The organism is Vibrio sp. 661, assembly GCF_033339315.1.
GTDB classification, from domain to species: Bacteria; Pseudomonadota; Gammaproteobacteria; order Enterobacterales; family Vibrionaceae; genus Vibrio; species Vibrio alginolyticus.
The window spans coordinates 720880-836222 of the sequence record NZ_JAWOUJ010000002.1 but is presented as its reverse complement, the minus strand read 5'-3'; the positions used below and the strand labels follow the sequence as shown (position 1 = coordinate 836222).

Genomic DNA, 115343 nt, shown 5'->3' with positions numbered 1-115343 from the left:
GGTATGGCTGAACCGGCAAAAGTGATTGGCTTTCTCGATATTACTGGAGCATGGGATCCAAGCTTAGCCTTTGTAATGGGCGGAGCACTTGCGGTGTTCGTTCCAGCTTATCTTTTATTAATAAAGCCAAGAAGCGAATCTGTGTTTGGTGATGAGATTGTATGCCCAACTTCTAAAGCGATAGACAAAAAGTTAGTCGGTGGTGCTGTACTGTTTGGTATTGGTTGGGGGTTACTGGGTGTGTGTCCTGGTCCTGCGGTTGCCAGCCTTTTCACTGGCAACACACAAGTTCTGCTCTTTATAGTGGCAATGTTGGCTGGGTCATTCACCGCTAAAAGAGTGGTTCGTCAATAAAGAAAGTACTTCAACGTTAAAAATAGTACTTAAACGCTAAAAAGTGAGTGTCGTAGAAACCGGGCAATGGTCACTCAGTTTATAGTCGAGTACATCTTGTGTTTTGAAAACGGTTTGAACACCAGACGACGCCTTTAAATCACCACTCACAATAATGTGGTCTATCACCGAGCGGAATTGGTGGGTTTTATTCGGATTACGATTAGAACGCACTTTACATTCCGCTTTAGTGTCTTTAGTCACTAGCTTTGCACTAGTATTGTCCGATATCACGTCCCACAACCAATCTCCTTGATAACCCAAGTTGTGGTTAAAGTCGCCAAGCACGACATAATGTTGTTTGTTGTCCTCGCGCGCCTTTATCCACTTAGCTAGTGCCTGTCCTTGTTGTTTCACTATCTTACAATCGCGGTTATTACGATACGCGCCACTGCAACCCGCTTTCAGATGTACAGAGAGTAGGTGAGTCTCGTTTTCTTGGTTTGGATTTAAAACAAGGTAGCTCGCGAAGCGCAGCTTGCTGTTGCCTCGTGTGATAGAGAAGTCTGGCGTGTCTAATACGCTTACGCCATTGCGCACGGCAAAGCCTGTGTATTGGTTGGTGTCGTTAAACTGAAGGTGTCGGTTGGAGGCGTTTGAACGATCGGAAAGATAGATAGTGAAGTCATTGCCAACAGCTTTTTGCATTGCAGCGACGCTTTCGACTTCTTGAAAAGCAAGAATGTCGGCTTGTGTTTTATCCACATAGTGGGTCAGTTTTTCAAAATCTTGTGGTGTTCTCGACACTTTTCCACCATCTATAGATAACCATTCTATGTTCCAACTGGTTAGATTGATGGAGTTTTGAGCAAATGAAAGAGAACTAAAAAGTAATATTAACGTAACAAAAAGTGATCGCATTTTGGCCTGTTGCACTCCTATCTTTTAGCGTATTCCTTTCCATCCTTTATCCTACAAGACCTCCAAAAATAGCAAGTAGATTTAGTACCAATTTTGCAATTTTCATGGTTTTCTTCGCAACTGAGATCAACGCCAATAAGATCGATTTCTTCTTGCTCGCTAGCCAATCTTTATTGATCAAAATCAATGTTTTCGAGTGGTGCTTCTCGTTAAATACGCCACAATATATTGTGTTGCTAGAATAAAAAATAACCCCATATAGTGTGTTTGTGGATAACTCTGTGAGTATGCTCGGGTAAGGAGAACAAGGTGAAACCAATCGTAATCAAACGCGACGGATCAAGAGCTCCGTTCAACAGGGATCGTATCCAAGCAGCAGTTGAAGCAGCAGCGGAAAACAAAGATAAAGATGTCGCTATTTATGCTCTTAATGTGGCTCTTGCTGTCGAGTTACAGTTAAGAGAACACGATGAAGTTCACATCCATGAGATTCAAGACTTAGTCGAAAATGAACTCATGCAAGGTCCTTACAAAGCCCTAGCGCGTTCTTACATTGAATATCGCCACGATCGCGACATCGCTCGTGAGAAGCAAAGTGCACTAACTCGCGAAATCGAAGGTTTGATTGAAGAAAGTAATCTGGATCTAATCAACGAGAACGCGAACAAAGACGGCAAAGTAATTCCGACTCAACGTGACTTGTTGGCTGGTATCGTAGCGAAACACTACGCGAAGACGCACATTCTTCCTCGCGATGTGGTTCAAGCGCACGAAGTGGGTGACATTCACTACCACGATTTAGACTACGCACCGTTCTTCCCAATGTTTAACTGTATGCTTATCGATCTTAAAGGCATGCTGACGCATGGTTTTAAAATGGGTAACGCTGAGATTGATACGCCAAAATCAATTTCGACTGCAACAGCGGTAACAGCGCAAATCATTGCTCAAGTCGCGAGCCACATTTACGGCGGTACAACCATCAACCGTATTGATGAGGTTCTAGAACCGTACGTAATCACAAGCTACGAGAAACACCTAGAGATTGCAAAAGAGTGGAACATTGCTGAGCCAGAAGAGTTCGCAAAAGCGCGCACTGAGAAAGAGTGTTACGACGCATTCCAATCTCTAGAGTACGAAGTAAACACGCTGCACACAGCGAACGGTCAAACCCCATTCGTTACGTTCGGTTTTGGTCTTGGTACAAGCTGGGCATCACGCCTTATCCAGAAATCGATTCTGAAGAATCGTATTGCAGGTCTAGGCAAGAACCGTAAAACAGCGGTATTCCCTAAACTTGTATTCGGCATCAAAGATGGTTTGAACCACAAATCAGAAGATCCAAACTACGACATCAAGCAACTTGCGCTTGAGTGTGCGTCTAAGCGTATGTACCCAGACATTCTTAACTACGACAAAGTAGTAGAAGTAACGGGTTCATTCAAAACACCTATGGGCTGTCGTAGTTTCCTTGGTACTTACGAAGAAAACGGCGAGTTGATTCACGAAGGTCGTAACAACCTAGGCGTAGTGAGCTTGAACCTTCCTCGCATCGCAATCCGTGCAAACGGCAGCGAAGAGAAGTTCTACGAGCTTCTAAACGATCGCCTACGTCTTGCTCGTAAAGCGCTAGAAACACGTATCACGCGTCTAGAAAACGTGAAAGCACGCGTTGCACCAATCCTTTACATGGAAGGTGCGTGTGGTGTTCGCCTGAAAGCTGACGACTCAATCGCAGATATCTTCAAGAACGGTCGTGCGTCTATTTCTCTTGGTTACATCGGTGTACACGAGACAATTAACGCGCTATTCGGTACAGAAGCGCACGTTTATGATGACGCTGTTTTGCGTGAAAAAGCGGTCGCGATCATCAAGCATCTAAAAGATGCTGTGAATCAATGGGCTGACGAAACAGGTTATGGCTTCAGCTTATATGCAACGCCAAGTGAAAACCTATGTAGCCGTTTCTGCCGAATCGATGCGAAAGAGTTCGGTGTAATTGAAGGCGTAACAGACAAAGGTTACTACACCAACAGCTTCCACCTAGATGTTGAGAAGAAGGTGAACCCGTACGACAAGATCGACTTTGAGATGCCTTACCCAGAAATCTCAAGTGGCGGCTTTATCTGTTACGGCGAGTTCCCGAACATGCAACGCAACGTTGAAGCACTAGAAAACGTATGGGACTACAGTTACACCCGAGTGCCTTACTACGGTACAAACACGCCAATTGATGAGTGCTACGAGTGTGGCTACAACGGCGAGTTTGACTGTACAAGTAAAGGCTTCACTTGCCCAAGCTGTGGTAACCATGACTCAACTAAAGTATCAGTAACACGTCGAGTTTGTGGCTATCTAGGCAGCCCAGATGCACGCCCGTTTAACTTCGGTAAGCAAGAAGAAGTGAAGCGCCGAGTTAAACACCTGTAAGGTTTACTACCACTCGTTTTAACACTTTGAAAATCAACTTTAAACAGGTTGATTTTCTCTTTCGCGATAACACAGAGACGCATTATGAATTACCACCAATACTATCCAATTGACGTTGTTAACGGACCGGGTACGCGCTGCACGCTGTTTGTGTCGGGTTGTGTGCATCAGTGCCGTGGCTGTTATAACCAGTCGACGCAACGTTTGGATTCTGGTGTACTTTTCACGCAAGAAGCGGAAGACAAAATCATCGCTGACTTAAACGACACGCGTATCAAACGCCGTGGCTTGTCGTTGTCGGGTGGAGATCCGCTTCACCCTGCTAATGTGCCTCATATTTTGAAGATAGTGAAAAGGGTGAGAGAGGAGTGCCCAGGTAAAGACATTTGGGTTTGGACAGGCTACACGCTGACGGAACTGAATGACGCGCAAAGGGAAGTGGTGCAATACATTGATGTTTTGATTGATGGTAAGTTTGAACAAGATAAGAAAGACCTCAATCTCGAATGGCGTGGCAGTTCAAACCAAATCATTCATCGCTTTACGGACATCTAATCAAGCATTCTCCGCACATAAAAAGGGCTCACGCGTACATAACGGGTGAGCCCTTTTGGTGTGAGTTCGTTAATGTCTTTTTGGTTACACTGTCACCGATTGGTCATCTTCAACCATATTATTTATCCAACGTTTAGATTGAATACGGTAAGTCGTCAGCACGCCTTTCACTAACTCTTCCGCGAGCAGAGACATCAAGACAAAATGCAAAGGCAGCCCTAACACCATGCCTGTGTAATAAGTAAGGGGGATGCCAATAGCCCACTGACCGAACGTGTCGATGAAAATGCTATAGCGAATATCAGCGCCACTCTTTAGTACGCCGCCAATCCCAACCATGTTAAACACCCTCAAAATCATACCTAACGCCATGACTAAACATACGTTAAGTGCCATATCTGCATCGGTTAACGGGCTCAGTACCAATAGGTGATGAATCATGGGCGAGCTCAACCACACTAGGAAAAACAGCAAGGTGGCTAAGATTGCGCTGGTTAACACATACCACCACGCCGTTTTCTCGACTCGGTCATAATGTGTTGCACCAATATCATTCCCAAGAAGAACGGATGCAGCGACCGCAAATCCCATAAAGGTTGAAATCAGTACCCCTTCAATCGGTGATAAGAATGAGATGATCGCCAGTTCTGAAACGCCCAATTGACCATAGATGATGCTGTAAACGATCAATCCACCAGTCCAAAGCGCATCGTGGACCAACATGGGTAAAGAAACCTTAAAGTACTTTTTTCGATACTGTTTTAAGCGGCCTTGTACCCAATCGAACTTAGTCGGAATTAGGTAAGCATATCGTTTGTAGAAAAAATAAATCAAGACGGCGGTTTGGAAAAATCGAGAAACAAAACTACCTACGGCTGCACCAAACACGCCCCATTGAGGGAAACCAAATAAACCAAAAATCAAAACATAATTAAGCGCGACGTTAACGACAATGGCGGAGATACTAACGTTGGTTGCCAGTTTGGTTTGGCCCACGGAGCGCAATACCGCTTCAATCGGTACTACTATCGCCGTAGCAATGAGGCTAAAGCCCGTAACCACAAGATAATCACGTGCATAAGTGACGTATTCAGGATCGTCTGACATAAAAGAGACGATCTCTTCATCAAAAATCGCATAAAGAACGATAAACGGCAGCGTCACCAAAATGGAAATAAACCAAGATTGCGCCAACGTTCTGCGAATTCCGGCTAGGTTTCCTGAGCCGTAGTATTGAGAAGCAAGTACGGTAACTGCACCGCACAGGCCAAAGACAACCGCTAGGTTGAAGAAAAAGATACGATTTCCAACTCCAACTGCTGCCGTTGCAGATTCTCCGAGTAGGCTTACCATGAAAATATCCACGACGCCGAGCAAAGCAAAAAGCATGGACTGAAGTGAAACAGGTAGGCCAATCGTAATCAGCTTTTGCCAAAATGCTTTATCGATGTATTCGCGTGTTAAGAGCATCGCATTTCTCCTTAAAGATTAATGCGAGTAGTTTATCCTCATGATTTGGCAGTGTATTTTTCAAAGGAATCCAAAACCTTTGTAAAACTCTCTACTAACGCACATGTGAGCCAATAAATCATGGAAGATAAACAAGAACGCTACGCGATTTCAGAAAAAACTTATCAAGAGTTTATTGATCACAGTCGAGTATTAGCACTTGAGGAGAGAGGCATTGTGCAGTGCGGCATTGCCACTTGTCGTGACTTCTTCTCTGTTTATCGTAAAAACCAAAAGAAACACATGCTGCTCTATACGGTGCGTGGTAAAGGGTGGCTAGAGAGTGGGACTTATCGATACGATTTGGAACCGGGCTCGTTGATTACAGTACCCGCAGGTGTTGAAAACGGTTTTGGTATAGAAGAAGAACCTTGGCAGATCGCGTGGCTTTTTCTTGCTCCTGATAGAGAGTGGCCGATATTAGAATGTGATGTTCGCTATCAGCTTTCATCTACACCTGAAGTGATGTATGCATGTATCCAAACACTACTACGCAGCATTCACCTTCCAATCGATTATGGTGGTGCGGTAGGTGAGCATAGTGTGGCTCAGTTAGAGCTGATGTTAAACATGCCGCCCTCAGAGTCGATATCACGCAGCCAATTGAGGCTTCGGCGTGTATTTGACCTTGTCCAACGTCAGCTCCATAAGGATTGGAGCGTTGAGCAGGTGGCGGCTCTATATCCATGTTCGGAGCCTCATTTGCATCGACTGACTCAAAAGCAGTTTGGTCGAAGCCCAATGGCACATTTAACGCGTATGCGCATGGAATATGCTGCTAGGTTACTTCGTTCAACAGAATGGCCAATTCAGCATATTGGAGAAATAGTCGGATATCCGACCAGCGCTAACTTTAGTACACGTTTTAAAGCGTGGTCGACCATGACACCAAGAGAGTTTAGAAAAAACGGTAGAGTGGATTGGTACGACGAGGAGTGAATCGTTCTTTTTCTGAACGATAGAGCGCACAAAACTCACCGCAATCCAGAATTTTGTTCTCTAATTGATGAAATAAGTGAAAAATCATTTCGTCATTTTTTGCGATGGTGTTAACGTGAGGTTCGGTACTTGAATTTCAAAGGGTTATGACTTTCATGTTTTCTAATCTCCCAACTCCCGTATTAGATCCTATTTTATCTCTATCCGTTGCATACCGTAACGATGAACGTCCAAACAAGGTTGACCTTGGCATTGGCGTATACAAAAACAGCGCAGGCGAAACGCCGATTATGAAAGCCATTCAAATGGCGCAGGATGTCGTTGTTGAAACTCAAAAAACCAAGTCTTATGTTGGTCTTGCGGGTTGCGAAGAATTTAATAAAAGCATGATCGATTTGCTGCTGACGGGAACGTCTGCAATGGATCGTGTTGCAGCTATTCAAACGCCAGGTGCAAGTGGTGCGCTGCGTATGCTCGGTGATCTAATGAAGATCGCACAGCCAGATACGACGGTTTGGATTTCCAACCCAAGCTACGTAAACCACAAGCCAGTGATGGAAGCAGCAGGCCTTAAAGTTAAGTTCTACCACTATTTCTCTTCTGAAACGAAACAAGTAGACACCGCAAAAATGATGGATGATCTTGCGAAAGCTGGGCCTTCAGATGTGGTACTTCTTCATGGTTGTTGCCACAATCCAACTGGTGCGGATATTGACTTCTCTGCTTGGCAAGCCATTACAGAATTGTCGCAGAAGAACGGTTTCATCCCATTTGTGGACATTGCTTACCAAGGCTTCGGTGATGGCCTAGAAGAAGACGCAAAAGGTCTTCGTTTTATGGCAGATAACGTTGAAGAGATGTTGATTACTACTTCATGTTCGAAGAACTTTGGTCTGTACCGTGAACGAACTGGTGCAGCGATTGTGGTTGGTAAGAACATGCATGATGTAACCAATGCAAAAGGTAAACTCCTCACTCTAGCTCGCTCTACTTACACGATGCCACCCGACCATGGTGCAGCTTTAGTTAAGACCATTCTGCAAGATGACAATCTCACTTCCGTTTGGAAGCAAGAATTGAGTGAAATGCAACATCGTTTGGTTAGCCTTCGTCAAAGTTTGTGTAACGAGTTGAGAAACAACCATAATACAGATCAATTTGATTTCATTGAGGGTCACAAAGGCATGTTTACTGTGCTAGGCTTTAGTGGAAACCAAATGGCGCAACTGCGTGAAGATTATGGCATTTATGGTGTTGGCGATGGTCGAATTAACATTGCCGGACTTACCGAAACTCATATTCCATACGTAGCGGACGCAATTAAGAAAGTATCTCAAGCTTAATTGGAGTGTGGATGAAAAACTGGAAACTGATTCTGCCGCTTATGATGAGCGGCAGTTTAATTGCTTGTACGTCAACTCAAACGACGCAGGAACCTGTTGAGCCAGAGTCGCCAAAGGTCGAAGAGCCCGTTAAAGTCGAGCCAGAAGTGAAACCTGATGTAGATCCAAAGCCAGAGGTGGAGCCCAAACCAGAAGCGAAACCTGAGAAAAAGCCGGAACCAAAGCCTAAGAAGCCAGTCAAGGTCACAAAAACACCCGATGGCATGTTAATTCTTGGTTCTGAAGAATGGGTTTATGTTCCTGAAATTGACCAGACTTTCAAGGCTAGAGTCGATACAGGTGCGACAACATCATCAATTAGTGCGACTGACATTGTTCCGTTTGAGCGTGATGGTAAAGACTGGGTTAAATTTAAGATAGATTTAGGTGACAAAGACACCAAAGAATTTAAAGTACCCGTTGAGCGCTGGGCTAAAGTTAAGCAGTCTTCGTCAGAAGAGGTGGATAAACGAGCGGTGGTAAAAGCCTACATTACCGTTGGGGATCACAAAGAAAAGACAGAGTTTACGTTAGCGGATCGCGGACATATGACGTTTCCAATTTTGCTTGGTCGAAGCTTTTTTAGAGATATTGCCGTTGTGGATGTATCGAAAAAATATGTGCAAGATAAACCTAAAAAAACCGCTAAAAACTGATGTATTAAAGCTAGTTTCTGCTACAAGCTAATAATTCTTGATTAGCAAAAAATGGCCTCCAAAATCGGAGGCTATTTTTATTGAATCATATGCTTGCTTGTGATGCCTGGTAGTCATATCCACTAAAATGCAAAACGAGCAGACATTACAATTTGCTGGCCATAGACACCATTATTTTTGAAATCTGCACCAAGCGATAGTTGTTGAGTTGAGTGGAATCGTGCGCCCAGATTGTAAATGGTGTTCGAATCGTCATTATCTATGATTTGGCCGATACGGCCATGTAGCTCAACATTTTGCATAAACCAAATACGAGTGCCAATATTCACTTCCGTGCGCCACTCGTCACCCACTTTATCACTGCCGTTCTCTTTAATGTTGTGTACCAACATTTGGCCATAAATATCTGCAAATTGGCCTGCTGGCCCATTAAAGCCTATACCACCAGCAATGTCCCAGTCTCCGCTAAACTCACTGTCTGCGCGAGCAATGAAATGGGTATTCTCTGTAAAGTAGGTATTGAACTCGCCACCAAATGTACCAGGGCTAGTGCCCATGCGAAATTCCATCGTGTTGTAGTTGAAATTATTTGCATGTGCGGAAAGTGGCAAAATAGCACACAAACCAAAGGCTGCAACCTTTAGAGCTTTACCTAGCATGGTGTCTCCGGGCAAGATGATTAAAATGAACAAAAAAATGGTCTGCAAAAAGCAGACCAAGATTGATAAAGCTATCATTTTAAGTGCTTGCCGTCACTATTTAGCTGTAATCGTCACTACATCATGTTGATATGCACAGCAATCGGGGTTTGTTTTACATGACTACGAGTTGTTCGACTTCAATCTCTGGTTTGTTCCCGCCTTCAAATTCGCCAAACAGACGGACTTTAGTCGTGTGATCAATCGGAGTATTTAGCTGAATATCGTCATCGAGTTCGACCATCACTTCACCGGAACCATCGCTAAAGACAAACTTATCCGCGCGAACTTGACGCAATAAGTTACCTTCAACGACCACATCTTTTTCAGTAAACATATTGGAGTCGTTTAGCAAGGCATCCAATTTTTCCACAGTGACAGGACCGTTAAACTGCAAGTTTGATTGGTTTTGAGCGTTATCTTTCGCGAACGCGATAGAAGGAGCAATAGCTAAGGCGGCGATTGTTGCGATAATTGTATTCTTTTTCATGTTACATCCTCATCGGTTTGTTTTGATGGGGTCATTAAAACAGGGCTTGTTTGAACCAATGATGATTTCAACATTCATATTCTATTCATTTGCTTGAGTAAGTGGGGACGATGACGTTATGATTGTTCATCTTCCTCTATTCCTTACGAATGTTCATGAAATCAGCGATCCCATCTTTAATGGTTCAAGGCACCACTTCGGATGCCGGAAAAAGTGTCCTTGTGGCAGGTTTATGCCGTGTATTAGCAAGAAAAGGGATAAATGTTGCCCCATTTAAGCCACAAAACATGGCACTAAATAGTGCGGTAACCAAAGATGGCGGTGAAATAGGTCGAGCACAGGCCGTTCAGGCACAGGCGTGTAATATTGAGCCAACCGTACATATGAATCCGGTTTTAATTAAACCTAACAGTGATACAGGTGCTCAGATCATTTTGCAGGGTAAGGCGATTTCCAATATGGATGCGGCTGGCTTTCATGATTACAAGAAAGTGGCGATGGACACGGTGTTAGATTCCTTCTCTCGTCTGACTCAAGAATTTGATTCGATTATTATCGAGGGCGCGGGGAGTCCTGCTGAAATCAATTTACGAGAAGGCGATATTGCAAACATGGGTTTTGCTGAGGCCGCTGATGTACCAGTGATCATTGTTGCTGATATTGATCGTGGTGGAGTGTTTGCACATTTGTACGGAACACTTGCGTTACTTTCTGAATCTGAACAAGCGCGAGTAAAAGGATTTGTTATCAACCGTTTTCGAGGTGATATTCGTTTATTGCAATCGGGCCTCGATTGGCTAGAAGAAAAAACAGGTAAACCTGTACTTGGTGTACTTCCTTTTCTTCATGGTTTGAATTTAGAAGCAGAAGACGCGATCACTGCGCAGCAAGAGTTGCACTCTGAGGTAAAACTGAATGTTGTTGTGCCTGTTTTAACCCGGATTAGTAATCATACTGATTTTGATGTGCTGCGATTGAATCCAGACATCAATCTACGTTATGTAGGTAAAGGCGAAAAAATAGATAAAGCCGACCTGGTTATTTTGCCTGGGACCAAATCAGTGAGAGACGATCTGGATTATCTAAGAAGCCAGGGGTGGGATAAAGATATCTTGCGTCATATTCGTCTTGGTGGAAAAGTGATTGGTATCTGTGGTGGCTACCAGATGCTTGGAAACTTGATTGATGATCCAAACGGCGTCGAAGGCCAACCAGGTCAAAGCGAAGGACTTGGCTTGCTTGATATCACTACGACGCTAACTAACAGCAAACAGCTTACAAACACACAAGCACAGCTTTCTCTTAACGGCAAAACAGCCAATGTAAAGGGTTATGAAATCCACGTAGGGCGAAGTGAAGTACGGGGCCTGCAACCTTTTACATTCAGTTCCGGTGAAGCGGAGGGGGCGATCAGCGAGTGTGGCCAAATCATGGGAACCTACCTTCACGGGTTCTTTGACGAGGCAGATGTCTTGAGCCTGGTATCAGAATGGGTAAACGGCACCCAAATCAAACAACAAGACTTTGAAGAGTTAAAGGAGCAAGGCATTAATCGCATCGCAGATGCGATAGAACAACATATACGCCTTGATTTTTTGTTTAAATAGCCCATTAACTGATTGAACTTTATATTTAAATAACCTGTTCTTTCGCTTGCCTTGTATTGGAGTATCTCTATGAAAGCATGGAAACAGTATGCTTGCCTTGCGGCAGTATTAAGCATTTCATTTTCAGCAAACGCAGCAACGAACCTAAAAGTGTATGCAGCCTCTTCTATGACGAATGCGATTAACGAAATCGCGCAAAACTTTGAAGAAAAGTATGACGTTTCTATCACTCCCGTTTATGGTGGTTCTTCTTCTATCGCTCGACAAATTATCAATGGCGCACCAGCGGATGTATTCATTTCTGCGAACACGAAATGGATGGATTATTTGGTCGATAAAGACGTCATTTATCGTGACAATGTCACAAATCTAGTGCGCAATAGCTTAGTGTTGATTGCTCCTCAGTCTTCAGAATTAACCTCATTTAACTTTTCTGATGCAAAGGCATGGGAGAAGGCATTGCATGGAAATCGTCTTGCTTTAGGCAATCCGACGTCAGTACCTGCTGGTATGTACGCGAAAGAGTCATTGACTACACTGGGTGTATGGAAAGCGGTTCAAACTCACGTCGCACCAGCAAAGAATGTGCGCTTAGCTTTGGCGTTGGTTGAACGTGGAGAAGCGCCTTTAGGTGTGGTCTACAAAACCGATGCTCAGTTAACTGATAAAGTCAAAATTCTCGGCGAATTTGCGAGTGATACGCATGCGGCTATTGTTTACCCGGCTGCAATTGTGAATGATTCTACTGAGTCGGAGCAGTTCTTCCAGTACCTAAAATCGGACGAAGCCGCACGCGTTTTTGCTCAATATGGCTTTCAGCAATAAACCGGCCTTCAATTATAGGAACGAAGCGTGACAGAACTGGAATACCAAGCCTTAATGTTAAGCCTCAAAGTAGGCGCGTACGCAGTACTTTGGCTGATTCCTCTCGGCGTTTTTCTTGCTTGGCTACTTTCTCGAAAAACGTTCTTTGGTAAATCGATTCTCGATAGCTTAATTCATTTACCACTGGTATTGCCGCCAGTGGTAATCGGCTATTTGTTGTTGATTTCTTTAGGACGACAAGGGTTCCTTGGAAAGTGGCTCTATGAAAACTTAGGGGTAGTCTTTAGCTTTAATTGGAAAGGGGCAGTAGTCGCTTGTCTTGTCGTGGCTTTGCCTTTGATGGTTCGTTCAGTACGCCTAAGCTTAGATAGCGTCGACCCTAAATTGGAGCACGCAGCCTCTACGTTAGGCGCTTCTCCTTTAAAAGTGTTTCTCACCGTCACGTTACCACTGACCATTCCCGGAATTATTACGGGCACGATGCTGTCATTTGCTCGTAGTCTTGGCGAATTCGGGGCGACGATCAGTTTCGTCTCTAACATTCCGGGTGAGACCCAAACGATTCCGCTGGCAATGTACAACTTTATTGAAACGCCAGGTGCAGAAATGCAGGCGGCTCGTCTGTGTATCATTTCTATCGCGTTAGCCTTGTCTACATTAATGATCTCTGAATGGCTAAATCGTAAAGCGGCAAGCAGATTGGGTGCGAAGCAATGACGATTAAAGTCCAATTTAAACAAATGCTTGGTGAGACTGACTTCGACATCAAACTTAAGTTACCTTGTAACGGAATTAGTGCCTTGTTTGGACGATCTGGTGCAGGTAAAACGACGTTGATTAACATCATCAGCGGATTGGTCACTCCAAGGCAAGGGTATGTTGCGGTTGGTGAGCATGTTTTGTTTGACAGTGAACAGGGAATCAACCTACCAACGCACAAGCGTGGTATTGGTTATGTGTTTCAGGATTCACGTTTGTTTCCTCACTATTCGGTTCAAGGCAATTTGTTATATGGCGTTAAAGAAAAAGATGACGAGTATTTTGATGCAGTCACCGAACTCTTGTCTATCAAACCGTTACTAAAGCGCTTTCCGGTATCACTTTCTGGTGGTGAAAAGCAACGTGTTGCGATTGCGCGCGCATTGCTATCTAAACCCAATTTGCTTTTGATGGATGAGCCACTTGCCTCACTCGATATGCCAAGAAAGCGTGAGGTAATGCCTTTTCTTGAGGAGTTGTCGGAGAAGGTAAATATTCCTATTATCTATGTCACACACAGTCTCCAGGAAATTTTAAGGCTTGCTCAGCACCTTGCAATTATTGACCAAGGTAAAATTTCGAGTTCAGGTAAGCTTGAGGAAGTGTGGGCTTCTCATGCTATGCGCCCATGGCAATCTTTCTCAGAGCAAAGCAGCTTATTTGAAGGCCGGATTGCTGAACATCATGAACGTTATGCACTGACTTGTATCAGCCTTGCACCTAATGTATTCCTGTGGGTGCAAAAGATTGACGGAACACCAGACACGCCAATACGCTTGCAAGTGCGTGCCAACGACGTTTCTATCACGCTCGAGCAACCCAAGGCGACGTCGATTCGAAATATTTTGCCTGCTATTGTCGATTCCATTGAGGCGTTTAACGCAGCCGATGACAAGCAGAGTATTAATGTATCACTCAAGCTAGACGAGAAATGTTATTTGTGGGCAACGATCACACCGTGGGCCCTTGATGATCTCAACCTAAAAGTTGGTAGCCGTGTTTTTGCACAAATTAAAGGTGTCAGTGTGACACAAAAAGATATGGCACTAGCGCCTCATTAACCGTTTAGACTGATTTACGCTTCATGATCAAAAAAGGCCGCAAAGTGCGGCCTTTGTTACTAGAAGAATGTCGGAATTACTTCGCGAATACTTCTTTGAATTCACGCTTAAGAAGTGGGTCACGACGTGCTTTCTTAAGTTGCTTAACCATGTCTTTCACACAGTTGTGAAGCACATTATCAAGTAGTTGAGCACGGTATTCTTCTTTATCTTCATCTGTCATGTTTTCTGGCAGATTAAGAGTCGGAAACTCTTCCATCACATTAATACCAGCGAATGCTTGGCCTACAGAAACTAGAGCATGAAACTGTTCAAAGTTGTCTAGAATGTTCTGTGCACTTGCTGGCATTTCGTCCCATGATTCACGTACCGCTTCTTCAGACACTTCATGGATAGAGGTAACCATTTCGAACATTTGCTCTGGAACTTCGTCAAATTCGATAACTTTACGTAGCTCTGGAGAAATGCTGGCTAGATCGATTTTTTTGCTTTCGCTGTTAGTTGCTTCTGACATGGTGTGTCTCTCATTACAAAAAGGCGGGAATATTAATACCAAATGCATCAAATAGCTATACCCATTAATCCACAAGATGACCAAAGTGAATGAGTTTGTTGAACTTCTGCTCACAGGCCATGATTAGATAGGGTAACGTCCAGTCTAACTGCTTTATGCAATGGATTCCGTGATATTCAAACAAAAATATAGCACTTAATTATGAGTCGAATGCAACAACTCTATGAGTATGGTATATGTTTAATAAAGACATAATTAAAAATGGAACGCGTTATGCAACCGACAGGGACATCGATGCGAATCCTTCTGGTTGACGATGTTCAGCTAGACAGGATGCAGTTGGCTATTCGTCTAAAGCAACTTGGACATATTGTAAAAGCCGTAGGTAGTGGACTAGAGGCGTTAAATACCTACGAGAGTTTTGATCCGGAACTGGTGTTACTCGATATATCAATGCCAGATATGAACGGTTTTGAAGTCTCTCTTCATATAAGAGAAACGTTTCCGGATTGGATCCCTATTATTTTCTTGAGTAGTCACGAAGAGCCAGAAATGATTGCTAAAGCCATAGACGCGGGCGGTGATGACTATTTAATTAAGCCGGTAGATAAACTGGTACTGAACTCTAAACTTATCGCAATGCAGCGTATTGCTCATATGAGACGAGAGCTTAAGCAAGCGACAGCTCAATTGGAGCAAGTTAATCAACTTTTGACTCAGCAAGCGAATGAAGATGGCCTAACCAAACTCTATAACCGCCGTTATATCGACCATAAGTTGGAATCGATGGTTGCATGGCATGGCCGTCACAATATGCCAATGGCTTTGATTCTATTGGACGTCGATTTTTTTAAACCGTTTAATGATAATTACGGTCATATTGAAGGCGACCGTTGCTTGCAAGCGATTGCGAATCAACTAAAGGCGACGTTTTGTCGCTCTGGGGAATATGTAGGTCGATATGGTGGAGAAGAGTTTGTTGTGTTGCTAGGGTGTACCGACACTCAAACAGCAGAAAGAGAAGCCGAGCGTATACAAGAGGCTATGTATTTTCTCGATTACCCACATGAGTATTCTAGTGTGTCAAATAGAGTGACAGTGTCACAGGGTGTTTTTGTTTTTCAACCAACAGGGAAAGAAGTGCAATCAGACTTGTATGCAACCGTTGATAAAGCACTATATACATCAAAATCTTTGGGAAGAAACACACATACTGTAGTTAATTCTTTTTAAAACAAAGTCTTATGAATGCCACTTTTTTGTTGCGTTGTCACGTTTTGGTAATTCTTTTAAAGTTAACTCAAAGTAAGATAGGCAAACAGTGCGAACGGAATGTCGCAATCGGGCGTATACCTTATACCTTTGATTAGATAGATAACATCGGGATAGTGGCAACGATGAGTGCAGTTATTATGCTGATGGGGAAGTTCGGTTTTGTTTTAAACCCAGACAAGCTTGTTAACTTTCACGATTGGTGAGGGTCTAACGAAGCTTTATGCAGTTACGTCCGGCCTTTTTCGCTTTGTAAAGTGCTTCGTCCGCTGATTTAATAACGTCCAGAGGAGCTTGCCCATTCCGGCTATCAGCAACTCCGAAACTTGCGGTAACAAAAACCGACTTTCTTTTCGAACTGTTGCTACCACGACGTTTTTGTCCTTGTTTATGGTTCTCAGGGCGAGATTCTTCATCGCGTAATATCATCTCGTATTCTGCAATCGATTTGCGAGCTTCTTCCAAAAAGTTCTTACATTCGTCAGCGTATTTGCCTTTAAAAACGATGGTAAATTCTTCTCCGCCAAATCGATAAACTTTTGCGCCGCCTGGGGTTTTAGTGAGGCGCGAAGCGACCATTTTTAGAACGTCATCACCAGTATCGTGACCGTAGGTGTCGTTAAACTTTTTAAAATGGTCAACATCAAGCATTGCGATCGTGAACTTCTTACCCATGTGTTTTAGATCGAGATCAAGTGCACGTCTGCTTGGAATCAGCGTTAGGCTATCGGTGAAAGCCAGTTGATGGCTAGCGGAAGCGGCATAAATAATGATAAGCAGCCCTGTTAGCGTAAACATGGTGCTTGATATGTACTGCACATCAAAGAAAATGAACGTCGCAGACGCCAATACCATGGCAGAGTAGGTCATCGCATGAATAATTTCATTCTTCTTTAAAACAAGGATTCCAAGAAAACAGACAATACCCACGCAATATAAAACAAGAATTAAAGGCAGTTTAGAGACCGTAGGTACAATAAATAAAATACCGCTTGTCCATTGTTCAAACCCTCCTTCAACGTAATATGCTAGCGTTAGATAAGACCAAAGAACGAACATTGCTAACATCAAGATGTAAGTCAACATGGCTCTAGAGTCAAAACCTTCTTTACTAAACAAAAATACCGTAAGAAACGAGACAGGAAGTAACGTGGTTAAAATGGTTAGCTCAAGTAAAGCGGTACCACTTTGAAGCGGGACTTGTAGGCGGTGCTGTATCACAAAATAGGCTAGCAACATTGCCAAGCACACCATGAACTCTCTGCCTTGCTTAAATGAATAACAAAGGAGTAGCGCACAACCTAATAGTATGTACGGCAAGTTTGCGGCAATGCCCCAGTTTGCCTGAGTCATCTGAATAATGCTGTCCATGCCCGAACTCACTATGCCCAGTAGCAAAAAAGGGAATAAGAATCTGAAGCCTGATGAAGTCATTGACGATGAGGACATCTATTACAAACTGCCTGAAAATAGTTGACTATATAATTGGTTAGGTAAATCGTTTTATCAATATGGATATTTATCCGTTATTGAATTTCGAACTTTGAGAACTAGCAAGAATACGTCTATTTGTTCCTTTTCCCAAGTATTTTGGAAGACATTACGGCAAAAAGAGAGAGATTGATTAAATTAAGAGCAATCAATAAGTTGTTATAAACAAGTCGTTGCTATACTCATTTCATAGGAAAAAGGAGATTTACAGATGCAGATAAGCTCAGATGTGCACAATTACATGGAAACATTAGTAGGCCAGGTTCTCAGTTTGCCCGAATTTTTAGAACAGTATGACAACGAACAGTTAGCCGATATTGCTTGCCTTGCGCTTATCCAGCTCAAGCCTGTCTATATCCGTCATGATATTGATTTTTTGTCTTCACTTCCTGAACAAAAATTAAGCCAGTTTAAGCAAAGCGCGGATATAGCGGTGAAAAACGCCGCAGAAATGGTGAAAGAAGACAGGCGTAAGAACCGAGAGTATGATGTGCCTGTAATTTTTTCCCATACTAGTTATGATGATGACAAAGAGTTGGATTGGTATGAAAAACCGATCCTTAACGTTAATATCAAGTAAGAGTCGCTCAGTTGACTAGTGAGTTGACCCAAGGAGGAATCGTGGGATTTTTTTCGCGTTTGTTTGGTGGTAGTGAGAAAACCGCTGAAGCTAAAACTATCGAGCCAGTTGAGTATAAAGGTTTCTTTATTTACCCAGAGAGCCTTTCAGAGGGCGGACAATATCGCATCGCTGGTCGAATAGAAAAGCATGACAATGATGAAGTGAAAACACATCGGTTTATTCGCTCCGATTTACTTGGCTCAGAGCAAGATGCCAATGACCTTATGTTGAAGAAATCTCAAATGTTTATTGATCAAATGGGCGATAAAATCTTCGACTAGCAATTTACTGCAATTTGATTCCAGTCATCTTAAAAAGAGCCATTAGTGTATATGCTAGTGGTTCTTTCTTTTTAACGCTTAAATCTCTATTAAGTCAGTATTTAATCGTTACCTGGTTAGACCTCAGTCTAGTACGGTGTTGCGTTGTTATTTTTCGAGCACAGAGCGACAATCATTCATTACTTAGCGTTATATGTAATGAAATTTAGTATTTAAATTACAAAACACTTGAAGTAATGAGACGCGTTCGATACAAACAGAATAATAACAGGGCTGTTAGTCAAGGTGTTATTGTGCAAATGGGTGTCCCCAAACATCATCTTTCGTTTGCAATTGTCTTGCGTGGTAAACAGATAGAAATAAAAAAGAATTAGAGTAGAGCGACGCTCTGTTTTGGGACTAATTTATTGATATGTATACAAGGAGTATGCGTTTTGCAAATCGGTGTACCTAAAGAGATACTCGCGGGTGAATCGCGAGTGGCTGCATCGCCGAAGTCGGTTGAGCAGTTAATAAAATTGGGATTCGATGTCGCGATTGAATCCCAAGCGGGGGTGCTAGCGAGTTTCGATGATGCCGCTTATGAAGCAGCTGGTGCGAAAATCGTTTCTAGTGAAGAAGTTTGGGCATCTGGCCTTATTTTAAAAGTTAATGCGCCAATTGTGGATGATGAGCAAGGCATTGACGAAATTGCGTTACTGCAAGATGGATCAACACTGGTTAGCTTTATTTGGCCGGCTCAAAATGCTGAGTTGATGGAACAACTTTCAAGTAAGAACATTAACGTTCTTGCCATGGATTCCGTTCCTCGTATCTCACGTGCACAAGCCTTAGACGCGCTATCTTCGATGGCTAATATCGCTGGTTATCGTGCAGTGGTTGAGGCAGCTCATGAGTTTGGTCGTTTCTTTACAGGTCAAATTACGGCTGCCGGTAAAGTACCTCCAGCGAAAGTATTGGTTGCGGGTGCTGGCGTCGCTGGCTTGGCGGCTATCGGTGCTGCAGGTAGCTTAGGTGCCATTGTCCGTGCGTTTGACGTCCGCCCAGAAGTAAAAGAGCAAGTTGAATCGATGGGCGCTGAGTTCCTGACCGTTGACTTTCAAGAAGAGTCAGGCTCTGGGGATGGCTACGCAAAAGAAATGTCTGATGACTTCAACAAAAAAGCGGCAGAATTATACGCAGAGCAAGCTAAAGATGTTGATATCATTATTACGACCGCGCTCATCCCTGGTAAACCTGCGCCGAAGTTGATCACCAAAGAAATGGTCGACAGCATGAAAGCGGGCAGTGTAATTGTTGACTTGGCAGCCGCTAATGGCGGTAACTGTGAATATACAGTGAAAGACCAAGTTATCATGACGGATAACGGGGTAAAAATTGTTGGTTACACTGACATGGTTGGTCGTTTGCCTACACAATCTTCTCAGCTTTACGCGACAAACCTTGTTAACCTTCTAAAACTGCTGTGTAAAGAGAAAGATGGCAACATCAATATTGATTTTGAAGATGTTGTTATCCGTGGCGTTACCGTGGTGAAAGAAGGTGAAGTTACTTGGCCAGCGCCACCAATTCAGGTTTCAGCTCAGCTGCAAGTGAAACAAGAACAGCCTGCGAAGCCAGAGCCTAAAGTAGAAGAACCTACGTCTCCAACGAAGAAAATTATTGGTGTGGCAGCGGCTGTTGGAGCCTTTGCATGGGTTGCATCGGTTGCTCCGGCAGCGTTTCTTTCTCACTTTACTGTATTTGTTCTAGCGTGTGTTGTCGGATACTACGTAGTATGGAATGTTACCCATGCACTTCATACTCCACTAATGTCAGTAACGAATGCTATCTCTGGCATTATTGTCGTTGGTGCATTACTGCAAATTGGACAAGGTAATGGCGTCGTTTCATTCCTATCTTTTATTGCCGTATTGATCGCGAGTATCAATATCTTCGGTGGTTTCACCGTCACCAAGCGTATGCTTGAAATGTTCCGCAAAGATAAATAGGAGTCACAATGTCTGCAGGATTAGTACAAGCAGCTTACATTGTTGCTGCATTATTTTTCATCATGAGTTTGGCGGGACTTTCAAAGCAAGAGTCTGCTCGTAATGGTAACTACTACGGTATCGCTGGTATGACGATCGCGCTGATAGCGACGATCTTTAGCCCAGATGCGCAAGGTTTTGGTTGGATCATTATCGCGATGGCGATAGGTGGTGCGATCGGTATTTTCTATGCGAAGAAAGTAGAAATGACCGAGATGCCAGAACTGGTTGCGATTCTACACAGCTTTGTAGGTTTAGCTGCGGTTTTAGTTGGCTACAACAGTTACCTAGATGCGCCAGAAGCAGCAACACATGCTGAGCATGTTATCCACCTTGTAGAAGTATTCTTGGGTGTGTTCATCGGTGCCGTAACTTTCACCGGTTCAATTGTCGCATTTGGTAAGCTGCGTGGTGTGATTTCTTCGTCGCCACTTAACCTGCCTCATAAGCACAAAATGAACCTCGCAGCGGTTGTTATTTCTACGCTTCTTATGATCTACTTCGTAAAAGCAGATGGCAGCATGTTCGCTCTTATTGTGATGACTTTGATCGCGTTCGCATTCGGCTACCATTTAGTCGCTTCAATCGGTGGTGCTGATATGCCAGTTGTTGTCTCTATGTTGAACTCATACTCAGGTTGGGCAGCAGCGGCAGCAGGTTTCATGCTCGCAAATGATCTATTGATTGTAACAGGTGCTTTGGTAGGTTCATCAGGTGCGATTCTTTCTTACATCATGTGTAAAGCAATGAACCGTTCGTTTATCAGTGTTATTGCCGGTGGTTTTGGTCAAGAGATAGTGATTTCAGGTGACGAAGAGCAGGGCGAATATCGTGAAACAACGGCTGAAGAAGTTGCAGAGATGTTGAAGAACTCAAAATCAGTAATCATCACTCCAGGATATGGCATGGCAGTAGCTCAGGCACAATACCCTGTTCATGAAATTACTGATGTACTTCGTTCACAAGGTATTGAAGTTCGCTTTGGGATTCACCCAGTAGCGGGTCGTCTACCGGGGCATATGAATGTGTTACTCGCTGAAGCAAAAGTACCGTATGATATCGTTCTTGAAATGGATGAAATCAATGATGACTTTGCAGAAACCGATACCGTATTGGTTATCGGTGCTAACGATACGGTCAACCCAGCCGCACTGGAAGATCCGAACAGCCCAATCGCTGGTATGCCCGTATTGGAGGTATGGAACGCGAAAAACGTAGTGGTATTCAAGCGCTCAATGAACACTGGTTACGCAGGAGTACAGAACCCACTGTTCTTCAAAGAAAATACATCAATGCTATTTGGTGATGCGAAAGAAAGTGTTGAGTCTATTTTTAAAGCACTTTAACCATTCTTGATTTAAAACTATACAGGGTCAGCAATCGCTGGCCCTTTTTTGTTCCGTTTCAATGTTATAGTAATGCAAATCCTTCTGTTAGCAGATGTCAATTGCTTGTAGATTGATGTATAGTTTTGGCTAATGTAACAAGTGACGGTAACAGTTTGATTAAAAAGTTTTTGCTCGGTTTTGCAACTGTATTGCCGCTTTTTTCGGCACCTGCATTTTCCGATTCACTACCAGAAAGAATAGATACGTTTACAGAGCTATTTAACTATGAAGTAGCTCTTAAGTCGTACGATATTCGTATTCTGCAATCAAATTATCCTACCAAGTTACTTGCGCCAGATTCGCTTCTGCCGCAAACGTCTGACTATCCGTTAAAAGATATCCAACAGCTTTACAGCTTGGCGAATACTTGTCGTGGCAAATTACCATTAAGTCCTTTAATTACTGAGCCTTTAGTATTTACAAGAGCGATTTGTAAAGGGACGCAGCTGACACCTCGTTGGTTCTCGCGTAGTGGTCTCATTCACCCTGGTGGTGGGACGTACGCGGCACGTTATGTGGATAAGTATCCAGAACTCAAACCCAAACTATCTCAGTACATGCATATAAAAGAGCGTGATAACGAGGAAGGGGATGAGTTGCTAGAAAGCTTGAAAAACATGGATGACGACGCCATTAATGCTTTGATTGCAGGCGCGAGCATGTTTATTGAAGGTAACGAACTTTGGCTAAGACGTGGTGACCGTTACTTTGTTTTCGAGAAAGATATCTGGCAAGAGAACGTAGCGAATGCGGGTCTGTCATACGCTCTAGCCTCTCAAAGCAAAAGTTGCTTTGTTAAACGAGGCAATATTTGTTGGGATGTAGAAGATCACTCGCAAGTTTTGCGGATCAGTATGATCATACTGGTAATCGCCAATATTCTTTTGGTGATTGGTTGGGCGGTGTACCGTTGGAATAGCAAGCGAGAAGAACTACGTAGTAGAATGCTCGTGTTGCAAATTTTAACGCATGAGCTCAGAACACCGATTGCATCTCTGTCACTAACGGTTGAAGGCTTTCGTCGAGAGTTCGAGCATTTGCCTGAAAGTGTGTATGACGAATTCCGCAGATTGTGTGAAGATACGCGCCGCCTGCGTCAATTGGCAGAAGCAAGTAAAGATTATTTGCAATCTGATAACCAAATGCTTGCAACAGACTGGGTACCATCCGTTGCAGATTGGTTAGAATTTAAGATCGAAGAAGAATTTGATAGTGCCGTGCTTTTTAACATCAATGAAGATGTGGCTGCTAAAGTTAATGTGTACTGGTTAGGAACTTGTATCGATAACTTGCTTCGTAATGCGCTTAAGTACGGTGTCGCACCGGTTGAATTGGATGTCTCAACTAGTGAAGAAAAAATAGTATTCCAAGTCCGAGATGCAGGAGGCCTAACGGCTAAAGATTGGGCAAATTTGAAGAAACCGTTCGTAAGTAAGAGCGGGTTAGGACTTGGATTAACAATCGTTGAATCTATGGTAGGCCGCATGGGCGGAAAAATGTCCTTAATGGGACCACCTACAACTTTTATATTGGAGATACCTTGTGAAACAGACACTGCTTCTCGTTGAGGACGATAAAAACTTGGCTGACGGCCTGTTAGTAAGCCTGGAACAAGCAGGATATGAGTGTTTACATGTGGAGCGTATTGCAGACGTAGAGCCACAATGGAAAAAAGCTGACTTGGTAATTCTCGATCGCCAACTCCCAGATGGTGACTCTGTACAATGTCTCCCAGAATGGAAACAGATTAAAGACGTACCAGTTATCTTGTTAACGGCACTTGTTACCGTAAAAGATAAAGTTGCAGGCCTTGATTCCGGCGCGAACGACTACTTAACAAAGCCTTTTGCTGAGGCGGAGCTTTTTGCGAGAATCCGTGCACAGCTACGAGCACCGGATTCAGCAGAACAAAGCAACGCTGATAAAGTGATTACAAAAGACTTAGAGATTGACCGCTCGACTCGTGAAGTGACTTATAAAGACGAGCTAATTACGCTTACTCGAACAGAGTTTGATTTGCTGCTATTTTTGGCGTCAAACTTAGGTCGCGTGTTTACTCGTGATGAGCTACTTGACCACGTTTGGGGTTACAATCACTTCCCGACAACACGTACGGTTGATACACATGTACTACAGCTTCGTCAAAAACTGCCAGGACTGGAAATTGAAACACTTCGTGGTGTTGGCTACAAGATGAAAGCATAAGTCGTAATGAAAATACTACTCCCTGTAGTTCTCTCATTAGCGTTAGTGAAACCAGTCCATGCAATGGACTGGTTTCAAACTAACACGCCTTTAACACAGGCACATCAACACTTACTTGAAGATGATCTTGCGGGTATGTTCAACTCTCTTGTTGAACTCTGGCAAACGGAACCAAGTAAAGATTTGACTCCTCACCTTAATGATCTTCTTGGTCAGTCACTATCTAAAAACTGTGGCAAGGCTCTCACTGGTGTAACGCTGCCTGATTGGATAAGTGGTGTGAACGTTATTCGTCAGACTATTCAAAGCCCTGGGCGAGATACATTTAGATTGGTGATCAAGCTAAGAGCTACAACTGACATCGAAAATATTTCATTTAATCGATGGGTGGATGATTCTATATCCGCGGACAGTTCATTCAGCTATGAACAACAGCCGAGCGGGACAGAACTTGCCAACGAGCGTAGCTACTCGAAACGCTATAACTTAACAGGTAAACTTGAAGCTGGTTTATATCACTTAACCGTTGTTTCTACTGATAAACAAGAGTATCGAACTTGGGTAATACTTGGAGATTCAAACTCTTCTCAATATGTTCGTTGGACATCTAAAGAGAATTGGAAAGTAGAAAAGAGCGCACTTCGTAATCCCCATTGTCCATTACCGCAACTTGAAGTCGGTTTGTATGACTACATTGATGGCCAGTACGAGCAAATGTGGAAAAAGACTTACGAGTCTAACTATCCAAATTCATTGGAGCTAGCGGGTGTCCCAAACGATAGATACGTATTGGCGGTAAGTATCAATAGTCGCCGTTGGCAGGGCGATATAATTGTTGAGCAGGCTCAAACTATTAGCCGAACCTATGATCTTTCCCAGGAAGAATAGTTAAAGAAATACTACTTGTGCCGATAAAGGTTCAGGACGAACTAAAATCACAAGTGTAGTATGAAAAACAAATATAAAATTCTTGCCACTTCTGTTGCTACTATTCTTTTCGCTAATGCTGCTTCTGCTGCTACTTATGCGATAGAGGCTCGTAGTGATGCAATGGGTGGCGTTGGTACCGTATCAGCAACTTATCTAACTGCGCCTTTTTTCAACCCTGCTCTTACTGCGATTTATCGCCGAAATGACGATGCAGGCATGATCGTGCCAAGTTTTGGTGGCAGCTACGATGATCAATATGATCTAGTTGATGAGATCGAACGCATCAGCAAATTGACAGACGTCGATGAAATCAAAAAATCGATGGATGCTATCGATGGGAAAAAGACAGACTTTGATCTTGGTGGTGTCGTTGCCATTGGTATTCCCAACAAATTCTTATCTGCAACTGCATACGGTAAGCTATACACTGAATCATTCGTACAACCAAATGTTGATACCTCAGGTACTAATCCATTAGATGATAGCTATGTACAAGGTGTTTCTATTGGCGTGGCTGAAGCTGGTATTTCACTTGCTAAATACACTAATTTCATGAACCAACACCTTTCTTTTGGTGTTACTCCTAAACTTCAGCGTATATACACATACTCATACGCCACGAGTTTTCAGAATTTTGATACTAAAGACTTACGTGAAAATGAGACCGCGGAAACGATGTTTAACTTAGACGCCGGCGCACTTTGGTTCTTTGGCCCATATCGTCTCGGTATTTCAGCGAAAAATTTGATCGGAAGAGACGTTAAAACAAAATCATTCCAATATGGCAGCGATACGATAAAATCATACGAATATAGCATGCGTCCTGTATACACCGTTGGGGCAGGGATTGTTGCCGATTACTTTACGATGAGTGTTGACTACGATCTTAACGAAGAAAAACGTTTTTCATCCTTTGATGATAATACGCAAATGATTCGAGCTGGTATTGAATTTGATATTTTGCGTCAAATGGCATTACGGGCAGGGTATATGAAGAACTTAGCTAGAAGTAATGACGAAGGAACCATTACTGCTGGTATCGGGTTGTCTCCACTTAAGTTGTTCGAATTGGATATCGCAGCTCAGTACACAAACGAGAACGCTATGGGTGCATCCATTAATTTCCTTGCTACCTATTGATTGAATCGTTATAGTCAGCTCCTCAAAATGAGGAGCTTTTTATGTTTGACGATTTACCCCCTCTATCTCACCAAGAGCAACAACAAGCTGTAGAGAGAATTCAAGAATTGATGGCGAAGGGCACAAGTACTGCAGAAGCTATCAAAATTGTTGCCGAACGGATTCGATCTGAGTACGCAGAAAAACAACAGCAACAAAACTAATCAATTCATGGACAGGGCATACGCCCTGTTTTTTTTGCCTTTCTATTTTCTATTCCTTTACATTCCCAAACACCACCCTGGTTACGCTGTAACTCAAATTTACTATACCTATATGATTTTAATCTTGTTCAATTGCCTTTAAGACTAAATAGCGAGTTAGTAAAATTTTACCCAATTGTGTTAACCTTAGTTTGCGTAGCACAGGCAATTAGGCATTTCTTAATGAACTCATAAATTAAACTCCATATTATCAATTATTTACCTCGGACTTTTAATCTGTCAACTATATTGGTCTTGATTGATCTTGTAATTTAATTACAAAGCGCGAAAGGACTTCGTTCTCAGGCAGAGGATTATGCTGAAAAAATAAAAAAGATACACCGTAACTTATAGCGGTAATTAAACTAGAGTTATTAAATAAGCGATATAAGAACAGTAAGCACTCGCAGACATATGTGATAGATGAATCGAAGTTCATCTTATTGAGCTGCTTTTTTTAGCCGAAATACGTCTCCTGGATTTGAGCGGAGCGTTACATGTTGAGCATGCTTAATCTAAAGTAGTTTTACTAAACTAGGCGACGTTGAAGTGGGTAATATGAAACCTCAAGAGTAGTAGAAATCAAGAGCAGTAACGCGTGTTACAACGTAATGTTTCCTGGCATCCTTCCTGTTAAATAGTCCGTCCGATAATTAGAGAAGAAATTGGAAAAACATCGTTGATCTTTGGATGAGAGGAAGCAACAAGGTTGCAATGAAAACTATTTGCCTGTTTTACACTAAACTCCTTTAACTATCATGTAGCAGTAGTTTTGATGTTGTGTTCGCTCTATGTGGACTAGACTTAATATGAGAACAAAAACTAACCAAGGGAGGAATGATGGGTTACAAGCACGTTTTGGTTGCTGTCGACTTATCTAAATCTAGCCAAGCCGTTATCGAAAAAGCAATAATGCAAGCAGATAACTCAAGCAGCAAACTCTCATTTGTTTACGTAGATGTTGATCGGATAGTCATGGAAGCGAAGGAAGAGCAAGAATTGGAAAGAAGGCTGCAAGAGCTCGCTGATAAATGCTTATACCCAGTAAACGAGACCATGGTAGTAATCGGCGATCTTCATATAAAACTATCGGGAATCGTCAAAAAAGAGGGGATAGATTTAGTTGTCTGTGGCCATCATCACAACTTATTGAGTCGCTTTTTTTCATCGATACCAAAGGTTGTGAACGAGGTTGAAGCTGATTTATTAATCGTCTATTTAGATGAGTGATCGACAACTCTTGTTCGCACTCATCATTTTTTTGTCACTAAAAAGCCGAACATAAACGTTCGGCTTGGTATATCGGTGAGAATAAAAGTTTTTAGCCAGGAATGATTGATGCCTCATGAGATAAAACAGATGCAGACTCCGCGTTTGACTGCAGATCAAAATGTACGTTAACTTGCACGCCTTCTCGCTCAAAAGTGACATCATCAAAATCGGTCATAGCGATTTTGAATCCATTTCTAGCAAAAAAGCCAGTCACCATAGTTCGCTGCTTAATTTCTAATGCAGACGCGAGTAGCTTATCCATGGCATTCTCCTTGGTTATTGTGGGGATATGGGTAGAAGATACACATAGATTGGTATGAAATCAATTTTATATAAAGTTGCTTTTGATGAAAATTTTAATGTAAGTCAATCTATCGTTTACCCCACGTGATTTATTCCACGCAAAACCTTGATAACAAGACGGCAGAGCATCTCACATTGTGATAGCAAGCATAAAGATGGGGGTGTTAATAAATACCGCCGAAACAATATGTTACAAAGATTAGCGTTAGGCCTAGTTGAGTAGACAACGCAAAATTCTAAATCTGAACAACCGCCCTAAAATGACTCACTCTTCAATACTTGTGATAACTCAGACCTAATAAAAGTAGATATCTCAGCTAGCTTTCTTGGCAAAGGGTTTTGATAAGGGTAGGCAATATACATGGAACGTTCTATATCAAAAGTTTGCGATATTCGGATGTTTTTGTCTATATAGTTACTTTTAATAAGATAGTTTGGAATGACACCAACCCCAACTCCCTCAGAAGCAAAGTTTATTAAAATAGAGGTGTTATCAACTTCGATAACATCAGTATATTGATTTTTAATTGATTCCTTATTCGAATGATGTTTGTAGATTAATAGTGTTTTGTTGTTGGCATTACTTACCCTAGATATCAAAACATCACTATAATCACCAATTTTATGTGCAATAAGAGTGTCATCAATAACATTATTAAGCCTAATCGCTAAATCTACGTTGCTTTCTAATAAATTTTCTACATTGTTACTTGACGATATTTCAAAATCAACTTTTGGATATCGTTCTTTTAAGTCTTTAAGAACAGAACCAAAAATAGAAGAGGCTATAGAGTTGGGCATTGTGATTTTAAACTTTCCATCAATGCATTCACTCAACGAGCTAGCTCTGTAATTTAACTCGTGCAAACTCTCTAACGTCTTGATAGCAAGCTCTCTAATGCTTTCGCCATGATCAGTTAAAACGAGTTTCCTTGTTGTTCTGTGGACGAGTGTTACGCCAAGTTGTTTTTCTAATGCTGCTAGCTGCCTGCTGACTTGAGCTTTAGACTTTCCAAGTTCTTTTGATGCCTCTGTAAGAGAGAGGTGTTTACAAATGGCTGCAAAGCAGATCAGCTCATTGTTCATCAATTCCATGATTGTTACCTTTTTGCAACTCTGAGTCACGTTGTCTTTTAACTGGTGGGAAAGTATAACTTGCATCATCGGAGGGGGACAATGATATTTAAAAGCCGCCATGAAATAATGGCAGACTACTATCTTAATAAAACCATATTGGATATTAAGTTAAACCGATATCCTGAAGGAATTAACTCAATCTGATTAAATATAGAAAATAAAGATTTAAAAATAGAAAGTTTGTCTCGTGAAATTACTAAGTTGGATTCGGGTGATTTAATTGTTGATTGTGCATCATTGATAATGACTCATTACATATCGAAAAAAGTAATAATAAAAGTTGAAATTGATTTTTTAAATTATAAAGTTAAACGTGTAAGGATATTAAAATATGAAGACTGCAATACAAAATTCGAAAAGATCTGTTTATCAGAAAGATACATTGTATAGAACAATAAATAATATTAGTACTTTGTATACCAAATCACTAGTAAAATTATTTGGTGAAGAGTTGAGAATCCATCATTGCAAACATAAGATTAATGTAAGAACCACTAACGAGTTGAGTGAACATATGAAGAAAGATCTAGGTATAGATTGAAAAGTAGAGAGTTTACATCTGTTAGATTCTTTGTTCCTATAAAGGTAATCTAGTACTTATACGTTTGGGTTAAGCAAATGCGTGTCCATGTTGACTCATGTTGAATGAGCAAGATGCAGAACCAACGTGTACAGTGTTGAACGTAACCCAAGATACAATGAAGGAACTTAATCAGCCACACGGTTTTAAAGTTGATGACTGGTTATTATAAAGTTGTCGCTGTGATGAAATCGAAGTTCACGGTCCATACAAGACAGCTGATGAGGCTTGCAAAGCAGCAACAGCCAAATACGGTGTAACTAAACTGACTTCACCAATGCTAATCTTCTAACTCTTAAGTTCGTATTATGTATATTATGTTAAATCACATATAGCCGTACGCTAAATGTTGTCTGAGTATGCTCCTATTCCCCTGCAGATTTTAAATTTAAGGGCCTTACGGTGAGCATTAAACATAATGGTTATTTACCATAAAATAGCTAATATCGATCTATCAATCTACGATTGCTTGCTCTTCAATTAGCAACTTATAAAAAATGGCGTCTATTTCTTTAGACGCCATTTTTGTTTACTGGAAATATTAAATTAGCCACCGGCTAATTTGACTGTCATGCCTTTCTTTTCAAGATGTGCCTTGATCTTGTCTCTAGCATCACCTTGAATCTCGATATTGCCATCTTTTACAGAGCCACCACAGCCACAGACTTTTTTGAGTTCTGCCGCTAATAACTTTAAAGGTGCATCATCCAAGTCTAAACCTGTAACAATGCATACGCCTTTACCTTTACGGCCTTTCGTTTGGCGCTGAATCCGAACAACACCATCGCCTTTAGGGCGAGATACTTTTTCTTCTTCCGGTTTAATTCGACCGGTTTCTGTTGAATATACCAGAGTCATTCTATTGTTTCTTTTGTTGTTGAGCTTGCATCGCTTTTTGCTTTGCAACCAAATAAGCTTCGATATGGCGTTGAATAGCGGCTTTACTGCCCTTAATCAGTTTACCATTAAACATACAGTACCAAGAGTTAGGTTGGCCTGTATCATTTTGAATAGTATAGCCGTTAAAGACCTCTGATTTTGCAACACCTGTTTGCTGCACTCTCTGTCCGAGTGAAGCAAACTCTTTGGGATCAATAATCGATGCGGTGTCACACCACCAATCAATGCTTTTCTTTACCGCCGTCAAACTTCCCTGTAAGACGTGGTTCTTGATTTTAACCTTCCAAACACTGCCATCTGATCCGACTGACTGCAGGTTAAAACCTCTATAATTTGAAATCGCCATACCACTGAGTCATCTGTTTAATGCGTTGATATAATCATAATTGCTACTGAGCAATATTCAAATACGGCTTGAATAAACCTTGCTCTAGAAAACAACTTGTATCATAAAACGCGTCTCGATAACGTTAATCACTTTGCACTGTTTATACAATCTTCCAAGAACTCATGAAATTTGTGCCCGTTGTTTTGAAGCATTTTAGGGAACATTGAGATCGGAGTCATTCCTGGAAATGTGTTTACTTCGTTTAAGTAAATCTCATCATCTTCCGTTAGGAAAAAGTCGATACGAGATAAATGACGAAGATTCATTTGTTTAAATACCGTCTCAGACGCGTGTTGGATGGAATCTAATTGTATTTGAGTTAGATTCTTCGCCTCAACTTCTGTGAGCGAGTGACTTGAACTGCTGTACTTTTCATCGTACGAGTAAAAAGCACCATCAGGCGCGATGACCTCGCCTGGCTTAGTGATATGTAGTTGGCCATTCATCTCATATGCAGCAACTTCAAGCTCTCGAGGTTTTACTGCTTTCTCAACCAACACTTGGTCAGAAAACCCAAAAGCATCATTTACTGCATTAGAAAGCTTGTCTTTTTCTGTGACACTGTAACAGCCAACGGAAGAGCCTTGGCGAGCGGCTTTAACAAAAACTTTTCCCCACTTTTCAAAGGCTTTATGAGCTTGAACGTGAGCTTCTTCATCGTTTCGCGTTAAGAATAAGTATGGCGTATTGGGTATGCCGATAGCGTCGTACCAAAGCTTAGATGTGATTTTATTGAAACTATTGCTACTCGCTTCTGGCCCGCAGCCAAGATAAGGAATACCTGCGATTTCAAACAGAGATTGAATGTCGCCTGTTTCGCCAGGAAAACCATGTATACAAGGCACGATGAAATCAATGGTTTGATTAGATTCACTTGAGCACAACTGCTTGGTATTGAGATCCAAGTAAACCAACTCACCTTGGTTGGTCATCCAACCTTCGTTTTTTATTTCTACGCGTGTAACGTGAACGTCTTCAATAAGATTTAGTTGTTGTTCGACAAAATTTGCAGACAATAATGAAATCTCGTGCTCAGAAGAGCCACCGCCGCATAGTAAAAGAATATTTTTAATCATGAATCCATCTTTCCGTGACCTACAAAAGATACTATTTATTATGATAAACCTTTGAAGTGTGACGTACAGTAATTTTAATGTGAGGAATGTTGTTCGAATAGGATTTGAGCAAATAAATAAGGGAGCTATTCGCTCCCTTATTTGATGTGTTAATTTAATTTGTTAAGCGTTGGGTAAGCTGAGTTTTTGATTGCATCAATGCTTTTAACAAATGGCCTTAACTGCTGAAATTGAGCTGGCAAAGTCGAAATCGCTTGCTTGGCTTCTGCGCTTGTTGCGTAGTCTCCGTACAAAACTGAGAACCACTTAGTACCGTTTACAACTTTGTAGTTTTCCCAAATTGGCTGACCGTTCTGTGGCAGCTTATTTGCAAACTGATCGACTTTCGCTTGGCTACCCACAGCTGCGACTTGAATGGTATAGCCGAATCGTTGAATGCCAGCTTGCTTTTTACTTGGTGGTACGATCTTAACTGGCTTCGCCTGCTCTTTTGGCGTTAGCTTGACTACTTTCTTCTCTTCAGGCTTTGCCGTCATTTTCACAACAGTTGGTTGTACGTCTTTTTCTACTACAGCGTTTTCAGACGCCATAATTGGTTTAGAGATACGATCTGATTTGTAGTCCTCTCGGTAACTTTCTGAGGTCACATCCGTGATGTAAGTTTCAGATGCACAAGCAGAAAGCAGAACTGACAAGCCGATGATTGCGATTTTTTTCATGAAGTAACAAATGCTCTGGATAAATATTACGATAAATCATGCCGATAGCAGGGCCGTTTATCAAGCATCAAATACAATAATCTGTGATTTTGATGTGATGAATAACACAAACTCCATAAGCATCGTACACATTTTCTGCAATGTCTGGTCTGAAGATGTTTTATCAGTAAATTATTCGTTTATGATTGATATGAAACCGAGAAGCCAACGTGACTTACAAACGGCCAGGAGTCAGCATGAATAAACTACATAAACTCTTTAAACCCAACTCTGTGGCCGTTATTGGGGCATCTCAAAAAGCATTGCGAGCAGGACATGTTGTGATGCGCAACCTTCTACAAAGTGGATTTGGTGGCGCGATTATGCCAGTAACGCCGCGATATAAAGCCGTATCTGGCGTGATCGCTTACCCTGATGTAGCTTCCCTGCCCTATACGCCAGATATTGCAATTTTGTGTACGAACGTTTCACGTAACGAGCAATTGCTTAAAGAGCTAGATGAGAGAGGCACACCGTTTGCGATTGTTATCTCTGATGACCCTAATCCTTTAGATATCTCATCATTGAACATTCGAGTCTTAGGCCCAAACAGCTTAGGTATCATCCTTCCTTGGCACAATTTTAACTGCACGTTTTCCCCTGTTGCAGCTAAACCCGGAAAAATTGCTTTCATCTCACAATCCGCGGCGGTTTGTACCACGGTTTTAGACTGGGCAAATGATAAGAACATTGGTTTTTCTTCGTTCATTTCGATTGGGCGCGGACAAGATATCGATTTTGCAGATTTGCTCGACTATTTGAGTATGGATGGAAACACTGAAGCTATTCTGCTTTATGTTGATAATATCCAAGACGCTCGCCGATTTATGTCTGCTGCGCGCGCCGCTTCACGTAACCGACGTATATTGGTGCTAAAAGCGGGCCGCTCTAAAGAGATGAATACTTTTGAGCAGCAAGACGGAGATACACTTGACGTAATTTACGATTCTGCTATTCGCAGAACTGGTATGTTACGAGTCAGCAATACGCATGAGCTTTTTGCCGCGGTAGAAACACTCACGCATTCTGTGCCACTTCGTGGAGAGCGTTTAGCGATCATCACCAATGGCGGCGGCCCTGCTGTTATGTCCGTTGATACTTTGATTGAACGTGGTGGCCAACTCGCAACGCTTGATGACGCTTCCATTGAGCAATTACAAGCAGTACTTCCATCCAACTGGCGTGCTCGAAATCCAATTGATCTGTCTGGTGACGCAACCCAAAAACGCTATATTGATACCATTAACGCACTGATGAATAACGACTGTGCAGATGCGATATTGATTATGCATAGTCCTTCTGCTGTTTCTGATCCTCTTGAAACTGCTCAAGTCGTTATTAATGCCATCAAATCTCACCCTCGGCATAAGCATTTTAATATCTTGACCAACTGGTCAGGAGAACAAACGTCGAGAGAAGCGCGACTGGCCTTTACTCAAGCAGGCATTCCAACCTATAGAACACCTGAAAGTGCGGTTGTAGCATACATGCACTTGGTCGAATACAGACGAAACCAGAAACAACTAATGGAAACGCCAACGACGGCAGAGCCATTACATTCTGGAAGTGTGAGTTCAGCAAAAGAATGGGTAAACGAACGACTACTGGATAAAAACACAGTTACCTTGGATACGCATCAAACCAGCCCATTATTTAAGCTGTTCGGGTTTAACGTTTTGCCTACGTGGATTGCATCTGACGACATTGAAGCCGTTCATATGGCAGAAAATATTGGATATCCTGTTGCGGTTAAATTGCGTTCTCCAGACATTCCTCATAAATCGGATGTTCACGGTGTCGCTCTAAATTTAAGAAACAGTCGAGAAGTTTCCAACGCAGCGCTATCCATTTTAGATACCGTAAAGCTCAGCTACCCTTCCGCCAATGTACATGGGCTGTTGGTACAAGGGATGGCAAAGCTCGGCAGCGCTGAAGAGCTACGGATTAGTATTGCAGTAGATAAAGTCTTTGGACCAGTGATCTTGCTTGGTCAAGGCGGCTCTGAGTGGAATATCGCCCAAGATGCCGTCGCTGCACTTCCTCCTTTGAACATGACGCTTGCGCGCTACCTTGTCGTTGTTGCCCTAAAGTCTGGAAAGATTCGCCTGCAGAAACACAAAGATGCGCTCGATATTACTGAGTTGTCGAAGTTCTTGGTTCGTATCTCCCAAATGGCAGTTGAGTTACCAGAAATACAAAAACTGGATATCCATCCAGTGCTAGTGTCCGGAAGCGATTTAACTATCCTTGATGCAGATGTCACACTGTGTAAATACGAAGGAGACGCCCAAAAACGGCTAGCGATTCGCCCTTTCCCGGCAGAGTTTGTCGAAACTGTAACGCTTCGAGATGGCCAACCTATCCTGCTTCGCCCTATCTTGCCTGAGGATGAGCCGCTGCATGCTCAATTCATTAATAGCGTATCGAAAGAAGATCTCTATAAACGTTTCTTTTCTGAAGTTGGAGAGTTCAACCATGAGGCTTTGGCAAACTTTACTCAAATCGACTACGACCGCGAAATGGCGTTTGTTGCGGTAGCGTTTAATACTGACGGACCGTCTATCATAGGGGTAGCCCGCGCATTGATTACACCAGACAATAGTGACGCTGAGTTTGCTATTTTGGTTCGTTCAGATTTGAAAGGAAAAGGTTTAGGCAAAGTGCTGATGCAGAAAATAATCAGCTATTGCAAAATTAAAGGCACAAAGCAAATGTCTGGAATGACCATGCCAACAAACAGAGGAATGTTGATGTTGGCTCAGAACTTGGGGTTTGAGATCGATGTCCAGTTTGCAGACGGTACGGCAGATATGGTGCTCCCTTTAAATTGAAAAGCGCAGCATTAGCGATGACTTTTACTTCTTACATTCGATAATCAATGGGAATCTAAGAAGTAAAAGTTACGTTGTTACTTTAGTTTCCAATTCTTTTTTAAGTACTGAATACACCAGGATTTTGCCTCACCCATAGTGTTCCGGCGCCATGCCAAAATAATATCCATCGGCTGTTCTTCAGTGCCTTCGATTCGTTTCAATACACCACTATCAATAAGAGGTTGTGCAATTTGGCTTGGTAATGTACCAATGCCTAAACCTGCAGTTAGCGCTTCTACTTTTGCCGTAAAGTTGGTGACGGTCAAGCGAGGTTGTTTTTGAATGATATTAATTGAGAGCGCGGGTTGCTCACGTGCGGTATCTGCAATAGCAATAATCCGATACTTTTCTCGCGCTGCTTCATCAAACTTACCACTACGCTTGTGAACATAGTGATCAGCGGAAGCTACCCAATACATACTCATTTTACCAATTTTTTCTGACTTAACTTCTTGAGGAAGCGTATCCAGTGATGGGCAAATCAGTAAATCAGCTCTCCCCGTATTCAAAGACTCCCAGCTACCAGCCAGAATCTCCTCTTGCAGCCTGACTCGAGTTGAGCTGACCTCGGCCAACGCATCAACCATCGGGAAAAAATTGGATATAGGAATAATGCCATCAAAGGCAATGGTAATATCCAGTTCCCAACCATTCGCCAATAACGTTGCATCGTTCACTAACTTTTCACTGGCTTGTAAAATGGCTCTTCCTCTTTCAAGAATAAGCTTACCTGCTTCAGTAAAATGGGCTTTGTGACCAGAGCGATCGAAGATAATAATGTCTAAATCTTGCTCGAGTTTCTGGATTTGATAGCTCAGCGATGACGGGGCTCTGTCTAACTCATTCGCAGCAGCAGCAAAACTCCCTCTTCGATCAATAGCATCTAGAATATGGAGTGCTTCTAACGTAATTGGACTCTGCACATGGCCTCTCTTAATGTGACATTTATCACATTCGTTGTATTTGGATGAACTTATCAAGAACTAACGACAAATTATATAACATATTGATAAATAAAGACTAGGAATGCTAATAGCCTAAGAAGAAGATTCAATACAAATCAATAAATGACAATGGTAATGATAGTAATTACCATTTAGATCCATTAATATCCGCGTGTTGTTACCTATTATGGATCTAAGGTATTGAAGCCAATGTATAAAAAATCAATTTTGTCAGCCTCCATTTTAGTTGCCCTTTCCCATACTGCTTATGCGGAAGAAGCTTCTAAGTTTGAAGAAGTCGTTGTGTCGGCCACCCGTACCAACCAAACCATAAACACTGTTGCTGCTTCTGTTGCTGTTGTATCAGAGAAAGACATCGAAGAAAACATGGTAAAGGACTTGAATGATCTATTCGAGTATACGCCAGGTGTTACTGTTAATGGCACTCAACGCCAAGGCGTCCAAAGTATTAACATTCGCGGGATGGAAGGTAAACGAGTTAAAATCTTAGTAGACGGTGCATCTCAACCAGGTGTATTCAGCGGTGGACCATATTCGTTTATCAATTCTAGTGCCGTTACTGTCGACCCCGATATGCTAAAGAGTGTCGAAATTGTTAAAGGAGCAGCTTCTAGCCTACATGGTAGTGATGCAATTGGCGGTGTTGTCGCATTCGAAACAAAAGATCCGAAGGATTTCCTCAAAGATGGCAAAGACTTTGGTGGTCAAGCTAAACTCTCTTATTCATCGGAAGATAACTCTTTTAGTGAGCATGTAGCTTTAGCAAAGCGTTTCGGTAGTACAGAAGCACTTGTAGCCTTTACACGCCGTGATGGTGCAGAGCTACAAAATTTCTCTAAGGCGCCTTACGATAACTATTCTGTGGACAACCAAGATTATTACAAAAACGATCTATTGGTAAAACTTCAATCTCAATTGAATGACGCTCATCGCTTGGAGTTTTTGGGAGAAGTTATTTACAACGAGACTGACTCAGAGATCGCACATAAAAGTTACAAAAACTTCAACGCTGAAGACACAACCAAGCAAAATCGCATTGGGCTCAAGCACATTTGGTTTGCAGATGCAGCTATCTCGGATACGATCACGTCCAAGCTTACATGGATTGGTAAAGAAGAAAACGGCGTCTCTAATCGCTTTATCGAAGCTAGCCCTGGTTACCCACCTTACGTACCGCCTAGTGGTGACAACCAACAGAAAAAAGATTACGAATATACTGAAGACAAATTTGAATTCGAAACTCAGTTAGATAAAGAGATTCAAAATCACTATATTGTTTACGGAATATCGTACAAACATAGTGACATCAGTAATACCAATCGCGAGTTTAATTCCGATCCTGGCACGCCAGATACTGTTTACGTTTACACACCGGATGCAAAAGAAGAAAGCTTTGGTTTATTCTTGCAAGATGAAATTTCGCTTCTTAATGACAAGCTAATTCTGACTCCAGGTGTGCGTTACGATTACTTCTCTACTAATCCTTCAAATACTTCTGAAGAGTCATTCGAGAAGTTTAGCGACTCTGCATTAACTGGTCGTTTAGGAGCAACTTACTCTATATCGCAACCAGGCACGATCTTCGCGCAAGTGAGCCAAGGGTTCCGAGCGCCATCGTTCGACGAGCTTTACTACACCTACGATAATCCGGCTCATGGCTATACCAACCGCCCTAACCCAAATTTGGGATCTGAAAAGAGTTTGTCTTATGAGCTTGGTTACCGTCATAACACTGCAGCGTCGGCAACTGAAGTAGCGTTCTACTACAGTGATTACAGTGACTTTATTGAGCAAACGTCATCAAACAATGGTGGTTTAACTGAATTCACAAATATCAATATTAGTGAAGCAAACATTAAAGGGGTTGAGCTCTCTAACCGTCTTGATTGGCATGCCATTGCTGGTCTTCCATCAGGCGTGACAACTCGCTTTGTTGCAGCATACACAGAAGGTGAAGATGGTGATGGTAATCCTTTGAACAGTGTAAACCCATGGAATGCCGTAGCTGCTGTAAATTACGATTCACCAAATGCACTTTGGGGGACAAGCCTAAAAGTAAACTACACGGCTAAGAAATCGAACAGTGATATCAACTCTGATGGTGATAAAGGCGGAATCAAAGACCAAGTTGCTTTGCCGTCTGCGACAGTCGTTGACTTAACGGCGTACTACAAACCAATGAAAGATATAACCATTCGTGCTGGTGTTATGAATCTAACGAATGAAGAATACCATCTTTGGAACGATGTTCGCGGTAAGACTGAGTTAAGTCGAGACAAAACGCAAGCTGAGCGTAATTACAACATTAGTGTTAAATACGAGTTCTAAACCTTAAAAACACAAAAGCCAGCGTAATGCTGGCTTTTTTATGGCTTTCATTTCAAAAATGTAAAGAAAAGTATGAAAAATGAAAGTTTACTGTTTTGCCATCTCTTTTTTCACCATTACTGCTGCTGCAATGATGAAAGTGATGATCAGACCGAGTTCCATGAACTACCCCAATAGCTATGAGAAAATTTATAACCCAAATTAAGAGTCGGGCATAGTTTAACAGCTCTATATATACTTGCTACCTTTTAACCAGTAATTTACGATTTTTTCCGATTTGGATCAAAAAAGACGCAATTATGCGCCTTTTTGTTACTATTATGTAAATTAAAGATTAGGCATCTGGATAACCTTGAGGGTTAGTAGACTGCCAGCGCCATGTATCGCCAGTCATTTCTTCTAGAGTGCGAGTTGCTTTCCAACCTAACTCATTCATCGCTTTTGATGGATCCGCCCAACACTCTGCAATATCACCTGGACGACGCTCAACAAGTTGGTATGGGACATCTTTACCACTTGCGGCTTCAAATGCTTTCACCATGTCCAGTACACTGTAGCCGTTACCAGTACCGAGGTTATAGATATGAAGGCCAGCTTTGCTACCTACTTTTTCTAATGCAGCAACGTGACCATCGGATAAGTCCATTACATGAATATAATCACGTACGCCTGTGCCATCTTTGGTCGGATAATCACTACCAAACACAGAAAGGAACTCTCTGCGCCCTACCGCAACTTGAGAAACAAACGGCATTAAGTTGTTGGGAATACCTTGAGGATCTTCACCTAGCTCGCCTGTTGGATGTGAACCTACCGGGTTAAAGTAACGAAGAAGTGTAATGCTCCAGTCAGGGTTCGCATTTTGGAAGTCGGTTAAACACTCTTCTACCATTAATTTGCTGCGCCCATATGGGTTAGTTGCGCTAGTTGGAAAGTCCTCTGTGATGGGTACAGAAGCAGGATCACCGTATACAGTCGCTGATGAACTAAATACCAACGATTTAACTCCGGCTTCACGCATTGCATCAACCAATACTAAAGTGCCATTAACGTTGTTGTCGTAATACTCTAAAGGTTTTGCTACAGACTCACCGACGGCCTTTAAACCTGCAAAATGGATAACAGCTTCAATATTGTGTGACTTTAGTGCTTCTACCATCGCCAATTTATCTCTGATATCGGCTTGAATGAAGGTTGGCTTTACACCACATACCTTTTCAATTCGATCTAATACCGTAGATTTACTGTTGTACAGGTTGTCTAGAATCACTGGCGTCATGCCAGCTTCGATCATTTGAATACACGTATGACTACCGATATAGCCCATACCACCCGTAACGAGTACTTTCATTTTATTATTCCTTCTGACGCGAATTGGGTTAGTTTAAAGCTTTGACGTTACGATTTAAACTGTCTCTTGTAATTCGCATCCCATTAATATTGCTTGGCCTTTTCCGGCTTTCTTTGCTTGATACATTGCCGTATCCGCACTTTTTAAAACTCGAGTAGCATCGCGCTCATTTACGCCGACTAATTTTACGCCGATACTAACGCCAACTTTGAGTAAGTGACCTTTGTACTCAATTGGAGCACATATGCTCTCGAGCAACTGTTCTGCTATTCGGGTGACCACTTTTTGATTGGCGGGATTTACCAACATGACAAATTCATCACCAGAAAGTCTTGCGATTAAATCACTATGTCTCGTCGCAGATGTTAGACGCTCGGAAACTTTTTTCAAAACTTCATCACCTGCATCATGACCGTAGGTATCGTTAACTTCTTTAAATCCATCCAGATCGAGGTACAAAACTGCAAATTCGTCACGCAAGTATCCAGAGCGTTGTACTAGTTGTTCCAACTCTAAATGGAACTTAGATCGATTGGCTAACCCCGTTAAAGCATCGTGATGAGCTAAATGCTCCAATCGTTCCATCTCTTTTGCGCCGGAAAGGTCGGTAAGAACAATAACCAGATCATAGAAACCATAGTCTTCACACTTAACGATACGATTGACTCGAGCAAACATCGGTACAAACTGACCAATATGGTTCTTCTCGATAACTTCACCTTGCCAAACGCCATAATTTTCTATCGACTCGATGATACTAGGCATCATTTCCTGTAACTTGCGCCACTTTAGCGTTTGGATGAATGATTTCCCAATAAGCTGATCCACCTCTAAGCCGACTAACTTAGTGACGGCAGGGTTTGCCATCGTAATGACACCGCGATGATTAAGAACAATGAGACCATCTTGGCTGCTTTCAAAAACACGCCCCGCAACACGTTGCCGGTTTATGGCTTCTTCAATTTCGGTGATATCTTGAATCGAAAACAGTAAGTATTCATGTGTCGAGAGGCGACGACTGGTTAGGCTCAACTGCTGTTCGTTATCTGCATTTTTGAGGTGAATATCATCGCACTCTAGGCCTCGACTCAGGATCTGACTCAGCTCATTCGGTGTTTTGGTTTTAATTAGATCACGAATATTGGCATATTTAAGTTCATCTAATTTTTTTTGAAATATTTGCTGGGTCGCCGTATTACAATGAATAACACGTCCGGAATTGTCGGTAATAACTAATGCATGCTGAACAGATTCGATAACCTCTTCTGAAAATGCGCGCTTTTGTTCTAGTGTGTCTAGCGAATGTTGCCGCTGCTTCTCACGTACTGTTAACCTATTCATCATTTGATTGAAAGAGCGCGCGAGGTCTCCAATTTCATCCTTGGCGTAATAGCGAGCTTGATTTTCCGTGTTTCGTCCGTGTGTCACATTCTCTATTACGCGGTTGAGTTCCATCACGGGCCTGAGAACAAGCCTCTCGATACTTATGTAAAAAACAGTGCCACCAGCGATCAGAAACAGAAGAAGTAAAGCGCCATCTTGAAGTAAAGATTGTATGGCTTCTACAATTGGGCGATGAGAAAGCGTAACTCTCATGCTACCAATGACATAGCCATCATGGATAATCGGCTCTAGAACATAAAGAAATTTGGTTGATAAGGCATAGCCTAGAGCGTGCAACCTACTTCTTTCGGTTTGACTTGGAACGGGTGCCAGTGCCCCACTTATCTCCATAACAGCGAATGGTTGGTCATCTTGGTCATAAAGTTTGACCCGAGTTACATTTGGCTGGTTTAAAAAGTTGGCGAGAATAGTTTGAGCTTTTTGCTTGTCCTTTGTCGTCAGCGCATCTTTAATTGAGAAAGAAACGTTGTTAATCAACTTTCTTGTCTGCTCGACCAGTTCATGCTTAGACGATTGGTATACAGTATACGAGGTGTAACCTTTTGAGATAACAAAGATAGCCGTTAAAAAGACCAGAAGAGGCCAAATAAACTTCGCTCGTAATGACATATATATTCCTGTCGCAGACAACCACAAAAATGACAGAAGAACCATTATGCAATCTATCACCCATGAAGGGCGACAAGATTAACACGATGCTAATGCAAAATAACCTTAAATTCTCAAAAATTGGATGGAAAAGAAACGAAATACCTTAAAATTCGGATCAACTCAAATAACGGCAACATCTTTATGGACTAACGTGATCTTTTTCGCCAGCTATCTGCTCAAAAAGCTTCGTTTTCATGATAGAAGAATGAAGTGAGTCACTGAACCTAGATGCATTTTCCTGCATCGTAAACCCATTGCTTGTGTAGAAATAAAACGTATGACATTGAATAAACAGCAACTTACATTGAACTGTGATATGGGCGAGAGCTTTGGCTCTTGGAGTATGGGCGCAGATGAAGACGTGATGCCCCATGTTGATATGGCGAACATCGCGTGTGGTTTTCATGCCTCCGACCCTAATGTCATGCACGACACCATCACCCTAGCGAATGACAACGATGTTGATATTGGCGCACATCCAGGTTACGCCGACCTACAAGGCTTTGGCAGACGAAGCATAAGCATGACGGGTGATGAAATTACGAACATGGTTATATATCAGGTTGGTGCTTTACAAGCATTATGCCGGGCGCAATACACAGACATCAGTTACATAAAGCCTCATGGCGCTCTATACAACGACATGATGAAAAGTGATGCGATATTTAGAGCGGTAGTTAAGGCGGCAGCACTGTTCAAAGTACCGTTAATGATCCTAGCTTCACAGGAAAACGAAAAATACTTAGAAATCGCAGACGATTATGATGTTCCCTTGCTATTTGAAGCATTTGCAGATCGTTTGTACCAAGATGACGGCTTACTGACTCCTAGAACACAGCCCAATGCCGTGTTAAAAAGCGAGCACGCGATACTTGAGCAAGTCCGGACCTTAGCTGACTCTGGGCGTGTCAAAACCGCTTCAGGCGGTTACATATTATTGGAAGCCGACACAATTTGTGTTCATGGTGACAATGAAGAGTCGATCGCGCTGATCCAAAAGATCCGCCAAAGCCTATACGCTGGAGGAAATTAATGCATAAAGAGAAATTTAATATCTCTTTGATCTCCGAGTGCAGTATTTTCATTAAGTTTGATGAGAGTATTTCTGAAAATGCAGTAGGAGAGCTTGCTCGCAGCATAAGAGAAACTTTCGCTTCAATTGTTATGAACGTTGTCCCCTCCTATCAAACTATTCTCATTGATTACTTACCTTTTCGAATCAACGAAAAGAACTTAGCCAATGAGCTGCAACAAATCGTGAGCCAGTTTGATACTCAATCACTTAAGCTTTCCCAGCCAAATCACATTACTATCCCTGTATATTACTCTGAAGAAACCGCGTTAGATCTATCTCGTTTTAAAATGCGAGGTCTGTCATTAGACGATCTTATTACCCTGCATACGAAAACCGAGTACGCGGTTTCTGCAATTGGCTTTGCTCCAGGCTTTGCATTTCTCTCGGACGTTGATACTCAATTGCACATGGCAAGGCTTGCCACACCAAGAACTCAAGTGCCGGCCGGAAGTGTAGGAATCGCAGACTCTAAAACGGCCGTCTATCCATCAGATAGTCCTGGCGGATGGAACATTATTGGTAAAAGCCCGCTTGCGCTCTTCTCCGACTCTCCTCCTTTTATACCGTTTGAAGTGGGTGACAAGGTCACCTTTAATGCTATTTCAAAACAAGAGTTTATCGATTTAGGAGGCGTACTATGAGTTACGGTGGATTACTGGTGGAAAAGCCAGGACCGCTCTCTTTAGTTCAAGACTTTGGTCGTTTTGGCTTAGCGCATGTCGGTGTGACTCAAGGTGGCCCGGTCGACGACTATGCTTACAGTTGGGCCAACCATTTGCTTGGTAACGTAGTCAATTGCGTTGCGATTGAAATTACTCTGGGTAACGCTTGTTTTATTGCATTGCATAACTGCCACCTTGCTATATGTGGCGGTGATTTAAATGCAAAAATAGATGGTGAACCTATTTCAAATTGGTCTGACTTTACGTTGAAAAAAGGACAGAAGCTTCAGTTCGGAGTCGCAAGGAATGGACTTCGCTCCTACCTAGCGGTTAAAGGTGGATTCAATGTTGCTCAGCACTTAGGAAGCGCATCGACCGTCTTGCGAGAATCTCTAGGTGGTTATGATTCAAATGGTGGCGCTTTGAAAGCTGGTGATATTCTTCCCTTTGTCCCTCATAACTTACCGAAACGTAAACCAAGGCAAATGACGTTTCGCTTTAAGCCAGATTACAACTTACCCATTAAGCTGAGAGTGATTGAAGGCTATCAGAACGAGGACTTTGATGAAGACGCTCGCCAAGCATTTTATAACAAAGCATTCATCATCTCCCCCAATTCGAATCGCATGGGCTACCGTCTTGAGGGCAATAACATTCGTCCACCTTACGAAGGCGTACTATCAGAGGGAATTGCGTTAGGTTCAATTCAAATACCTAGCGATGGTAACCCTATTGTGCTGCTCAACGATCACCAGACTATTGGCGGGTATCCTAAATTTGGCTGCGTAGCTCGTATTGACTTACCTAGACTGGCACAGGCGAAACCCGGACAAAAAGTCAATTTTGTGAAAGGAGATAGAATAGGCTTGCAAGAAGTATGGTGCCAATGGGCTCAGTTTTTTGGGTATTAATACAACCACTGAGCCCAAACACAGCCGATTATGCAGGCATACCATAACGCACTGCTAAAGCTTGTGGATAGCCTCGCTCTTGAGTGAGTTTAATCGCGTACTGCTCGACCTCTTGTTCAGACCACTTTACAGCGACCGGATGCTGTGTTTCCACATTTTGGTTAGGATCGATGTCAAACCAGAATTGAAGCATTTTTTGCGCTGCGAGTAGTGTCGATGACGCTTTTACCACCTCTATTCTCGCGTAGTGGTTATCTTCAAAAGTCACATCTGCCGCTCTGAGTACTGGATCTGTGCCGGGAATTTGCTGAGCGCCAAATAATGCTTTTCCTCCTTTTACAGCAGAGTGATAGTCGGGAATGAACTGTGCCATGTGTTTGATGGCGTTGTTCGTTCGCTCTTCTAACACTTCTTCTCTCCAGCCGTTACGGATCTTCGAGAGTAAAGGCATAGGCAGTTCAGGTTGAGCAGATGAGTTCGTGCTCTCCACTAAACCATCTTCAAACAGCGTGATTCCTTTTGTCATACCATGAAGTTGAAAGTAACCATCGCCATAAGGCGTCAATTGAGCCATTCCTTTATCGGTTCCACGCGGGCCATGAAAAATAACTTCTGGCCATTGTTGTTGACAGTCTGCCCACCTCGTAACGTAAGCGGCTTTAAACTCCACCAACCTGTCTCGCTTGGCACCAACTGTGTTGTCAATTGAGCCTGTTTCAAAGCCACACGCGTTAACCAAGTAGTCGCATGTCATAAGGTAATCGATACCTTCACGTTCATAGCCAAGTTGCCAGTGTTCCCCCATCCAATCGGCTTGCTTGAACGTTGCTTGTGTGAAGACTGAAGCATTAGGAAGCGTATCTAGTGTTAAGTTGGCAATTGCGGCGAGGCGAAAAACACTCCAACCATATTCTTGAACTGCGACAACAGGATACTTTAGCGCTTCAAGATCAGCATGTTGAGCAAAAGGAATACACCACTCATCGAAGTTTGTAGGATGACTTGGTTGAGTACGTTGCGCGAGAGCTTCTAGCTCCGCTTTTGAATACAGTTTGTAGTATTCGCTTGGTTCGCCGAGCACTTTATTACTCTCATCTTTATCAACGAGCGTCTGATAAGCACTTTTCACAACCTCTAATCGCGGAATTAGTGTGGATGGGTCTCCACCATCGGAATGAGGAACCGCGATGATTGTCGGACGAATATTCAGTGAAAGCGGATACAGGCGAACAGTATCAATAGATTGTGCTAACAAGTCTAAGCATTGTTGCTCGGAAATCTCTCGATATAAATTACCACCAGCATGCAAATGACAAATGGGTGGACCATTTACTAGTGATACGCCCTTCTCTATTACGGAAACTTTAAAACCCAGCTCCGCAAAATGAATTGCTGCTGTTGCACCTGCTACACCGCCACCAACAACAGCGATATGCTTATCTTTATAACTTGGAAACTCAGACTTCATTGCTTCACTAAAAATTTTATAAGGAAAATTCTTTACTAACGGTGGATTCTACTCGTGTTTGAACTTGATTAAAATCACAAAAAGTTCATGGGTTTGCGAAATATCCAACAGCGCCTGTAAAGTGCATTAAAGTAGAAAAAATTTGCGAAAAAGTACTTGACGACATGGTTAAGAAGACACTTTTTTGTGTCTATGTGAATAAGAATTTCACTGTAAGACCCATGGCGCAAAGCCTGCAGAAACACCCCACTTTTTACCCCATTTAGTTATCCCAAAAGTTATCCACTGTTTTTGTGGATAACTAAAATAAAAGTGTCATGGAGTGTTCCAAACTTGATAACACTCTCTGCGATTAAGTGTTTACTGGCGTTAACAATCTTTTCAACAAACTCATCACTACAAGTGCCAACGTAACAAATGTTGCAAGCGGTAAAGCTATCCACAATTCGGGGTGAATTTGTACATTGAGATCGAATCCATATGTCATGACTGCGGCCACACAAACTTCCGCAGCGAATACCGCAACACCACTAGCAATCAACGCCATAATTCCGTACTCGGCCCACAGGGTTGTGTTGATCCGTTTCTTACTTGAACCTAATGTGCGATACAAACGAATCTCTTGTTGACGTTGGGACAAGCTTAACCTCAGTAGAGTAAAGATGAGCAGCAGACCAGCAACAACGCCTAAAAGAGCAAGGATGGTGATTGCTGATACGATTTGCTGAATCAAAGCCTGAATTTTCTCGCCCATAGTTCGGATATCTAAAACAGAGACCGTTGGGTGAGCACGTGACATTGACGTCAACAACGCTTCATTTCCTTCTTCAATCCTATAACTGATGAGGTAAGAACCAGGTAAATTAGTCATCACGTCAGATGAGAAAATAAAATAAAAGTTAGGCTTCATGTCACGCCATTCGACATAACGGATGGTATCTACTACTGCATCGTAATTCTGACTGTTTATTACAAAGCGCAGCGTATCACCGAGTTTGATGCCTAAGTCATTTGCTACATCCGCTTCTACAGATACACTCCCTTTGTTTGTCCATTCACCCGAAAGCACATCATTATATTCTGGTAGGCTGTCTCCCCATGTCAGGTTTAGCTCTCGACGTATCGCGTCAGAACCTTCTCCTTCGTACTCAACCTCTTTGACGTTTTGACCGTTGATCTCTGTTAGTCGTCCACGAATTATTGGATAAGCTTGGGACCGCGTAACTCCATTTTTATCTAGGGTTTCTAGGTAGTTATCGAGATCATAATCACCAATGTTTAAAGCGAACACATTTGGCGCGTCTGCAGGTAAGGTTCTCTCCCAATCAGCGAGAATATCGCTGCGCACAAGCCAAATGATAGACAGCAACATCAAAGATAATGCCAAAGCACCAAACTGTAGACCGCTGGTTACTGGCGTCCGGTTGATACGACTCAACGCAAGCTTCATTGCAGAATGGGTTGACATACGTGCAAACAGCTTTGTGAGTGTGACGCTAACTGCTGCGAGTACCACAAACAGTACCGCTATACCAGTGAGCACGATCCAAACTAAGGTGTTATCAGCATACAGTAAAAGTAATGGAATAACGGGCACTAGAACAAGTAACATTCGCTTCCAAGAACGTTGCGCTTTACCCTGCTGTAGCACTTCTAACGCGGGAGTTTTAATCAAGCCTAAAAGTGGTATACCGAGAGCAGGCACCGTAATCAAGACTGCTGAGATAAATGCCACCAAAAATGGTGTGACGCCGTAACTAGGGAGTGGGTCGGGTAATAAGTCTTTGAGTGGAATACGTAATAAATATTCCAGCCCGCTCCCTAACAATAGACCGACGACACTGGCACTAATGAGAAGGATTGTGACTTGAATAAATAACCACTTTTCAATCCATCGGCGGCTCGCACCAAGACTTTTCAACATCGCGATAGTTTGTGTCCGGCTGTTCACGTAATTTTGACAAGTAAGAACCAATGTTGTCGCTGCCATAATGATGACAATCGCTACGGTCAACGACAGATACTGCGTCGTGCGTTCAAAAACCTCATTACTACGACTGGCAGTATCTTGCGTGCGCCAGCGATCGCTCGGAGAAAGCTGCGTATCATCTTGTAAGCTCTTTAGTGTTTTATCATCGGCTTGTAAAAACAGACGGTATTGAACTCGGCTCCCAACTTGAATTGCTCCTGTTTTATCTACGTCACTTTGATGAATGTATGCAGAAGGCATTTGCTGAAATGGATTAAAGCTCAAGCCAGGTTCCATCAATACTGCGCCTGATACAGTAAACTCGGCATCGCCTATCGTGACGCTGTCACCTGAGTTTACGTTTAGTTGAGTCATAATCCGCTCATCAAGCCAGAGTTGGTTCTCTTTAACGCGACCGGCCGGATTATTTTCAAGAACGAGCTCTCCCATTAAAGGGTAATTATCATCCACCGCCCTTACAGAAATAAGCTGCATACCATTATCGCTAAATGCCATAGTGGCAAATCGCGTCATCATCGAACGTTCAAGGTTTTCAGTCGAGGTTAACAACGTGTCCGGAATGGGATTAGCAGACACAAACACCGCATCTGCCGTTAATGCATCCTTCCCCTGCTTGACGATCACCTGCTCCATTCGTTCTGCTAATGCAGAAAGCGCAAAGATACTCGCAATCACGAGAATAAGAGCAACGCTAATAGGCCAAAGATTCCCCTGCCTTATTTCGCCGAAACTCCAACGTATCAAACTTTTATTCGACGAGTGCTGTGTTGTACTGTTTTGCTCTGTGGATGTTGCTTCACTTGATGATACTGCAGACATTATATCTCCTCCTTAAGCTCACCCGCCTCCATACGATAGATACGGTCACATCGGCTTGCTAGATGACCATCGTGTGTTACTAAAATCAGAGTTGTCCCGTGCTGTTCATTAAGATCGAATAGCAGCTCAATCACTTTGTCTGCGGTTTGATGGTCAAGATTGCCGGTAGGCTCGTCTGCGAACAACAGCTCAGGCTGTGTCATAAATGCACGCGCTAGCGCAACTCGCTGTTGTTCACCACCAGATAACTGGCTTGGTAAATGGTCGACACGTTTTTCCAATCCAACAGCAGCTAATAATTCCGCTGCTCTTGCTTCATCTTCGGCTTCACCACGTAAAAGACAAGGAAGCGTGACATTACGTAATGCACTCAAACTCGGGATTAACAAGAAACTTTGGAAAACGAAACCTAAAGAGTCAGCCCGAATTTTCGCACGTGCTTCATCGTCCAGTTTTGATAATTCATGACCTAATAAAGTAATTTCGCCTGATGTCGGCGTATCAAGACCAGCTAGCAACGTCATCAATGTTGACTTACCTGCACCGGAAGTTCCGACGATGGCGATTTTTTCTCCTTTTCGGATGTCAACATTTACGTCTTTGAGGATTGTTAATTGTTCTTGATTAGTAGAGACTTGTTTAGAAACCAAATTGGCTTGAACAATAGGTGCATTAAGTACAGGTGTTTGCATGATTCGTATACTTTCCTTAGTTCTATTTTTTTGTTTTTCCGCTACTGCACATGCGAGCGAAAAGCTACTTGTCTTGGGTGATAGCTTGAGTGCAGGCTATCAGATGCCGATCGAAGAGAGTTGGCCTAGCTTACTCCCTGATGCGTTGTCAGAACATGGTCAAGATGTAACAGTTATTAATGCCAGCATTTCTGGCGATACAACCGGCAATGGCTTAGCACGGTTACCTCAGTTGCTAACTCAGCATAGCCCTGACATGGTACTTATTGAGTTAGGTGCCAACGATGGACTGAGAGGTTTCCCTCCTAAACTTATTACGTCGAATCTTTCAAAAATGATTATCATGATAAAAGATTCTGGTGCGGACGTTGTCATGATGCAAATTCGGGTTCCACCTAATTATGGTAAGCGCTATAGCGATATGTTTTACGATATCTACCCTAAGCTTGCACAGCATCAACAAGTTGCCTTGATGCCATTCTTCTTAGAGCATGTTGTCACCAAACCAGAGTGGATGATGGATGATGGCCTTCACCCAAAACCAGATGCACAACCTTGGATCGCTGATTTCGTTGCTCAAGAATTAATTAAACATCTCTAATTTTAATGGTCTAGCTCAATAAGTTTTACGTAACTTTACGTTAATCTATTTTCAATTCCACTCATCGAGGATAGATAACAACATGCGAATAGAACCGTTAATTCAAGGTGTTGTTGCTCGCTCTGCGCACCCCAAAGGGTGTCATGCATCTATTAAAGAGCAAATTGAATACGTAAAACGCGCCCCACAGATCAAAAAAGGCCCAAAACGGGTTTTGATTATTGGTGCCTCCTCTGGTTTCGGCCTAGCGGCCCGAATCGCCCTAACGTTCGGTGGCGCTAACGCCGATACCATTGGCGTCTCATTTGAGCGTGGCCCTTCAGAGAAAGGGGTTGGGAGTGCGGGTTGGTATAACAACGTCTTTTTTAAGCAAGAAGCAAATCAAGCCGGGCATACCGCAATAAATATTGTTGGTGATGCATTCTCTGGTTCGGTGCGCAATCAAGTGATTGAAGCCATTGAAACGTACTTTGAGGGTGAAGTTGACTTAGTCATCTATAGCTTGGCAACCGGTGTTCGACCTAAACCTAAATCTGATGAGTTTTGGCGCAGTGTCATTAAACCGATTGGTGAGCCTGTCACTGGCGCTTCTATCATGCTGGAGAACGATAAGTGGATAGAAACCACCTTAACGCCAGCAACAGAAGAAGAAGCCAACGCCACCATTAAAGTAATGGGCGGCGAAGACTGGGAAAGCTGGATTGACACACTCATCAATAACGACTCTATTGCAAACGGCTGCAAAACCATCGCCTTTTCTTACATGGGCCCTGACATTACGCACCCAATTTATCTCGATGGTACGTTAGGTCGAGCGAAAATCGATTTACACCAAACCAGTCATTCATTAAACCTCAAACTCGCCAACTTTGACGGCGGTGCTTACGCAACCGTGTGTAAGGCGTTGGTGACGAAAGCCAGTGTATTCATCCCTGCGCTAAGTCCCTACCTGTTAGCGCTTTATCAAGTGATGAAGGAAAAAGGTACTCACGAACGCTGTATTGAACAAATGCAGCGACTGTTTACTACGAAGTTATACGATCAAGAGAAAGTGCCAGTTGACGGCGAACGCTTGATTCGAATAGATGACTTGGAACTTGAACCGCAAGTTCAACAAGAAGTCCACGCTCTTTTAGAACAGATGAATGCTGAAAACTTTAAAGAGATTGGTGATTACCAAGGTTTTAAAGATGAGTTTATGAAGCTCAATGGCTTTAACTTTGAAGATGTCGACTATTCGCAAGACATTTCTATTGAATCGTTAATGTCGCTTAAGCCTTGATACTTGTTACCTGTTTCAAGGATGAGATATGTGACAACTATTCCTAGTCCTGAACACTTTTCAGGACTTTTTTTTGTTTCGAGCCCTAGCCACCCTATACTTAATTAAAAAGCGAGAACAAAATAGAGCAGTCTGCATTTTTAATTCACAGGAAGTGAAACCACGTAAAGGATGACCTATATGGGGAGATTGCAAACATTAGACTACGAAATCCCTGAGTCTATGCGAAGAAGTTGGCAGGAAATCGTCAACTTACTGGCTCAAATAACACACGTACCCACCACATTAATTATGCGTATCCATCCGGATCGCATAGAAGTAAATACATCTAGCGAAACTCTAGGTAATCCTTATCGTACTGGCGATGCAGAGCAGCTTGGTAACGGTTTGTATTGCGAGCAAGTTATAGAACAGAAAGGCGAGCTTGTAATCCCCAATGCGCTTGAAGATGAAGAATGGCAAAATAACCCAGACATCAAACTAGGCATGATTTCTTATTGCGGCTTACCGCTATTCTGGCCAAATGGGGAAACATTTGGAACAATCTGTATGCTTGACTCTGAGAGAAACGAGTACAACGATAGTTACCGTCAGTTGCTTGAAACTTTCAAAGATTCAATCGAAGCACAGCTTTCAGTTGTGTACCAACAACATAAACTTCAGCGACTTAACACCGAGCTAAAGAGTCGAATTGAAAATCGTACCACGGATTTAGCCCAGTTAAGTTACTCCTTAACACAAGAAATTGATCGCCGTAAAGCCGCGGAAAAACAAGTGAGCTACCAAAAAACACATGATCAGGGAACTGGGTTTCTAAATCGCTCTGCACTTGAGAACATTGTCCAATACACCTTACAGTCCCTTGATAGTGATCAGCAATCGCTTGTGGTCATCAACATTGGTTTTAGTAACGCTCGCAGTATTCAGACCAGGCACGGGTTCGAGGTCTTTGACAACATTTTAAAAGAATTTCACTCCAGATTAACCAGACACGGTGCTAGCGGATTTATCACTGGTAGACCAAGTTCGAATGACATGGTTTTATTGATTTGGGGAGAGGATATTGAAGCTCGGTTAAATCAACTATTAGATGATATCACTAAAATTAGCGTAGATGGATTTGTCTTCAACAAAACAGAAATACATTTGCACACGTATATCGGTATAGTTCAAGCTTACAAAGATTGCAGCAATGCTAAGCGTATCCTTCAACATGCATGTTACGCGATGCTTCTATGTAAAGAATCCGGCGAACCTTTTAGTTATTTTAGAGAAAATCATTCGGCGGATCTCAATAGTCACAATGAACTGGAAAGTTACCTTTTACAAGCAGTGCGTAACGACGATTTAGTGTTGTACTTTCAACCTCAAGTAGACTCCAAAACACGTAAATGGATTGGCGCAGAAGCCTTGCTTCGCTGGAGACATCCAATACTTGGCGACGTTTCCAACGAAGCATTGATACATATGGCCGAACAAAACGGGCTTATCTTTGAAGTTGGCTCTTTTGTTCTGCGTACCGCGATAGACAAAGCGAAACAATGGTCTGAGTTAATCGATAACTTCAAAATTGCCGTCAACGTTTCTCCCATTCAATTACAAAACGTAAATTTTGCAGAACAAGTGCAACACCTACTCGACACTTTCCATTTGCCAGCACACTTTCTCGAACTCGAAGTAACCGAGAGCGCTCTAATTGCCGATGAAATAGTAGCACGCACAACGTTAAATAAGTTGCACAAACTAGGTGTGACATTGTCACTTGATGATTTTGGTACAGGATATGCCTCGTTCAGCTATTTAAAGAAATATCCATTTGATGCCATCAAAATTGATAAAAGCTTCGTCCAGCAAATGGAAAAGTCGGACGATGATCGCGCGATAATTTGTTCTATCATACACATTGCGAAAAAACTGGAACTCCAAGTCGTGATCGAAGGCATTGAATCTCCCCAACAAGAGCAGTTTCTCATTGGTGAGGGCTGTGATATCGGACAAGGTTTTCTTTATGGTAAACCTATGCCTTGTAATGAATTTGAGCAAAGTTTGTTTAATCAGCGCCTTTCTGGCGGGCAATACGCCTACTCTTCCTAAGCATTCTCTTTACTATGAGGGCGGTGGTTTCTATAATCGCCGCCCGCTTCTATTAAAAGGCCAATATCTTCATGGATCAGTTGACTGCCACGCTTAAGAAAATTGAAAAGCAGAACTACCGAGCTTATCAGCAAATCAAAGGTCAATACGACTTCACTGATTTCACTTTGTTTGTCGATCATGTACAGGGTGACCCTTATGCATCGGCGTCACGTTTTCGTGCGACTCGCGCATGGTCTTTGACTGGTCTTGAGTGGCTAAGAGACGAGTCTCCTGCATTTCAAAGAGCTGCACGTGATTTTATTGCGCGTAGTTTTGAACAGTTTGCTAAACAAGAAAACTCAGTATCAATTTCACTGACAGGCCAAACTGTACTGGATAGCACCGCGGTGTTGTTTACTGAAGAAGGTATTGAACTGCGTTTTCGAGTTAACTTACCAGCCGAAGGTCGTTCAGTATTGGGGAAAAAAGCCAACAATATACTGACTTTCCACCTGCCTAAGTTTATCCGTCGAGCAACTTTAGAGCGTGAACTCGACAAAGCCGCTTTAATTAAGCACTGCCAAGTTGTTGAAGACCAAGATGCCCTACGAGAACAGTTAGAGGCCAATAACTTAGTCGCGTTTGTCGCAAACGGCAGTATTCTTCCTCGAATTGCAGGTAATTGCGACCTTCCAATGAAAGAAGCCGTTGAGTTTAAAGCCCCTGAATCTCTACAAGTCACTTTACATGCGCCAAACAAGGGCCATGTCACAGGATTAGGAATTCCAAAAGGTATCACACTGATTGTAGGTGGTGGCTTCCACGGTAAATCTACCTTATTAAATGCAATAGAGCGTTCAATTTACGATCATATTCCAGGAGATGGTCGCGAATACATTGTTGCCGATAACAAGGCTATGAAGATTCGTGCCGAAGATGGCCGATGCGTACACCACTTGAACCTGGCAAACTACATCAACCATTTACCGATGGGTAAAGATACGGCGGACTTTTCTACTCAAGACGCATCAGGCTCAACGTCGCAAGCCGCTTGGCTTCAAGAGTCTATTGAAGCGGGTGCAAGCACATTATTGATTGATGAAGATACTTCTGCTACCAACTTCATGATTAGAGATGAGCGTATGCAGGCATTGGTGGCAAAAGGTGATGAGCCAATTACTCCTCTCGTCGACCGCATTGGTCAATTACGAGATGATCTTGATATCTCTACCATTATCGTTATGGGTGGGTCGGGCGACTACTTAGACGTTGCCGATACCGTCATTCAAATGCACGACTACCAAGCCGTTGATGTGACTGAAAAAGCGAAAGAAGTTATCGCTCAGCACCCTACTCAACGCCATAACGAGTCAGAAGAACGTTTACAGACCTTCCCACCTCGAGCACTGAACCGCGTTGCGTTGATGAATATTCTGACTGACGGCAAGTTCCGTGTGAATGCGAAAGGCAAAGAGTCACTTCGATTTGGTAAAGAGTTTACTGATCTTAGCGCTTTGGAACAGATAGAGTCAGCCGATGAAGTCAACACAATTGGCTGGTTATGGTTCCAAATTGCTCAACTTCCAGGTTGGTGTAATCATCCGGCGAAGGAGATTGAAGAAATGCTGTCTGGTGAGTGGCATGCCGCTCTTCCTAAGCAAGGCGACTTAGCCAAACCACGCACACTAGACGTTATGGCTGCCCTCAACCGCATGCGAAAATCTCAGTTTAAGTCATCATGCTAGTTTTGATACGCTGACAGAGACAGTTCAATCAAAAGGCAGCTATAGTTAGCTGCCTTCCTTTATCTTTATTCTTAGCGAATCATTCGTTTCTCAGTACATTCCACGCTTCACAAAGAACTCTAAATCTTTCTGCATCGCCATTTTCTCGATCAGGATGCCAACGAAGCGCGAGTTTTCGCCATTGTTTTCTAATTTCCGCAGGCGTAGCGTCAGTGTTAAGTTCAAATAGTGACAGTGCCTTTGTCTTATCTACGCTGGCTACTGACGAACCACCGATGAACTTTTGATAAGTTGTCCAAAATTCATTCAACAGTCGACGCACTTCATCTTCGTCCGCTTCGTAATTGCGCCAATCTAAGTAATACTCACGCAAAGGATCATGAATATCGATCTTATGCCTCAAAGCTTCCATCGAAGACATGAGCTGAATATCCATGGCTTCGACTTGAAGCCAGCTATCCGGATACAGAGTGTCTTGCAGTTGATATAATGCATTCATGATCAGGAAATTTCTTTTGAATAAATCCTTATCGGGAGAGTCGTCCAGCTTTGAAATATAACCTTGTTCACCCAACGAGCTTGCCAAGGTGTGCACTTTCCAATTAGAGGGCTGTTTTCTCAGAATTTCTAACATTGGCCAAAGCAGCGGATTTTCTATTGCATGAGGCTCAATACTATTGACAGTACGTTGTCCTTCCATTCATCCTCTCTGACACGAGTTTAGGGCCCCATTAACGGCACAAAAAACATAGTTTCCACTTTGTAGCATAAATGCAAAAAGGCCGATAGTCATTCACCATCGGCCTTTGTAAGGAGATCACGTAAAGGTTAAATAACCCCTAGCTCACGTAAACGTTCCATAAGGTAGCTATGTGCAGTGTAGCGCTCAGATAACACCACTTCCGGCTTTGGATGCAGGAACAACGGTAATGAGATACGTGACTTTTCTTGACGGCCACCCGTAGGGTTGATTACACGGTGAGTCGTTGAAGGGAAATAACCACCTGACGCTTCTTGAAGCATATCACCAATGTTGATGATTAAGTTCCCGAAGTCACATGGTACATCGATCCAATCACCCTCTTTACTCTTTACTTGCAGTCCAGGTTCATTAGCAGCAGGCAAAACCGTTAACAGGTTAATGTCTTCATGCGCAGCAGCACGAATAGCGCCTGGCTCTTCTTCGCCTGTCATCGATGGGTAGTGAAGCACGCGTAGTAATGTTTTGTCACTGTTATTGATCATTTCTGACAACGCGATAGAGAACTTCTCTTGAACGTCCTTAGGTGCGTACGCTTCAACCCAGCCTAATAGCTCTTGAGCAAACGCATTGGCACGCTCGTAGTACTCTAAGATTTCAGCTTTAAGCTGCTCTGGGATCTGACCCCAAGGGTAAACATGAAAGTACTCTTTGATGTCTTTCACTTTGTGCCCTTTCGCCACTTCAGACACAGAAGGTGGGAAGTAGCCATCTTGGGTGTCTACGTTAAAGTGAAAATCATTCTTTTGTTCTGAACAGAAAAACTCATGCCAGTTTTTGTAAATTGACTCTACAAGCTCTTGTGGAATCGGGTGGTTTTTCAACACACCGAACCCCGTTTCGCGTAGAGAGGTAACGAACTGTTGAGCAGCATCGTCAGCAAGATAATCGACAGTTTCCAGTTTCATGGCTTTACTTCTTTTTTATTAGACTGAATCATGGATTCTATGGATGGGCATGTTGTAAATCAAACTTTAATGAAAAGTGCACGCGCAAACGTTTTAATGTTGAGCAGTTTGCCAATAAATCAACATTTTCAGTGATCAAAAAACCCATTAAAATATCAATTGCACACCGTTCAATTAAGTGCAATCATTAACACAATCTATGGAGTCCCACTGTAAGATAAATTGAAGGATCAAATAACTCTATGAAAAGCACCTCGACACTCTTAGGATTAACGATTTTTTATGCCATCGTGTTTTTATTTTCTGCGTTGGAACCTAACTCACGCGCAGTTTGGTTTGCGGAGATTATCCCGGCGATTGGTATTCTTGTTGCTATTTGGGCGATTTCGATTCGCTATCAGTTCAGTAATACGGCTTACTTTTTAATGTTAATCTGGCTCTGTTTGCACACTATCGGTGCGAAATATACGTTCTCCGAAGTGCCGTTTGACTGGTTTAACGACATGATTGGTTCAGAGCGAAATAATTTTGATCGCGTTGCGCACTTTTCAATTGGCCTTTACGCATATCCGATCGCTGAATACTTGATAAACAAAAAACGGTTCAACAAAGCGTTATCTTGCTGGTTTGCCTTGTTTGCTATCATGTCACTTGCTGCTGGCTATGAGATTATCGAATGGTGGTATGCGGAGTTGGCTGGTGGCGATGAGGGAATTGCCTTTCTGGGCTCGCAAGGTGACATATGGGACGCCCAGAAAGATATGTTGTGCGATACCGTTGGTGCAGTGTTGTCGTTATTCTTAATGTCGGCTCAACGTCGATTCTCTCAACCATTCTAAATAAGGGTTAAACCCATCAACAATTGGAACCTGTACGATTTGAGCTACCTCGTATTCGTGCAGGTTTTCTATTTTCTCTTCCACCAATTCATAAAGTTCTCGACGAGTTTTGATCACCAGCAACCATTCGTTGTCAGTACAAATCTCCCCTTTCCACACATAGTGACTTTCAATAGGCATCGTTTGAATACACGCGGCTAATTGAGCATCTAGCAAACCTTTAATGATCTGATCTCGATTTTTTTCATTACTGGTTGTACTTAAAACCATGCAATAGTCATGTTTCATACTCATTTTCTAGCCCTTTATTATTTCATCGTCACTTTGCCGCCAATCATTTTGTAAGCGGGGGTTCCTCTTACTAAAGTGTCTCTTGCAAACTCTTGTCCGCAAGCGGGGCAAATACATGGGGTTTGTGTGAAATCGTCAACAATGCGCTCTTTGAAGCATTTAACCAGTGCGCCTTTCCCGCCTTTACGGTACTTAAATAGTTGAGTTTTACATTTAGAGCAAAAGATATCGACGGTTTTCGTCGGTTGTTTTTTATTCGGTTTCGCCATGGTTACTTTCTATATCCGGTTTGACCCATACATTATTAAAATCAAACCAACCTAAGGCATTACACTTTGCATTTTGTAACGCACCGCTGTGGTCTTTATTCACGCCTAGCCAGCAGTGAAACATAGGAATCACCTGACAGCTTTTTACTAACTGTCGTCCTAGCTCACGCGCAGGAAAGTCTGTGTGCATGCCGGCACGCCATTGATCGACAAGTTTAGCCCATTCACTAAAATCGTAACCTGAACTGAACTTCTCAATATCACTGTAATCCAGGAGCCAGCCCGCCAACGCGTCATTTCGGTTCGTTGCAATGCCCATAGCTTTCACCCAGATATCCACTTCCTCCGGTGCGGGCGGTTGAGCATCATAACGAATAAACTCAACCTCTATACCGTGCGGTTTTAAGAGTGTCTTGATGGCCTTGGCAACTACTGGAAACATCGGATGCTTTTTCTGATACGCTACGGAAATTACCTTATTAACCTGTGGTACGCTGCCCGCTTCTGCTGGCCTAAGATCAATCCAACCGGGCTTAAGGCCAAACGCTTGCAATACTCCCAGTTCCATCACTTTATCTTGTGGAACATGCGCGTAAATCTGGTGACTGTTGAGGGTTTGCGAGAGGAACTCTGCCCAACGTGGATCTTTTGCAATCCCGGTGTTTTTGTTTAGTAATAGGAATGTACAGCCAGGGTCCAGCTCGACTTCATCGGATGAACCTTGTTTATCCATCTTCGGTTTTGACAGGCTTGGATAAACCATTGAGGAATAGGCTTCATCGATTACCCACACCTCCACTTGGTCAAGTAAAGGGCGAAAACCAAAGTAGCCATCAAAAGCAGTCAAAATAAGACGCTTATCATCATTCATTTTAACTTGGAACGGCCCTGTCCCTATCGGTTGTCTATCGAAGCTTTCAGAACGCAAAGCACTCGGTAGCAAAATTTTTGCTTGCGACTCACTCAGAGCCAGAGGAAGGTAGCGATCAGGACGGACGAGCTCAATATCAACGGTCCACTCTTGTGGTGAAGACACCCGCTTTATGTGAGAAAACAAGTTCAAGCTATTTAACGCAAGCACACTTTCAAGAACACAACTGGTTGTTAACGGTTCACCGTTATGAAAGCGTACTCCACGACGAAGATAAAAACGCCAATGTGTATCAGAAATTGCTTCCCACGTGTGGGCTAAATCTGGTTGAAGTTGTTCATTTTCATCAAGGCGAGTGAGTCCGCTAAAAATTTGTCTGGCGATGTGCTGTTCAGAACGCCGCATCGGTTTCTGCGGGTTTAACATCGACAATGGTCGATAATAAGGCAAACGCACGACCTGCTCGCCCTGTCGATGCTGAAGCCCTAAATAACCTTGGATAACCTGCGTCAATCGTGCCGCATCGTTATCAAGCGCATCTAGAGCCTGACCGATTTTCCCTTCATCGAGATAACGCCTGGCGAGGTTTTCGCTGACGTCGCTTCGATTACGTTTAAAAACGAGTTTCGAAAGTTTTCCTCGACCCGCTGCCGGATGCCACTCAATCCAGCCCTCTTCTTCAAGTTTATTTAGAACAATACGAGCATTACGACGTGTACAAAACAACGCTTCCGTGATGTCTTCGAGCTGAACGTCCGTATCGTGACCGGAAAATTTTTCAAACAGTGTTTCGAACTGAACACGTAAACGAGGGCTACTCATAAAGAGGAAATTCTTATCTTGTTGTCGATAAGCTAAGTTTCCTCATTTTTTCCAAAAAGTGCAAACATCACACTATAAATTATTGAATATCGATACCAATTTCTCGCGAAAGTTCAGCCAGTTGTACCTCGTTGTCCAGCTTGATAGACCATTTGCACTCTGCTCCATGAGATAAAACAACGTTCGCTCCTCTACCCAGCAACTGAATTGCATCGGTTTGCGCTTGCAAGGTTACCATTGCACTGCCGGAGAGCTTAATCACTATTTCACGCTGGGTTGCAATGATTTTTCCTAATGAAAACTCAATCACCATCTTAGTTTATACCGACTTTGTTTTGTGTTGTTTCACAGCGATGGTCAAGCGACTGGTACACACTAAACGGCCTCGCTCATCAGTGATATCGATTTGCCACACTTGCGTTGAAATACCCAGATGAAGCGGTTTTGCCGTACCAATCACATGACCACTTCGCATGGCTCGCACATGGTTCGCGTTAATATCTAAACCGACGCAGTAGCTGCCCTCATCGACAGAGAAGTTTGCAGCCAATGAGCCTAATGTTTCTGCGAGCACGACTGATGCACCACCGTGAAGCATTCCTAAAGGTTGATGAGTAAAGCTGCATACGGGCATGGTTGCTGTAAGGGAGTCGTCAGTGAAATCTGTATATTTAATTTGTAGGTGCTCGATCAGGGTATTTTTTGACGTGGCATTCAGAATCTCTATGCTTACGGGCTTTTTCCATATACTCATTGTTTTACTCTTAGTTTCACAAACTGGTTTGTTAGGTTGTAACGATGTGCTAGGAAGCTAGCATAGACGCTACTTGGGCATAACTTCAAGACGTAACATCTCACCTTCTTTATTAATCAGATGAATAACTTGATCCATGCATCATGTTACTATTTGGGTATATACTATTGCTTCAAAACAAAAAATTAAATGGAGCCTGTTATGAAGGTATGGATGAAAGCCTCTGCTCTTTTAACTATCGCGGGTTTAACAGCGTGTAGCGCATCACCGACGGGTCGCAACCAGATCCTGATGTTTTCAGATCAGGAAATGTCATCGCTTGGCGCTAAATCTTTCGAACAAATGAAGAAAGATATCCCAATCAGCAAAGATCGCAAAACGAATGCCTACGTTCAATGCGTTGCCAAACACATCACTGACACCATTCCCGCTCAATCTGGATTTAAAGACTGGGAAGTCGTTGTTTTTGATAGTGAACAAGTCAATGCGTTTGCTCTACCAGGTGGGAAGATCGGCGTGTATACCGGGCTTTTAGATGTCGCGAAAAACCAAGATCAGTTGGCAACAGTTATTGGTCACGAAGTCGCTCACGTCCTCGCTGACCACAGTAATGAACGTCTTTCACAAAGTCAGTTAGCAAATGCCGGGTTGTCTCTAGCAAACGTTGCCATTGGCGCTTCCGAGTACAAACAGTATCAACAAATGACGATGGCGGCACTTGGTGTCGGTGTCCAATACGGTGTTATTTTGCCATACGGTCGTACTCAGGAATCTGAGGCTGATATTGTCGGGCTGGAATTCATGGCAAAAGCAGGTTTCGACCCACGTCAAAGTGTCGATTTATGGAAAAATATGAGTGCTGCATCAGGTGGTTCTCAACCACCTGAATTCTTCTCAACCCACCCATCGCACAGTACGCGCATTAAAGATTTACAAGCAACCATAAATAAGCTGCCTGCGTATAACGCGAAAGCACCAAGATGTGGCTAATTCATTGCTACTATCGTCTACTACTTAAGCTTGCCAAATAAAAAAGCTCCCTAGGGAGCTTTTAATGATTCTAATCAAGTGCCCAATATCTGTAGCGGCAAACTTAACAAACTATCTCCGAGAGTGGCAAAATACCAGATGATAGAAACAAAACCTCCGACAGAGACCAAGTACCAAGCCAGTGAGAATAGCTGCCCATAACGGGTTAATGGCAATAAATGGCTTTGATGTCGAGCTCTCCATTCCATCACCACTTCCAACATTCCCATTAACAATAAAAACCCTAGCAACGTCAGACCGAAATAGTAACTGATAAAAATGCCTAATAAAGCGGTCGCAATACTGCCAACTAACCCGACCCAAGTATTCATTGAGAAGGTAATACTTTTGAGCACATGGCCACCATCTAATGGTAAAATAGGCAGCAGATTAAATAGGTTTAGCAAGGCGTTAAACACGGCAAGCCCAGCGAAGATCACCTCACCAGTCATCCAATAAAGCAAAGTAAAAACAATACTAAGTACTAAACCGAAAAATGGTCCCATGATTGAGATAACCACATCCTGCCAGCGCGTGTTTATCTTTTCGTCACTTAGCGCCAAACCACCTAGGAATGGAATCAAATAGATTCCTTTGGTCTTCATTCCAAAATACTTCATCGCTCTAATGTGACCATATTCATGAAAAACCAAACAAGCGATCAACGCTAGCGCGAACTCGATGGAAAATAGCCAAGAATATGCAGCGAGACTTGCAGACGCTAACGCCACTTTAATAACTTTCGCACTTTTAAGTGCTTTCATCCCAAGAGATACGAGGCCTATTACACTTAAACGCTTTTCGGATGGTGGCGTAACTTCTGGCACTTGGCGCTCGATGTCTTTTTCATTTCGACAACCTTCGTTGACGAGCTCACCGTTAATTGTGACCTTGTAACTCAATTCAAACGGTTGCCATGTTAAAGAACACTCTAAATGACAGTTCAGGATTTCCTCACCCGCAGAGAGCCTAAACTGGTGTAGACAAGTCTCTGCGGTATTGTCACTGGCATCGATTTGAGACACCAACGTATTATCCCAATATAACTGCTGCCACCCAGCCATCGATCCTTCGAGCCTTAGCGAACGACCTAAAAATTCAACATTCAGTAATTCCAATGCGGTTCCTATTGCGTCTATTGAATAACTACATAGCGAGCGCGAATTATGCCTGTGAAGTGAAGAAACAGCAAAGCGAGCTATCTCTTGATTTGATCGTTATTTAACTATAAAGCTCGCAAAACAATTCTGGTCGTACCATTCTCTTCAAAAATATAAAGATAATACATGCCCTTACAAGCCATCGTTTGACCTATGCATCATATTTAAAACGCAAAATACGCTCAAACTTTGACAAGTTATTAAACATACAATTAACATTACATTTACATCATCGTTGTATTTCGCGTATTAACAATTGGTGTAAGTACCACACAACAATTACAAGGACTTCGGTCCAGCATTATGACACCCTAGGAGGGTCAAGGATGAACAAGAAGCACTGCTCTCTGCTTACAATTTCAATATTGTTTGCGTGTAATGCCCACTCAGCGGGCTTCCAGGTAGCTGAACATTCGGCATCTGGTCTTGGTCGAGCATTTTCAGGTGAAGGGGCTGTTGCAGATAATGCCAGCGTCCTTGCTCGTAACCCTGCAGCAATGACACTTTTCAAAGAAGCTCAATTTTCGGGCGCGTTATCTATCATCGACCCTGAAGTCGATGTGTACGACACTGTAAACAATGAACACGCGAAAGATGTCGCCCCTTTACAGATCGTGCCAGCAGGTTATTACATCAGCCCTATCAATGATAACTGGGCCTGGGGCATCGGTATGTTCACAACATACGGTGTTGCCACTGACTATCCAAATGATATTTCCGCAGGTGATATGGCGGGTGACACTTCCCTACTTTCAGTAAACATCAACCCTAATGTCGCTTACCGTATCAACGAGTCTTTCAGTGTCGGTGGTGGTATCAACCTAGTATACGCTGAAGCAGAGCTGACTCGTCACAAAGGCGCACTCGCCGGTATTTTAGGTGGTAATAAGTCCGATAACCTTGTCGGCATGGAAGGTGAAACTTTCGCTTGGGGTTGGAATGTCGGCGCTTTATTTGAGCTAAATGAAAACAACCGTTTTGGCTTTGGCTACCGCTCTAAGGTTGATCTAGATTTTGATGACGGTGAGTTTAGTAGTTACGACTCTGGTCGAGCTTCATCACCAAAAGTTGATGGCCGTTTAAAAATCTCTCTCCCTTCAATTATCGAATTATCGGCTTTCCATCAACTGAATGAACAATGGGCTGTACATTACGGCTGGCAACAAACCGACTGGAGCACATTTAAAGAACTAAAAGCGACCAGTAACGAATGTAATGACGGAGTATGTTTCTTTAAACCTGAGAAATATGAAGACAACAATCGCTACTCCGTTGGTGCAACTTACATACTTAATACAGACTGGACATTCCGTGCAGGCTTTGCGTACGACGAACAAGCAGGTGAAGCGACATTGAGTATCCCTGACAGTGACCGTTTTTGGTACAGCGCGGGCCTAACTTACGCAATGAGTGAGAATTTAACTTTCGATGCAGGCTTTGCACTTGTTAAGAGTAAATCAGGCTCTTTCACTGAGACAAATGCTCTGGGTGAAGAGATTAAGTTTGACTCAGAAGGTACTGCTTACATCAGCGCGGTACAGATGAACTACACCTTCAAATAATGGGATTACGGAGTAAACCAATGAAACACACGTTTAAATTATCAATGCTTTGTTCTGCAATCCTTCTTGCTGGTTGTGGTGATGATACCTCCAGCTCTGGTACTTCCGACAAAGTTCAATTTGAAGATGAAGTCCAAGCATTGCTTGATCGCGAAACATCCATCAGTTTTACGCTTCAAGGAGCGAACGCAGATGTACCGGCACCGTCTTACTTATTAATGGACACAAGCGATGGTACGCTTGGTCTGCCAACTGATGGCGATGATGCTTTAACCAACCCTAGAGCCTCAATGAACACGATGGATGGATGGTCAACGTCTATGCCAATCGTTCTTAACTTCAACGGCGACGGTTTTGCAACGGGCATGCTGTCGTCTGGTGTTAAAGTCATCAAGATTAACCAACGCTTAACCGAGTGGGACGGTAAATCTAACCCAATCGAAGAGGTACTCGTTCAGAATCAGGACTACGTAGTTCAAGCAAAAGGTAGCTCTCTATACATCCAGTTCTTGGCTGCACTTGATGAGTCAAGCGAGTACATTTTTGCGGTTACACAAGATGTTACTGACGTGAATGGTGAGCCAATTGGTACATCAGCAAGTTATGCGACTGGTAAATCGAAAGAAATCGTTTATGAAACTGGCGACCTTGCTTCTGTTCAAGCAGTCACTCAGGCGGTTGAAGGCATTTTTGGTCTAGCTCAAGTTGACCCTAACGACATCGTTTACTCCTCATGGTTCAGTACCCAGTCTGTAGGTGATACGTTAGCGGCAGTCAAAGGAGTAACCGCTACTGGTTTTTCTACTGGCGCAAACACACTAAATACCGTTTACAAAAATGACTCAAACGAAGGTTCAGTAGACTTATCAACGGCCTACACAATAACGCTCGGTGAAACCCAAGACTTTAGCACTGCGCTAGACTCTGACGATGACTTTAGTAAATACATTAGCGATCTAGACGCAGCTAAAACGGCAATTAAAGGCCTTTACATGCAATCAGGTGCCGATGTAAGCGTGACACAAGGTGTGGTAAGACTGCCTCATTACTTGGAAAAAGGCGCAAGCTGGAACATGCAACCAATGGTATCTGCGATGCCAAGCCTAGCGAAGCTAAGCGCAGCATTAGCGGATCCGAACGAGCAAGCAAACATGGTTCAGCAGCTATCAACAGGCGTTTTTGCAAATGATCCTGTTGATGTGACAAAGCTTGCTACAGATCCTACAGAGCAGCTAAAACTTGTTGGAGCTAAGCTTACTCTTACCGATGGTACCCAGCTTGATAGTGAGCGTATTATTACTCGCTACTCGCCTGTTCCCGTAGTGAAATCGGTTGAAGATGTCGAAGTACTGGTCTTCACACCTAAATCTGGCGTCGCGACAGACGTTGTGATTTATCAACACGGCATCACCTCTGCGAAAGAGAATGCGTACGCGTTCGCGTTCAATATGGTAAAAGCAGGTGTGGCAGTTATCGCTATTGACTTACCTATTCATGGTACGCGCAGCTTAGATGAACAACGTTCCGCAAATGCGAATGTACTGGCTTATCTAAATCTTTCCAACTTAGCCGTTGCGCGTGACAACCTACGTCAAAGTGTTCTGGATGTGTTAGGTTTGCGCGCTAGCTTGGTAGTATCTGCTCAAGGCGGTCTTTTAGCTGGAGGTCCTCTGCAAGGCTTCAACCCAATGACGGGTTCAAAAGTCAAAATGCTAGGTCATTCACTTGGCGGTATTGTCGCTACATCTGCCGTCGCAGCAGCAAACAATACATTGGGCAGCTCTACTGCGGATGCGCTGTACACCTTTAGTTCTGCATCAGTACAGAACTCTGGTGGACAAATTGGTAATTTGTTACTGGGTTCAGACAATTACGGCCCTCAGATCAAACATAACCTCGCTTATGCAGCATCAAAAGACTATGCGAATTACGCTGATGCATCATGTGCGGATCTAGAAGATAAAACATGTTACGAAGCATTTGAGGCTGCGGCAACGGAAGCTCAAGTAGCAGCGCTAGAAGCAGGTTTCTCACAATTTATCTATGCAGCACAGACTACACTAGACACTGTCGATCCGTTCACAAACGCTTCAGATTTAGTGGCATCTGGTTCGCTAACGACACCATTCTTTATGACAGAAGTGGATGGCGATAGCACAGTACCAAACAGCGTTCCAAATGCACCATTCGCGGGTACTGAACCGCTTGCTAATAAGCTAGGGTTGAAGACTGTGAACAGTACGGACACTACTGTGAATGCAACTGCGAGCTTTGTACAGTTTAATGCTACTGCATCGCACAGTACTTTTGCTTCGCCAAATGGCACTTTGTCTGATATTGATCATCATGTAGAGATGCAGATGGAAAACACTGACTTCTTAATGGATGACACACTAACAGGTGTCGCTAACACTTCTGTTTTGAAGTAATCGCAACACCCTTCCTACCAAAGCCCAGTTTCTACTGGGCTTTTTCATTTCAATTGTATTCAAACCCACTCATATTTCCTCTGCTATAGTTAAAACGATGTCTTTGCCTAACTCACTTGTTTAAAAGGAAAACTCTATGCGCGTATTGACTGTTATTGCCACTGTATTACTTCTTGCTGCATGCGGAAGTAGCCAATATCTGATGTCGACAAATGAAGGGAAAATTATTACCTCTTACGGTAAACCAGACCTGAACGAGGAAACGGGTATGTACGAGTATGAAGACATGGATGGTAAAGAAATGAGTATTTCAAAAGAGCAAATTGTCCAGATTGTCGAACGTTAACGACAGGCCCTCTGTAAATTAGAGGGCTATGTTCTAGCCACCCTCTCTCTACATTTACCTCTTTTAGGCTTGTAATCGTTGTAGAAATTGACACAACTAATTCATAAGCCAAAACAATTAATAGTGTCTTTTATACTTCCGTATTATTTATTTAGCGAATATTTTACATCTTCACCTTAATCAGGTTGGAGTATTGTAAAATCTAGTCTTTAATTCGCTAACACCCTTTTATTTCTCAGGATAAAGTGGATAATACCGCCACAAAATAACATTACTAAGGTGAGTCCTTATGTCTATTGAAGCTACTCTGCTTGCGCGCTGCGAGTCAAAATGTGAACTGTGTTCTTCTGAATCTCAACTAACTGCATACGCTGTCCCACCTCACGGTAATGTGACGGTTGATACTGCCATCATGGTTTGTGATAAGTGTCTGGGTGAGATCGATGAGCCAAAAGACATTAATCACTGGCGTTGTCTAAACGAAAGCATGTGGAGCCAGGTTCCTGCTGTACAAGTGACTGCATGGCGCCAACTCACTCGCCTAAACACAGAAAGCTGGGCTCAAGATGCTCTTGACATGATGTACATGGAAGAAGAGCAAATGAACTGGGCAATGAAAGGGATGTCTGCTGACGATAAAACGGTTGACTGTAACGGCACTGAACTTAAGAAAGGTGACGATGTAACAGTAATTAAAGACCTACCAGTAAAAGGCACTAACCAAGTAATCAAACAAGGTACAGTGATTCGTGGTATTAGCCTTGGCGATGATCCAAAGCTAGTTTCGGGTAAGGCAAATGGTGGTCAGTCGATGTACGTGATCGCAGAATACTGCCGCAAGAAGTAATATCGCACTTCAGTCATGTCAAAACGGGGCACCAATGGTGCCCCGTTTTTCTATACAACACTTAATCTACTATCATGTCTACCTCCTCTAGAGTGTTTCTTTTCTAGGGCGTAGGTTGAGTAGGCATGTTTTACAAATAAAAAAATACCGGCTCATAGGCCGGTATTTCTTACACTATTTCAATATTAACGGTACATACCGATGTCTTTTTGAATATGTGCTGACAAGTCTTCTGCGTAGTAACTGCGTGGCGCAGTGTTATCTACAAATAGAATGTCCAGTAAGTGAGCAATCAGTCCTTTGAAGTTAACCGCGTAGGTTTTCTTATCCATAGAGGTTGGTAAAGCTACATTTGTCATTTGCATTGCTTGTGCCATGATTGCCTCTCTTTAAAAGCAGTAGTCTGTTTAGTTGGTTGTATATTAGTCAGTTTCTTATTGTTTAAGAAATGACAAATTTTACCCATTCAAATTAGAATTTCTAATAAAACAAACTCATTACAAAACTCAAAAATACAAATGAATAATAACGGCATAAATAATCACAATTGCTGTAATTACATTGAATAACTGAACATTACCTGCATAATTGCCCCTTAAGCAACAACATATATTTAACAATATTTTTCGTTATTTCTTTTGATTTTAGTGCTTACTTTATATTTTTTGATTAGTAATATTAACGCTAGTTTGACGCTTCGCTTTATTTTTTAGGAGTGATGCAACCACTGCCGATGTCATCACAACAACTAAAAATGTGAGAGACCATGCTGTCGGAATCTCATATTCTGTTCCAACCAATAGCATTTTTACCCCGATAAACATCATGATTACTGATAATGCTGGTTTTAAGTATACAAACTTGTCTAACATTGCTTGAAGAACAAAGTACAGCGATCGCAAACCCAGTAATGCAAATACGTTCGCGGCTAAGACTAAAAATGGCTCTCGTGTTACCGCGAATATAGCTGGTATAGAATCCAACGCAAACATAACGTCCATTACTGCAATGACACCAACAACGATCAGCATCGGTGTTGCCACCCACTTACCAGCTTGCTTTAAGATTAAGCGATTTCCTTGGTAGTCATCTGTAACTGGCAATACCTTTCGAATCAACTGCTCCGGATATGGATTAACCTCTTCTGCTTCGCCTTTGTCGCGAGCTAGCTTAACACCCGTCCAAATAAGAAAAGCAGCAAATAAGTACAATACCCAGTGATACTGTGAAAGTAACTGAGCACCAACCGCAATCATGACAGCGCGTAAAACTAGCGCACCTATCACCCCCCAAAGCAATGCTCTCGGACGCAAGTGCTCCGGCACACTGTATTGTGCAAAGATGATGGCAAACACAAACAAGTTATCCACGCTTAGCGACTTCTCTAGTAAGTAACCAGTTAAGAATGAAATCGTTGCTTTGTCGTTCGTATAAGCGCTATGTGGCGCGTAAAAGTCCCAGAATAAATAAATAGAACCTGCAAAAACAAAGGCAAGCAAGAACCAAAAAACACTCCAAACGATGGCTTTTTTCATCGTGATAACGCCACCACGTGTTTGATAGATATCAAGCGTAACAAGAACAAGGGTAAATAAACCAAAAGCACCATACATCGCTAATGATTCTTGAAGAGGCACCGATTGGCTCAATTGGGTGGTATTTTCGATAAGAGACATATTTCCTCCCATGGCGGAAGGACTTAGTTTGGTGACCTTCCGCATACAATAACAACCAACAGCCACATAACGATTATGTGCTGCTAGTCAATGAATGCGTTGGTCTCGTTGAAGTGTTGATGTGAATAAACCACGTAACACCTTTACTTACCGGATAAGCTGATGCTTAACGAGATGACGATAAGTAAACTTGCGCTAACTACTCCCCAAACGTCGACATAATAACGCCGAGCGTCAGGCTTTCCAACAAAAAAGCCTTGTCTTATCGAAATAAAATTCTTATCAAAAATCAGGAAGCACTATAAAAAGAAAGAAATGGATTCAACCACCTGAACTTTAGTAAACAGACAAAAAGCAGCAAATGGATCAAGACAAACTCTTCATTGGTTAGAGCCCTAACGGGGAAGATAGATACAAAAAAGGAGCATTACTGCTCCCTTTTGTAACATCCACATTCTTAGCAATTCAAAAGCCGCTTAGAGGCACAAAGTAGACCAGTGTTGACCAAATTGCGATCCAGGCAACCACGACTGCCGTATCTGCCCAATCTTTATTCCACATACTGCCATCCTCATCAACCCATGTAGTAAGTGGAGAGCAGCAAAATCAATACCAGTATCTATTATCGACGTCGCTTTGTGTAAAGTTTGTGACTTTGATTCAAACAGTTTGGCTCATCGGTCAGGAGTTCAATAAAACAATCAGCCATGGACAAACTGGTCACACGTCCTTCTCCTTTCATCTCCTGCAATGCGTCGTACCCCTCTTTCCCTTTCATCGTATAGGCAGAAGAAGTCCCTCGATACCAAACATCATCTTGAACACCAACCCATTGTTTGCCATCAAAAATCACTAATGATTGAACTCTTTCACCTTTTGGGGCATCTGCGTGGTACTCGAAGTTTAAATTGTAAGTGTACGGATAACTGCCAGATCCAGTGCCTTCTACGCCATTGTTGAGTGCATTATTTATCGCGCCTTCAAGTGCACGGCGAATAGCGCTGCCTTTTACATCGTAAAAGCCGATAGGAACGGCAAAAGGCAACAGCCGTCCGGCAATGTCTGCCACTGTAATGTTGCCAGGGTTCAAAGAGGTTCGCACGCCACCCGCATTATGAATTGCAAATTGAACGTCATATCCACGTTTGTTTAAACAGTGCAGAAATGATCGGGCAACGGAGGAAGCCAACTCACTCTCACCAAATTCATCGGGAATTCTCACATGACGCTTTTTGGTGTCAACACTAGCAATGACTTGTGACTGTAACTGCCTGACCTGAGGAATATATTTATCGCTCAGGATCGCTTGAGTTTCCGGGTGTTTCTTACAAACCACGACATTCGGTTGACCATGGATGAAGTCGCACGCGGTTTCGAATACACCTTGGTCGAGCTGTTGGTTTAGCGTCGAGTCCCAAAAAATACGTCGACCAAGCAACAGTTCATTTTGTCCACTCAACATCGTTGCTTTACCGTGTTCATCAAACTCAATGACGCAGTGCCCCATTGTCAAAGCATGGAAACCCGCTTGCACCACATAGGTATCATTAATTTTGATACCGTAGGGATCGTCTTGTCCTAACCCTATTGATGAAAAATCACCTTGCAACCGGTGGCTGTGTCCACCAACAATTATACCAATACCTGCGACTTGCTCAGCTAACTCTAAATCACCTTCATAACCTAAGTGGCTCAGAAGAATAATATTTTTTATACCTGATGAATGGATTTGTTTTACGGTCGCCTTGGCGGTTTCAATTGCTGAGTGAAAAGGCGTGTCTGCATCAGGGTTTGCGATGTCGCTCATTTTATCTATGGATAATCCGAAAATCGCGACCCGCTCACCATGGAATTCTTTAACAATGTATTGAGCGCTCTGTGTATCCGGTTGGTAACTATATACATCCTTGCAATCACTGATACGGTGAGGTTTTTTAAGTGATTCATTGGATAAATCCCAGTTGCCAGCAAGCAATGGGAACTGAGTACGTTGGCAAAACAATGCAACTGGCTCATTCCCCATATCTAATTCATGGTTACCTAACGCCATTGCATCAATCTTTAATGCGTTCAATAAGTCGGCATTGGCTTTGCCTTTAAATAATGAGAAATACAGCGTACCTTGGAAGCAATCTCCGGCATGGAGGAACAACATCCCATGACCTTGGCGCTGAGCATCATCTCTTAACTGCTCGACTCGGGTTGCGATACGAGAAAAGCCGCCAGCACTGACATAGGGCTCTAGCGTGAGTTCATTGTTTATCTTAAGCTTTAACTGTAATGACGTTGGTTCAAAGTAGGAATGTGTGTCATTGATGTGTGCCAGTTTGATTCTCACTGGCTTATGATTGTTATTCATCTTCATCTTCTCTTTTTTCATTCCTTATAATAATAAGAAGTGAATCATGACAGAATCATGAATTTTATGAAACTGCGATTTAGGATTTCATGTTTAAGTGATCACGATGCTGTCCCCCGGCTTTGAAAGCAAGCCTCGCTTGTAACGGTCTCTATTCAGTAAGAGGCTCTCGTAATTTTGTGAACTGAGCTTAACTCAAAAATTTCGAATTCATATATGCTTAGGAGTAGCAAAATAACTCTCGATAATTCAAATAATTGCAAGGAGGATTGAGATGAGACTAGAACGCATCGAAATCTCCGGGTTTAGAGGCATCAAACGCCTTTCACTCTCTTTTGACGAACTCACCACGCTTATCGGTGAAAACACGTGGGGCAAATCATCATTACTCGATGCCCTTTCCATCGCATTACCTGCCAATGGCTCATTGTATCAATTCAAACTGAAAGATTTTCACGTTGACTACTCAATTTCTCATCCACAAACACAACACTTACAGATCATTGTTTGTTTTAAAGCACAGGATAAAAACGAAGTAAAAGCGGGACGCTACAGACGCATAAAGCCTACATGGTGCACCAACGAAGATGGTGAGCAAGTCATTTACTATCGTATTAGTGCGTCTCGCGATGAGCACGGCATTAATACAGAGTACGCGTTTTTGGATCATAACGGCAAACCCAAAAAACTTCACCACTCAGAGAAACTCGCTATTGAGTTAATGACACTTCACCCTGTAATCCGACTACGCGACTCCCGACGCTTCCCAGATTTAAACCATGTCAACGGCGATGGTAAAAATGCTCGGATTGAAAAACGAATCAACAACACCTGTCGACGCTTATTGGCTATGCCTGGCCATGTGAATAAAGGTGAGATTCGTAGTAGCCTCGACTCAATGCAAACGCTTGTTGAACACTATTTTGCATTCAGAAGTGTCAGTAAAGGTAACCCACGCAAACCTCGTGATGGTCTTTTCTATACAAGCCCTTCCTCTGATAAAGGTTTGAGTCAGTTCTTGAAAGAAACCAATGACAAACAAAGCCGCTTGCTCTTAATGGGGTTACTCAATGCCTATCTTCAAGCTAAAGGCCCCACCGATTTAAGGCGCTGTGCGAGACCAATACTGATCATTGAAGATCCAGAAGGTCGACTGCATCCAACTCATCTAGCGAGAGCGTGGTCCTTATTGCAATTGTTGCCAATGCAAAAGATATTAACCACCAACAGTGGCACGTTACTCGGTTCTGTTCCACTGTATTCAATTCGACGTTTAATTCGGCTATCAGACAGAACCATCGCTAAGAGTTTAAACTCAACAAAGTTTGGTCGAGATGAGTTGCGCCGAATTGGTTTCCATATTCGTTTTCATCGTTCAGGAGCATTATTTGCGCGGTGCTGGTTACTTGTTGAGGGCGAAACCGAAGTTTGGCTTTTTCATGAACTGGCTCGTCAATGCGGGTATGACTTGGCTGCCGAAGGGGTTCAAATCGTTGAGTTTGCTCAATCAGGTCTAAAATCACTCATCAAAGTAGCAAAAGAGTTTGGTATTGATTGGCATGTCGTTACCGATGGCGACCCAGCAGGGAAAAAGTACGCGCATGCAGTACGAGCACAGCTCGACCATGATCAGGAAAGGCATCGACTTACGGAATTACCCGACCGAGACATCGAGCACTTTCTGTACAACAATGGGTTTGAACTTTTCTTTAAGGACATAATCAAAGTTCCTCATGACCACCCTATCCCTGCTAAAAAAGTCGTAAATCGTGTTTTGAAAAAACATGCAAAACCGGACTTAGCTTTGGCTATTGTTTCTCATTGTGAAGAGAAAGGCATGGAGTGTATTCCTGTTCTTCTGCGCTGGACACTTAAACGCGTTGTTACCATGGCCAACGGCAATACATGAGTTAGGCGTATTTTACACTTAGCGTATTGTCTTGTAATACAAAAAAAGCACACCAATTTGGTGTGCTTGTATCAAATATCATTAATTTTGATTAAGGGTATTGAGAGGGATAAAACTCAATACACAGTGGATACCAATAAGATCGGGGGTTCACTACTGTGCTTGCTCAGCAAGCGAAGAAGAAGTAGCGGTTGATTTCGTATGCAACCATAGCCCTGTCGCTTTCATTAGATAGCCAAACACACCACCTAGCAACAACGATGGAATGACAAGTTGCCAGTTTCCGTCAGCCGCAAATGTTGCGCATGAACCAATAAAAGTACCAGGGATGTACGCGAGCCAAGACTGTTTAGCTTGAATACACATGAAGAATGCCACAATAGCGGTAATCACATAGCCAATAATTTCCAACCCCACGTAAGTGGAACCGTGAATAATTACCATTGCCCAGAATACGCCTGTCATATTGGTGATTAAGCTGATGCCTAGTCCTTTCAATCCGCTCGTTGGCGCTGCAAAGTAGCTCGTGCAACCTAAAAAACCAGCCCAAGAAAGCAAACCTAAAGAGATGGCGATCCAACCCCATACGCCAGATAAAATTCCAGTAGTGATAGAAATAGCTAAAAGTGTCGTCATGGTAGTCATACCTACTCGGCTATTATCGTACCTATATGGTTCAATAACTGCCTTCATACATTGAAATCAAGGACACATGTTAGATACATCAGCTCAGCTTATCGGTGATATTGATCACAATAAGATATTATTATTTTCACAATTTACATTAAAAGTTTGACGCAACCGATAAATCAACAGATTTAGGGAATAAACCAACTCATCTCGTAGGCATATTTAATCAACCTTTAAAGAACTGAAGGCTTCCCTTTCATCATTCGCAGTCCCTCTCTTTTAATGCAGTCGACTAATGGGTTTTCTGCCATATCTGAACGCCATATAAATGAAAGTGTCCTTTCCATTTTTAACTCAGGTACATTTAATGCCACAAGGTGACCTGCTTCTATATATCGCTCTACATCTAAATACGGTAAGCAAGTAAGGTACTGGCCATTAGCAACTAAACTACGTAACACCGGAACGTGTTCGTACTCGCGCCACACATCCAAATCTTCAATAAGGTGGTGAATAGAACTATCAAATGTTTTTCGTGTGCCAGAGCCATGCTCTCTTAGTACCCACTTCGCTTGCTCTAACTGCGCAAGGCTAACAGACTGATTACGCGCAAAAGGATGATGAGAAGCTGCGACAACAGTAAGATGATCACGACACCATACTTCTTGGTGTAAACGGTTATCATCACAGCGCCCTTCAATAATCCCTAAGTCATACTTGTAATCTAATACCCCATCAATCACTCCTTTCGTACTTTGTACACCGAGAGAAATACGCATTTCTGGAAAGTCATTATCAATGATACTGATAAGGTCGGGAACTAAGTGCTCTGCTGGGGTTTGACTCGCTCCCATACGAATCTCACCACTCAATAAATGTTGCTCATAGAAGCCCATTTCAATCTGCAATGCATCTTGTAGCAAGCGTTTTGCTTTTGGTCGTAACCACATCCCCCAATGGGTTAACGCCATTTGCTTGCCTTGCCTCTCAAACAACGGCCTGCCAAGCATCTTCTCTAATTGCGCAAGCGACATACTCGTCGCTGATTGTGTCAAAGCCAATTTTTCTGCGGCTTGGCTTACACTGCCGGTATCTGCAACTGCGTCAAAAACCGCTAATTGCTTAAGTGAGTAGCGCAAAGTGTCCTCCATTATTAGTGGGTATTTCCCAATCCCCACAATTGTTAAAGCATGCCCCAATAAGCAATAGAGTTCATTTTACCTGGCCCCGTAAAGTTATCAATTAATTTGATGAGGTTTCTAAATATTATCAATTTTACCTTACTAACCGTTCTCCCTATTCTGAGTACGCGGTTCGGGAACACCGCAAGCCTCAATGGTTTTGAAACCGAAGTCATTGAGGCTCTTAATAAAAACAACAATTTCATTTTTGAGTTAATAACCAAGGATTTTTTATGCGATTACAAATTAAGGAGTCAATATGGCGGTGACCAGTTCTCAAAATCACCAGTATTTTTCTCCAAAAGAGATGATGGTTGAAGCGGAAAAATTTGCGTTAAGTAAGGCAAACAAAACCAGCAGTATGACATTAAGCCTCGCCATTATGGCCGGCGCGTTCATCGGGTTAGCATTCTTGTTTTACATCACGGTGACCACCGGCAGTACGGGCGCGGGTTGGGGCTTGAGCCGCCTAGCTGGTGGACTCGCATTTAGCATGGGATTGATCCTCATAGTGATCTGCGGTGGTGAATTATTTACCAGCTCCGTCCTATCCAGTATTTCTTGGGCCAATAAGCAAATCTCGTTCGGTAAGATGCTTTCGATCTGGGGCAAAGTTTACGTTGGTAACTTTATTGGTGCGATGTTCCTACTTGCGCTGGTTACTGCTGCTGGTCTTTATCAGATGGATGGCGGTCAATGGGGATTAAATGCGCTTAACATCGCACAACACAAACTTCACCACACTCTCATTCAAGCGTTTGCACTCGGTATTCTCTGTAACCTGTTGGTCTGCCTAGCGATTTGGCTGACATTTAGTTCTGCAAATGCAATGACAAAAGCAGCAATGACAATTTTGCCTGTGGCAATGTTTGTCAGCAGCGGTTTTGAGCACTGTGTTGCGAACATGTTTATGGTTCCACTTGGTATTGTTATCGCGAATTTTGCACCTGAATCTTTTTGGGCATCTGTCGGTGTGCCCGCGTCACAATACACAGACCTAAACATTAGCCACTTTATTACCGCTAACTTAATTCCTGTCACGCTTGGCAACATTGTCGGCGGAGCGGTATTAGTTGGCCTTTCAAACTGGTGTATTTTTCGCCGACCAGAACTAAAAGCAGCGAATATTTCTTCTATCACTACAACTACAACACTGTCGTCAGTTAAGGATTTCACCATGAAAAATGCCTCTTTTGTTAAAGACATTATGAACCCAAAACCAATCACCATTCGTGCAGAAACGCCAATTGCAGCCGCGCTGGATGTGTTACTTGATAATCACGTAACGAGCGCAGCTGTGGTCGATGTACATGATCGCCTAGTTGGCTTTTTCTCTGCTCACGATGTAATTGTAGAACTATGGTGTGAAGACTATATTCCGGTGAAAGAACAAAAAGTTGTCGACATCATGAGCAGAGATGTGGTCGCAATTGACGCTGATGATCGCCTCGTTGATGTTGTGGAGTTCCTATGTATCGATAAAGAGCAGTTGTACCCAGCAAGCAGTATGGGTGTTGCCACTCGCTTGACGTCTTTGTCTCTCGAAGAACGCGCTAAAAGTATCAAAGTAAGTAAGCCACAAGTGCTTCCTGTGCTTGAAAATGGGCAGATGGTCGGGGTGGTTACTCGTACTGAAGTATTAAAAGCACTACGCCCGATTTTTGGTGAGCGTTTAAACCTAGTGGAAAAAAGTGAGTTAGAAACAGCGTAATTCGCTAAACATTTACAACGTCTATTGGCTTTCAATCGCTATCACTGACTGGTTTATCGATGTTAGTGATGTGATTAAGATAATAAAAAAGCGCTCTTCAAGTGAAGAGCGCTTTTAGTGTATCTAAAAGGAACTAATTACTTCTTAATACCTTCGATATGAAGTTCCATATCGACGTAGCTTGAAGCACCCATTACTGGGATGTCAAAGTCAGCAAGCTCTAGGCGAGTGTTGCCAACAAAGCCAGCGCGCTCGCCTCCCCATGGGTCACTGCCAGCACCAACGAATTCAGCCTCAATAGTAATAGGCTTAGTAACACCGTGTAGCGTTAGATCACCAGTTACATCTAGTTTGCCATTGCCTTTATCAACCACTTTTGTGCTCGTAAAGGTTGCTTCACTGTATTTACCAGCATCGATGAAGTCACCACTACGAATGTGTTTGTCACGTTCAGCATGGTTTGAATCTAGGCTGGTTGTATCAACAACAACATTTACTTTTGAGTCAGCAATGTTGTTTTCATCAAAAGAAAAGTCACCAGAAAATGTATTGAAACGACCTTTGATGAAACTGTAACCCAAGTGGCTAACTTTAAAGTTGATTGAAGCGTGAGCACCTTTGGTATCGATGACATAATCTGCAGCTTGCGCACCAAATGGCAGTGCCATAGCGATAGCTAATCCTGTAGCGAAAAGTGACTTTTTCATTTTGAAGCTCCTAACATTTTTCTTAATGTGTTGTCTTTATCGATAAAGTGGTGTTTTAGTGCAGCAATAGCATGTAAACCTGCAATCAGGATGACTGCCCAAGCTGCATAGAAGTGAATCTCACCTGCAATATCTGATTGGCCTGGGAATAACTCTCCCGCTCCTGGCACGGTGAACCAATTAAACACTTCGATGCCGCGTCCATCAGACGTTGAAATGAGGTAACCTGAAACAAAGATGGTGACCAATAGTAGGTACATGACACCATGCGCTGCTTTAGCAGCAAGCACTTCGTAACGTTTGCCTTCTACCTTTGGTGACGCCGTCACATGTTTCCATACGATGCGTGCCAAAGTTAAAATAGCGAGTAAAATACCGACAGAGCGATGGTAATGCGGCGCAGTTCGATACCATTCGCTGTAATAGCTAAGGTCGACCATCCACAAACCCACTGCAAATAGACCAATAATGCACAGCGCTGATAACCAATGCATCACGCGTGCAGTAAGGTTGTAATTCTTTACCAGTGTATCCATCTCAAGTTCCTAGATATATTCCTAAGTTAATGCTGAGCAAGAAACACTACATTAACCTATTTACGTCATATGAAACAGATTATTTACCATCATTTACATCCAGCCAATGGTGCCGTATCTATCAAGTTGTTCGAATTTTTTGAAGGAACTTTAAATCGTTTGTAAAACTGAAACTTACAGCTTAATTTCTTGTTCTATCTCATACAGCTCTTCGGAAACTTCTAACATTCTGCGTTCAACCAGTAACTTAGCATCTTCAACACCCTTGTTATAATAAATTGGTCCTAGTTTTTCTGTAATAAAATCAATTAGAAACTCACTATCGAACTGGCCAATTTCAACATCTAGCTCGTCTTGCATGTAATCTTGAATGGCGGTGGCCAACGCCTCTTTTTGTGCGCGTTCTAGCTTTATCATTTTTTCCCTTTCAAATTTTTGTTCAACTTCTGCTTCTTTCGTGTTGCTCTATTAAAGATTAGACACGGTCATTTGTGAGAAATTTGGTGTTTAGATCAAGAAGTTGCCGAAGTAAATTAGTCTATTCTCAAAAGACTATGCTAACCTTTTGCAGTTCGTTTTTTAATTATTAAGGGATATTCTTTGCTACTCGACCTAGTTATTCAAAGTGTTAATGATTTTCAAGACGACTGTCTTAAGCTGTGTGAAAAGCATTACCCTGCGGTGCATAACCAAGGCATGAGTGAGCATCATCTTGGTCTCGCGTTTTCAAGAAGGATGGAACATACTTTTTGTCACTTTGGATACAACTGCGTGATAAAGCCAATCGAAATGTTGGATTCTCCAGACCTTCCCCATCACTATCGAATTTCATCCGACATTGGCACTGTCTGGGTTCTGAGTCACCATATGGTCAGTGCCGGAAAATCTTGCCGGGAAAACTTACTCTCATCAATTACGGAATGGCAGAGTGAATATGGCTATGCCTTACAGCCTAATGACCTACTCTTTTTGGTTTGCGATCATTGGATAAGTCGCAGCAAAACGAGCCGAGAATTGCTTCATTGGTGGATGGGTGAACTACCCGATCAGATCAACGAATACACAGAACAAGGAATCACACTGTACACCAGCGAGTCGCAACTCACACAATCGTTGGACACTCGATTCGGTATTAGCCCTTGTTACATTAAGTTTGGGCATCCTTTACGGCGTTCGAACAAACAGCAGTTAGTCAGAAAATATTTGCAGTTGTATGCCGTACTGCAATGGTAGCATCAAATTGAAGTGCTGAGATTATCAATTATTTCATCAATTTGTTTGATGTCACTCGACAAACCTACCCATCCATTACCATCGTTCTTGCTTGAGTTAATGAGCACACTTAGATTCATTGCCAATGAAATAGAAAAATTAGCGCGATAACGCTGATGTTGAGACATTGATTTAGGTTGTGGTAACAATGATGAGCATCTCGCAACTACTTAGTTGCATCCGGAAACAAGCCGACGGGCAGTATATTGCGAAATACGCGAACTTCACTCTCCGCAGTGTCTTTCAACCCATATATAAGAACGATATTTCCATCGTTGGCCTTGAAGCACTGGTAAGAATTAGCAATGCCAATGGCAACATGGTTAGGCCAGATCAGTTTTTCCAATCCAAAGCGACTCCCACTCAAGATTTGCTCAATGTTGAACGCTTAAGTCGCCTAATCCATATCAAAAATTTCTCTCAGTCTCGCTTTCACACAAAACAATTGTTTCTCAATGTATTACCGGTAGCGGCAGAGATACTAGTCAAAGACATCACGTATAACCGACTGCTAAAACAAACCATTTATGAATCGCATTTGATGAATGAACAAATCGTCATGGAGTTACTTGAATTGAAGGTGGAGGATGAACTCTCTTTGTCGCAAGCAGCTCGTGAATTAAGCCAAGGCGGGTTTAAATTGGCGATCGACGATTATGGCGTCAATGCATCGACAACTGAGCGAGTGAGAAGCGTTTGCCCAGATATAATCAAGATGGATCGCTCTTTATTGCTAAGGTATGAAAACGGTGATTTTAAAGCGCTTAACGATGCATTATCACTCGCAAAAGCGTTATGCTCTAAAACCGTTATCGAAGGAATTGAAACCGAGCATCAACTTCGCTTAATGAAAAAGCTCGGTTTCGATATGTATCAAGGGTACCTACTTGCTATCCCCCAAACGTTAGACGTCTATGAAGAGGCAAAAACAGCCTGACTATGTAAGAACAAAAGTTTGCGCGGTTTAGCGAGAGCTACGTGATTTACCACGATTTTTATGAATCGCCAATTTTGCTTTTAGCTTACGCTTCTCAGATGAACGACTACGACGACGCCCACCCCCATTTTGTTCAGGCTCAACTTCTTCTACAAGACTTGGTTCGAAACCTGCCAGCCATTCTTGGGGTAAGCGTTGATCAAGCAGGTTCTCGATAGCTTGCAACAAGTACTCCTCATCTCTACTCATCAGAGAAACCGCCAAACCTGACTTTCCTGCTCTTCCAGTGCGGCCAATTCGATGGACATAATCTTCTGCTTTGAATGGCATATCAAAGTTCACGACTTGTTCTAGCTCTTGAATGTCTAACCCTCGTGCTGCCACATCGGTTGCAATCAAAGCACGTACCTTACCTTGTTTAAATTCATCCAAAGCTCTTTGGCGGGCACCTTGTGATTTATCGCCGTTGATAGAAACCGCTTTGATGCCATCTAACTTGAGCTCTTTCGCTAACTCATCACTGCCTTGCTTCGTTTTTGTAAATACAAGCACTTGCTGCCAATTCCGCGAGCCAATTAAGTACGCTAGCAATTCACGTTTCCGTTTTTTATCCGCTGGATAAACCATTTGTGTTACCGTTTCAGCAGTCGTATTTGCTGGTGAAACTTCGACTTCAACTGGCGATTCCATGAGTTTATACGCAATAGTTTTGATTCGCTTCTCAAATGTCGCAGAGAACAATAGGATCTGTTTCTCAGCAGGCAAACGTCGGAAGATGCGCTGCAAGTCAGGCCAAAATCCCATATCTAACATACGGTCGGCTTCGTCTAACACGAGCATACCGGTTTTAGAGATGTTTACGTTACCATTAAACAGGTGATCCAAAAGGCGGCCTGGCGTGGCAATCAAAATATCAGCGCCCTCTTCTAACTTTCTCTTTTGTACGCCAATGCTTGTACCACCATAAACACACACAATGCGAAGTTCTGTTTCTGCCGAGTACTGATTCAAATTATCAAATACCTGCTGTGCAAGCTCGCGTGTTGGAACCAAAATCAATGCTTGAGGTGTGCCGTTAAGTTTCTTTTGCTGAACGGTTTGTATGATAGGTAAACCAAACGCAGCCGTTTTTCCCGTACCAGTTTGTGCAGCAGCAAGTAAGTTTTTTCCTGCAAGGACGTGTGGAATTGACTTTTCTTGCACTGGTGTTGGCGTCACGATATTTAGATTGCCTAGCGTCTCGATTAGCTTTTGTTCGATGCCTAAATCAGCAAAATTAACAGACATGTGTAACCTCATTATTTTTGGAGCGCAGAGTTTACCAGAGCCCCTAAAGCCATACTACTTTTCTATCTCATTGAGTTGAGTCATTAAGCTGTTGCTGAAAATCATACGACTGGCGCAAAACATCTCGATAAAGTGACGAGAACTTCTCTTCTAATTCGGTGTAATCACTTTCAATCACTTTAAATGTTGTGGTTAAGTCTGCCATTCTAGGGCTTCTTTGCGACATCCGATGTAGTGCAAATTCTATATTGTCTAGATCTTGATAGGATTGAAGCCATCGGCCATGCCACATTCTGCTGTGGAGCACCAAAAAACGTGGCGGCAAATGTTCATGAACCTCTCGGTTTACTCGCTCGTATGCCGTTTGGACGAAGTGTTCGAGAGGCACGGAATGAAAGTCGTTCCAGTGTTTTGCGAGGCAATGATCCCAAAACATATCCAAAGCGATAGGTGCAAAACGTCTCGCAATACCAGTGAAATGAGGCTTACATTCGTTGACGATTGGATGATGGTCAGTAATACGGTCAACAAATCTATGTAATCTGATGCCATTTGAGATATCGCGATCATACAGCTTGCTTGGATCTCCTTTTACGAAGTCTCCAAGCAAGTTTCCCAATAAATGGCTGTTACTGTGATCTGCGATATGCAGGTGGGCTAGAAAGTTCATTCGACGCCAGTTTTGGCCTCTAGGGCTTGGTGTGACATGAACCTAGTATAACGTCAATTACGACGAGATGAGAGTGTTCCGCTATTCGGCTTCGTTGTCTGAGCCAACGTATTCCGACAAGATAATGCCAATTTCAAGCGCATCTAGCAGCTCTAGGCTCTCATCGTTTTGGTATTGGTCGCTCATTGTGACCTCCTTTATTTTAAGCTCTCTTGCTTTTACTTGCTGACGGCCTGACTCTTGCCATATCCACATCAGCAACTCCTTTTTATAGTCTTTATATGACACATTCATGACAGCGAGAAGTAAAGATTTAAAAACCTATGAGCATAATCAAAAGTAAACGATTGCAATTAGATTTCATATCCGCTTAACACTTTAGAGAAATGACTCTTTTATCAACATTCATGTCAATTTAAAGATATAACATACTGTTATAGGCGTCCTTAGATCTCATTTCTTAAACTAAATTTAGTATTCGTTACATATTTTGCTGATTAACTTCGCATATTTTGTTTCGATATAGCAATAGATTTGGTCAATATCTTTTATCTCTAATGGAGCTTTAAATGAGAGAAGTTGAGTTTAGAACGATAGACAGGCTGTTTATCAAGATGTCTATCAACGACAAAATGTGGGTTATATTCCTACTATTTTTAGTAGCCCTCACTTCAGTGGCTGGAAGCCGCTACTTCAATGAAATACAACAATTTGAGCAGCAAGCCATCTCGGCGAGCGAAGCGAAGCTTTCTGGTATCGTTGATGCTCAATCAAACCGCGCTACAGAAATTGACGGCGTATCGAAATCGAACCGCGTAAGCGAGAGTTCTTTTGTCGATGGGTCTGTGACCGCTTATGCCAAGTTGCATTCTGGAGAAGTGATTAAGCTGACTCAAAATGTGTCCACACAATACGAATCGGTAAAATCATCAGCTCTATCGTCACTATTACTCAGCTTCTTATGGGTTATTCCTTTTGCCCTATTCTCTTACTGGGTGGCAACGTTTATCGGAGGAGCTCTGTGGGTTTTATATACAACAACCGAAAAAATTGGTGACGGTGACTTAACCTCTCGTCTTGGTTTCCATCCAGGTCGAGATGAATTCGGTACCATCGGCTGTGCGCTAGACAAGTCTATGGATACCTTAAGTGAACTGGTTAATAGTGTTAAAAATAATGCAACGATGTTGAGCGAGACATCTTCTGCATTCGAAAAAGATATGCAGTTGAGTGAAAACCAGATATCTCATCAATATCAAACGCTTGATTCAGTCGCGACAGCAATGGAAGAAATGACAGCCTCTGCAAAGGAGGTATCAAGTATTTCTCAACAAGCAACGACGCAGTCAGACCAAGATGCCCAGAAGATCGAACTAAGCAGAAGCCGTGTACAAAACGTGATTGGCGAGATAGAGACGTTATCTAGCTATATTGAACAAGCCTCTACGTCAGTAACCAATTTAAACGAGAATACGACGCAGATTAATGACGTGATCACAACGATTAACGCCATTTCAGAACAAACTAATCTGTTGGCACTAAACGCAGCAATCGAAGCAGCCCGTGCTGGTGAACAAGGTCGTGGATTTGCAGTGGTTGCCGATGAAGTACGTACATTAGCAAGCAGAACTCAACAGGCAACAGTAGAGATCCAAGCCATGATTGAGAAGCTTCAAATTGAGAGCCAGAACATTGCTTCAATCACCAACCGAACCGTTCAGCAAGCTCAAACCAGCAGCCAGCTTATTGATGAAATCGGCCATGATGTTACCTCTATTGCCGAGTCAGCACGCTCATTAATGGACATGAGCATTCAGATTTCCACATCTGCTGAAGAACAAAGCGCAGTGGCTAACGATATTGCATCGGAACTTTCAGAAATTCGTAGTCAATCAAGCACAATCAGAGAAGTGGCGGAGCAATCTACCGCTGGCGTCGCTAATCTCACGCAAGCCTCTGTTTCTCTTGGTGAGATATTACAACGCTACCGCACCGCATAACATTGTGGAACTTATGATCAACAAGGGCTCCTTAAGGAGCCCTTTTCTTTAAACCGTGTTCAACTATTACCTTCGATATTTTCTAAGACATCCAAGTGGATATTTGAAGTGAATCTCAAGTTCTCGCTGTACCGGATGAAATAATGTTCTTAAACAAAGCGTTCCGCTATGCTTGATCTTGCCAATTCCAATTTGCTGCTGGAAAACAATATGAATAATTACAAAGACACAAAAGACATAGAGAACCTGAACTGCCCACTCTGCCAAGGAGATGAATATCTCATTTCATCGGATGGCGAGAAATTCACATGCGCTGCTTGCGGATTTCATACAAAAAACTTCTCGTCTATCCAATGTCTACATCAAACGCCTTACCTACAGTCTAAACTTAAGCACATCCACAGCTTGAGTCCGGTTTGCCATTAATAGGTCAAACAGAGCAGCCACACAGCTGCTCTTTTAATTCATCTAAATGATGGATGCGAATTACACGCTCGTCATCAACACGATTGATAGCTTCACCATTAAATAACTGCACCGTTTTGATACCGGCGTTTAGTCCCGCCTCGACTCCTTTAGGCGTGTCATCAATATAAAGACAATCACTTGGTAAAAAGCCCATGCTCATAGCACTGTACATGATTAAATCGGGCTCAGGTTTCCAACTATTCGCATCGAATGCCGAGAACACTTTGCCTCGGAAAGCATCGAGTAAACCGGTTAACTCCAAAGCGTATTCAATTTTATCTTTAGGTCCATTAGACGCCACACAATATTCTATATTATGCGAATCCAAAAACTGAATTAGTCGTTTTGCGCCATCCATTGGCTGTAAGTGACGCACAAAAAGAGACTGGACTTCTTCTCGGTATTGCGGCTCTAAAACATCAATTGGAACTTTGATATCTTTCAATTCTTTAGTATCTAAAAGGATGTCAGCGAGCTTTCCTCCTTTAAAGTGAGAAACGCACTCTTCCATTGTTAACTCAGCCCCATGCTGGTTAAATACATTGACGAGCGCTTGGCAACACAGTCTTTCGCTGTCGACCAACGTACCATCACAGTCAAATATCACGCACTTAATATTGGTAATTGCCATAGCCATCTCCAGACGTCTTAAAGGCTCAAGCCCAAGCGATTTTAAGAATGTTTGGATTAATCTTATTTGAGTTTGGGATTGTTGAAACGACGAGCTTGGCATTTCATGGAAATAGAAGGGAGCAATTACAGTTTTTCTAAGCAAGATCACCCAACGTCATCTTGCTTTACTTTTTATGCACATTGATGTGTAAGTTAGTTTTCGATAACCACTGAGTCTAACAGTTTTTGCTCGGTGCTTAGTCTTTTAGCCAGATCAGCCACAAACGAGCTTTTGTATTTTGATTCAGAAACAGCAACATCAGAGATGAGTGTATTTCCTTCGAGATGGCTAACAATAGCAGCACCAATTGGGACTCCAGATTTAAAACCAACATATAATTCAAAATCTGGCGTGAGGATAATCTGTGTCAGATATTCAATGATCATATCTTTATCATACTGCTGTTCCCAGCGCTGAGATTGCAAGATAGAGAACATAATGGTCAGTCGATGAAAATCGACCAGAAAAATATCGTCGGGGTTAAATTCAGAGTCACTTTCCAGTAGTGTGTCTTTGTCGACTACTTGATACGTTGCTTTTTCTAGCGTTTTGAAATAGACATCGCGCCCTTTCAAACTCTCTGGTGTCGGAAATTCAACTTCGACCAGATCATACAGCCATGTATTTTTACGCTCGATACTGGCTAACTGTTGTTCATTCATCTTGATACCTTCGTTTAGAGCAGTACATTAGCATGAAGCCCGCAACAAACCTAGCGCACATAGACCTTTCCGTGGCTAAATTTTGTTTTAGGTGCAAACCTCTGATAGATTTCATCAATATCTTTCCTAGTTAAGGACAAAAATAATGAAAAAGATGCTGTTAAGTGCATTGCTTGCTACTACTCTAGTTGGTTGTTCAGATAACGATGTTGCTGACGTGGGGCTCGGTTGGTTTACTTTGAAAGACATCAAAGTCGGTGAGTTGAAAGACGAGGTGGTAACAGGTGTCACATGTCACATCGCCTCTATCGAAGCGGATTTCAGCTTAGCAGATCCAAGTGATAGCTCAATATCATGTCGTCAGACTGGCGAAATCACACCGGAAATGATTGCAAAAATAGATAAGAGTAAGTCCGGTGAAATTGTATTTAAGAAGTCAAAAAGCATTTTCTTCAAAACAATGAAGGTTCGCCGTATTTATGATGCCGATAACCAAACCTTACTCTACTTGTCTTATACAACAAAAGAGACCGATGGTAGTTTTAAGCATAGCCTTTCGACAGTCCCACTTTGGGGTACCAAGGCTTACGTTGAGCCAACTGAAGTGAAAAAGTAACGCGGGTAAATTTAGTTAGCGCGGAGCAGGCTCTTTCCGGGCGCTGCTGAGCAACAAGTTTAAAAAACAACCCATTGCAATACGACAAGCGTCATAAATTGCAGCTGCTTTGGTTGCTATTTACTCAGCTCGCTGATTTTTTCAGCGAGCAGACTTCTTTGTAATAAATCGCCACGATTTTCATTTTTTTGTGATACAATCCCGCCTCTTTTTTTTCTCACTCAAGAACAAGCATGAAGTTTCCTGGTCAGCGTAAATCTAAACACTACTTCCCAACTCACGCTCGAGATCCATTAGTAAACCAAATCCGACAGGCACCTAAGCTATATCGCCCAACTATTGTTGGTGTCGGTCAAACCATTGTAGATATCGAAGCACGTGTAGATGACGCGTTTTTAGAGAAATACAACCTGAGTAAAGGACATTCGCTCGTTCTTGAAGAAAGCAAAGCAGATGCACTTTACGAAGAACTGGTTGAGCAAGGCCTGATCACACACCAATACCCAGGTGACACGATTGGCAATACTCTTCACAACTACTCAGTTTTAGCCGATAGCAAATCCGTTTTGCTCGGTGTGATGTCTAAGAACATTCAAGTCGGTTCTTTTGCTTACCGCTACCTTTGCCGTACGTCTTCACGCATGAACCTTAACCATTTACAAACGGTAGATGGCCCTATTGGTCGCTGCTACACCCTAATTTCTCAAGACGGTGAGCGTACATTTGCTATCAACGAAGGTCATATGAATCAACTACTTCCGGAAAGCATTCCTGAAGAGATCTTTGAGAAAGCATCAGCCCTGGTTGTTTCTTCTTACCTAATGCGTGGTAAAGAAGAAGATCCAATGCCTAAAGCGGTACAAAGAGCGATCGACTTTGCTAAGAAGCACGATGTCCCTGTTGTACTTACGTTAGGGACAAAGTACGTTATCGAAGGTAACGCACAGTGGTGGCAAGAATACATTCGCGAAAACATTTCTGTTGTCGCTATGAATGAAGAAGAAGGTGCGGCGCTAACAGGTGAAACAGAGCCGCTAGCTGCTGCTGATAAAGCACTTGAATGGGTTGATCTCGTACTGTGTACGGCAGGACCAAATGGTCTGTACATGGCTGGTTACACCGACGAGAAAGTAAAACGAGAAACCACACACGACATCCTTGAAAGCTCCCTCGAAGCCTTTAACCAGTACGAGTTTAGTCGTGCGATGCGTAAAGAAGACTGTCAAAACCCAATGAAGGTCTACTCTCACATCGGCCCTTACCTTGGTGGACCATTAGAGATTAAGAACACTAATGGTGCAGGTGATGCAGCCCTTTCAGCCTTACTGCATGACATGGCAGCAAACTCTTTCCACCAAAAAGAAGTGCCTAACTCAGAAAAGCACGAAGTACGATGCTTAACCTACTCCTCGCTTTCTCAGATCTGTAAATACGCAAACCGAGTAAGCTATGAAGTGTTGACGCAGCACTCTCCTCGCCTATCGCGAGCGCTTCCTGAACGAGAAGATAGCTTAGAAGAGACTTATTGGGATCGTTAAAACGACAGCTTTAAAGCTAAAAATATATCAAGGTCACCATTTGGTGGCCTTTTTGTTTTTATCTAGCACTATAACGAGTAGATTTCGTTAGTATGTCGCACAATACGAAGCAGTAAACTCTTTACAAGCCTAACCGAAACAGTACCATCACCAAGCAGACCTTTGCCTCACAATAATACTCGTTATAACTCAGGTAGTTTTTCAACGCTACCCGTGTGCCACTTTGGGGATTCTCCATGCAGTCAGATATCGAAATTTGCCGAAACACACCACTTTTTTCTATTGATGTTATCGCGGAAAAAGTAGGACTATTGCCCGAAGAGTATGACACTCACGGGAAGCACAAAGCCAAAGTCCACGCAAAATGTTTGGAACGACTCAAAGCAAATGATGACGGTAAACTTGTACTCGTCACTGCGATCACGCCGACTCCTCTTGGCGAAGGAAAAACCGTTACGACGATAGGACTGGCGCAAGGTTTAGCAAAGCTTAATCAATCTGTTATTGCATGTATAAGGCAACCTTCGATGGGACCCGTCTTCGGTATTAAAGGTGGCGCAGCGGGCGGCGGTTATTCTCAAGTAGCTCCAATGGAAGAGTTAAACTTACACCTTACTGGTGACATTCACGCAGTGACAGCGGCGCACAACCTTGCTTCAGCCGCTCTTGACGCTCGCTTGTTCCATGAGCAACGCGAGGGTTATGATGCCTTTGAATCACGCACCGGGTTAAGAGCACTTAAAATCGACACGGCAAGTATTACTTGGAAACGAGTGATGGACCATAATGATCGTGCACTACGTAAAGTCAAAATTGGCCTCAATGATGCAGGAAAAACCATCAATGGTTTCGAGCGTGACGAAGGGTTCGATATTTCAGCCGCTTCTGAGTTAATGGCTATCATTGCACTAGCCAAAGATTTAAAAGATTTACGTCAACGTATTGGGAAAATTGTCGTAGCGTACGATTTGAACGGAAACCCCGTCACTACGGAAGATCTACAAGTTGCAGGAGCAATGGCAGTAACACTAAAAGAGGCGATTGCACCAACACTGATGCAAACTCTAGAAGGTGTTCCTACGTTGATCCATGCAGGTCCATTTGCAAACATCGCCCATGGAAATTCATCCATTATCGCGGACGATATTGCGCTAAAACTGTCAGGTTACACGGTAACTGAAGCCGGTTTTGGTTCGGATATGGGATTTGAGAAAGCGTGTAACATTAAAGCTGCTGCCGCCAACAAAGCCCCGGACTGTGTAGTGATCGTAGCAACATTACGCGGCCTCAAAGCGAATTCCGGACACTACGATTTACGACCAGGTATGGCTATTCCAGATTCCATTTTTAATCCGGACCAAGCAGCATTGGAGGCTGGGTTTGAAAATTTAAAATGGCACATAAATAACGTTCATAAATACGGTTTACCTGCTGTCGTTGCCATTAACCAGTTTCCACAAGATTGTGTGAAAGAGCTTAAAGCTCTTGAAGATCTGATTCACCAATTTAATCCCGAAGTTAAAGTAGCCATCAGCACCGCTTTTTCGCAAGGCGGACAAGGCGCAACGGAACTAGCTCAACATGTTATTGATGCGTGTACCACGCCTGTAGAGTTTTGTCCGTTATACAACAAAGAGCAATCATTACTCGAAAAGCTCATGGCAGTATGTGAAGCGGGCTATGGAGCAACCAATATAGAAATGACTCCTATCGCGACTGAACAGCTCAAACATTTTGAGCAATTAGGCTTTAACAACTTAGCGGTTTGCATCGCGAAGACACCACTATCTATAACCACGGACTCCGCAGTCAAAGGGGCACCAACTGGTTTTACCGTCCCAATCCGCGAGCTGCGCTTGTGTGCGGGTGCAGGATTCGTTTATGCATTATCTGGTACCGTGATGACGATGCCAGGCTTACCTGATAAACCCGCATTTATGAACTTAGATCTTGATGATGAAGGAAATATCGTCGGTCTCTCTTAGTGCAGTGATAACGTATCGCTATCAGTGAAGTGAGCATATTCATTGAGTGAGTGGTCTACTTACCTATCCACTCACTCTCAACAACTGTGAAAAGAGTTGTCTCAGGCCTTCTACTCTTGAATCGTTGATACAAAGCTCTCCTGCCTTACATCAACGCGCCTGTTTTAGGCCTTTAGAGTTAAGACGCTAACCCTAAGCCTTGTTTGGCGATAGTTATTAAGCTAGAAAACCCTATTTATCTTCTTGTTTTGTCGCCACTTTACATTGTAAATCCATACTTGTTGACTTCTCCTTTCTACAATTTTGCGCCAATTTGATGCACGGGCTATTTAGCGCTTCACTAATATGGTGCAGTTGTCTTACAGTGAAATTTTAACCTCCTTGATTTTTAAGGAGATATTCTATGGCTCGATTCTTGTAGTAGACTTTTCACTAATAAGCACATTAGCACATGCTTTTCAAAACCTCTGCGTTGCATACCACCTCCTTCAGGTTAGCACCGTTTTGATGCATGTCAGAAAAGGGAAAGGGAATACTATGGAAGACGCACTTGCCGTAATTTTAGCAGGAGGGATGGGGTCTAGACTCAGCCCACTCACCGATGACAGAACCAAGCCAGCCGTACCTTTTGGCGGAAAATATCGAATTATAGATTTCACACTAACCAATTGTTTACATTCGGGTTTACGCAAGATCCTTGTTTTAACCCAATATAAATCTCATTCACTTCAAAAACACTTACGAGACGGCTGGTCGATATTCAATCCAGAGCTAGGCGAGTACATCACTGCTGTTCCACCACAAATGCGCAAAGGTGGTGCATGGTATGAAGGAACCGCCGATGCGATTTATCACAACATGTGGTTGCTATCGCGAAATGATGCAAAGTATGTGGTTGTGTTATCCGGCGATCATATCTATCGAATGGACTACGCCGCAATGCTTGAAGAGCATAAAGAGAAAGGTGCTAAGCTCACCGTTGCCTGTATGGATGTTCCCGTAGAGGATGCTTCAGCATTCGGTGTAATGGGCACCGCAGAAAACGGGCTCGTTACTTCGTTTATAGAGAAACCTGAAACCCCACCTACTCTTCCTGGAAGCGCGACCAGAAGCCTTGTTTCTATGGGAATATATATCTTTGATATGGATGTTTTGAAAGAAGCGCTTGAAGAAGACTCAAAACTCGATTCATCAAGCCATGACTTCGGAAAAGACATCATACCTAAGCTGATTGATACCGAATCCGTTTACGCTTATCAATTCTGTGGCAGTAAAGGGCGCGTCGATAAAGATTGCTATTGGCGCGACGTGGGTACCATTGATTCCTTCTATGAAGCGAATATGGATCTACTAGAACCTGTGCCGCCAATGAACCTTTATCAGTCCAATTGGGCGATTCGTACTTACGAGCCGCAGTTTCCACCAGCTCGTACTGTATCGTCGGCCACGGGTAATGAAGGCATTTTTATTAACTCCATCATTGCTACCGGTGTCATCAATTCCGGAGGCTCAGTACAGCACTCCATAATCTCCTCTAACGTACGCATTCAAGATAGTGCAACGGTAGTCGATTCCATCATTTTTGATGACGTAGAAGTCGGTGAAGGAAGTCAGTTGGTCAACTGCATAGTTGATAAACATGTTCGTATTCCGCCACATACTCAAATTGGCATCAACAAACTTGAAGATGCGAAGCGATTTAAAATCTCAGACAAAGGTATTGTCGTCATACCCGAAAGTTACCAATTCGATTAAACGACAAACTATCACAACAAAAAAGCGCACGATAATCATCGTGCGCTTTTGTTTAAGTGCCTGTAAACATTAGGCTATAACAAATAATCCATAATAATTAGATGTTACATACCGTTGACCAGCTACCATCTGTACCCGGTTCAGCCGCTGTCCACCAGTTCGCTTGGTAAACCACACCGTTGTGGATGATCTTATCACCTTGGTTAGCGTGGCTTGGATTACCTGCCCAATCCGTTTGTGGCAGAGCTGGGTATGTCACTAAACCTGTCGTATCACACGTACCTGGTTCAGTGGTACCACCACCCGTGCCCGCATTGAGATCACCAATTGGTAGATCTGGCTGTTCAAACTTGAACGCAAACTCTTTACCACCAGAAATCACTGAGTAGTTAGCCGGACCAGAGATTGGTAGGTAGTAAACCATATCAAGCCCGTAAGTGCCGCCCGCTGGCAAGTCTTTCCATGCTGGTAGAGAGAACGACACACGGTGCATTACGCCATCTAAGCCACCAATGTTGTTTGCTCGAGTATGTCCAGAAGCAATCACTTTCAAACCACCACCTGATTGGTCTTTCGCGTTGTCCGGCGCAGATGCTGGGATATCGAATTGGAATTCAGTACCGCCAGGGATCGCTTGACCAGTGTTGTTCGTAAACGTGATTTTCGGGTTAATTGGGTAGTTTTGATCGCCAACTTTGAAGCCGCCAACACTAACAGTAATGTCTACTGCTTCAGTTGGTGTTGGACCAGTCGCTACTTTATTACCGTAAGGCGTCGCAGACTTAAACTTGTCGTAGATAGCTTTGGTCATAGTGTTACCCATGTGGTATTCACCATTACCTGCCGCACAAGCTTGTTCAGTGGCATCTACTGCCGTACGATTACCATTTGCATCCAGTACGTAACAGTTGTAGTCACCGGCTAGTTCCCAGAACATGATACCGCCGATCTCTTTATCGATAACGTAATCGGCTTTCACCTCGATAGAAGCTTTATCTTCCGTAGATAGGAATACGCTCTTCTCTGCGTTCCACAACCAAGGTGCCACAGCAACGCTATCGTAATGACGGGTATAAGTACCAACAAACTTATCTGAAGGATCGTTGACAGGGTCGAGACCGTAAGCAGCTGCGTAAGAGCCCCAAATACCGTTTTCTAGGTTCTTAGCATGCCACATTGGGTTAGAACCAGCGCCCATTTCGTTTCCTTTAGGGTCGGTATCATGCCACATGTTGTCGATACCAATAGCGCCGTGACCACAGTTGTTCTTCTCACCTTCACCTGTGCCCGGTTGGCACTCTGCTTGGTTTGGTAGTGCCGCTCGGCCCCAAAGGCCATTGTCGCCACCAGTAACACCTTGCCAACCACGGGTGTAGTAAGGAACACCAATGTTGATACGACCTGCTGGCATAGAGCCACGGAAGTAATGGTAAGCCCAGTCTGTGTTCAAGTAACCGATACCACCGTATGCAGCAGTGCCGTATACGTTCCACTGCGCTAGCTCAGAGTCTTTACCTGTATCGAATAAAGCCGCGTTATGACCAACGTGATCATTCCAAGCCCCATGCAAGTCGTAAGACATGATGTTTACGTAGTCTAGGTACTTAGTTACATCGAAGGTTTCCATCCCACGTAGCAAGTAACCTGAAGATGGTGCTGCGATAGTCAGCATATAATGAATACCATCTTGCGCGGATGCCGCATCAAGTTTCTCACGCAATACTTTCATCAGCTCTTGGTAAGACGCCCATAAATACTGACGACGTGGTTCCATGAAGTCTTTGTCGTAAGGGTTACCAGCACCAGCCATTGACGTCGGGTATTCATAGTCGATATCCAGACCATCGAACTTGTACTGACGCATCATTTCAACGGCTGAAGTTGCGAACTTCTCAATACCAGCATGATTAATAGAACCGTCCGCATTCGTCGTCATGGTGTAGAAGCCACCATCAGCTACACGATCGCCGTTCGTATCGAAGTGACCGCCCGTTTCAGCCCAACCACCAATCGAGATTAGCGTTTTAACATCATGTTTTTGCTTGTAAGTTGCTAGTGCACCAAAATGACCTTTAAAACCAAGAGCGGGATCTACCTCAACGCCTGGCCAAGTTTTACCTGTAGCAGGGTTGTTAGGATCATTTACGTCGCCAACGTTTACTTTGCCGTCAGAACCAATGCTCACAAACGCGTAGTTAATGTGAGTAAGTTGTTCCCAAGGAATGTCTTTAACAAGGTAAGTCGATTGTGGGTCGTCACCTGATCGCCAACTGGTGAAGTAGCCGATTACACGACGTGGGTGATCAGCCCCCATTTTCTCACGGCCTTCTTCGTCATAAATAGAACAGTAAGGAACATCTACACCCGTTGTTTGATAAAGACCATCAGGACGACAATTAGATGTCACTGCGCCGCCGTTTACTGTTAACGTCGCAATTGCAGAATCTGCTGTTGCTCCAGCATCATCGGTTGCTCTCGCATAAACACTTAATGAGCCAGCTTGTGAAGGGGTTACATCCAGCGTGTATGGCGCTGTTGTAGCAGTGCCAGCAAGCACACCTGCAACATAAAAATCAACTTTAGCAACGGTACCATCCGCATCCGTAGCATTTGCAGTCAGTGTTACGGAACCACCCAGGTCAATAGAGCTCGCAGAAAGCGCGACATCCACTGTCGGCGCTTCGTTACCAGGTTGCGCTGATGCCACAGTTAACGTCACAACACTTGCCGTACTAACGGCACCTGCATCGTCATAGGCCTTGGTAGAGAACTCGTGCTGTCCTTCAGTTGCTGTCCACGATGCAGCATACGGCGCAGACGTTGCCTGACCAACTAATACACCATCAACAAAGAACTCTACTTTGCTAACAGTCCCATCAGTATCTGCCGCATCTGCAGCTAGGTTAACAACATCACCCGCAGTCACAGAAGCCGACGCAGAAGGCGATGTCAGAGTAACCGTCGGGACTTCATTCTGAGGTGGATCAACCGGTCCAGTGCCATCACAAGCGCCAAGTGTTTCCCACTCGCCCCACTCACCAGATTGCGCTGGATTATTGTTTTGCGTCCAGTAACGCGCTTTATAAGCATTACCTTCATGCTGAACTTGGTCGCCACCGTTATAAACTTTTGATGATTGCCAAGTTTCTAGAGGGGCACAGTCAACTGCTGCGTAGCTATTGAAGGCCATAAGACAAGAAGCAGTGAGTGTGCTTAGTGTGAACACGTTTTTCACTGCGTTGCCGTTTTTAAGGTGCATAATCGCTCTTCCTTAAGTTATTGTTAAAACAATACTAAATGCGCTAAACGAAGCGCATCTATACTTTTATTTCGACGTAAAATAACTTAAGTACAAGTTGGTGATTTCACACTATCTATTTACGAGTTTTCCACACCGCCTCGCAACAATCCACTAAATGATTGCAACAACGTACCTATTATTTGGCACCAGTAACTAATTTTATAACTTAAATAAATATGTCACTCGCAAATTAATAAAAAAGGTAAAAAAAGTCGCCATTTTGAAATAAAGATCACTAAGCCTTTGTTGACCTTGGCGTTTCATTAAAATGCCGCTTGTACTCGCGACTAAACTGTGATGGGCTCGTGTACCCAACCATTCTCGCTGCATCATTAACACGTCGCCCCTCTAACTTGATCAATTCGCGCGCTTTGTTAAGTCGAACTTTCTTAATATATTGCAGCGGAGATTCAAGCGTGACATTGCGAAATGCTTGATGGAAAGCAGACACACTCATGTTGGCTTCTTCAGCCAATGCTTGTACGTTCAACTGTTCGTGATACGCTTGATGCACGCGATTTAGTGCTTTAGCGACCCTCGCGTAAGAACCTTCTTGATGTGCTAGGTCAAATAAAACATACCCCTCTTTGCTCACCAAAGTACGATACACAATTTCCTCAAGAAGCAGCTCGCCAAGCATGATAACATCAAGCTCGTCACACATTGCTTTCATTAACCGCTTGCACGCATCCAACATACCTTCATTCATACGTACCGACTTAAGGCCGCAGCGGGTAGCATCCAGACACTTATTACTGAATTTCTCAGCCTCTAATTTTTTAACGAGTTTATGAAGAAGCGTTGGCGAAATATCTATCGAAATGCCAAGTAAAGGCTCATTGTTTGTCGCAAACGCTTCGCACTCTAGTGGCATGGGAACCCCGACAACAAGGTAATCATCGGGCCCATATTGCACTGGTGTATCACCAATATGAATGTTCTTATGCCCTTGACCCAAGACGATGATGCCGGACTGATAGACAAACGGCTGGCGATGATTCCCTTTGCTACTGCGATAAAACCATACGCCATCTATCGCTGTTTTCTTCATACCTTCTAGGTCATGCAGCCCCTGCTTTTCAACATATTGCTGCATGATATCTGCGAGAGTGTGCATTAGAGCGCTCCATCAATGACCAACGAGTTTGGTCTCTATTATCGTTTCGAGCACTATACTTCCTCTCGACTTTAACTTTCTAGCTCAAGAGCATCAATTTTGTAGAAATAGGCAAATTATTTGCAGAAATCGACCTGTTAACCATCGTTAATCAGGACTAATATGCATGTATTCAATCTCCTTCACTGGAAGCAAGAGGGCTAATAATGAACTTTTCTTATGTAAACCCAACCAAGATTTTCTTTGGTCAAAAACAAATCGCAGCAATCAAAGAAGCTATCCCATCCGACCAAAAAGTTTTAGTGGTATACGGTGGTGGCTCCATCAAAAAAAATGGCGTGTACGACCAAGTAGCAGAAGCTCTTGAGGGACATGAATGGCTAGAGTTTTCAGGTGTTGAACCAAACCCAACCAAAGAAACACTCGATAAAGCAGTCGCAATGGTAAAAGAGCATGGCGTTGACTTTATTTTAGCGGTAGGTGGTGGTTCAGTCATCGATGGCTCCAAATACGTAGCAGCGGCATCAAAGTATGATGGTGATGGTTGGGATATCATGATTGGTAAGCACCAAGTCACTGAAGCGACGCCTCTAGCTGCAATTTTGACATTGCCAGCAACAGGCTCAGAGTCAAACATGGGCGCAGTTATCACTAAAAAAGAAACTCAAGACAAACTTCCGTTCATGTCTCCAGCAGTGCAGCCAAAATTTGCCGTGTTAGACCCAGATGTAATGAAAACACTGCCAGAACGCCAGCTTATCAACGGCATTGTTGACGCATGGGTGCATGTATGTGAGCAATACTTGACGCTTCCTACCGGTGCAATGGTTCAAGATGGTTACGCAGAAACACTGCTGAAAACCTTAAAAACACTCGGAGAACAGTTTGCGGAACGAGACGACGATATGTGGCGCGCAAACTTAATGTGGTCTGCTAACCAAGCATTGAATGGGTTAATTGGTAGTGGCGTTCCACAAGACTGGGCGACACATATGATCGGCCATGAATTAACCGCTCTATGGGGCGTTGATCATGCGCGTTCTCTTGCAATTGTCCAACCGTCGTTACTTCGTAACCAAATGCAGTTTAAGCGCCCTAAGTTAGAACAAATGGGTCGCAACGTATTTGGTCTTGAAGCAGGTGAGGATTTAGCAGAGCGCACAATCGAATCTATCGAAGCGTTTTATCATCAACTTGATGTCGCAACTAAGCTCGAAAACTATGGTGAGAGCCGTGAACAAGCTATCGATGCCATCATTGATCAACTAAACAAACACGGCATGACTGTTTTAGGTGAAAACCAGGCGATCACACTTGAACGTAGCCGAGAAATCTTAGAGTTAGCTGTCTCATAACTGCAACAATTCTTCACTGCCCTTCCTAGGGTTTAACGGTATTGTGACTTAACAGTCACAATACCGTTTTTTTATGCTATTTTGTAAGCCGCATCACGTTCAAAACGAGGAGGCTTCTAAAAACAACGATTCCCTCCAGACAAAAAATCGGCCGTGTTGGTTAGTAAAGAGACAACTGTCCAGCTTTACACAAATAAAAATAATTGAGATCAAAGAACGAGTTAACTCGTTAATTAAGTTTTGATTTGTTGTAGTGATGTACTACATAATTTTGTCTGTTCGAGAAAACACTTTATGTGGCTAGTTGTTGTCGTATTAGCATTCATACATATCATCAGTATCCGTAAAGGCTCTAAATGGCTCTTTTACGTTTCTAAACCATTACCAGTGCTCTGTATGCTTGGTATTTTAATTCAGTCCCCGGCTTACCCAATGCCATATGCGCATTGGATTTTGATTGGCTTATCGCTCTCGTTGCTTGGTGACGTGTTATTAATGCTCCCTAGAGACAAGTTCATTACAGGATTAGTGCTCTTTTGCTCTGCCCATCTCTCCTATAGTTATGGTTTTGCCATCATGTCAGCGTGGCATTTTACACCTTGGCTCCCAATTGCCTTGTTCGGACTCGGTATATGCGTCTACTGGTTGTTCCGACCGGATCTCGGTAAAGAAAAACGGCCAGTTGCTAGTTATATATTGGTACTGATGACTATGTGCTGGGCTTCGATCGAGTATTATTTGAGTGGGAAAACACAATCCTCCTCTTTTGCAGTGCTCGGAAGCTTTATCTTTATTATCTCTGGCATCGTATTGGCTTTCGAACGCTTTGGAGGACGGTCAATATTTTCACGACAAGTTGTCATGGTGACCTACTATTCTGCACAGACACTAATGGTTATGTCTGTTGTTGCGATTGTTGTTCGTTATCCGTATCTCGTTGAACTGAGTTAGTCATACTCTAGACTACACCAACATTAAAGAAACATGGATGTATCTTGTAAGCGATCTGAATAGAGTCTTAAAATCATCGCCTAAACATTAGCTTATTCTTAATGAAATTACGCGCACAACTTGCTATTGTAAAAGGATATTTTTCCGTTATAGCGTGCCCCTTTGAAAGAGAATACTCCCGTCGTTGAGTTTAGCGACGTAAATAAGTGGTATGGCGATTACCACGCTCTAAAAGACATCAACTTCTCCGTGCATTCTGGCGAGATCGTCGTGGTGTGTGGCCCTTCAGGTTCCGGAAAATCAACGCTCATTCGTTGCATCAATCATCTTGAATCGATTCAAGAAGGCCAGCTTCATGTGTTCGACCAGCCTTCTCACGCAAAATCTCTCAAGCCCGGTAAAATCGGCATGGTGTTCCAACACTTTCACCTTTTTCCTCATTTGACTGTACTGGAAAACCTCACCTTAGCGCCGATTCGCACACACAAATTATCAAAACAAGAAGCTGAAAAACGCGCAAGACATTACCTAAAGCGAGTCAATATTGAAGAGCAAGCGAGTAAGTATCCTATCCAGCTTTCTGGCGGTCAGCAGCAACGCGTCGCGATTGCCCGCTCCTTGTGTATGGAACCGGATTTACTCCTGTTTGACGAGCCAACTTCAGCGCTTGATCCGGAAATGATCAACGAAGTGTTGGATGTCATGGTTGAGCTGGCTCAAAGCGGAATGACGATGATTTGCGTCACACATGAAATGGGATTTGCCAAAAAAGTAGCGAACCGCGTGGTATTTATGGACGAAGGCCAAATCGTGGAAATGAACTCTCCAGTCGCCTTATTTGAGACACCACAGCATCCACGAACCCAAGCATTTTTGAACCAAATTTTAAGTTACTGATGATAGTTCGCTTAATCAAACCTGTCCTTCAAGCTATACTGCAAATGACGCTCCTCTTCATCGCGATTGTGTGGGTGTTGGACTCTGGTGCCGACGCTATGGGCTATCAATGGCAATGGGAGCGCGTACCTGATTACATCGCTTTTTATGAAGATGGCGAATGGTGGCCGGCAGAACTTATTGATGGGCTATTGGTAACGCTTAACATCTCGGCTATTAGTCTATTTTTTACCTTAGTATTAGGGTTGGTTACCGCGTTACTAAGGCTTAGCGATTCGAAAGTCGGCAATGTTATTGGTACCACTTATGTCGAAGTAATACGTAACACGCCGTTGTTGGTGCAAATCTATTTACTCTACTTCGTGTTTGGCCCGGTGATTGGTTTGGACCGATTCAGCACCGCCGTTTTGGCATTGTCCCTTTTCCAAGGTGCCTACACCGCGGAAATATTCCGTGCAGGTTTAAACAGTATTCCTAAAGGGCAATTCGAAGCAGCACAAACTCTCGGGCTATCACCGTTTTACACCTACAAAGACGTAATTTTTCCTCAGGTTTTACAGCGCACATTACCGCCATTAACCAATGAAGTGGTTTCTTTGATCAAAAACTCTTCCATTGTAAGCGTGATGGCGATTTTTGATCTAACAACACAGGCACGCAACATCGTCTCAGAGACGGCGATGCCGTTCGAAATTTGGTTTACCGTGGCAGCAATTTATCTTGCTCTCACTCTGTCACTTTCTGGCTTGTCTGCATGGCTAGAACACAAACTCGGAGCCAGTTGGCGCAAATTATAAGGAGATAACATGAAGTTATTCAAAGCGACCATTACTGCATTATTAGGGCTAGCCATCACTATGCCTACAATCGCGAAAGAAGATGTCGCCACACCCAATGTAGATCAAATCAAAGAACGAGGCACTTTGCGCGTTGGTATGTCAACATTTGTACCTTGGGCAATGCGTAACAAGCAAGGTGAGTTAATCGGTTTTGAAATCGATGTGGCCAAACGCTTAGCACAAGATTCAGGTTTGAAAGTGGAATTCGTACCAACTGCGTGGGATGGCATTATTCCCGCACTACTGGCGAAAAAGTTCGACGTGATCATCGGTGGCATGTCGGTTACGCCTGAACGTTCCAAAAGCGTGTTGTTTACTGAGGCCTACTCGCACTCAGGCGTTCAAGTAGCAGCAAACAAAGAACTCGCCTCTGATTTTAGCGAATTTTCGGATTTTGACTCACGACGCGTAAAAATTGCGGCTCGTCGCGGCGCATTCACCGTTCAAGTAGCCAGAGAAACCTTCCCGAAAGCGAAGATCCTGCAATTTGATGACGACGTGCAAGCGTTCCAAGAGGTGCTGAATGGTAACGCCCACGCGGTCATTGCTTCTAGCCCAAAACCAGAACATGAGACAGTGAAACACAGCGACAAACTATTCCTTCCATTCTCTGAGCGACTATCACAAGGCAACGAAGCCTTTGCAGTTCGCTTGGGGGAAGAAGATAAAAAGGCCTTTTTCAATAAATGGATTGAAGCAAGAACCCAAGATGGATGGTTAAAACAACGTTATGAATACTGGTTCTCGACATTAGATTGGCAAGATCAAGTCGCGCAAGGCCAGTAATCTAAATGGCTCGTGGACGCCGCGAGCCTATACTCTCCAATCATCCATTTTACTTTTCCATAACTTATCGGAGTCAAATTTTTGGGCGAACACACTACCACTCGCACAGCACCCGCGAAATCCAGCACAGGCTACCTTTTACCGCAATTAAACACACTAGACTGGGTACTACTTGTTATGTGCGGTATCGGTGGTGTTTGGCTGTACCATCGGTCCGCTGTTGGTGTGCATTATTTGTGGCAGTGGAAAGAGGCGCTTGAATTACTTTTCACGCCTAGAGCAGGTGGTGGTTTGCCCTACTTCTTCCAAGGTTTGATTTCGACGTTAAGGCTCAGTATTTGGGGCATCAGCTTCGCATTAGTGTTTGGCACTTTGTTAGGCTTAGCACGCTTCTCTCGTTCCGTTTGGTTGCGCACACCTGCCAATGCGTTTATCCAGTTAGTGAGAAACATCCCTCCGTTGGTGTTTGTTTTTATTTTCTACTTTTTCATTTCTAACCAATTGATCCCGTTACTCGGTTTGGAAGATCTTCTACGAAACTACAACGGCGAACCAAATGCACTACAGCGCTTTCTGTTTGGGCCTTCAAACCTTTGGGAAAACCTTGCCTCTGGCGTATTATGCGTCGGCTTACTCTCTTCTGCCTACATTGCAGAAGTTGTGCGCGGTGGTTTACAAAGTATCGACCAAGGTCAGTGGGAAGCGGCTGACTCATTGGGCTTGTCTCGATGGGTGAAATACCGATTTGTTATCGCGCCACAGGTGCTTAAATCAATAACACCTGCACTTGCCGGTCAAACCATCTCTTTGGTGAAAGACACCTCTATTGTTTCACTGATTTCGATACAAGAAATGACGTTTGTTGGGACAGAGATGGCAAATTCATCAGGGTATATATTTGAAATCTGGTTGATTGTCGGCCTTGCTTACTTCTTAATCTGTTTTGGTCTGTCACTTATTTTCCGCCATATTGAAGCAAAATCGGAAGCCATTTCAAATTAACTCAACCGCATATGTAATTAGGCACATTTGATTCTTCAAATCAGAATTGCACCCTGTTACATTGGCAAGATGCTAAATTTTCGGCGTTTTTCATGGAGTTAAAGAATCAATCCGACTACGAGCGATACATAAAACAAGATAATCTTGGTGAATATTACGTAGTTCTCAATCAATTCACTTTTCACAGTGTTTATCAGCCAATTTTTGATAGACGCCAACGTATTATTGGTATGGAAGCCTTACTGCGTATTCGTGGCATTGATGGTTCCCTAATTCGTCCTGACGTGTTTCTGGCCAATAATGCTCTTGCTCCCTACTTTCGCTTATGTGTAGAGTTTTTATCCAGAGCAATGCACATTCGAAATTTTGCACGCTATTTCGCAGGGACACCGATCAAACTGTTTCTTAACGTCATGCCTCAAACGCTACTCACGCTAACCAAAGACATGGGCTTTAAAGATAACGGCCTGCTTTACAAACGCCTTTCCGAACTTGGTATGAGCCCATCAGACGTAGTTTTTGAAGTAGTCGAAGAGTCATGCGGAAATACGGATTTATTAATCAAAGCCGTACAGTTAATGAAAGCGAATGGTTTTATCTTTGCTATCGATGATTTTGGCGCCCAACATTCTGATATCGCACGTGTTCAGCAGCTCTGCCCTGACATCATCAAAATCGATCGTTCCTATTTGCTAGACTACTGCGCCGGAGAAACCTTTTCCATACATAGCGCCGTTGATCTAGCGGATCATATGGGAGCAAAAGTCATTATAGAAGGGGTTGAAGAAGACGTGCAACTACAAGCTATGTATCAACTTAATTTGGATTATTACCAAGGCTTTTACTTAGGAAAGCCTTGTGCCATTCATCACTGGACAGATAGCCTAAACATCGAGACGACAGTGCATTAACACTACCCACTTACAGCACAGTGAAACCAAAAAAGCGCCGATATAATATGCTCGGCGCTTTTTAGTTTTACTCAGATGTCACTTATTTAGTTAAGCGTTCATTTCCCTAGAAAAAATCAATAGAATTACGTCCGCTCTTCGGATCACGAGTGGCTTGCGGTTTGTCTTCTTTTTTGCCTTTCTTAGCAGACTGAGACAACGCTTCTTTCTGCGCTTTACGCTCTTTATGTGCCGCTTTACGGCCTGTTGATTTAGGCCCAGAGGCTTTGGGTGACTTACTTTGACGAGACTTATCTTTACGAGAAGACTGTGCTTCTTTTTTCGCTTTCTTTTCTGCTTTTTGCTCTGCCGTTTCAGGTTCGGTTACTGGCGCATCGCAAACCACAACATAATATTCCTGGTTAAACTCGAAAAAGTCACCATCATACATCTTGCGGCGCTTACGTGTTTCTAGTTCACCATTCACCGCGACATAGCCTTCCTCGATGATATGTTTTGCTTCGCCGCCACCGCTGACCAAGTTTGCGATTTTAAAAAGCTTGTATAGTTCGATTGGATGCGCATCAACATCGATGCCAATCGCTTCGATCTCAATCTCTTCGCCTTCTAAATACTCTTCGTGGTCGTAATCTTGGGTCATGTTACTTACTCTTACTATTTGATGCCCTGAAGTTTAAACGCAATGCTTAAAAATAGAAACCTCTGCCGATGTTCAATCACCGATTCGCCTTGGCATTTGAGCACCTCTTAACCCATTTAACTTGTCGCTCGTTAGCTTGTATACCGATGCGTAGCTCAAACGAAGCTGCAATTACGCAACCTGAAGGTATATACTCTCTAAGTTATTGTTGAAAAGAGTGAATACTTTGTCTCAACCAAGTAGAATTACCTTTGTCACTGCGAACTTGTTTAATTTTGTCGCACCGCCTAACGCCTACTATGATTTCGAGAACATATACTCGTTAGAGCAATGGCGAGACAAACTTTCGTGGACGCAACGTCAAGTTGAAAAACTGGAAGGCGACGTGATTGGCTTACAAGAAGTGTTCAGTATCGAGAAGACCCAGGCATTCTTTTCAACCATCGGCTACCCCTACTTTGCGACCGTTGACACCCCACATGTTGAGGATGAGTACATTTACTCAAGCCCTGTTGTGGCAATCGCCTCTCGGTTTCCAATAGAAAAAGTACAAGCGGTAGAGTTTGACTTAGCAACGCTTGAGCCTTTTGGAGTAAGTGTTGCTCCAGAGTTCAGTCGCAAACCTATCTATGCCCAAGTAATACATCCTGTACTTGGTCATATCGCCGTTTACGTAACGCACCTGAAATCTCAACGCCCGGCCGACTCAGAACAACCAGAAACGTCTAGCACGATTATTGGGCGCTGGTTATCCACCCAGCAAAGAGGCTGGGAAGCAGCGATGTTAAGAGACGCGATGCAAAAGAGGTATCGAAAAAAACCAATGCCGACAGTGTTAATGGGCGATATGAATCAACCTATCACTCCTATCAGCGTTAACAGCGCATTGGTATCCAATACTGGTGACAGCGTCACTGAATTACAACTCAAAGATGGTTGGTTATTGCAAAGTGACGCTCAGAAGGATGAACGCCCCGCCACGCATTATCATTTTTCCACTGGGAACGTACTCGACTATATCTTGCTCTCACAAGAGTTTGACACCTTATCAGATATATCGGTTGCCGAGGTTGTTGACTATCAGGTGTCTAACCAACATCTGATCAACCCGATTTATGACAGAGATAAAAACGCCAGCGACCACGCATTTGTGGCGCTGACGGCTGAAGTAAAGCTTTGAGCAACCTATTTAGTTACTTAGTGACGTTTCACAATTTTACGCGGGATAAGTTCTACGCCAGGCTTGTAACGCTTGGCGGAAGCGTTGAGTGCTAACTCCATTGCGCTGTCCGCGATCAACTCAAACTGTTGAGGCAAAGAGTTGATTTTCACAGGCAAGAAGTCCAGCAGTCGATTATCACCAAATGTCGCTAAACGCACCTTTCCCATCAGTTCTGGTTTTTCTAGCATTACATCCAACACACCTTCTAACAGTGTGTATGACGTTGTAACAATGGCATCCGGCAATGCGTTCTCTATTAACCATCTCTCTAAGACTTTCTTGCCTTCTTCCCGGGAGAAGTGTTGTCCATAACCCACTGTTGCCGTTTTGCCACCTTGTTGAGAAGCAGATAGAAAACCGAGCTCACGCTCTTTTGAGACTTGAAGATCTTGCAATGCACCGATTAAGCCAATGGACTTAATATCCTCTGACAGTACTGACTGAGTGAGTTCAAGTGCGGCATCAAAATCTTCGCTGATGACACAACAAAAGTGCTCATCATCCATTGGACGGTCTAGCGCGATAACTGGCGTACCAGAATTTTGCAACTTAAGGTAATACTCGTTTGCAGTGGGCATACCACTTGCCACAAACAACGCATCAATGCGACGACTGACTAATGCTTCCGCCACCTTTTGCTCTGTATCAGGATCATCATCAGAGCAGCCAATCAAAATTTGGTACCCCGCTTTCCGAGAGTTCTGCTCTATCAGCTTTGCAAGACGCGCATAACTGGTGTTCTCTAAGTCTGGGATGATAAGCCCAAATGAGCGTGAATTACCTGCCCGCAAGGAAGACGCCGCATGATCTGGCTTATAATTGTACTCATCTACAACGGCCATCACCTTTTTCTGAGTCTTCTCGCTGATGCGGTATTTCTGCGCTTTTCCGTTAATCACATAGCTTGCAGTTGTCTTAGAAACACCCGCTAATTTGGCTATTTCATCCAGTGTCATATTCTAAACCTTATTCTGTGCGCGCGATCATATTAATACATCAACGATCTTTCGATAAGTTGAATTATAAGCTGAACCGATTCAGTATAAAAGCTGAAAGGATTCAGCAAAACTTAAAAATTGACGTAAATCACCCGAACACGCAACAAACCAATTTGTGAGCTAGGCTATAGGACAGCGGCAAAGGCTCGTTTGTTAACGTCAGTTTTTAAAACAGTTTTTCTGAGTCTTTTAAAAAATTTACCAACAAGCTGAATCGATTTAGCTTGAAAGATAAAAGGTTTGAGGAGTGATAAGCGCTCAGAAGAAGCGGCGTTCAACTTCTCACACAGAATACATTTTTAAATTGATACCTTAAGGCTGGAGAAGCACCATGCTTAAGCTAAATAAGAACGACATTACCCTCTCGCAATCAGCGACAGATAAGTTTGAAGCAATAAAGAGTATTGCTCATAGCCTGACTGATAAAGGCCTAGTTGAACGCGGTTACGTTGAAGGCATGCTAAACCGTGAAAACCAAAACTCTACGTTTTTGGGGAACGGTATCGCCATACCGCACGGTACAACCGACACTCGTACAATGGTGAAAACAACGGGTGTTGCTGTGCATCACTTCCCACAAGGTGTCGACTGGGGTGATGGCAATACTGTGTTCGTCGCTATCGGTATCGCAGCTAAATCTGATGAGCACCTTGGTATTCTTAAACAGCTCACCAAAGTGCTAGGCGCAGATGGCGTAGAAGAGCGTCTGCGTAATGCAAAAAACGAAGACGAGATCATCGCCCTACTGCACGGTGATGTTCAGCTTGAAGCAGACTTTGACGCTTCTTTAATTCAACTCATGTTCCCTGCGAGCGACATGCTACAGATGAGTGCTGTTGCTGGTGGTCTGTTAAAAAATACTGGATGTGCTGATAACGAGTTCGTTGCAGATCTCGTTACCAAACAACCAACTCACTTAGGTAATGGCCTGTGGTTAATTGGCAGTGACAAACATGTCACTCGCACAGGTGTGTCATTTGTCTCGACGGCAAACGACTGCGAATATGAAGGTCAAAAAGTGCGTGCACTTGTCGCGTTCGCGGCATGTAACAATGCTCACCAACCTATCCTAAAAACGCTTTCTAACATTGTGTTTAACAATGAACACGGCAAGCTTTTAGATGCATCAGTAGAACAGATTCTTGCTTTGTTCAAAGGTGAAGAAGTCACAGCCGCACCTTCAGAAGAAGGCAATACCGCTGTATTTAAAATCAAAAACTCTCACGGCCTACATGCTCGTCCGGGGGCAATGTTAGTCGCAGAAGCGAAAAAGTTTGAATCCACTATACGTGTTTCCAACCTAGACGGAGATGGAAAAGCAGTAAACGCGAAGAGCCTAATGAAAGTCATCGCGCTGGGCGTTAAGCACGGTCACCAACTTCAATTTACAGCAGAAGGCCCTGATGCGCCGCAAGCCTTGGAGTCTATCGGAAATGCAATCGCTTCTGGCCTTGGTGAAGGTTAAGGATCCGATATGACAAACAAAACAAATAAGGTTGTCACTATTACGCTCAACCCAGCATTGGATTTAACAGGTTCAGTAAATGAACTAAACGTTGGTTCCGTGAGCTTAGTACAGCAAAGCAATCTCCACGCTGCTGGTAAAGGTGTCAACGTAGCAAAAGTATTGAGCGATTTAGGCGCAGACGTCACGGTTACCGGCTTTCTCGGTAAAGATAACCCTGAGCTATTTCATCAGCTTTTCAATGACATCAACGTTAAGAATGAATTTGTGGAAGTAAAGGGTGCCACTCGTATCAACGTTAAGCTGGTTGAGGCCAATGGCAACGTCAGTGATATCAACTTCCCTGGCGTTCAAGTAGCGGCCGACGAAATTACTCGCTTTGAGGAGACACTATTTCGTCTAGCGGAGACGCATGATTACTTTGTACTTGCAGGTAGCTTACCTGGAGGCGTAACCGCCGAACAATGCGCTGCATGGATAGAAGCACTGCATCAACAAGGCAAAAAGGTGTTGTTCGACAGTAGCAAAGCCGCATTGAAGTCAGGTATTGAGGCTCACCCATGGTTGATTAAGCCTAACGATGAAGAGCTTGGTGATTTTGTTGGCGAACATCTAGCAACACCTGAACAATGCCAAGCTGCAGCGCAAACACTGAGCGACAAGGGCATAGAAAACATCGTGGTTTCTATGGGTCCTGACGGTGTTATGTGGCTCAACCAAGGCGAATGGCTTAGTGCAAAACCGCCTCGAATGCATGTCGTGAGCACCGTTGGCGCAGGCGATACGCTGGTCGCTGGCTTGTGTTGGGGCCACATGCAACTGATGCCTAAAAACGATTTATTGCGCTTCGCTACGGCACTTTCTGCTTTGGCAGTTAGTCAAGTTGGCGTAGGGCTAACCAGTCAGGAAGAACTGGAAAATATCAAGCGACAAACTGAAGTTAGCGCGCTTTACCCTATTACAAACTTAGAACAAAACTAAGGAACAGAAGGTTATCGTATGAATATTGCCATTATTACTGCCTGTCCGAGCGGTGTAGCAAATAGCATCCTTGCGGCAGGATTACTAGAACAAGCCGCCGCAAAATTAAACTGGAATGCCAAAATAGAATGTCAATCAAGTGTGGTTGAACCAACACTATTGACGGAAGCTGACGTTGAACAAGCAGAAGTCATTGTCATTGCGGCAAATACTAGCGTCGACACTTCTCGTTTTGTAGGAAAAAAGGTTTACCAAGCGGAAATTAGCGAAGTAGCAAAAGACGCAACTGCGTTTCTCCAGCAAGCGGTTGAAAACGCCACTTTACTTGAAAAAGCAACCACACTTGCAGCCCCTATCACTACAGATACAACATCAGCATCAAAGAAGATTGTTGCAATCACGGCATGCCCTACTGGCGTTGCGCATACCTTTATGGCGGCAGAAGCTTTAGAAGAAGAAGGCAAGCGTCGTGGCCATCAAATCAAGGTGGAAACTCGTGGTTCAGTTGGCGCTAAAAACCAACTGACTGAGCAAGAAATTGCAGATGCCGATCTGGTGATCATTGCTGCGGATATTGAAGTGCCACTTGATCGCTTTAACGGCAAAAAGATGTACCGCACGAAAACAGGCCCAGCTCTGAAAAAAACAGCCGAAGAGATGGACAAAGCATTCGAGCAAGCCACGATTTACCAACATTCAGGTTCTGCAAATTCTGCTTCGGCAGCAGACGAGAAGAAAGGCGCTTACAAACACTTGATGACAGGGGTATCGCACATGCTGCCTGTGGTTGTCGCTGGTGGTTTGATCATCGCCCTATCGTTCGTGTTTGGTATTGAAGCATTTAAAGAAGAAGGCACACTAGCAGCAGCCTTGATGAACATTGGTGGTGGCTCTGCATTCGCATTGATGATTCCTGTACTTGCTGGCTATATTGCGTTTTCAATCGCTGACCGTCCTGGTCTGGCTCCTGGTCTTGTTGGTGGTATGCTAGCAAGTTCTACTGGCGCAGGTTTCCTTGGCGGTATCGCGGCTGGTTTCATTGCTGGTTACGCAGCGAAACTCCTCGCAGATAAGGTGAAACTGCCACAATCGATGGAGGCGCTTAAACCGATTCTGATCATTCCATTTGTGGCAACATTGTTCACTGGTCTTGTGATGATCTACATCGTAGGCGGCCCAGTTTCAGGCATCATGAACGGCCTGACTGACTTCCTAAACAACATGGGTTCTGACAGTGCAGTACTACTGGGTATTATCCTTGGCGCTATGATGTGTTTCGACCTAGGAGGCCCGGTAAACAAAGCCGCTTACGCATTTGGTGTTGGCCTTCTGGCTTCACAAACTTACGCACCAATGGCGGCAATCATGGCCGCAGGTATGGTTCCTGCGCTAGGTATGGGTTTAGCGACCTTCATTGCGAAGAACAAATTTGAACAAAATGAACGTGAGGCAGGTAAAGCATCATTTGTCTTGGGCCTTTGTTTCATCTCTGAAGGCGCAATTCCATTTGCTGCGAAAGATCCAATGCGCGTGATTCCATCTTGTATGGCAGGTGGCGCGCTTACTGGTGCCCTATCGATGCTATTCGGTGCGAAATTAATGGCACCACACGGCGGTCTATTCGTGCTGCTAATTCCTAACGCAATTTCACCAGTATTAATGTATTTAGTGGCTATTGCAGCAGGTACAGCGGTAACTGGCTTTACTTACGCATTCTTAAAAAGCAAAGCAGAAGCGAAACAAGAAGTCGCAGCTTAATTAGAGCGACTCCGGTTAACAATGCCACCCTCGAATTTGGCATTTAGCACCTCCCTTTAATTCCGGTTAAGGGAGGTGTTTTTTATTCCGCAGCCGGAACGGCTACAATGTCTACTTCCCCACTGCTCATATCCACCGTTGCTTGATAAGCGCTATGCGGGTCACCGTAGTGCTTGAAGGTAAAGTGGTAAACGTTAGCTGGCGTCCACAAGGTTTTTGATTCTGCGGGCAGAATGTCATAGCCGTCTTGCTGATAAAGCTCTGTCGCCATTACATTTGCGATTGCCGCCTGCTGGTTAGCGTCTCGATCCACCTTTGGCTCTAGTGACGGGTTACTTGGATAAGACTCACCGTTGTAACTCATGAGTCGATAGGAGCCATTACTCCAAACGATAAAGTCCTGCCAACCATTACTGTAACTGTCGGCTAGTACAATAGGCGTGCGAGTTACCGACATTCGATTAATAACGTTTCCCTCATTATCAAACATATATGCAGCACAGCCACCACTACCACAGAAATAGCGATCTTGAAGCAACACTATGTATTCTGCCTTGCCGTCGCTGTTTAGGTCGGCGCTACCCGATAGATAACGTAGATTGTCTTGCTCGAGCGACAGCCCTTCAGGGGCTAAAACCTTACTATCAATCCAACTGGAAATGACTTCAGCACTAACACTGTTGACTTTAGGGGCAGGTTGTTTGGTTTCTGTCGGCATGCTATCCGTCGCGGTGCAGCCAACCAAGGTGAAAGAACCAACGAAGAAGAGTCCGTTTAATATGCGCTTATTCATGTAATCTCAATCTTTGATGTGTCGTTACATCAGTATACGCATGATTTGCATTGTAATCGTAAGAAAATCATTAAAATCAAGCAAATGAATGGTTTGGTATATATTAGTAAGATCAAAAAAGCCCCGAAGAAAACCTTCAGGGCTAGGCAGGAAGCTGGCAAATAGCCAGGAGTCCCTATGCAGTGGTCGGTTTTACCCTAAACAGAATTGCAAACATCACTGGCACCACTATCAGTGTCAGTACAGTAGCAAAACCAAGACCTGCCATAATCGTTATTGCCATCGAGCCAAAGAAGGCGTCGAAGACCAGTGGAATCATCCCCAAGATAGTTGTTAGCGCAGCCATACTTACCGGACGAACGCGGCTTATCGCACTATCAACAATCGCGAGGTAAGGATCTTTACCTGACTCCAACTCAAGGTTAATTTGGTCAAGCAACACAATACCGTTTTTCAAAATCATGCCACTTAGGCTTAACAAACCAAGGAATGCTGTAAAACTGAACGGCATGTTCGTGGTAAGCAAACCAAAAGCAACGCCAATGATCGCTAACGGAACGGTGAACCAAATTACCAACGGCTTTTTGATTGAGTTAAACAATAAAATAGTAATGATGAACATCAACAAGTAACCCATCGGCAATGAACCGAATAGGCCTTCTTGTGCATCTTTGGATGATTCGTACTCACCACCCCATGTGATTTCGTATCCTTCTGGAACATGCAATGCCATCACTTTAGGCTGTACACGAGCAAATAAGCTTGCTGCCGTGTCGTCACTCAACACATCATGGTCCGCGAGAACGGTTAACGTACGCTTACGGTCACGACGCTGAATTAGCGGCTCACTCCAATCCAGTTGAACGCCATCAATCACTTGATCAACCGGAATATACGTTTGCAACGAAGGACTCCAAATGGTCACGTTTTGTAGTGATTCAAAATCTACGCGTTCTTCTTCAGGAAGGCGTGTCATAATTGGCAACGTATGTGTGCCATCACGCAAGTAACCTAAGGTGCTACCACCAAACGCCATTTGCAGTGTGCTTGAAAGATCTTCTTTCGAAATACCTAAGCGACGAGCTTTAGACTCGTTGAAAACGGGTACAAGTTCCTTGGTGCGCTCTCGCCAATCGTGACGAATGTTTCGGGCACCAGGGTCGGTATGAAGGATGTCTTCAACTTGCACCGCCAAGTCACGTAAAACTTGTGGATCAGGGCCAGTAATACGCGCTTCGATCTTAGACGCTGGTGATGGACCAAATTCCATCAATTTAAACTGGAACGTAGGCGCATCAAATGTTTTCGCCAGATTCGCATCTAACTTATGCAGCAAACCAAACATTTTCTCACGGTCAGTCGCGCGAACTTGGAACTGAGCGTACGCTTCGTAACTTTTTTCTGGTTGATAGGTTAAAGCAAAACGCTGTAGACCCTGCCCAATCGAAGCAGAAACAAAGTCAATATCATCTTGCTGACGAATGTAGCTTTCGACCTCTTCAGCTTTTTTGATCGTTTCACGGATGTCAGTACCCTCTGGCATCCACATATCCACGTAGAACATCGGCGTATTCGATGGTGGGAAGAACTGCTGTTTTACATTACCAAATGCCACGACAGCACCCACTAACAGCGCCACCATGCCAGCAACGGTAAGCCAGCGGAATCGTAATGCAAATTTCAGCGATGCCCCAAATACGACAAACAACCAGCCTTTATAAGGATCATCTTCGCTAGTACCCTGCTCTTTGTTTTCCTCTTTCAACAAAAGATCGGCAAGGAAAGGCGTCAGTGTAATAGCGGTAATCCAGCTTAAAAATAGGGAGAAACACAGCACCCAGAATAGAGAGCCCATGAACTCACCTGTCGCATCTTGCGACAAACCGATAGGTGCAAAAGCCGTAATTGCAATAACAGTTGCGCCCAGCAAAGGCCATTGTGTTTGCTTTACAATATCGACAGCCGCTTGAACTTTGGTACGCCCTTTCTTTAGGCCAACCAATATGCCTTCCACGACAACAATCGCGTTATCAACCAGCATACCTAAGGCAATAATTAACGCGCCAAGAGAAATACGATGCAGTTCGATGTTGTTGTAATTCATCAAAATGAAGGTACCAAATACCGTCAATAACAACACAACTCCAATGATGACACCACTGCGTAAACCCATAGTAAACAGCAACACAATGATTACGATCGCCACTGCCTCCGCTAGACTAATTACAAACGCTTTAACAGATTCATCCACCTCATTGGCTTGGTTGTAAAAGTAGTTCATATCGATGCCAGCAGGCTTGATAGACTCAAGGCTCGCGAGCTCCGCATCCAAACGTTCACCAACCTCAACCACGTTCACACCCGATGCAAACGAGATACCGATATTAATCGCTTTTTGACCGTTAAAGAGTACGACGTTGCTTGGCTTCTCTTGAATACCGCGAGAAATCGTTGCTACGTCTTTTAGACGAATTAGATTTCCTGTGTCACGGCCATGAATGATCAGATTTTCTAGTGCTTCTACAGTGTTTAAGGTGCCGCTTGGGCGAATAACAAGGCTTTCGCCATTGACCATCACTTCACCTGCTGAAACCACATTGTTTTGCTGGTTCAACAAGCTCGAAACCACATTCATGTCTAAGTTCAGTGCAGCAAGGCGATCAAGTGAGATCTCAACGAATAGCATTTCTTGCTGATCGCCCGTGATGTCTACCTTACCAACACCATCAACAAGCTCGATTTCACGGGTCAGGTAATCCGCATAACGTTTCAGCTCTACATAGTCGTAATCGTCACCAGTGAGCATTAACATCACGCCATAAACGTCACCGAAATCATCAATGATCTGTAAAGACTGAACACCTTGAGGCAATGATGGTCGTAAATCATTAATTTTACGGCGCATTTCATCCCAAATTTGCGGCAGTTCATCAGGACCATAGTCCATTTCCATGCTCACCGTTATTTGAGACATACCATTAGAAGACGTAGAGGTAATTTTGTCGATATAAGGGAGTTTTCGAATCTCTTTTTCTAGAGGATACGTCAGCTCTTCTTCAACTTCTTTTGACGTCGCGCCAGGGTATGTTGAGATGATCATGGCATCTTTGATCGTAAATGCCGGGTCTTCTAATCGTCCCAGCTCCAAAAATGACGTTAAACCACCAACAGCAAGGATAATAATGAACAACCAGCTGATGACTTTGTTTTTTATTGAATACTCAGCAATGTTCATTATTGGTTATTCTCCACAACATCCACATGTTTACCTTCGCGTAATT

General features: G+C 43.2%; 102 protein-coding genes (2 of these 102 only partly in view). 56 read left to right on the top strand and 46 right to left on the bottom strand.

Features of this window, described 5'->3' with window-relative positions; all coding sequences use genetic code 11:
• Positions 1 to 354, top strand: the 3' portion of a protein-coding gene (locus R7P69_RS07835) for a YeeE/YedE family protein (RefSeq protein WP_031781165.1). Its footprint begins 87 nt before the window's first position; 354 of the gene's 441 nt are visible here — the last part of the coding sequence; the start codon falls outside the window, past its left edge; it ends in the stop codon at positions 352 to 354.
• Positions 355 to 390: 36 nt separating this feature from the next.
• Here R7P69_RS07835 and R7P69_RS07830 read toward each other — a convergent pair whose 3' ends face one another.
• On the bottom strand, positions 391 to 1254 hold the full coding sequence (locus R7P69_RS07830; RefSeq protein ID WP_005388025.1) for an endonuclease/exonuclease/phosphatase family protein: 864 nt from the start codon (positions 1252 to 1254) through the stop codon (positions 391 to 393).
• A gap of 309 nt (positions 1255 to 1563) precedes the next feature.
• Here R7P69_RS07830 and nrdD point away from each other — a divergent pair, with 309 nt between their 5' ends.
• Positions 1564 to 3684, top strand: coding sequence for an anaerobic ribonucleoside-triphosphate reductase (gene nrdD, locus R7P69_RS07825; RefSeq protein ID WP_054575441.1), 2121 nt, complete (start codon positions 1564 to 1566; stop codon positions 3682 to 3684).
• 84 nt (positions 3685 to 3768) lie between these two features.
• Complete coding sequence (nrdG, locus tag R7P69_RS07820; RefSeq protein WP_005376213.1) at positions 3769 to 4239, top strand: anaerobic ribonucleoside-triphosphate reductase-activating protein; 471 nt, start codon at positions 3769 to 3771, stop codon at positions 4237 to 4239.
• A gap of 84 nt (positions 4240 to 4323) precedes the next feature.
• Here nrdG and R7P69_RS07815 read toward each other — a convergent pair whose 3' ends face one another.
• The gene (locus tag R7P69_RS07815) at positions 4324 to 5709 is read right to left on the bottom strand and encodes an MATE family efflux transporter (protein ID WP_238952653.1); all 1386 of its coding nucleotides are present in this window, start codon (positions 5707 to 5709) and stop codon (positions 4324 to 4326) included.
• 120 nt (positions 5710 to 5829) lie between these two features.
• Here R7P69_RS07815 and R7P69_RS07810 point away from each other — a divergent pair, with 120 nt between their 5' ends.
• From R7P69_RS07810 to R7P69_RS07800, 3 genes are all read left to right on the top strand, one after another.
• Positions 5830 to 6687 carry an AraC family transcriptional regulator gene (locus R7P69_RS07810; protein WP_005388028.1) on the top strand — a complete coding sequence of 286 codons (858 nt, stop codon included), beginning with the start codon at positions 5830 to 5832 and terminating at the stop codon, positions 6685 to 6687.
• Between the two features lie 155 nt (positions 6688 to 6842).
• Positions 6843 to 8030, top strand: coding sequence for an aromatic amino acid transaminase (locus tag R7P69_RS07805; RefSeq protein ID WP_017634625.1), 1188 nt, complete (start codon positions 6843 to 6845; stop codon positions 8028 to 8030).
• Positions 8031 to 8041: 11 nt separating this feature from the next.
• Entirely contained in the window at positions 8042 to 8725 is a 684-nt protein-coding gene (locus tag R7P69_RS07800) for an ATP-dependent zinc protease (RefSeq protein WP_005388032.1), read from the top strand.
• 122 nt (positions 8726 to 8847) lie between these two features.
• Here the strand turns inward: R7P69_RS07800 and R7P69_RS07795 are convergent, their stop codons facing one another.
• The gene (locus R7P69_RS07795) at positions 8848 to 9384 is read right to left on the bottom strand and encodes a hypothetical protein (RefSeq protein ID WP_017634623.1); all 537 of its coding nucleotides are present in this window, start codon (positions 9382 to 9384) and stop codon (positions 8848 to 8850) included.
• Between the two features lie 154 nt (positions 9385 to 9538).
• Positions 9539 to 9913 carry a YgiW/YdeI family stress tolerance OB fold protein gene (locus R7P69_RS07790; RefSeq protein ID WP_005376220.1) on the bottom strand — a complete coding sequence of 125 codons (375 nt, stop codon included), beginning with the start codon at positions 9911 to 9913 and terminating at the stop codon, positions 9539 to 9541.
• A 155-nt stretch (positions 9914 to 10068) separates the two neighbouring features.
• Here R7P69_RS07790 and R7P69_RS07785 point away from each other — a divergent pair, with 155 nt between their 5' ends.
• The 4 genes from R7P69_RS07785 (at position 10069) to modC (ending at position 14165) form a co-directional block, all read left to right on the top strand.
• Positions 10069 to 11520 (top strand): cobyric acid synthase, encoded by a 1452-nt coding sequence (locus tag R7P69_RS07785; protein WP_238952654.1) that lies wholly within the window; start codon positions 10069 to 10071, stop codon positions 11518 to 11520.
• Between the two features lie 69 nt (positions 11521 to 11589).
• The gene (gene modA / locus R7P69_RS07780) at positions 11590 to 12345 is read left to right on the top strand and encodes a molybdate ABC transporter substrate-binding protein (RefSeq protein ID WP_213877347.1); all 756 of its coding nucleotides are present in this window, start codon (positions 11590 to 11592) and stop codon (positions 12343 to 12345) included.
• 27 nt (positions 12346 to 12372) lie between these two features.
• Entirely contained in the window at positions 12373 to 13062 is a 690-nt protein-coding gene (gene modB, locus R7P69_RS07775; protein ID WP_017634621.1) for a molybdate ABC transporter permease subunit, read from the top strand.
• Entirely contained in the window at positions 13059 to 14165 is a 1107-nt protein-coding gene (gene modC, locus R7P69_RS07770; protein ID WP_238952655.1) for a molybdenum ABC transporter ATP-binding protein ModC, read from the top strand. The genes modB and modC overlap by 4 nt, the downstream gene beginning before the upstream one ends.
• 76 nt (positions 14166 to 14241) lie before the next feature.
• Here modC and R7P69_RS07765 read toward each other — a convergent pair whose 3' ends face one another.
• Positions 14242 to 14679 carry a DUF3069 domain-containing protein gene (locus R7P69_RS07765; protein ID WP_005376232.1) on the bottom strand — a complete coding sequence of 146 codons (438 nt, stop codon included), beginning with the start codon at positions 14677 to 14679 and terminating at the stop codon, positions 14242 to 14244.
• A 273-nt stretch (positions 14680 to 14952) separates the two neighbouring features.
• On the opposite strand from R7P69_RS07765, the gene R7P69_RS07760 reads away from it, so the two are divergent.
• Positions 14953 to 15912 (top strand): diguanylate cyclase, encoded by a 960-nt coding sequence (locus R7P69_RS07760; RefSeq protein WP_017634619.1) that lies wholly within the window; start codon positions 14953 to 14955, stop codon positions 15910 to 15912.
• A gap of 249 nt (positions 15913 to 16161) precedes the next feature.
• Here R7P69_RS07760 and R7P69_RS07755 read toward each other — a convergent pair whose 3' ends face one another.
• Positions 16162 to 17400 carry a GGDEF domain-containing protein gene (locus R7P69_RS07755; RefSeq protein WP_238952656.1) on the bottom strand — a complete coding sequence of 413 codons (1239 nt, stop codon included), beginning with the start codon at positions 17398 to 17400 and terminating at the stop codon, positions 16162 to 16164.
• A gap of 253 nt (positions 17401 to 17653) precedes the next feature.
• On the opposite strand from R7P69_RS07755, the gene R7P69_RS07750 reads away from it, so the two are divergent.
• The 10 genes from R7P69_RS07750 (at position 17654) to R7P69_RS07705 (ending at position 27510) form a co-directional block, all read left to right on the top strand.
• Positions 17654 to 18022, top strand: a complete 369-nt coding sequence (locus R7P69_RS07750; protein WP_005376241.1) for a late competence development ComFB family protein — start codon at positions 17654 to 17656, stop codon at positions 18020 to 18022.
• Positions 18023 to 18063: 41 nt separating this feature from the next.
• Positions 18064 to 18345, top strand: coding sequence for an HlyU family transcriptional regulator (locus tag R7P69_RS07745; RefSeq protein ID WP_017634616.1), 282 nt, complete (start codon positions 18064 to 18066; stop codon positions 18343 to 18345).
• Between the two features lie 434 nt (positions 18346 to 18779).
• Entirely contained in the window at positions 18780 to 20336 is a 1557-nt protein-coding gene (locus R7P69_RS07740) for a Re/Si-specific NAD(P)(+) transhydrogenase subunit alpha (RefSeq protein ID WP_017820160.1), read from the top strand.
• Between the two features lie 8 nt (positions 20337 to 20344).
• Complete coding sequence (gene pntB, locus R7P69_RS07735) at positions 20345 to 21721, top strand: Re/Si-specific NAD(P)(+) transhydrogenase subunit beta (RefSeq protein WP_005376248.1); 1377 nt, start codon at positions 20345 to 20347, stop codon at positions 21719 to 21721.
• A 155-nt stretch (positions 21722 to 21876) separates the two neighbouring features.
• Positions 21877 to 23331, top strand: a complete 1455-nt coding sequence (gene vxrA, locus R7P69_RS07730) for a sensor histidine kinase VxrA (protein WP_025767766.1) — start codon at positions 21877 to 21879, stop codon at positions 23329 to 23331.
• The gene (gene vxrB / locus R7P69_RS07725; protein WP_005376251.1) at positions 23306 to 23968 is read left to right on the top strand and encodes a response regulator transcription factor VxrB; all 663 of its coding nucleotides are present in this window, start codon (positions 23306 to 23308) and stop codon (positions 23966 to 23968) included. Before vxrA ends, vxrB begins: the two co-directional genes overlap by 26 nt.
• Before the next feature lie 6 nt (positions 23969 to 23974).
• Positions 23975 to 24856, top strand: coding sequence for a DUF2861 family protein (locus R7P69_RS07720; RefSeq protein ID WP_017820158.1), 882 nt, complete (start codon positions 23975 to 23977; stop codon positions 24854 to 24856).
• A gap of 60 nt (positions 24857 to 24916) precedes the next feature.
• Positions 24917 to 26038 carry a conjugal transfer protein TraF gene (locus R7P69_RS07715; protein ID WP_005388052.1) on the top strand — a complete coding sequence of 374 codons (1122 nt, stop codon included), beginning with the start codon at positions 24917 to 24919 and terminating at the stop codon, positions 26036 to 26038.
• Between the two features lie 41 nt (positions 26039 to 26079).
• Complete coding sequence (locus R7P69_RS07710; protein WP_005376257.1) at positions 26080 to 26241, top strand: YoaH family protein; 162 nt, start codon at positions 26080 to 26082, stop codon at positions 26239 to 26241.
• A gap of 879 nt (positions 26242 to 27120) precedes the next feature.
• On the top strand, positions 27121 to 27510 hold the full coding sequence (locus R7P69_RS07705; RefSeq protein ID WP_053349900.1) for a universal stress protein: 390 nt from the start codon (positions 27121 to 27123) through the stop codon (positions 27508 to 27510).
• Between the two features lie 91 nt (positions 27511 to 27601).
• Here R7P69_RS07705 and R7P69_RS07700 read toward each other — a convergent pair whose 3' ends face one another.
• The 6 genes from R7P69_RS07700 to R7P69_RS07675 form a co-directional block, all read right to left on the bottom strand.
• Positions 27602 to 27814, bottom strand: a complete 213-nt coding sequence (locus R7P69_RS07700) for a hypothetical protein (RefSeq protein ID WP_005376260.1) — start codon at positions 27812 to 27814, stop codon at positions 27602 to 27604.
• A 296-nt stretch (positions 27815 to 28110) separates the two neighbouring features.
• The gene (locus R7P69_RS07695) at positions 28111 to 28950 is read right to left on the bottom strand and encodes a LysR family transcriptional regulator (protein WP_017820156.1); all 840 of its coding nucleotides are present in this window, start codon (positions 28948 to 28950) and stop codon (positions 28111 to 28113) included.
• 1168 nt (positions 28951 to 30118) lie between these two features.
• Positions 30119 to 30430: a stress response translation initiation inhibitor YciH gene (gene yciH, locus R7P69_RS07690; RefSeq protein WP_005376292.1), complete on the bottom strand. Its 312-nt coding sequence runs from the start codon at positions 30428 to 30430 to the stop codon at positions 30119 to 30121.
• Between the two features lies 1 nt (position 30431).
• Positions 30432 to 30818 carry a DUF3319 domain-containing protein gene (locus tag R7P69_RS07685; protein ID WP_005376294.1) on the bottom strand — a complete coding sequence of 129 codons (387 nt, stop codon included), beginning with the start codon at positions 30816 to 30818 and terminating at the stop codon, positions 30432 to 30434.
• Positions 30819 to 30946: 128 nt separating this feature from the next.
• Complete coding sequence (locus tag R7P69_RS07680) at positions 30947 to 31936, bottom strand: D-alanine--D-alanine ligase (protein ID WP_033907069.1); 990 nt, start codon at positions 31934 to 31936, stop codon at positions 30947 to 30949.
• A gap of 149 nt (positions 31937 to 32085) precedes the next feature.
• Positions 32086 to 32655 carry an SPOR domain-containing protein gene (locus R7P69_RS07675; RefSeq protein WP_005390018.1) on the bottom strand — a complete coding sequence of 190 codons (570 nt, stop codon included), beginning with the start codon at positions 32653 to 32655 and terminating at the stop codon, positions 32086 to 32088.
• 236 nt (positions 32656 to 32891) lie between these two features.
• Between R7P69_RS07675 and R7P69_RS07670 the strand changes: the two genes are divergently transcribed.
• Entirely contained in the window at positions 32892 to 35525 is a 2634-nt protein-coding gene (locus tag R7P69_RS07670; protein ID WP_085569030.1) for a bifunctional acetate--CoA ligase family protein/GNAT family N-acetyltransferase, read from the top strand.
• Positions 35526 to 35602: 77 nt separating this feature from the next.
• Here the strand turns inward: R7P69_RS07670 and R7P69_RS07665 are convergent, their stop codons facing one another.
• On the bottom strand, positions 35603 to 36490 hold the full coding sequence (locus R7P69_RS07665; protein WP_017634152.1) for a LysR family transcriptional regulator: 888 nt from the start codon (positions 36488 to 36490) through the stop codon (positions 35603 to 35605).
• 231 nt (positions 36491 to 36721) lie between these two features.
• Between R7P69_RS07665 and R7P69_RS07660 the strand changes: the two genes are divergently transcribed.
• Entirely contained in the window at positions 36722 to 38860 is a 2139-nt protein-coding gene (locus R7P69_RS07660) for a TonB-dependent hemoglobin/transferrin/lactoferrin family receptor (RefSeq protein WP_033907072.1), read from the top strand.
• A gap of 334 nt (positions 38861 to 39194) precedes the next feature.
• Here R7P69_RS07660 and galE read toward each other — a convergent pair whose 3' ends face one another.
• Positions 39195 to 40211: a UDP-glucose 4-epimerase GalE gene (galE, locus tag R7P69_RS07655; RefSeq protein ID WP_005386320.1), complete on the bottom strand. Its 1017-nt coding sequence runs from the start codon at positions 40209 to 40211 to the stop codon at positions 39195 to 39197.
• A 54-nt stretch (positions 40212 to 40265) separates the two neighbouring features.
• Entirely contained in the window at positions 40266 to 42224 is a 1959-nt protein-coding gene (locus R7P69_RS07650) for a diguanylate cyclase domain-containing protein (protein ID WP_064369253.1), read from the bottom strand.
• A gap of 319 nt (positions 42225 to 42543) precedes the next feature.
• Between R7P69_RS07650 and R7P69_RS07645 the strand changes: the two genes are divergently transcribed.
• The 3 genes from R7P69_RS07645 to R7P69_RS07635 are packed head-to-tail and all read left to right on the top strand — an operon-like array spanning position 42544 to position 44914.
• On the top strand, positions 42544 to 43299 hold the full coding sequence (locus R7P69_RS07645; RefSeq protein ID WP_005386314.1) for a 5-oxoprolinase subunit PxpA: 756 nt from the start codon (positions 42544 to 42546) through the stop codon (positions 43297 to 43299).
• Entirely contained in the window at positions 43299 to 43982 is a 684-nt protein-coding gene (locus R7P69_RS07640) for a 5-oxoprolinase subunit B family protein (RefSeq protein WP_064369254.1), read from the top strand. Before R7P69_RS07645 ends, R7P69_RS07640 begins: the two co-directional genes overlap by 1 nt.
• On the top strand, positions 43979 to 44914 hold the full coding sequence (locus R7P69_RS07635; RefSeq protein WP_053349879.1) for a biotin-dependent carboxyltransferase family protein: 936 nt from the start codon (positions 43979 to 43981) through the stop codon (positions 44912 to 44914). The genes R7P69_RS07640 and R7P69_RS07635 overlap by 4 nt, the downstream gene beginning before the upstream one ends.
• 28 nt (positions 44915 to 44942) lie before the next feature.
• On the opposite strand, the gene R7P69_RS07630 is transcribed toward R7P69_RS07635, so the two are convergent.
• The 3 genes from R7P69_RS07630 to R7P69_RS07620 all read right to left on the bottom strand — a co-directional run bounded on the left by R7P69_RS07630 (position 44943) and on the right by R7P69_RS07620 (position 49883).
• On the bottom strand, positions 44943 to 46382 hold the full coding sequence (locus tag R7P69_RS07630) for an FAD-dependent oxidoreductase (protein ID WP_005376318.1): 1440 nt from the start codon (positions 46380 to 46382) through the stop codon (positions 44943 to 44945).
• 352 nt (positions 46383 to 46734) lie between these two features.
• On the bottom strand, positions 46735 to 49191 hold the full coding sequence (locus R7P69_RS07625; protein ID WP_238952657.1) for an ABC transporter permease: 2457 nt from the start codon (positions 49189 to 49191) through the stop codon (positions 46735 to 46737).
• Positions 49191 to 49883, bottom strand: coding sequence for an ABC transporter ATP-binding protein (locus R7P69_RS07620; protein WP_005376323.1), 693 nt, complete (start codon positions 49881 to 49883; stop codon positions 49191 to 49193). Before R7P69_RS07620 ends, R7P69_RS07625 begins: the two co-directional genes overlap by 1 nt.
• Between R7P69_RS07620 and tesA the strand changes: the two genes are divergently transcribed.
• From tesA to R7P69_RS07600, 4 genes are all read left to right on the top strand, one after another.
• Entirely contained in the window at positions 49882 to 50484 is a 603-nt protein-coding gene (gene tesA, locus R7P69_RS07615) for a multifunctional acyl-CoA thioesterase I/protease I/lysophospholipase L1 (protein WP_238952658.1), read from the top strand. The two genes, R7P69_RS07620 and tesA, sit on opposite strands and share 2 nt — an antisense overlap.
• Before the next feature lie 82 nt (positions 50485 to 50566).
• Positions 50567 to 51766, top strand: a complete 1200-nt coding sequence (gene fabV / locus R7P69_RS07610; protein ID WP_238952659.1) for an enoyl-ACP reductase FabV — start codon at positions 50567 to 50569, stop codon at positions 51764 to 51766.
• A gap of 180 nt (positions 51767 to 51946) precedes the next feature.
• Positions 51947 to 53860 carry a sensor domain-containing phosphodiesterase gene (locus R7P69_RS07605; protein ID WP_238952660.1) on the top strand — a complete coding sequence of 638 codons (1914 nt, stop codon included), beginning with the start codon at positions 51947 to 51949 and terminating at the stop codon, positions 53858 to 53860.
• Positions 53861 to 53931: 71 nt separating this feature from the next.
• Positions 53932 to 55587: an ABC-ATPase domain-containing protein gene (locus tag R7P69_RS07600; protein ID WP_238952661.1), complete on the top strand. Its 1656-nt coding sequence runs from the start codon at positions 53932 to 53934 to the stop codon at positions 55585 to 55587.
• A 79-nt stretch (positions 55588 to 55666) separates the two neighbouring features.
• Here R7P69_RS07600 and R7P69_RS07595 read toward each other — a convergent pair whose 3' ends face one another.
• Positions 55667 to 56287 carry a DNA-J related domain-containing protein gene (locus tag R7P69_RS07595; protein ID WP_005376328.1) on the bottom strand — a complete coding sequence of 207 codons (621 nt, stop codon included), beginning with the start codon at positions 56285 to 56287 and terminating at the stop codon, positions 55667 to 55669.
• Between the two features lie 128 nt (positions 56288 to 56415).
• On the bottom strand, positions 56416 to 57255 hold the full coding sequence (locus R7P69_RS07590; protein WP_238952662.1) for an isopenicillin N synthase family dioxygenase: 840 nt from the start codon (positions 57253 to 57255) through the stop codon (positions 56416 to 56418).
• A gap of 242 nt (positions 57256 to 57497) precedes the next feature.
• Here R7P69_RS07590 and R7P69_RS07585 point away from each other — a divergent pair, with 242 nt between their 5' ends.
• A complete protein-coding gene (locus tag R7P69_RS07585) occupies positions 57498 to 58094 on the top strand; it encodes a DUF2238 domain-containing protein (RefSeq protein WP_238952663.1) in 597 nt (198 codons plus the stop codon).
• On the opposite strand, the gene cutA is transcribed toward R7P69_RS07585, so the two are convergent.
• The 5 genes from cutA to R7P69_RS07560 form a co-directional block, all read right to left on the bottom strand.
• A complete protein-coding gene (gene cutA, locus R7P69_RS07580) occupies positions 58056 to 58388 on the bottom strand; it encodes a divalent-cation tolerance protein CutA (RefSeq protein WP_005376332.1) in 333 nt (110 codons plus the stop codon). The two genes, R7P69_RS07585 and cutA, sit on opposite strands and share 39 nt — an antisense overlap.
• A gap of 14 nt (positions 58389 to 58402) precedes the next feature.
• On the bottom strand, positions 58403 to 58654 hold the full coding sequence (locus R7P69_RS07575; RefSeq protein WP_005376334.1) for a hypothetical protein: 252 nt from the start codon (positions 58652 to 58654) through the stop codon (positions 58403 to 58405).
• Complete coding sequence (locus tag R7P69_RS07570) at positions 58638 to 60347, bottom strand: SgrR family transcriptional regulator (RefSeq protein ID WP_053349876.1); 1710 nt, start codon at positions 60345 to 60347, stop codon at positions 58638 to 58640. The genes R7P69_RS07575 and R7P69_RS07570 overlap by 17 nt, the downstream gene beginning before the upstream one ends.
• 79 nt (positions 60348 to 60426) lie before the next feature.
• On the bottom strand, positions 60427 to 60660 hold the full coding sequence (locus R7P69_RS07565; protein WP_005386281.1) for a DUF3389 domain-containing protein: 234 nt from the start codon (positions 60658 to 60660) through the stop codon (positions 60427 to 60429).
• 6 nt (positions 60661 to 60666) lie between these two features.
• Positions 60667 to 61101 carry a hotdog fold thioesterase gene (locus R7P69_RS07560; protein ID WP_005376340.1) on the bottom strand — a complete coding sequence of 145 codons (435 nt, stop codon included), beginning with the start codon at positions 61099 to 61101 and terminating at the stop codon, positions 60667 to 60669.
• A gap of 201 nt (positions 61102 to 61302) precedes the next feature.
• Between R7P69_RS07560 and R7P69_RS07555 the strand changes: the two genes are divergently transcribed.
• Complete coding sequence (locus tag R7P69_RS07555; RefSeq protein WP_017634168.1) at positions 61303 to 62091, top strand: M48 family metallopeptidase; 789 nt, start codon at positions 61303 to 61305, stop codon at positions 62089 to 62091.
• A gap of 74 nt (positions 62092 to 62165) precedes the next feature.
• Here the strand turns inward: R7P69_RS07555 and R7P69_RS07550 are convergent, their stop codons facing one another.
• Positions 62166 to 63194 (bottom strand): site-2 protease family protein, encoded by a 1029-nt coding sequence (locus tag R7P69_RS07550; RefSeq protein WP_225452562.1) that lies wholly within the window; start codon positions 63192 to 63194, stop codon positions 62166 to 62168.
• Positions 63195 to 63616: 422 nt separating this feature from the next.
• Between R7P69_RS07550 and R7P69_RS07545 the strand changes: the two genes are divergently transcribed.
• From R7P69_RS07545 to R7P69_RS07530, 4 genes are all read left to right on the top strand, one after another.
• A complete protein-coding gene (locus tag R7P69_RS07545; RefSeq protein WP_017821929.1) occupies positions 63617 to 64852 on the top strand; it encodes an outer membrane protein transport protein in 1236 nt (411 codons plus the stop codon).
• Positions 64853 to 64872: 20 nt separating this feature from the next.
• On the top strand, positions 64873 to 67281 hold the full coding sequence (locus tag R7P69_RS07540; RefSeq protein ID WP_238952664.1) for a VolA/Pla-1 family phospholipase: 2409 nt from the start codon (positions 64873 to 64875) through the stop codon (positions 67279 to 67281).
• A gap of 136 nt (positions 67282 to 67417) precedes the next feature.
• A complete protein-coding gene (locus R7P69_RS07535; protein WP_005376349.1) occupies positions 67418 to 67627 on the top strand; it encodes a YgdI/YgdR family lipoprotein in 210 nt (69 codons plus the stop codon).
• Positions 67628 to 67916: 289 nt separating this feature from the next.
• Positions 67917 to 68474, top strand: coding sequence for a PhnA domain-containing protein (locus tag R7P69_RS07530; RefSeq protein ID WP_005376350.1), 558 nt, complete (start codon positions 67917 to 67919; stop codon positions 68472 to 68474).
• Between the two features lie 185 nt (positions 68475 to 68659).
• Here R7P69_RS07530 and R7P69_RS07525 read toward each other — a convergent pair whose 3' ends face one another.
• From R7P69_RS07525 to R7P69_RS07515, 3 genes are all read right to left on the bottom strand, one after another.
• On the bottom strand, positions 68660 to 68851 hold the full coding sequence (locus R7P69_RS07525) for a hypothetical protein (protein ID WP_005376351.1): 192 nt from the start codon (positions 68849 to 68851) through the stop codon (positions 68660 to 68662).
• Positions 68852 to 69130: 279 nt separating this feature from the next.
• Positions 69131 to 70150 (bottom strand): TerC/Alx family metal homeostasis membrane protein, encoded by a 1020-nt coding sequence (locus R7P69_RS07520; protein WP_062730983.1) that lies wholly within the window; start codon positions 70148 to 70150, stop codon positions 69131 to 69133.
• 622 nt (positions 70151 to 70772) lie between these two features.
• On the bottom strand, positions 70773 to 72515 hold the full coding sequence (locus R7P69_RS07515; RefSeq protein WP_005376363.1) for a bifunctional metallophosphatase/5'-nucleotidase: 1743 nt from the start codon (positions 72513 to 72515) through the stop codon (positions 70773 to 70775).
• Positions 72516 to 72783: 268 nt separating this feature from the next.
• Here R7P69_RS07515 and R7P69_RS07510 point away from each other — a divergent pair, with 268 nt between their 5' ends.
• Complete coding sequence (locus R7P69_RS07510) at positions 72784 to 74418, top strand: ATP-dependent endonuclease (protein ID WP_047103581.1); 1635 nt, start codon at positions 72784 to 72786, stop codon at positions 74416 to 74418.
• A gap of 153 nt (positions 74419 to 74571) precedes the next feature.
• Here the strand turns inward: R7P69_RS07510 and R7P69_RS07505 are convergent, their stop codons facing one another.
• Both R7P69_RS07505 and R7P69_RS07500 read right to left on the bottom strand, forming a co-directional pair.
• Complete coding sequence (locus R7P69_RS07505; RefSeq protein WP_238952665.1) at positions 74572 to 75054, bottom strand: DUF1097 domain-containing protein; 483 nt, start codon at positions 75052 to 75054, stop codon at positions 74572 to 74574.
• Between the two features lie 227 nt (positions 75055 to 75281).
• On the bottom strand, positions 75282 to 76187 hold the full coding sequence (locus tag R7P69_RS07500) for a LysR substrate-binding domain-containing protein (protein WP_005376369.1): 906 nt from the start codon (positions 76185 to 76187) through the stop codon (positions 75282 to 75284).
• 301 nt (positions 76188 to 76488) lie between these two features.
• On the opposite strand from R7P69_RS07500, the gene focA reads away from it, so the two are divergent.
• Positions 76489 to 77940, top strand: a complete 1452-nt coding sequence (focA, locus tag R7P69_RS07495; RefSeq protein ID WP_238952666.1) for a formate transporter FocA — start codon at positions 76489 to 76491, stop codon at positions 77938 to 77940.
• A gap of 137 nt (positions 77941 to 78077) precedes the next feature.
• Here focA and R7P69_RS07490 read toward each other — a convergent pair whose 3' ends face one another.
• The 3 genes from R7P69_RS07490 to R7P69_RS07480 form a co-directional block, all read right to left on the bottom strand.
• Positions 78078 to 78647, bottom strand: a complete 570-nt coding sequence (locus R7P69_RS07490; protein ID WP_017634178.1) for a YceI family protein — start codon at positions 78645 to 78647, stop codon at positions 78078 to 78080.
• Entirely contained in the window at positions 78644 to 79183 is a 540-nt protein-coding gene (locus R7P69_RS07485; protein WP_005390157.1) for a cytochrome b, read from the bottom strand. The genes R7P69_RS07490 and R7P69_RS07485 overlap by 4 nt, the downstream gene beginning before the upstream one ends.
• A 174-nt stretch (positions 79184 to 79357) precedes the next feature.
• Positions 79358 to 79600: a DUF2164 domain-containing protein gene (locus tag R7P69_RS07480; RefSeq protein ID WP_042520836.1), complete on the bottom strand. Its 243-nt coding sequence runs from the start codon at positions 79598 to 79600 to the stop codon at positions 79358 to 79360.
• A gap of 183 nt (positions 79601 to 79783) precedes the next feature.
• Here R7P69_RS07480 and R7P69_RS07475 point away from each other — a divergent pair, with 183 nt between their 5' ends.
• Together R7P69_RS07475 and R7P69_RS07470 are read left to right on the top strand one after the other, a co-directional pair.
• Complete coding sequence (locus tag R7P69_RS07475) at positions 79784 to 80416, top strand: hypothetical protein (protein ID WP_238952667.1); 633 nt, start codon at positions 79784 to 79786, stop codon at positions 80414 to 80416.
• A 187-nt stretch (positions 80417 to 80603) separates the two neighbouring features.
• Positions 80604 to 81392 (top strand): EAL domain-containing protein, encoded by a 789-nt coding sequence (locus R7P69_RS07470; protein WP_213914860.1) that lies wholly within the window; start codon positions 80604 to 80606, stop codon positions 81390 to 81392.
• 27 nt (positions 81393 to 81419) lie between these two features.
• On the opposite strand, the gene R7P69_RS07465 is transcribed toward R7P69_RS07470, so the two are convergent.
• The 3 genes from R7P69_RS07465 to R7P69_RS07455 all read right to left on the bottom strand — a co-directional run bounded on the left by R7P69_RS07465 (position 81420) and on the right by R7P69_RS07455 (position 83604).
• A complete protein-coding gene (locus R7P69_RS07465; RefSeq protein WP_238952668.1) occupies positions 81420 to 82679 on the bottom strand; it encodes a DEAD/DEAH box helicase in 1260 nt (419 codons plus the stop codon).
• A 67-nt stretch (positions 82680 to 82746) separates the two neighbouring features.
• Positions 82747 to 83349: an ACP phosphodiesterase gene (locus tag R7P69_RS07460; RefSeq protein ID WP_085569047.1), complete on the bottom strand. Its 603-nt coding sequence runs from the start codon at positions 83347 to 83349 to the stop codon at positions 82747 to 82749.
• Between the two features lie 81 nt (positions 83350 to 83430).
• Positions 83431 to 83604 carry a hypothetical protein gene (locus tag R7P69_RS07455; protein WP_005376381.1) on the bottom strand — a complete coding sequence of 58 codons (174 nt, stop codon included), beginning with the start codon at positions 83602 to 83604 and terminating at the stop codon, positions 83431 to 83433.
• A 314-nt stretch (positions 83605 to 83918) separates the two neighbouring features.
• Here R7P69_RS07455 and R7P69_RS07450 point away from each other — a divergent pair, with 314 nt between their 5' ends.
• Complete coding sequence (locus R7P69_RS07450) at positions 83919 to 85349, top strand: methyl-accepting chemotaxis protein (protein WP_238952670.1); 1431 nt, start codon at positions 83919 to 83921, stop codon at positions 85347 to 85349.
• Positions 85350 to 85779: 430 nt separating this feature from the next.
• Here the strand turns inward: R7P69_RS07450 and R7P69_RS07445 are convergent, their stop codons facing one another.
• Both R7P69_RS07445 and R7P69_RS07440 read right to left on the bottom strand, forming a co-directional pair.
• On the bottom strand, positions 85780 to 86448 hold the full coding sequence (locus tag R7P69_RS07445) for an HAD-IA family hydrolase (protein WP_047103569.1): 669 nt from the start codon (positions 86446 to 86448) through the stop codon (positions 85780 to 85782).
• Positions 86449 to 86642: 194 nt separating this feature from the next.
• On the bottom strand, positions 86643 to 87152 hold the full coding sequence (locus R7P69_RS07440; RefSeq protein WP_005376378.1) for a hypothetical protein: 510 nt from the start codon (positions 87150 to 87152) through the stop codon (positions 86643 to 86645).
• Positions 87153 to 87297: 145 nt separating this feature from the next.
• Here R7P69_RS07440 and R7P69_RS07435 point away from each other — a divergent pair, with 145 nt between their 5' ends.
• The 4 genes from R7P69_RS07435 (at position 87298) to glgC (ending at position 93046) form a co-directional block, all read left to right on the top strand.
• Positions 87298 to 87768: a CreA family protein gene (locus tag R7P69_RS07435; RefSeq protein ID WP_005397614.1), complete on the top strand. Its 471-nt coding sequence runs from the start codon at positions 87298 to 87300 to the stop codon at positions 87766 to 87768.
• Positions 87769 to 88001: 233 nt separating this feature from the next.
• Positions 88002 to 89306 (top strand): inosine/guanosine kinase, encoded by a 1305-nt coding sequence (locus R7P69_RS07430; protein ID WP_005376376.1) that lies wholly within the window; start codon positions 88002 to 88004, stop codon positions 89304 to 89306.
• 236 nt (positions 89307 to 89542) lie between these two features.
• Positions 89543 to 91291, top strand: coding sequence for a formate--tetrahydrofolate ligase (locus tag R7P69_RS07425; protein ID WP_238952671.1), 1749 nt, complete (start codon positions 89543 to 89545; stop codon positions 91289 to 91291).
• Positions 91292 to 91828: 537 nt separating this feature from the next.
• A complete protein-coding gene (gene glgC / locus R7P69_RS07420) occupies positions 91829 to 93046 on the top strand; it encodes a glucose-1-phosphate adenylyltransferase (protein ID WP_033906540.1) in 1218 nt (405 codons plus the stop codon).
• A gap of 97 nt (positions 93047 to 93143) precedes the next feature.
• On the opposite strand, the gene R7P69_RS07415 is transcribed toward glgC, so the two are convergent.
• Positions 93144 to 96305, bottom strand: a complete 3162-nt coding sequence (locus tag R7P69_RS07415) for a chitinase C-terminal domain-containing protein (protein WP_238952672.1) — start codon at positions 96303 to 96305, stop codon at positions 93144 to 93146.
• A 277-nt stretch (positions 96306 to 96582) separates the two neighbouring features.
• Complete coding sequence (locus R7P69_RS07410; RefSeq protein WP_136977118.1) at positions 96583 to 97464, bottom strand: AraC family transcriptional regulator; 882 nt, start codon at positions 97462 to 97464, stop codon at positions 96583 to 96585.
• A gap of 206 nt (positions 97465 to 97670) precedes the next feature.
• On the opposite strand from R7P69_RS07410, the gene R7P69_RS07405 reads away from it, so the two are divergent.
• The 7 genes from R7P69_RS07405 (at position 97671) to R7P69_RS07375 (ending at position 104205) form a co-directional block, all read left to right on the top strand.
• Positions 97671 to 98819, top strand: coding sequence for an iron-containing alcohol dehydrogenase (locus R7P69_RS07405; protein ID WP_005386076.1), 1149 nt, complete (start codon positions 97671 to 97673; stop codon positions 98817 to 98819).
• A gap of 294 nt (positions 98820 to 99113) precedes the next feature.
• Positions 99114 to 99770, top strand: coding sequence for a lysoplasmalogenase (locus tag R7P69_RS07400; protein ID WP_005376394.1), 657 nt, complete (start codon positions 99114 to 99116; stop codon positions 99768 to 99770).
• A gap of 162 nt (positions 99771 to 99932) precedes the next feature.
• Positions 99933 to 100667, top strand: coding sequence for an amino acid ABC transporter ATP-binding protein (locus R7P69_RS07395; RefSeq protein WP_017820955.1), 735 nt, complete (start codon positions 99933 to 99935; stop codon positions 100665 to 100667).
• Complete coding sequence (locus tag R7P69_RS07390; RefSeq protein WP_238952673.1) at positions 100667 to 101464, top strand: amino acid ABC transporter permease; 798 nt, start codon at positions 100667 to 100669, stop codon at positions 101462 to 101464. The genes R7P69_RS07395 and R7P69_RS07390 overlap by 1 nt, the downstream gene beginning before the upstream one ends.
• A 9-nt stretch (positions 101465 to 101473) precedes the next feature.
• Positions 101474 to 102292, top strand: coding sequence for a transporter substrate-binding domain-containing protein (locus tag R7P69_RS07385; RefSeq protein ID WP_238952674.1), 819 nt, complete (start codon positions 101474 to 101476; stop codon positions 102290 to 102292).
• Between the two features lie 81 nt (positions 102293 to 102373).
• The gene (locus R7P69_RS07380) at positions 102374 to 103294 is read left to right on the top strand and encodes an amino acid ABC transporter permease (RefSeq protein ID WP_005376398.1); all 921 of its coding nucleotides are present in this window, start codon (positions 102374 to 102376) and stop codon (positions 103292 to 103294) included.
• Between the two features lie 92 nt (positions 103295 to 103386).
• Positions 103387 to 104205: an EAL domain-containing protein gene (locus R7P69_RS07375; RefSeq protein ID WP_213916508.1), complete on the top strand. Its 819-nt coding sequence runs from the start codon at positions 103387 to 103389 to the stop codon at positions 104203 to 104205.
• A gap of 106 nt (positions 104206 to 104311) precedes the next feature.
• Here the strand turns inward: R7P69_RS07375 and R7P69_RS07370 are convergent, their stop codons facing one another.
• Entirely contained in the window at positions 104312 to 104845 is a 534-nt protein-coding gene (locus tag R7P69_RS07370; RefSeq protein ID WP_005376400.1) for an RNA-binding S4 domain-containing protein, read from the bottom strand.
• A gap of 226 nt (positions 104846 to 105071) precedes the next feature.
• On the opposite strand from R7P69_RS07370, the gene R7P69_RS07365 reads away from it, so the two are divergent.
• Positions 105072 to 106025: an endonuclease/exonuclease/phosphatase family protein gene (locus R7P69_RS07365; protein WP_017634189.1), complete on the top strand. Its 954-nt coding sequence runs from the start codon at positions 105072 to 105074 to the stop codon at positions 106023 to 106025.
• Positions 106026 to 106042: 17 nt separating this feature from the next.
• Here R7P69_RS07365 and cra read toward each other — a convergent pair whose 3' ends face one another.
• On the bottom strand, positions 106043 to 107023 hold the full coding sequence (gene cra / locus R7P69_RS07360; RefSeq protein ID WP_005376402.1) for a catabolite repressor/activator: 981 nt from the start codon (positions 107021 to 107023) through the stop codon (positions 106043 to 106045).
• Between the two features lie 373 nt (positions 107024 to 107396).
• Here cra and fruB point away from each other — a divergent pair, with 373 nt between their 5' ends.
• The 3 genes from fruB to fruA are packed head-to-tail and all read left to right on the top strand — an operon-like array spanning position 107397 to position 111269.
• Positions 107397 to 108530 (top strand): fused PTS fructose transporter subunit IIA/HPr protein, encoded by a 1134-nt coding sequence (fruB, locus tag R7P69_RS07355; protein WP_017634190.1) that lies wholly within the window; start codon positions 107397 to 107399, stop codon positions 108528 to 108530.
• Between the two features lie 9 nt (positions 108531 to 108539).
• Positions 108540 to 109511: a 1-phosphofructokinase gene (gene pfkB / locus R7P69_RS07350; RefSeq protein WP_017634191.1), complete on the top strand. Its 972-nt coding sequence runs from the start codon at positions 108540 to 108542 to the stop codon at positions 109509 to 109511.
• Positions 109512 to 109529: 18 nt separating this feature from the next.
• A complete protein-coding gene (gene fruA, locus R7P69_RS07345) occupies positions 109530 to 111269 on the top strand; it encodes a PTS fructose transporter subunit IIBC (RefSeq protein ID WP_033906530.1) in 1740 nt (579 codons plus the stop codon).
• An 82-nt stretch (positions 111270 to 111351) separates the two neighbouring features.
• Here fruA and R7P69_RS07340 read toward each other — a convergent pair whose 3' ends face one another.
• From R7P69_RS07340 to R7P69_RS07330, 3 genes are all read right to left on the bottom strand, one after another.
• Positions 111352 to 112062, bottom strand: a complete 711-nt coding sequence (locus tag R7P69_RS07340) for a hypothetical protein (RefSeq protein WP_033906529.1) — start codon at positions 112060 to 112062, stop codon at positions 111352 to 111354.
• Between the two features lie 175 nt (positions 112063 to 112237).
• Positions 112238 to 115297, bottom strand: coding sequence for an efflux RND transporter permease subunit (locus R7P69_RS07335; protein WP_005386052.1), 3060 nt, complete (start codon positions 115295 to 115297; stop codon positions 112238 to 112240).
• Positions 115297 to 115343: the end of an efflux RND transporter periplasmic adaptor subunit gene (locus R7P69_RS07330; RefSeq protein WP_182016999.1), read on the bottom strand. It continues 1015 nt past the right edge of the window; the window shows 47 of its 1062 coding nt (coding positions 1016-1062); the start codon falls outside the window, past its right edge; the stop codon is at positions 115297 to 115299. Before R7P69_RS07330 ends, R7P69_RS07335 begins: the two co-directional genes overlap by 1 nt.

Excerpts from the sequence above, each read along its gene's own strand:
- R7P69_RS07830 (WP_005388025.1), bottom strand. The coding sequence starts at position 1,254 with ATGCGATCACTTTTTGTTACGTTAATATTACTTTTTAGTTCTCTTTCA.
- nrdG (WP_005376213.1), top strand. The coding sequence starts at position 3,769 with ATGAATTACCACCAATACTATCCAATTGACGTTGTTAACGGACCGGGT.
- R7P69_RS07815 (WP_238952653.1), bottom strand. The coding sequence starts at position 5,709 with ATGCTCTTAACACGCGAATACATCGATAAAGCATTTTGGCAAAAGCTG.
- R7P69_RS07810 (WP_005388028.1), top strand. The coding sequence starts at position 5,830 with ATGGAAGATAAACAAGAACGCTACGCGATTTCAGAAAAAACTTATCAA.
- R7P69_RS07805 (WP_017634625.1), top strand. The coding sequence starts at position 6,843 with ATGTTTTCTAATCTCCCAACTCCCGTATTAGATCCTATTTTATCTCTA.
- R7P69_RS07800 (WP_005388032.1), top strand. The coding sequence starts at position 8,042 with ATGAAAAACTGGAAACTGATTCTGCCGCTTATGATGAGCGGCAGTTTA.
- R7P69_RS07795 (WP_017634623.1), bottom strand. The coding sequence starts at position 9,384 with ATGCTAGGTAAAGCTCTAAAGGTTGCAGCCTTTGGTTTGTGTGCTATT.
- R7P69_RS07790 (WP_005376220.1), bottom strand. The coding sequence starts at position 9,913 with ATGAAAAAGAATACAATTATCGCAACAATCGCCGCCTTAGCTATTGCT.
- R7P69_RS07785 (WP_238952654.1), top strand. The coding sequence starts at position 10,069 with ATGAAATCAGCGATCCCATCTTTAATGGTTCAAGGCACCACTTCGGAT.
- modA (WP_213877347.1), top strand. The coding sequence starts at position 11,590 with ATGAAAGCATGGAAACAGTATGCTTGCCTTGCGGCAGTATTAAGCATT.
- modC (WP_238952655.1), top strand. The coding sequence starts at position 13,059 with ATGACGATTAAAGTCCAATTTAAACAAATGCTTGGTGAGACTGACTTC.
- R7P69_RS07765 (WP_005376232.1), bottom strand. The coding sequence starts at position 14,679 with ATGTCAGAAGCAACTAACAGCGAAAGCAAAAAAATCGATCTAGCCAGC.
- R7P69_RS07760 (WP_017634619.1), top strand. The coding sequence starts at position 14,953 with ATGCAACCGACAGGGACATCGATGCGAATCCTTCTGGTTGACGATGTT.
- R7P69_RS07755 (WP_238952656.1), bottom strand. The coding sequence starts at position 17,400 with ATGTCCTCATCGTCAATGACTTCATCAGGCTTCAGATTCTTATTCCCT.
- R7P69_RS07750 (WP_005376241.1), top strand. The coding sequence starts at position 17,654 with ATGCAGATAAGCTCAGATGTGCACAATTACATGGAAACATTAGTAGGC.
- pntB (WP_005376248.1), top strand. The coding sequence starts at position 20,345 with ATGTCTGCAGGATTAGTACAAGCAGCTTACATTGTTGCTGCATTATTT.
- R7P69_RS07720 (WP_017820158.1), top strand. The coding sequence starts at position 23,975 with ATGAAAATACTACTCCCTGTAGTTCTCTCATTAGCGTTAGTGAAACCA.
- R7P69_RS07715 (WP_005388052.1), top strand. The coding sequence starts at position 24,917 with ATGAAAAACAAATATAAAATTCTTGCCACTTCTGTTGCTACTATTCTT.
- R7P69_RS07710 (WP_005376257.1), top strand. The coding sequence starts at position 26,080 with ATGTTTGACGATTTACCCCCTCTATCTCACCAAGAGCAACAACAAGCT.
- R7P69_RS07705 (WP_053349900.1), top strand. The coding sequence starts at position 27,121 with ATGGGTTACAAGCACGTTTTGGTTGCTGTCGACTTATCTAAATCTAGC.
- R7P69_RS07700 (WP_005376260.1), bottom strand. The coding sequence starts at position 27,814 with ATGGATAAGCTACTCGCGTCTGCATTAGAAATTAAGCAGCGAACTATG.
- R7P69_RS07695 (WP_017820156.1), bottom strand. The coding sequence starts at position 28,950 with ATGGAATTGATGAACAATGAGCTGATCTGCTTTGCAGCCATTTGTAAA.
- yciH (WP_005376292.1), bottom strand. The coding sequence starts at position 30,430 with ATGACTCTGGTATATTCAACAGAAACCGGTCGAATTAAACCGGAAGAA.
- R7P69_RS07685 (WP_005376294.1), bottom strand. The coding sequence starts at position 30,818 with ATGGCGATTTCAAATTATAGAGGTTTTAACCTGCAGTCAGTCGGATCA.
- R7P69_RS07680 (WP_033907069.1), bottom strand. The coding sequence starts at position 31,936 with ATGATTAAAAATATTCTTTTACTATGCGGCGGTGGCTCTTCTGAGCAC.
- R7P69_RS07675 (WP_005390018.1), bottom strand. The coding sequence starts at position 32,655 with ATGAAAAAAATCGCAATCATCGGCTTGTCAGTTCTGCTTTCTGCTTGT.
- R7P69_RS07670 (WP_085569030.1), top strand. The coding sequence starts at position 32,892 with ATGAATAAACTACATAAACTCTTTAAACCCAACTCTGTGGCCGTTATT.
- R7P69_RS07660 (WP_033907072.1), top strand. The coding sequence starts at position 36,722 with ATGTATAAAAAATCAATTTTGTCAGCCTCCATTTTAGTTGCCCTTTCC.
- galE (WP_005386320.1), bottom strand. The coding sequence starts at position 40,211 with ATGAAAGTACTCGTTACGGGTGGTATGGGCTATATCGGTAGTCATACG.
- R7P69_RS07650 (WP_064369253.1), bottom strand. The coding sequence starts at position 42,224 with ATGTCATTACGAGCGAAGTTTATTTGGCCTCTTCTGGTCTTTTTAACG.
- R7P69_RS07645 (WP_005386314.1), top strand. The coding sequence starts at position 42,544 with ATGACATTGAATAAACAGCAACTTACATTGAACTGTGATATGGGCGAG.
- R7P69_RS07640 (WP_064369254.1), top strand. The coding sequence starts at position 43,299 with ATGCATAAAGAGAAATTTAATATCTCTTTGATCTCCGAGTGCAGTATT.
- R7P69_RS07635 (WP_053349879.1), top strand. The coding sequence starts at position 43,979 with ATGAGTTACGGTGGATTACTGGTGGAAAAGCCAGGACCGCTCTCTTTA.
- R7P69_RS07630 (WP_005376318.1), bottom strand. The coding sequence starts at position 46,382 with ATGAAGTCTGAGTTTCCAAGTTATAAAGATAAGCATATCGCTGTTGTT.
- R7P69_RS07625 (WP_238952657.1), bottom strand. The coding sequence starts at position 49,191 with ATGTCTGCAGTATCATCAAGTGAAGCAACATCCACAGAGCAAAACAGT.
- tesA (WP_238952658.1), top strand. The coding sequence starts at position 49,882 with ATGATTCGTATACTTTCCTTAGTTCTATTTTTTTGTTTTTCCGCTACT.
- R7P69_RS07620 (WP_005376323.1), bottom strand. The coding sequence starts at position 49,883 with ATGCAAACACCTGTACTTAATGCACCTATTGTTCAAGCCAATTTGGTT.
- fabV (WP_238952659.1), top strand. The coding sequence starts at position 50,567 with ATGCGAATAGAACCGTTAATTCAAGGTGTTGTTGCTCGCTCTGCGCAC.
- R7P69_RS07605 (WP_238952660.1), top strand. The coding sequence starts at position 51,947 with ATGGGGAGATTGCAAACATTAGACTACGAAATCCCTGAGTCTATGCGA.
- R7P69_RS07600 (WP_238952661.1), top strand. The coding sequence starts at position 53,932 with ATGGATCAGTTGACTGCCACGCTTAAGAAAATTGAAAAGCAGAACTAC.
- R7P69_RS07595 (WP_005376328.1), bottom strand. The coding sequence starts at position 56,287 with ATGGAAGGACAACGTACTGTCAATAGTATTGAGCCTCATGCAATAGAA.
- R7P69_RS07590 (WP_238952662.1), bottom strand. The coding sequence starts at position 57,255 with ATGAAACTGGAAACTGTCGATTATCTTGCTGACGATGCTGCTCAACAG.
- R7P69_RS07585 (WP_238952663.1), top strand. The coding sequence starts at position 57,498 with ATGAAAAGCACCTCGACACTCTTAGGATTAACGATTTTTTATGCCATC.
- cutA (WP_005376332.1), bottom strand. The coding sequence starts at position 58,388 with ATGAGTATGAAACATGACTATTGCATGGTTTTAAGTACAACCAGTAAT.
- R7P69_RS07575 (WP_005376334.1), bottom strand. The coding sequence starts at position 58,654 with ATGGCGAAACCGAATAAAAAACAACCGACGAAAACCGTCGATATCTTT.
- R7P69_RS07570 (WP_053349876.1), bottom strand. The coding sequence starts at position 60,347 with ATGAGTAGCCCTCGTTTACGTGTTCAGTTCGAAACACTGTTTGAAAAA.
- R7P69_RS07565 (WP_005386281.1), bottom strand. The coding sequence starts at position 60,660 with ATGGTGATTGAGTTTTCATTAGGAAAAATCATTGCAACCCAGCGTGAA.
- R7P69_RS07560 (WP_005376340.1), bottom strand. The coding sequence starts at position 61,101 with ATGAGTATATGGAAAAAGCCCGTAAGCATAGAGATTCTGAATGCCACG.
- R7P69_RS07555 (WP_017634168.1), top strand. The coding sequence starts at position 61,303 with ATGAAGGTATGGATGAAAGCCTCTGCTCTTTTAACTATCGCGGGTTTA.
- R7P69_RS07550 (WP_225452562.1), bottom strand. The coding sequence starts at position 63,194 with ATGGCTGGGTGGCAGCAGTTATATTGGGATAATACGTTGGTGTCTCAA.
- R7P69_RS07545 (WP_017821929.1), top strand. The coding sequence starts at position 63,617 with ATGAACAAGAAGCACTGCTCTCTGCTTACAATTTCAATATTGTTTGCG.
- R7P69_RS07540 (WP_238952664.1), top strand. The coding sequence starts at position 64,873 with ATGAAACACACGTTTAAATTATCAATGCTTTGTTCTGCAATCCTTCTT.
- R7P69_RS07535 (WP_005376349.1), top strand. The coding sequence starts at position 67,418 with ATGCGCGTATTGACTGTTATTGCCACTGTATTACTTCTTGCTGCATGC.
- R7P69_RS07530 (WP_005376350.1), top strand. The coding sequence starts at position 67,917 with ATGTCTATTGAAGCTACTCTGCTTGCGCGCTGCGAGTCAAAATGTGAA.
- R7P69_RS07525 (WP_005376351.1), bottom strand. The coding sequence starts at position 68,851 with ATGGCACAAGCAATGCAAATGACAAATGTAGCTTTACCAACCTCTATG.
- R7P69_RS07520 (WP_062730983.1), bottom strand. The coding sequence starts at position 70,150 with ATGTCTCTTATCGAAAATACCACCCAATTGAGCCAATCGGTGCCTCTT.
- R7P69_RS07515 (WP_005376363.1), bottom strand. The coding sequence starts at position 72,515 with ATGAAGATGAATAACAATCATAAGCCAGTGAGAATCAAACTGGCACAC.
- R7P69_RS07510 (WP_047103581.1), top strand. The coding sequence starts at position 72,784 with ATGAGACTAGAACGCATCGAAATCTCCGGGTTTAGAGGCATCAAACGC.
- R7P69_RS07505 (WP_238952665.1), bottom strand. The coding sequence starts at position 75,054 with ATGACGACACTTTTAGCTATTTCTATCACTACTGGAATTTTATCTGGC.
- focA (WP_238952666.1), top strand. The coding sequence starts at position 76,489 with ATGGCGGTGACCAGTTCTCAAAATCACCAGTATTTTTCTCCAAAAGAG.
- R7P69_RS07490 (WP_017634178.1), bottom strand. The coding sequence starts at position 78,647 with ATGAAAAAGTCACTTTTCGCTACAGGATTAGCTATCGCTATGGCACTG.
- R7P69_RS07485 (WP_005390157.1), bottom strand. The coding sequence starts at position 79,183 with ATGGATACACTGGTAAAGAATTACAACCTTACTGCACGCGTGATGCAT.
- R7P69_RS07480 (WP_042520836.1), bottom strand. The coding sequence starts at position 79,600 with ATGATAAAGCTAGAACGCGCACAAAAAGAGGCGTTGGCCACCGCCATT.
- R7P69_RS07470 (WP_213914860.1), top strand. The coding sequence starts at position 80,604 with ATGATGAGCATCTCGCAACTACTTAGTTGCATCCGGAAACAAGCCGAC.
- R7P69_RS07465 (WP_238952668.1), bottom strand. The coding sequence starts at position 82,679 with ATGTCTGTTAATTTTGCTGATTTAGGCATCGAACAAAAGCTAATCGAG.
- R7P69_RS07460 (WP_085569047.1), bottom strand. The coding sequence starts at position 83,349 with ATGAACTTTCTAGCCCACCTGCATATCGCAGATCACAGTAACAGCCAT.
- R7P69_RS07455 (WP_005376381.1), bottom strand. The coding sequence starts at position 83,604 with ATGTGGATATGGCAAGAGTCAGGCCGTCAGCAAGTAAAAGCAAGAGAG.
- R7P69_RS07450 (WP_238952670.1), top strand. The coding sequence starts at position 83,919 with ATGAGAGAAGTTGAGTTTAGAACGATAGACAGGCTGTTTATCAAGATG.
- R7P69_RS07445 (WP_047103569.1), bottom strand. The coding sequence starts at position 86,448 with ATGGCAATTACCAATATTAAGTGCGTGATATTTGACTGTGATGGTACG.
- R7P69_RS07440 (WP_005376378.1), bottom strand. The coding sequence starts at position 87,152 with ATGAATGAACAACAGTTAGCCAGTATCGAGCGTAAAAATACATGGCTG.
- R7P69_RS07435 (WP_005397614.1), top strand. The coding sequence starts at position 87,298 with ATGAAAAAGATGCTGTTAAGTGCATTGCTTGCTACTACTCTAGTTGGT.
- R7P69_RS07430 (WP_005376376.1), top strand. The coding sequence starts at position 88,002 with ATGAAGTTTCCTGGTCAGCGTAAATCTAAACACTACTTCCCAACTCAC.
- R7P69_RS07425 (WP_238952671.1), top strand. The coding sequence starts at position 89,543 with ATGCAGTCAGATATCGAAATTTGCCGAAACACACCACTTTTTTCTATT.
- glgC (WP_033906540.1), top strand. The coding sequence starts at position 91,829 with ATGGAAGACGCACTTGCCGTAATTTTAGCAGGAGGGATGGGGTCTAGA.
- R7P69_RS07415 (WP_238952672.1), bottom strand. The coding sequence starts at position 96,305 with ATGCACCTTAAAAACGGCAACGCAGTGAAAAACGTGTTCACACTAAGC.
- R7P69_RS07410 (WP_136977118.1), bottom strand. The coding sequence starts at position 97,464 with ATGCACACTCTCGCAGATATCATGCAGCAATATGTTGAAAAGCAGGGG.
- R7P69_RS07405 (WP_005386076.1), top strand. The coding sequence starts at position 97,671 with ATGAACTTTTCTTATGTAAACCCAACCAAGATTTTCTTTGGTCAAAAA.
- R7P69_RS07400 (WP_005376394.1), top strand. The coding sequence starts at position 99,114 with ATGTGGCTAGTTGTTGTCGTATTAGCATTCATACATATCATCAGTATC.
- R7P69_RS07390 (WP_238952673.1), top strand. The coding sequence starts at position 100,667 with ATGATAGTTCGCTTAATCAAACCTGTCCTTCAAGCTATACTGCAAATG.
- R7P69_RS07385 (WP_238952674.1), top strand. The coding sequence starts at position 101,474 with ATGAAGTTATTCAAAGCGACCATTACTGCATTATTAGGGCTAGCCATC.
- R7P69_RS07375 (WP_213916508.1), top strand. The coding sequence starts at position 103,387 with ATGGAGTTAAAGAATCAATCCGACTACGAGCGATACATAAAACAAGAT.
- R7P69_RS07370 (WP_005376400.1), bottom strand. The coding sequence starts at position 104,845 with ATGACCCAAGATTACGACCACGAAGAGTATTTAGAAGGCGAAGAGATT.
- cra (WP_005376402.1), bottom strand. The coding sequence starts at position 107,023 with ATGACACTGGATGAAATAGCCAAATTAGCGGGTGTTTCTAAGACAACT.
- fruB (WP_017634190.1), top strand. The coding sequence starts at position 107,397 with ATGCTTAAGCTAAATAAGAACGACATTACCCTCTCGCAATCAGCGACA.
- pfkB (WP_017634191.1), top strand. The coding sequence starts at position 108,540 with ATGACAAACAAAACAAATAAGGTTGTCACTATTACGCTCAACCCAGCA.
- fruA (WP_033906530.1), top strand. The coding sequence starts at position 109,530 with ATGAATATTGCCATTATTACTGCCTGTCCGAGCGGTGTAGCAAATAGC.
- R7P69_RS07340 (WP_033906529.1), bottom strand. The coding sequence starts at position 112,062 with ATGAATAAGCGCATATTAAACGGACTCTTCTTCGTTGGTTCTTTCACC.
- R7P69_RS07335 (WP_005386052.1), bottom strand. The coding sequence starts at position 115,297 with ATGAACATTGCTGAGTATTCAATAAAAAACAAAGTCATCAGCTGGTTG.